Raw genomic sequence first — 113,015 nt, forward strand, 5'->3', positions numbered from 1 at the left:
ATTACACCGGGCTGAACCTCAAGTACAACAACGACGAGTTCGACGAGGACCAGATCGAGGTCGCGATCCTCGAGGGGCCCGACGGCGAGCCCGGCGCGATGAACGTCCCCTACGGCTACGCCCTCTTGCGGAACGCGCCCAACCCCGAGGCGGCAAAGCTGTTCATGGACTACGTCCTGACCGAGGAGTGCCAGGAGCTGTTCTTCGACGCCTACGTCCGCCCGATCCGGGCGAATGAGCTCGACCAGCCCGACGAGTTCCCGGACCAGTCGTCCTACGAGGCGGCGGGCTTTACCGTCGATCAGGAGACGCTCGTCGAAAATCAGGAGGGCATTCAGGAGGAGCTCGTCGACCGGACGCCGCTGCAGGGAGCCCAGTGATCGCGGATGTCAGTCCGGAAATCGGCGACGGCGTCGGTCCGTCGAGTCGCGTCGCTGGCGTCGACGACCGCCCGTCCGACGACCGAACGCGAGCGCGAGCGCCGGCGGATCGCGGTCCTCTGTCTCCCCTTCTTCGCGCTCGCGATCGTGGCGGGGTTCGTCCCGCTGGCGATGCTCGTCCGGATCAGCTTCGCGGAGGACACGATCTGGATGGAAGGGTGGTCGCTCGAGGCCTGGGAGACGCTCGCGACGACCCCGGCGTACTGGCGGATCGCCTGGAACACGCTGTGGTTCGTCGGGCTGGCGACGGGAGTCAGCGTCGCACTCGGGGTCGCCGTCGCACACGCCCTCGAGAAGTACGACTTGCCGGCGGAGCGTGTCGTCGTCGCGGCGGTGTCGTTTCCGATCGCGCTACCGGGGATCGTCGTCGCCTACCTCATCACGGTCCTGCTCGGCAACCAGGGAGTGGTCACCAACGCGATCGCGACCGTGACCGGTGCGAGCGCGTTCGATCTCGCGAGCGCGACGGCGATCACCGGCCTCTTTCTGGGCTACGTCTACTCGCTGTTGCCGCGGGCGACGATGGTGCTTCGGGGCACCTACGCGGAGGTCAATGCGCAGGCCGAGGAGGCGGCCCGCACGCTCGGTGCCAGCCGCTGGGAGACGTTCTATCACGTGACGCTCCCCGAGATCAGGCCCGGCATCGCCGCCGCCGCGATCCTCACCTTCCGCTCCGGCCTCGCGATCTTCGGGACGGTACTCATCCTCCAGAGTCACAAGGTGATCACGCTGCAAATACACAACGAGATCAGCGTCGGCTCGTACGCCCCCGACGTGGCGGCCACGATCGGGCTCGTCTACGTGGTCTTTATCGTCGCGTTCACGTTCGTCGGGCTGCGGTTCGTCGACGACGACGCGGTGGAGGTCTGAGATGACCGGGGACGCGTCACCGCGAGCGGACGGCGGCTCGACCGCAACCGGGAACTCGGACGCCGCGTCGACGACTCGTCCCGACGGCGGATCGGTAACGGCGTCACAGAACCGCCGGTGGTCGCGGTCCGGCAGGGCCCTCTCGACGCTGCTCGGTCGTCCAATCGTCGCCGGCGTCGTCGCCGTCGTGACCGCGTTCCTGACGATTCCGGTACTCGTCGCGTTCGTCTCCTCGTTCGCGGAGAGCGGCAGCGGCGTCCTGCCCACGGGGTTCGTCACGTTCGATCACTGGCGGAAGGTACTCGGATTCGGCGATTACGGCGTCCGACAGAACGCGATCCCGGGGCTGACCTACAGCCTCCTGATCGCGACGGGCGGAATGGTCCTGAACGTCCTGATCGGCGTCCCGATCGCGTACGCGCTCGCGAGATACGACTTCTACGCCCGGGACTGGATCAACACGTTCGCGATCTTGCCGCTCGTGCCGGGGCTGATCCTCGGGATCGCCTTCATCCAGACCTACCCCGAACACGGTCGGTCGTCGCTGGGACTGCTCGCCGGCTACTGTCTGCTCAAATCGCCCTACATGGTGTTGACCGTCCAGAGCTCGTTCCAATCGATGGATCTGGTCCGGCTCGAGGAGAGCGCCCGATCGCTCGGGGCCTCGTGGCCCCGAACCGTCCTCACCGTCATCGTCCCTCAGGCGAGACGCGGGATCGTCGCCGGCGCGATCATCACCTGGACGCTCGCGGCCGCGGAGTTCAACTTCACGCACAAGGTCGCCAGCGGCAGCCCCGATCCGTTCGCGATGTTTCTCTATCGCAACATCGCGACCAACGCCTCGTACCTGCAGTCGGCGGCGGCGGTGTCCGTCTACTTCCTGATCGTCGTGGCCGCGATCGTCGTCCTGCAACTGCTCGGCAAACGGGGGTTCTCGACCGCACACCAATGAGACACACTACGAACGGAGTACGGCGTCGAATCGCTCGCACACCGATCGACCGAAGCGCGCTCGAGGATGGTGAGCGCCCGTGAGCGACGTCACCCTCGAGTCGCTCACGAAGGCCTACGGCGACGAGGTGGCCGTCGACGGGGTCGATCTGACGATCCGGGACGGCGAGATCCTCGGGGTCGTCGGCCCCTCGGGCTGCGGGAAGACGACGACGCTGCGGACCATCGCCGGCTTCGAGACGCCGACCCACGGCCGGGTGCTGTTCGACGGGGTCGACGTCACCCACGTCCCGCCCGAAGAGCGCAACGTCGGGCTGGTCTTCCAGTCCTACGCCCTGTTCGACACCATGACCGTCCGCGAGAACGTCGCGTTCGGGCCGAAGATGCAGGGTGTCCCAGAGGCCGAGCGCCGCGAGCGGGCCGACGAACTGCTCGCGATGCTCGACATCGCCGAGCTGGCCGACCGGCGGCCCACGACGCTATCGGGCGGCCAGCAACAGCGGGTCGGCCTCGCGCGGGCGCTCGCGATCGAACCACACGTCCTCCTGCTCGACGAACCGATGACGGGGCTAGACGCCGAACTCAAGACCCGACTGCGCGACGAGATCGGCGACCTGCTGGCCGATCTCGAGGTGACCGCGCTCTACGTCACCCACGATCAGGAGGAGGCGATGGCCATGTGCGATCGGATCGCGGTGCTGGCGGACGGCACGCTCGAGCAGGTGGGCCCGCCCGCGGAGATCTACCGCCGACCCGCCAACCCCTTCGTCGCGAACTTCGTCGGGAGTTCGTCCCTCCTAGCGGGGGTCGCCGAGAACGGCCACGTCGATCTGGGCTTTACCGAACTGCCCGTGGCGGCCGAGACGGACGGCTCGGTGCAAGTCGCGGCCCGGCCCGCCGCCTTCGAACTCGGCGAGGGACCGATCGAGGCCAAAGTGACCGACGTGACATATCTCGGAGACCGAACCCGGCTCACGGCGACGCTGCCCGACGACACGACCGTGACACTGCATGCCGACGGGATCGACGGCTATCGGATCGGCGAATCGATCCCGCTCTCGATCGACGAACAGCGGGTCCACATCCTCGAGTAGGCGGTGTCGCGAGACCCCATCGAAAAGAAACAAGGGTCATTCGTCGCGCTCGCTCCGATCGAATCCAGCGGATCGATCCTGCTCGTCGTCGCGAACACGGCCGTCGGCAGCCGTGCGACGGCTGTCGACCGAGCGACTCCGGTCGCGGGCCGAACGCGACGGCTCTCGGCCACCGCGGTCTTTCGCGATCCGTTCCGCTTCCCGCCGATCCACGACGGTCGGATCCGACGTTTCCCGACTGATCGCCAGCCACAGGACGAGCGAGATCGCGAGGGAGACGAGGAGCAGGATCACGACGGTGACAGCCATTTCTCGGTCGATACTCGAGAGTCCGAGCACAAAAGATTTGTGAGCTGATACGAATAGAGCACGTATGCGAGACAACGATCGCGGCTGTCCGAAGTGTGGCCACACGGAGACGGAGATCGACAAAATTTCGACGACCGGGAGCGGCCTCTCGAAGCTCCTCGACGTTCAGAACCGTCGGTTTCACGTCGTGAGCTGTACGAGTTGCGGCTATTCGGAACTCTACAAGGGCCAGTCATCGGGCGACATGGTCGATCTGTTTCTCGGGTAGCCCGACCCTCGAGGTCGAGTTCCCGCCGTTCGGCGGCGAACGGTGCGCGGAAAACTGTAAACAGTTATCCGGCTGGGGGAGCTAGCCCCCCACAAGATGGCCAACGACGTCAAGCCCACCCGCAAGAACTTGATGGCGATCGAGGATCGCATCGAGCTCTCCGAGCGGGGCCACGGCACGCTCGAGAAGAAACGCGACGGGCTGATCATGGAGTTCATGGACATTCTGGACAAGGCCCAGGACGTCCGCGGCGAGCTCGCACAGGACTACGAGGCCGCCCAGAAGAAGATCAACATGGCCCGGGCGATGGAAGGCGACGTCGCGGTCCGCGGTGCCGCGGCGGCGCTACAGGAACACCCCGAGATCACCACCGAATCGAAGAACATCATGGGCGTCGTCGTGCCCCAGATCGAATCCTCCAAAGTCACGAAGAGTCTCGACCAGCGAGGCTACGGGATCATGGGCACCTCCGCCCGTATCGACGAGGCCGCCGAGGCCTACGAGGACCTCCTCGAGAGCATCATCCTCGCCGCCGAGGTCGAGACGGCGATGAAGAAGATGCTTCGCGAGATCGAGACCACCAAGCGCCGCGTCAACGCCCTCGAGTTCAAGCTCCTGCCGGAACTGTACGACAATCAGGAGTACATCGAGCAGAAACTCGAGGAACAGGAACGCGAGGAGACGTTCCGCCTGAAGAAGATCAAGGAGAAAAAGGAAGCCGAAGAGAAGGCAGAACGAGAGGCCGAGGCGGAGGCCGAAGCCGAAGAAGCCGAGGAGAAACAGGACGAACTCGAGGAGATTCAGCCGGACACCGCCGCACAGTCTCCGACGAGTACCCAGTGAGGCGTACCAGCTGACTCGCTCGGTCGATCGACCGAACGTTCACCCGCTGATTAGATCTCCACAGCCCGTTCAAAGTGCGGTTCGTTCCCGATTCAGTTTTCCGTCCGCGATTCAGTTTCCGGCCCCGACGAGCACCGCAAAGATGTACCGTCGGACGCCGCGTTCGGTTCCGTCGGTCCGCACCGTCTGCTCCTCGAGCCGATCACAGCCGAGACGCAGACCGATTCGCGACCCGGATGTCTCACGCATCAGCGACCGGTTCCCGACGGACCCGAGCGTGAGCCGGATCTCACGCTCGACCTGTGTTCGTCGCTCGCGACGGACCGGGTCGCCGCTCGAGTTCGAGCAACTGCGCTATTGATCGAGCCAACGCGTTGAAAAGCGAAGTGTGCCCCGTCCCGAGGGACGAACCGATCGAGCGCGGCCCCTCGATGTCGGGGCCGGCTATTTCCCGGTCGGCCGCACGTTGTTGCTGATCGCCTGTTTCACCTGCAGTGCCGCGCTCGCGGCCAGCCCGCGGGCGACTTCGTCGCGTTCGTCCGCGGTGATGACTTCCTCGGGGGCCGCCTCCTCGAGGTCGGGCGTGAAGCCGGCACTGACCGCGTGACCGACCGGCGGTCGGACGGCGACGGTGACCTGCGGGCCGGTCATCCCGGTCGAGACGTCGGCGTCGACGACGTATTCGTTGGGAAGGAACTCGCGTGTACGGGCCGCGATCCGCGAAACGTCGCGGTGGAGCAGTCGTTTCTGTGCGCTCGAGAGGTCCGGAACGTCCGCCGCTGCACGCTGCCCAGCACCAGTCTCGCCCGGTAGCCCTGCGTACGGCGTATTTCCGTTCATGAGAAGTGTGTACCCGTAGCAATGCGCCGCCGGGTCAAAAGGGTTCGCCTTCGGTCAATCCGAGAGGATCGGCTCGCTGTCGCCGTATACTGCGAGGACGACCGCCGTCGTGTACCGACCCGAATCGGCCTGCCGACTCTCGACGGCCGCCCGCGGGTCTGCGAACTGCCAGTCGCGAAGTTCCTGTCCCGCGGCCAGTCCCTCGCGAACCCGGCGTTCGACGGTTTCGCGATCCATCTCGCCCGCGGTCTCGTAGAACAGGCCCGGGCCGTCGTCGACCGATTGCACCCAGGCCAGCGCCGCGCTCACGCGACCGGGGCCAGCAGTGGTGGCTCGAGCCTCGACGACGGTCAGGCGCTCGCCGGCGGGGCCGAGGTCGGGGGCGGTGCCGACGGCCTCGACGCGGGTCTCGGCGGGAATAACGGACGAGACCGAGACGAGATTGTAGTTCTCGACGCCGGCCTCGGCGAGGGCCGCGTCGTAGGAGGCCATCGCCGTGGGAGCCGACGCGGCCCCCCAGACGACTCGAATCGTGCTCATATTCGCTTTCGGGGACGAGCGGCGTAAGGCGTTGCGATCCAGTCCCGATGCGGAAACGGATCGGTTCAGTGGCCGCGAGCGGAGCCCGAAGAACCGAGGGCTCTGCGAGTCGGGGGAGGGCAGGCAACTCATCGACACTCACCGCGAGTGAGCGAAGCGAACGAGCGGGCCGACGACTGACCCGGAGCGAACGAAGTGAGCGGCGGGGAAGGAGGAGTGCTTTTAATCGAATTTTTGCCGAGGGCGCGGCTCCGCCGCGCCCGCAGAGCAAAACTTCGTGCTTATTGGTAGAAATAGCCCGCCGACGAGACCACGTCGCTCGAGTCGTCTTCCTCGATCTTCTCGAGGGCGTCCGCGAAGTCCTGGTGGGTGACCTCGTTGCGGTCGTTGCGGATGGCAAACATGCCGGCCTCGGTGGCGAGACTCTCGATATCTGCACCGGAGTAGCCGTCGGTGTCGGCTGCCAGGTCGGCGAAGTCGATGTCGTCGGCGACGTTCATTCCGCGGGTGTGGATTGCGAGGATCTGCTCGCGGCCCTCCTCGCTGGGTTCGGGGACTTCGATGAGGCGGTCGAACCGGCCGGGACGCAAGATGGCGCGGTCGAGCATATCGAAGCGGTTGGTGGCGGCGATGATGCGGATCTCACCGCGAGCCTCGAAGCCGTCCATCTCCGAGAGGAGTTGCATCATCGTCCGCTGGACCTCGGCGTCGCCGGAGGTCTTGGACTCCGTGCGACGAGTCGCGATGGCGTCGATCTCGTCGATGAAGATGATGGCCGGTTCGCGCTCGCGGGCCATCTCGAAGAGGTCACGAACGAGCCGGGAGCCCTCGCCGATGAACTTGCGGACGAGCTCCGAGCCGGCCATCTTGATGAAGGTGGCGTCGGTCTCGTTGGCGACGGCCTTGGCGAGCATCGTCTTGCCCGTTCCCGGCGGCCCGTAGAGGAGCACGCCGCTGGGCGGATCGATCCCGACCTCGTCGAATAGTTCGGGCTCGGCGAGGGGCTGTTCGACGGCTTCGCGGACCTCGCGGACCTGCTCGTCGATACCGCCGATGTCGGCGTAGGTGACTTCCGGTTTCTCCGTGATCTCCATCGACTGGGCGCGCGCGTCGGTCTCGGTGTTCAACACCGTCTGGATCGCAAAGGAGTCGTTGACCGCGACGCGGTCGCCCGGCGCGACGCTATCGACGATCCGAGCGGAGACGTCCGTGAGCACCTCCTGGTTGTTGCCGTGCTGTTTGACGATGACTTGCTCGTCGTCGAGGACGTCCTCGACGGTGGCGATGTACAGTGACGAGCTCTTCAGCGTCTCGTTTTCGCGTTCGACGCGGTCGACTTTCTCCCGGAGGCGTTCGCGGCGGTCCTCGGCGTCGTCGAGCTGGGCCGACAGCTTGTCGTTGACGTCGACGAGCTCTTCGTAGTGCCCGCGAAGCGCCTCGAGCCGCTCGTCGTCGGGGAGGTCGGCGTCGATATCGCGGTGAGGTCGGTCGGGAATAGACGGGCTTCGAGACATCCTGATATACGCCGTTAAGATAGCGACAGTAAATGTGCCTTTGGGTCCCGGAGGAATTCCTGTCGGTTGGCAGTACAGTCGACCCGGCTATGGCAAGCCACCGGGGAAGAGCGCAGCGCCGATCACTCGAGCAGCGACTCGAACTCCTCGAGGCGCTGGCCGTAGGTCTCGAGCGCGCGATCGATCGGTTCCGAGGAGCTCATGTCGACGCCGGCGATCCGCAGGAGTTCGAGCGGGTACTCCCGGGAACCGCGGCGGAGGAACTCGAGGTAGTCGTCGGCGGCGGACTGGCCGTTCTCGAGGACGTCGTCGACGATCGCGAGCGCGGCGGAGATACCCGTCGAGTACTGGTAGACGTAGAACGCGCGGTAGAAGTGCGGGATGCGCATCCACTCGGTGGCGATGCGGTCGTCGATCACGGCGGGCTCGTAGTACTCTTCTTTGAGTCCGCGATAGACCTCGTCCAGTCGATCGGCGGTCAGCGGCTCGCCCGCTTCCTCGAGGCGGTGGGTCTCGTGTTCGAACTCCGCGAACAGCGTCTGGCGGTAGAGCGTCGAGCGCACGCGCTCGAGGAACTCGTTGAGGACGTGTTTCCGGAACTCGGGGTCGTCGACGGTCTCGAGGAGGTGATTGGTCAGCAGGGCCTCGTTGACCGTGCTGGCGACCTCGGCGACGAAGATTTCGTAGTTCGAGTAAATGAAGGGCTGTTCCTCCTTCGTCAGTTCGGAGTGCATCGAGTGACCGAGTTCGTGGGCCAGCGTGTACATCGAGGAGATGTCGTGCTGGTAGTTCAGCAGGATAAAGGGCTGCGTGTCGTAGGTTCCCCCCGAGTACGCGCCGGATTGCTTCCCCTCGTTCTCGTAGACATCGACCCACTGGGAGTCGAGTCCGTCGGCAACGCGGGACTGGTATGCCTCACCCAGCGGCGCGAGCGCGTCGACGACGTACTCGGTCGCTTGCTCGTACTCGAGGTCCGGGCCCTCGTCGCCCGTCAGGGGCATGTAGAGGTCCCACATCTGCAGGTCGTCGACCCCCAGCGCTTGCTCCTTGAGTTCGGCGTGGTGGTGGAGCTTGTCGAGGTTATCGTGGACGGTGTCGACGAGCGTGTCGTAGACCTCGACGGGAACGTTTGGCCCGTCGAGGGCGGCTTCGCGCGCCGTGTCGTAGTTGCGCGCTCGAGCGGTCTTGACATCGGCTTTGACACTGTTCTTGTAGCTGGCAGCGACCGCGTTTCGGACCGACTCCCACTCGTCGAAGTAGCCCTCGTAGACCCGCTGTCGGAACTCGCGGTCGGGTCGCTTGAGCAGGTTCGTGACGTTGCTCTGGGTGATCTCGACCGCCTCGCCCTCTGGGTCTTCGACCGTCGGGAACTCCATGTCGGCGTTCGAGAGCATGTTGTAAACTTCGCCCGTCGCACCCATTACCTCGCCGAGATCAGCCAACAGCGCCTCGACCTCGGCCGAGCGCGTGTGGGGTTTCATCCGGAGGACATCGTCGACGTAGTGGTCGTAGGTCTCGAGGTCGGACTCCTCGTCGACCATCGACTCGAACTCCTCGCGGGTCAACTCCTGGATTTCGGGGTCGATGAAGGAGGCGGCAGACTGGGCGTCGGCCGCCAGCGACTGCGATCGGGCCGTCAGCGCCTGGTACTGCTGGTTCGTCGTATCTTCGTCGCGGCGCATGCGGGCGTAGGCCGCGACCGTCGATACCTCGCGCATGATCTCGTCGCGCAACTCGAGCGCCTCGAAGAGGGTTTCGGCGTCGTCGGTGACCCGCCCCTCGTAGGACTCGAGGTCGTCGACGCGTTCGGCGACCGCTTCGTAGGCGGACTCCCAGTCGTCGTCGATCGCGTAGATGCTCTCGAGGTCCCAGGTGTACGCCTCGTCGACCTCAGAACGCTCGGGGACGGAACTCATATCCCGAATTTTGAAACGGAGGAGGTAAAGGGTATCGGACGCTCTCGCGGACGCCTACGTTTCCGCGTCGACCGCAGTCCGGACGACTCGAGCGACGCCGAGCATCGCGACGTACGTTCCGACGAGAACGAGTAAGACGAGCAAGATGACGCCCAAAATGGACGCACCCGCCTCGGGATGGGTCCGTAGTGGTGATGTGAGACGGAGTCCGAAGAAGCACACGAGCACGCCCGCAGCGACGCGGATCGACGCACGCCAGTAGGCGCCGTACTCGTCGGGCGAGAGGTCCATGCGCCGACGTGTGTCCGCGCCCGTGAAAAACGCTCGTACACAGCAAACCAAGGGCGGGTGATCCGAACGCTCACCGCTCGACTACTTCCCCGTCAGCGTATCCCGTCGGCCACCTGTCCGGCGACTCGAGCCCCGGTCTGCCGGTCGATTCGGCGACGCTCGAACACCGCTCGAGCGCTCTCTGCTGCCGCGTCGTCGGTCTCGAACTCGAGACTGGGGTAGTCCACGTCGGTCAGCACGAGCGGCTCCGGCGGCGCGGGTGCGATTCCCTCGTGGCCGGGCAGCGGGTCGGGATCGAGGACGCGGTCGATTTTCGCGATCGGGGCGTCGCCGGCACCGACATCGCGAGCCAGCGAAACGAGTCGGCGGACGAGTTCGCGGGCGAAGCCGTCCGCGCTGACGGTGACGAGTAGATAGTCGCCGTCTCGGACCGCCTCGAGCGACGGCGAGCGCTCGGTGTTGTGGTCGTCCGGCGTCAGGTTGTACACGTCGTGGGCACCCGAGAGCGCTTCGCAAGCCGCTCGGAACCGCTCGTCGTCGAGAGAGCGATCGGGCGTATCGTTGTTCGACGGCGGAGTTTGCGGTGCATACAGGTGATAGGTGTACGCTCGACGATTCGCGTGGTGTGTCGCGTGGAACCCCTCCGGTGCGTCGGCGGCCGCCCACGCGCGAACGTCCGCGGGAAGTTCGGCGTTCAGCGCCCGCGGTGCGAGCCAGTCCGGGGTCTCGAGTGCGATCGTCTGGGCGAGCGCGGAGACACCCGCGTCGGTCCGGCCGGCAGCGGCGTAGCCCGCGGGTTTGTCGGCGTCAGGGGCGAGAACCTCGAGTGCACGGAGCGCGTCGAAGATCGTATCCTCGACGGTCGGGACATCGGGCTGGCGCTGGAAGCCGTGATAGCCCGTGCCGTCGTAGGCGACTCTGAACGCTCGGAGAGGCATTTGGTCTCGAGTTGATCCAGCGCGGCCAGCGGGTTATACGGTTCGTTCATATTCGGAGGCGCTACTGACTGCACAGTGCAGGGTAACCACGTTTCACTCCAGACCGACCATCAGGCATGCCGTGGCGCGCGCTGTCGACCGTCCGAAGGAGAGTGAGGGCGGTCGATGACCTGCGCGAGGGATGAGCGAGCGACGCCAGGAGCGAGCGAATCGGCTGGGGAGGGTGTGGCGATTCCCTGTTGCCACGATAGCAGGGCGCCTTGTCACACTCAATTCCATCAGAAACGCTATTTCATTCACACGGCTATTGGACGGCCAAGTCATCCCTCAGCGTCCCTGCCAGCGACTCACAGCTCGTCGTCGGGATCGAACCGGTCGTGGTCGGGCTCGTGAACGTCGAATTCTACGGTTTCAGATTCGTCGATATCGGAGTCCTCGAGGTCGAAGGCATCGGTCTCGAGCGGCGAGCCGTCGGCGCTGATGGCCCCGTCTTGGACCTCGATGGTGACGCCGTCGTCGTCCGAGGACATCCCCAGTAACTGTCCCGTCGCCGACTCCACTTCCTGATTGACCGACCAGACGAACCGCAAGACGGACTCGAGTTCGGTCCCGACCTCGCGGACGCCGCGCTGCCGGGAGAGATCGCCCAGACTCCGTGCGCCCTCCGGATGGAGGTACTGGATCGGATGATCGGTCGGTACCTCGCGGAGGTCGACGTCGAACGACCAGATGTAGGGAAGGGCCTGAAGCGCGTAGCCCTGCGGTTTCGGTGCTCGTCGGCCGGCGGCGCTCAGCGCGATGGTCTTCGCCGTCGATTCGCCGTCGGTGTCGAAGTAGACGCCCGGAACGCGCGGAATTGAGAGTCGCATACTCGTGGTAGGGGGCCGGGAACGGGTGAGTCCCGACCCGGCACTCCCAGCCTCGTTTTATAGGGGCGCGGTGGATTCGGGCTGCCCGTTTCGCTCCCGTCAATGGAAGGTGTCCGCGAACTTGTCCCGCCGATTGATATCGAGTTCGCTCACGCTCGAGCCCTCACGACTTGCGGCGAAGCGAATCGCTTCGGCGACCTCCTCGGGTTCGGTGACCTCGCCTTCGTCGAACCGCTCGGAGAAACTCTCGCCGTCGGCCGCTCCGAACTCAGAGCGGACCTCCGCGGGATTGACGATCGTGATCCCGACGTCGTCGTCACCGATCTGGGCCGCGAGGCTCTTGGCGAAGCCCCGGACCCACCACTTCGTCGCAGCGTACACTGGATTGGACGGCCGCGGGTGCTTCCCGGCGAAACTGGCGACGAAGATCAGGTGCCCCTCGCGCTCGCGGACGTGGGGAATCGCCGCCCGCGTCGCGTAGAAGACGCCGTCGACGTTGGTCTCTTGCATCGTCTCGTAGTCGTCGGTCGACAGCGATTCGACATCGCTCCCGCGGCCCAATCCGGCGTTGTTCACCAGCACGTCGATCCCGCCGAAGCGGTCGACGGCCGCCTCGAGAAGCGCGTCGACGTCGTCCTCCTCGCGAACGTTCGTGGGAACGACCAGCGTCTCGACGTCGTGGGTCGCCTCGAGGTCCGCTGCGAGATCGGTCAATCGGCCCTCGCTGCGGGCCGCGAGGACGACGTTCGCTCCCGCGGCGGCGAGTTCGCGACAGGTCGCCGCGCCGATTCCCGAACTCGCGCCCGTGACGATCGCCGCCTTCTCGGCGAGTGACGTATTTCCCATAGTCGGCAGTAATGCGCACCCTGTCCCTAAAACCGGGGGCCGGCACTGGCTGTCTCGTCCCGAACCGATCTACGCTGATGAGACGAAACGGGGCAGAAATCGTTCGGCAGTGATATATAGACAACTGAGAAACGGTTCCGTACAATGGGGGGCCATTGGGGGACGAGTAGCGGCAGTAGCGATCGCAGTATCGTTCGAGCGCCACGAGTGGCAGCGGCGCTCGAGGAGTGGACCTATTCGACCAGTCCGTCGGAGGGGGACGCCATCGCGCGGCGACTCTCGACGGTGTTTCCGGCGGCCGACGTGCAGCGGAGTGACGCATCGACGGCCGCCGACGTTCGCGTCGACGACGTCCGCGTCATCATCGCTCACCAGCTGGGGTCGGCGTTTCGGCGCGATTTTCACATGCTTGCCGACCAGTTCGACGACGTGGTCGTCTACTCGACGACCTGTCACACGTCGACGCCGAACGAGTGGCGGGAGTTCAAACACCGTCATCGCGGGACCCACGTTGGAGCCCATGTTCGGTTCGTCAACCGACGGGAAGCCACGGCGGACAACGGTGGGAGCGCCGTCCGAGCGCTCGCGGCGCTGGCGCTTCCGATCGTCGGGATCGTCGGCCTGCTTACAGCGTCGCTCGGACTGTTCGACGTGGGTGGATCCGCGGTCGCCGGCCTCGAGGGACACGCACGTGCGATCGGTCTGATCGCCGCAGTCGTGGTCGGCGTCACGGTTGCATGTCTACTGACGCGCCGCCGGATCTACGTCTCACTGTTGCGGCGGATTCCACACACCTGATCACCGGCGGCAACCGCTATCGCGGACGTCGCGAACCGGGCCGGTATCGGGGCCACAACCTTGATCGGCGTGCTACCGAAACCGGGAGACGACATGAGCGGCGACCGTACCGCGGACCGGACGCCACGACTCGAGGAGTACTGGGGCTGGGTCGCGGTCGTGCTATTCCTGTGGCTGGCCGTCGACCTGCTGACCTCGGTGGCGGCCGCGGCGACTGTCGGCCTCGAGTCCGAGACGAACCCGCTGATGGCGTGGCTGTTAGGGCATCACCTCGCGGTCGTGGTTGCGGTTCATCTGGGTATCGCCGTGCTGGTCGTCGGCCTGTTTTCGGTGCTCTTCGCTCGCGCCCGCGCCGTTCCGCGACGACTGGAACGGCCCGTGCAGCTGGGGCTCGAGGGATTTCTTGGCGTCCTCGTTGCGATCGGGCTGTTCGCGTTCGCGAACAACGTGATGGTGGTCGTGGTTGGACGGGGACTCTTCTAATCGATCGCAGTGCCCGTCTCGTCCGAATAGTTGAAGGCGACTCTGACAACGACACTCCGACGACCGTGGAACCGGGAATTAAGTGAGCGAGACGACAGAGTCCGCCGGTTCAGTACCTCTCGAGGTCGTACAGCTCGCCGTACTTCGAGGTGACGTACTCGAGGAAGTAGTCCGCGGTCAGCTCCTCACCGGTGGCCCGCTCGATCAGAGCCGGCGTGACGTAGCGCTTGCCGTGGCGGTGGACGTTCTCGCGGAGCCAGCCGTTGAGTTCGTCGAACTCGCCCTCGCGGATCTGCTCGTCGAAGGTGCCCCGATCGTCTTCCGCCGCGGCGTACAACTGCGCCGCGAGCACCGAGCCCAGCGAGTACGTCGAGAAGTAGCCGAAGTCGCCGTGAGACCAGTGAATGTCCTGCAGGCAGCCTTCCGCGTCGGTTTCGGGACGAACGCCGAGATATTCCTCGTACTTATCGTTCCAAACCTCGGGGACCTCCGAGACCTCGAGATCGCCCCGGATCAGATCGCGCTCGATCTCGAAGCGGATGACGATATGGAGGTGGTAGGTGAGTTCGTCCGCCTCGACCCGGATGAGGTTATCGTCGTGGACCTGATTGGCGGCCTCATAGGCCTCCTCGGGGGAAACGTCCTCGAGTTCCGGAAACCGCTCGCGGGCGATCGGCAGGAAGTGCTCCCAGAAGGGGCGGGAACGGCCAACGTGATTCTCCCAGAGTCGAGACTGGGACTCGTGGACGGAGAGGTCACGAGCCTCGCCCAGCGGCGTGGCGTACCCCTCGTCCGGGAGACCCTGCGTGTAGTTCGCGTGGCCGAACTCGTGGATCGTCGAGGTGATCGACCCGAGCAAGTCGTCCTCCTCAAAGCGGGTCGTCACGCGCGCGTCGAACTGCGTTCCCGAGGAGAACGGATGCGGTGCTGTATCGAGGCGGCCGCGATCCCAGTCGTAGCCTAGCGAGTCGAGCACGTCGCGGGCCAGCGCCTCCTGATCGTCGTCGTCGAACTGCCCCGCGAAGGCGTCGGTCGTCAGCTCGGCGTCGCTCTCCTGGACCGCATCGATCAGCGGGACGAGATTCTCACGCAGGCGCTCGAGAACGCGCTCGGCCGTCTCGAGGTCGATGTAGGGCTCGTAGTCCGCGAAGAGCACGGCGTAGGGATCCGCGTCCGGATCAATGTGGTTGGCGTACTCCCGCTTGAGTTCGACCAGTTTCTCGAGCGTCGGCGCGAACTGCTCGAAGTCGTCTTCCTCTCGGGCCTGCTTCCACGTGGGATGGGCGTTCGACGCCGTCGCCGAAATCTCCTCGACCAGTTCCCCCGGGACGCTCGTCTCGCGGTCGTACGTGCGGCGAACCTCGCGGACGACCGCGGCCTGTTCGTCCTCGAGGTCGGTGCTCGCGGTTTCACCGCTCGCTTCTCGAGACGACGCAGTCGTCTCGCCTTCAAGTTCCGAGAGCAACTCGCCGGTCTCGTCTGCGGTCAGGAGTTCGTGACTGATCGAGGACAGCGTCGAGAGCTGCTGTGCGCGGGCGGGCGTCCCCTCGTCGGGCATTACGACCTCCTGATCCCACCGCAGGATCCCGGCCGCGTTGCCCACGTTCGAGATGCGCCGAACCCGGTCTTCGAACTGTTCGTACGTGTCGGCCTCGCTCGCGTCGCTCGGAGACTGATCGGTCGCCATAGGCGTATCGTTCGCTCGGAAGCGGCATCAACGTCGTGGTTCCGGTCACTTCGAAGCGATCGAATGCGAATGGCGGGCGGGGCACTCGAAGACCTGTCGACTCTCGAGACGATCAGTACACCGTTGCCAAGGCGTTGCACGCTGCTGTCACGCCGCGCTCGCTAGCCGATGAGAGACAGATGGAACGTGCAAGCAGCGGACTGTTCCACCGAGCTGACGTAAGCCGTCTCACTATGGTCGTTGCATCACCAATCGCGTCAGCTATCGTATTCATCGTAAGCCTGCTGATCGGTGCGCTCGGCATCTACGCGGGTGCGCGAGTTATCGTCGGTCGGGGAGACTACGATCACGCCATCGTCACCGCGTTGATCGGAGCCATCGTCTGGGCGATCGTCGGTTTCGTCGTCGGCTGGATACCACTCGTCGGGCCGCTACTGGCACTGATCGCGTACGTCGCGGTCATCAACTGGCGGTATCCCGGCGACTGGACCGCCGCGGCGATGATCGGGCTCGTGGCGTGGGTCACCGTCCTGATCGTACTCTACGCCCTCGCGGTGCTCGGCGTCACCGGTTTCGAGGCGGTCGGCGTCCCGGGGGTCTGAAAATCGACGATCAAAGAGCCGGCTACCGCGACGACGTCACCGCGATGGCGGCCACCGCTCCGCGAGTCCCCGATAGGTCTCGAGACAGCGCTCGAGAACGTCGATCGAGACGCTCTCGTCGTCGGTGTGGGCTTCGCCGGGTTCGGACGGGCCGTAGATGACACACTCCGTGCCGGCCTGCGAGAGCCAGCCCGCATCGGTCGCGTGGGGTTTCGTCACGAGTTCGGGCTCGCCCGCCTGCGCGTCGGTTGCGGCCGCCAGAACCGCGTCGGCGAACGCGTCGTCGTCACAGCGCATCGGCGGCAAGTCCTGATCGACCGCCCACTCGACCCCCTCGAGGCCTGCGACCCGCTCGAGGGCCGCACGTTCGCCCGGCACCGTCCGCTCGTCGACGGTGAACGTACAGCGGGCCGGAACGACGTTCATCGCCGACCCGCCCTCTATTTCCGTGACGGTGAGCCGGCCCTCGAGCGTGTCGCCCGCCGCGTCGACCGACGGGGGCTCTATGTCGCGGACGCGGTCCACGGCCGCGGTCGCGCGGTAGATGGCGTTCTCGCCGGCGTCGGCCTCGCTGGCGTGCGCCGCGGTCCCGCGAGCGGTGATGGTGCTCCCGCGGCGACCCTTGTGTGCGACGGCCACATCGGTGACGTCCGGCCCCGAGTAGTTGGTCGATCCCTCGCCGACGACGGCGTAGTCGGGTGAGAACCCCTGCTCGATCGCATGCCGTGCACCGACGCCGCCGACCTCCTCGCCGACGAAGCTCGCGAAGACCAACTCGCCGGCGGGGTCGGCGTCGCGAAAGGCGAGCAGCGCGGCCGCGAGCGCCCCCTTCATGTCTGCCGTGCCGCGACCGTAGAGGCGACCATCGCGCTCGGCGACGTCGTACTCGTTCGGTCCGGCGCCGTCTCCGCCGCCGCTCGCGACCTGTGACTCGGCCGGCGCTACGACGTCGTGGTGTCCGACCAGCGCGAGCGTTTCCTCGCCCGGTCCCGTCCGCGCGATCACGTTGCCGGCGGCGTCTCGAGTCACGTCGGCGTCGGTCTCGCGACGGAGCCACGTCTCGAGGAAGTCGCCGGCAGCGGTCTCGTCCTCGTGGCTCGGGATGGCGACGAGTTCGCGCGTCAGATCGACGAGAGTCATACAGGGAGTGTCGGCCCCGGTCGTGTTTAGTGCACCGACGCCCGCAGTCGGTGTCTGCGGTCCGGATCAGCCGAGTCGCTCGTAGACCGGCGACTCGGAATCGGGCTCGTCGTCGGTCAAGCGCGCGACCGACTCGCGGACCTCGCTGAGGCTGGCCGTCTGCTGTTGGCTCGCCGCCGCAACCGACCCCGCGGCGCTCGCGACCCTGTCGGCCGACTCCGAAAGCTCCTCGAGCGTCTCCGCGGTCGCCTCGACACCGCGGGCCTGTTGATCGGTCGCGGCCGCCACGTCCTCCATCCCCGATGCCGTCTCGCGTGCCGACTCGTGGATCTCCTCGAGCGAGTCGACCGTCTCCCGAACGCGGTCCGTTCCGGTCTCGACGCGGCTCACCGTTTCCTCGGTCGTCTCAACGGTCGCCGCGGCGTCTTCGCGGACGGCTTCGACGGCGGTTTCGATCTCGGTGAGGTCGGCTTTCGTCTGCTCGGCGAACGAGCGGACTTCGTTCGCGATGACGCCCATCGTCTCGCCGCCGTTGGCGTCCGACCTGGAGGACTCGATCTTCGCGTTTGCCGCCAGCACCGTCGTCCGTTCCGCGAGGTCGTCGAGTCGGTCGACGATCTCGTCGATTTCGTCCGTCCGCTCTGCGAGGGCATCGACGGCGTCGGCGACGCGGTCGGTCGCGTCCTCGATCGCCTCGAGTTCGGACAGCGCGTCGTCGGCCGCATCGACGCCCTCGGCGGCGAGTCGCTCGGTCCGGTCGCTCTCCTCGCGAACCTCATCGGCGACGCTCGCGACCTCCTCAACCGCGGCGCTCACGTCGTTGAGTTCGCCCGCGGCCCGCGTGACGCCGGTCGCCTGTGACTCGGTGTGCTCGCTGATCGCCTCGGCGCGGTTCGCGACCGCCTCGCTCGAGTCGTGGAGTTCGGCAATCGGCCCCTGAACGTCCGCTTCGACCTCGCGAGCGAGTCGCGTCCGGCGTTCGATCGACTCCTCGAGTTGCTGTGCGTACGAGTCGACGTACGTGTCGACTGCGACCTGCATGTCGAGATTGATGATCCGCAACAGCGAGAGGATGTCCATCATGCCGTCGTCGATGGCGTCTCTGACGGTTTCCTCGAACGACTCCTCGAGGCCGTCTTCCGCGTCCTCGACGCCGCCACCGAGTCCCAGCGCGCCGACGAACCGCTCGAGGCCGCCGTCTCCCTCGGCGTCGCGCTCTTCGGCCCACTCCTCGATAGCGTCGACGACCTGCTGCTGGACCCGCTCGTTTAGCCGGGACAGGATCAGATCGTAGTAGACGCCGTACTGTCCCACGTACTGCTTCAGGGGCATGTCCAGTAGCTCGTGGAGTTTGCCGATCCGCGCCCGATTCATGAAGAACTCCCGGTCGTACTCCCCGGCGGCCAGCGAGACGAGATACGCCTGCTGCGTTTGTTTGAGGGCGTCGACATCTTTCGGCGACCGGTCGACGATCGCTCGGGTCTGCTCGTAGTGCAACACGTTCTCGTAGAAGTCGTCGGCGATCGCCTCGGCGTTTGCCTGGACCAACGGCTCGAGGGCCGACAGCCGCCGCTCGTCGTCCTCGTCGAATCCGATGAACTCCTTTCGCCACGCGATTTCGTCCTCGTCGAGCCCAATACGATCGACGAGTTCGTCGACGTCGAGAAAGCCGTTGAGTCCGCCGCGTCCGAACGTCTGCTGCGATTGCATGATCGAAACGTGTTCGGTCGATCGAGTAAGTTTCCGTGAGTGTTCCCGCTGAATAGGAACGTGGGATTCAGTCGCACGGAGCGGGGCGTGTGGAGTGGAAACGAGGAGCGTAGGTTTGCTGTGGACACCCTTATAGGCGTACGTCGACCAGTTTACGTATGAACGTCGTGCCGGATACAAGCGTGGTTATCGACGGCCGCGTTTCGGCGACTATCGAAGACGGGCAGTTCGAGGGAGCGACGATCTGCGTCCCCGAGGCGGTCGTCGCGGAGCTCGAGGCGCAGGCGAACGACGGGATCGACAGCGGCTGGGACGGCCTCGAAGAACTCCAGCAGCTGGCCGACCTGGCCGACGAGGGCGTCGTCGACCTCGAGTACGTCGGCGAGCGGCCCAACGCCATCGAGCGGGGCCATGCCTCCGAGGGCGAGATCGACGCCCTGATCCGCGATCTCGCGGAGGAACTCGACGCGACCTTCGTCACGAGCGACGTCGTCCAGGCCGAGGTCGCCGAGGCGAAGGGACTCGACGTCGAGCACGTCTCACCCGAGGTTCGCGAGATTGGGACGCTGGCCGTCGAGGAGTTCTTCGACGACCAGACGATGAGCGTCCACCTCAAGACGGACGCCGTGCCGAAGGCCAAACGCGGGGAACTCGGCGCAATGGCCTACGAGGAGATCGCCGACGAACCGCTCGACGAGGCGACGATGGACGAGTACGCCCGCGAGGTCGTCGACGGTGCGAAGGAGTCCTCCGACGGCTTCCTCGAGCTCTCGGAGCCGGGGATGAACATCGTCCAGTTCCGAGACTACCGGATCGCGATCGGCCGACCCCCCTTCTCGGACGGCATCGAGATCACCGCCGTCCGTCCGATCGCCCAGACCGACATCGACGACTACGAGCACGCCGACGAACTGAAAGACCGGCTGCTCGAGCGCCAGCGCGGCGTTCTCATTTCAGGTGCGCCCGGTGCGGGGAAGTCGACGTTCGCGCAGGCGGTCGCCCGCTACATTTCGGACCACGACTACTCGGTCAAGACGATGGAGAAACCGCGGGACCTGCAGGTCGGTCCGGACATCACCCAGTACACGGAACTGGGCGGCGAGATGGCCAAGACCGCCGACGCCCTGTTGATGGTCCGACCGGACTACACGATCTACGACGAGGTCCGGAAAACCAACGACTTCGAGGTCTTCGCAGACATGCGATTGGCCGGCGTCGGCATGATCGGCGTCGTTCACGCGACGCGAGCGATCGACGCGCTCCAGCGACTCGTGGGTCGCGTCGAACTCGGGATGATTCCCCAGGTCGTCGACACCGTCATCTACATCGAAGCCGGCGAGGTCCATACCGTCTACGACGTCAAGACCGAAGTCAAGGTTCCCGCGGGACTCACCGAGGAGGACCTCGCCCGCCCCGTGATTCAGATTACGAACTTCCAGACCGGCGAGCCCGAGTACGAGATCTACACCTTCAACCGGCAGGTCGTCACCGTCCCGCTGAAAGACGAGGACGGCGGCCCGGCGAACGAGTCCGGCGTCGACCGCATCGCCAAACAGGAGATCGAACGGGAGATCCGCTCGATCGCCCACGGCTACGTCGACGTCGAACTCAAGGGCCAGGACAAGGCCGTCGTCTACGTGGAAGAAGACGACATCTCGAGCGTCATCGGCAAAGGTGGCGGCCGCATCACCGACGTCGAGAACCGGCTGGGGATCGACATCGACGTCCGAACGCACGACGAGAACCCGAACTACGGTGCAGGCGGTGGTGCCGGCGGAGCCAGCGCGAACGGCGACGGCGGTAGTGGTGGTGGCAGTAGCGGCGGTTCCAAGGCCGGTCAGATGGTCCAGCCCGAAATCACCTCGCGGCACATCGTCATCCCCGTCGACGGCAACCACGGCGAAACCGTCGAGGTCCAGGCCGCCGGCGAGTACCTGTTTACCGCAACGGTGAGCCGCGGCGGCGAGATTCAGGTGTCTCGAGGGAGCGCGATCGCGGAGGAACTCGAGCGAGCGATCGACCGGAAAGATCCGGTGACGATCGTTCCGTCATAAACGGTCGATCCGCGAGCGGTGCGCGGTTCGGAGCGAACGGAGTGAGTGAGCGGCTTTTTGGCGCAGATTTTTCGAGGAGCGGTGAGTGAGCGAAGTGAACGAACCCGACGAGAAAAAGGTGCGTGTGTGAGATTCAGGTGTCTCGAGGGAGCGCGATCGCGGAGGAACTCGAGCGAGCGATCGACCGGAAAGAGCCGGTGACGATCGACCCGACCGACGGGAAGACTGCAAACGTACGGAAGCGGGTCATTTGTGGCTGGAAAGTGAGCACATGATCAGTTAACTCCGCCGATACCAGACCATGTGCGTCCTCGACACGGGTAGAGCAACTAGGTGTTTAAGGAATAGCTTCATATACGAGACAACCGTTCAGGTATAACGTGAACAACGGAGTGATTCCAACGTATGAGCGTAGATAGGAAGACGTCCGTCTTCTCGGACGTGGCGCGGACGGACGGGGCGTTCGTCACTGATCGGCGCTCGCTCGAGGTCGTCCGCGAGCGGATCGTGGCAGCGATCCGGACCAGCGTCGCCGACGCCGGCGCGGACGGGGTCGTCGTCGCGATGAGCGGCGGCATCGATTCGACGCTGACCGCGGCGCTGGCGGTCGAAGCAATCGGCAGCGACGGTGTCCTCGGGCTGGGACTGCCCTGTCACATGACCGAGCAGGCCCACGTCAGCGACGCGCACACGATCGCCGAGGGAATGGGAATCGACTTCGAAGAGATCCAGTTGCGCCCGCTCCTCGAGGTCTTCGACGAGACGGTCGCGAGCGAACTCGAGTCGGAGACCGAGGCCGACAACCGACCGAACGAGCGAAACCGCGAAATCGGAAACGCGACCGCGCGGCTCAGGATGCTCACCGCCTACTACGCGGCCAACCGTCAGTCGCGGGTCGTCCTCGGCACGGCGAACCGCTCGGAGTGGTTACTCGGCTACTTCACCAAATACGGAGACGGCGCGGCCGACGCCTACCCAATCGGCGACTGCTACAAGACGGAGGTTCGGGCGCTCGCAAAACACATCGGACTCCCCCGCCGGATCGTCAGCAAGGAACCGACGGCGGGCTTTTGGGCCACCCAGACGGACGCTGACGAACTCGGCGCACGCTACGACGTCATCGACCCGCTGTTGTACCGGCTCGTCGAGGAGGGTCGCTCGTTCGACGAGGCCATCGCTGAACTTCAGATCGACCGCGACACGGCCGAGGAGATCGCCTCGCTACACGCGGACACCGAACACAAACGCGCCACCCCCCCGACACCGGGGATCGCTGGCCGTGGCAAGGAAGGACTCCTCGACGGTTCGGACGCGCTCGAGTGATCGCAGCGGACGCGGCCGCGCGGATCCGTGATCGTCCCTCGATACGCGGATTCAGCGATCGGGTTCGTCGGCGTACAGACCCTGGTTGCGCCACCAGAACAGCCCCCACGACAGGAGGAAGCCGACGCCCATCGCGACGATATCCGACAGAAAGTCGGGGAGCCCGGAACCGACGATCGCCACGAGCGCGATCGCCGACCCCAGTGCCGCCCCCGTCACGACGAACAGGACGTCACCGGCGATTTTCGCCCGCGAATTCGTCCAGTACCGTCGTCGATCCTCGTCGTACCAGATACCGACGTAGATCAGCACCGGCGACATGGTCGTGATGACCGTAACTGAGCGGTACGCTTCGGGGAACACGGCCGGCACCAGAACGAGTAGATTGAGCAGGTTCGCAACCAGTACCGCGAGAAACAGCCCGACCATCAGCCAGCCCCATCGCGGGAGCCGCTCTTTGTCCATACCGGGGACGGTCACCGCTAGAAAATAATACTGCCGTTCTCGCTGTTATTCCGCACAGCAAGCGTCCTTTTTCGGGGAGTCCTCGACGCCGTTCCCATCGGCCGCGACCGGCTCCTCGAGCCGGTAGAGACTCTGCCGAGCGTCCGCAAAGTAGATGTCCTCGTCGACGATCCCGATATCTTCGAGTCGCTCGAGCGCGTACCGTACCGTCCGGGCCGAGAGCATCGATTCCTCGACGATTTGTTTCTGCGTCAGTGGCCCATCATACTCGAGAACCTTGAAGACGAGTTTCGCACTCGGTGGCAAGTCTTCGATTTCCTCCCCGTCGGTCTCTGCCATATTACGAATCGAAAGGCCCCAGCAGTATAAAAGTTGAGCCTTACCCGACGAGTATCGGAATAGAATGTAATAGATTTATTCGTGTAAATTGTATCCTGAGCCGCCGAACCGTTCGATATCACTGTTGTGTCTGATCCGACGGAGGGTATCAGCAACGACGTGACTCTGTAAATTAGGTATGTTCGCCCCACAGCGTTCAAAACGAGGCTGCGATTCGGTCAGCGACCGATTCGTCAGTGTTCGCCCCGCGGAAATCGTCCTCGGCCAGTCCGCCTCGCCGCTCAGCCCTCGCCGCTCAGCCCTCGCCGCTCAGCCCTCGCCGATCAGCCCTCGCCGATCAGCCCTCCCCGATCAGCCCTCCCCGATCAGCCCTCCCCGATCATCCGGTCTTCGTCCTCCCACTCCCGCTCGCGCAGTTCGTACTTCTGGGTCTTTCCAGTCGCCGTTTTCGGGAGCTTTTTGACGTATTCGACCCGGCGGACGACCTTGTAACTCGCCAGTCGGTCACGGGTGAACTCGGTCAGTTCGTCGGCCGACACCGGCGGATCCGTCGGATCCCCGTTCGAGGGGACGACGAAGGCCTTCGGCGTTTCGCCCCACTTGTCGCTCGGTGCCGGAATCACGGCCGCGTCCGCGACCGCATCGTGATCGAACAGCGCGTCCTCGAGTTCGATGCTCGAGATGTTCTCCCCGCCCGAGATGATGATATCCTTCTTGCGGTCCCGGATCGCGATCAGACCGTTCTCGTCGACCGACGCGAGATCGCCGGTGTGGTAGTAGCCCTCGACGCGGTCGTTGAACGCTTCGTCGGTCTCGTCGGGCTTGTTCCAGTAGCGGTCCATAATCTGGTTACCCCGGACGACGATCTCGCCGAGCGTCGCGTCGTCGCGCGGGACGTCGTTCCCCTCCTCGTCGACAACGCGAACGTCGGTGCCGAGAACGCCCATCCCCTGGCGCTTCTTGATCTCGAAGCGGTTCTCGTCGTTCATGAGGCGCTTGGTGTCGGAGATGGTGATCAGCGGTCCCGTCTCGGTCGCCCCGTAGAGATGTTTCAGGTACCAGCCAAAGCGGTCCTCGACGGCCCGGATGGTCGCCTCCGGCGGCGCGCTCCCGGCGGTCGTTACCCGAACCCGCTTCTCGCCGGTCATCTCGGGTTCTCCCTCGGCTTCGTAGTAGTCGATCAGCTGGTTGAGCACCGCCGGAGCCGCACAGAGGAAGGACACGTCTTCCTCGCGAATCGACGCGACGACCTCGTCGGGGTTGACCCCGCGCGTACAGACGTGGGTCGCGCCCATGCCGGTCACCGCGTAGATATGACCCCAGCCGTTGACGTGGAACATCGGCAGCGTCCACAGATAGGTGTCGTCGTCGGTGATTTCGTGGTAGATCGACATCAGATACGCGTGGAGGGTCTCGGTCCGGTGCGTGCGACAGACCCCCTTCGGATCGCCCGTCGTCCCCGAGGTGTAGTTGATCGTGATGATCTCGTCCTCGGCCATCTCGGGCTGATCGAACTCGGTCCCGGCGTCCTCGAGCACGCCGTCGAACTCCTCCCAGTTCCCCGCCACTGCGTCCGCGTCGTTCGTGACGAACGTCTCCGTCGGCACCTCGTCGCGGATCGCCTCGATCTTCTCCGCGAACGCGTAGTCGGCGTAGATCGCGTCGACGCCCGCGTCCGACAGGATGTACTCGTAATCGGCCGGCTCGAGGCGGTAGTTCAGCGGCGTGTGGACCGCACCGAGTTGCATCGCGCCGAAGGCCGCCTCAAGGTGGTAGTGCGTGTTCGGATCAAGGACGGCGACGCGGTCGCCCTTCTCGATTCCGCGGTCCTGGAGCGCTGCGGCGAACCGGTCGGCCCGCTCGCCGAACTCAGCGTAGGTGAACCGGTCACCGTCGACCCCCACGATCGCTTCCTCGTCTCCGTAGTGCTCCCGCGCCTGCTCGAGGAAGTCAGTAACAATGAGTGGCGTTTCCATGCACCGGAATTTTTGCGGATCAATCCTATACGTATTTCGTTTATTATCGAACGTGGGGACCGCCGACCGAGACGGCGCGCTCGCCTTTCCGATCCGGAACTGTCGTTCCGTACTCAGAGTTGTTCCCAGACTTCCTCATCGTCCTCGAACCCGTCCGGATCGTCAGGTGCTGCGAACTCGTCGCTCGGGTCGAGCTCCGAGAGATCCTCGGGCGACAGCTCCCCGTCGCCGTCGATGACGGCCGGCTGTTCCTCGAGGTCCATCTCCGGCCAAGCGGTCTCCTCCCAGAGACCGCGGTCGCTGTAGTAGTAGACCACCCCGTCGTTGACGACCGCGAACAGCCCCCGCTGCGTGTCGTGGACGACGCGTTCGTTCGTATCGATCGCGACGTCGACGACGTCCTCGAGCGTGTCGAGCGAGACGTGATAGTCGCCAATCCACATCGGGATCGAGCCCCGCGAGATCCACTCGGCGTAGCGCCGTTCGTGGACCGCACGACGGGCCGCCTCGAGATCCGTGGGAGACCGGCGGGCGACGAGCGCTGCACCGGCCAGCGACAGCGTTCCGAGCACCGAGAGACCGCCGACGAGCGTCGCACTGCGGGACTCGGTCGTCCGCGCCGTCCCGCTCCGATGGCTGTGCGTCGCCGAATCCGACAGCGAGTTGCCGAGCCAGTAGGCGTTGTCCGTTATCTCTACCGGCGTCGTCGCCGTCACTGTCCCCTGCTGACGGCCCGTATCGTACTCGACACGGAGCACCATCGACAACTCGACCGAACCGACGCCGGAGACCTCGCGCTCGAGTTGTCGCTGTCGCTGCCGATAGGATTCCACGTTGATCGTCGCGTTCGATGTCGCGACGCCGTTCTCGACCGACGCCGACTCGGCGACCACCTCATGGCTTTCGTTCCAGAACGTTGAACCGTCGCGGGTCGCCTCGAACCGAAGCCGGAGTTCGTGCGTAACGTCCCCGTCCTTGATAGGGGTCCCGCCGGTTTCGTTCCGGAGCCTCGTTTCGGGCCGGATCGTCAACTCCGGCGTCGCATTCAGAAAGTAGACCGAACTATCCTCGAGGCGATCGCCCTCGGTCCAGAGCGTGCCGTTCTCGGTGACGACGGCGCTCGTTTCCGCGTCGGTCGTGACGCGTTCGTCGCTGAACTGGGCCGCAGTCGTCGTCACCGGATTCGCGACTGCCCAACCGGTTGCGGCGATCGCGAGAACGCCGACGACAACCAGCGCGATCGCGATCGCGCGTCCGTGTCTGGCGAGCACCAGTTCGAGCCGCGGGCTGTCGATCATTTGCCACCCCTTCCGATTCGGCCTCGTCGTTCGAACTCGTCCGCTGGCCGACCACGCCCGCCCGCTAGCCGAGCTGTCCGTTTCCGAACTGGTCGGTCACCGGAACAATACATGCGTGTGTGAAAGAAACCGACCATTATAAGGGTAGTGGCCTCGAGCGGCTACTCTCGATCGCGAAGCCACTTCCGCAGTCGTCGCTCGAGGCGGGTCGAGAGCGGGACGTGATCACCCGCAGACCGAACCCGGAGATCGCCGCTGCCGAAGATCACGAGGACGATTGCAACGGTGATCCCGACGATGACCCCGTTTACCGCGGCGATCGCGGCGAAGGGGTGAATCCCGTGGAGCCAGACCAGCACCGACGGCGGGAGAACGGAGAGATACCGGTATTCGCCGAGATGGCGCGTATACTCGCCCTCCTCGTCGGGCGCTGATAGCGTCACCGTCGTCTCCCCGCTGTCGCGGATGCCGATGGTCTGGGACGCGGGATCGGCGTTGATACTCCCGCTCCGAGCCTCGTGGACGACAACGATCGGCATGTAGCCGGCGTTGTCGATCATCCGGGTGAGTTCGGCCGTCTCGCCAGGCGCGACGACCTGCGGGTCGTCGTTTGGCGATGTCGTACTCACGAGCCCGTACTCGGTCGTACCCGAGGGGACGACCATCGCCGCGGTCGAGAAGGTCACGAACACGAGCAAGACAAGTCCGAGCGCGGTCCAGAACGCAATCACGTTCTCTCGCGAGCGCCGTCTGCTCGTCTCGCGCCGCGTCGGGCCGAGTCGCTCGAACACCGTCCCGAAGCCGAGCATGGCGACGCCGATCGCGACCAACATCGCACCGAGCCCGTTGTTGGATGCGGTCGTCGTCAGGCCGATGATCGGCGCGACGGTTTCGTAGGCCCCCGTTGTGATGCCCTGAATACCCATAACGGCCGTTCCGAGATGGGGTATCGTCACGACCTCGCCGTTTACCTGCCACGCTTTGGCGACGATCTGGCCGTCCGTGACGTGGGGTTCACCGCCGTCCTGATCCGTAAACGGGTTCGCGTCGCCCTTCGTCACGTACCCCTCCTCGGTCTCGCCGACCACGCGGTGGGTCGTCAGCCCGCCGCCGTGGAGTTCTCTGGCCTGATAGACGACGACGTCGCCCTCCTCGACGTCGCCGGTGACAGCGCTAGGAACGGAAACGAACCCGTCGCCGGCGTCCATCGTCGGTTCCATGCTGCCGGTCGCGACGTAGCCGAGGAGAATCGGCTGTCCAAGGAGCTGGCCGACGATTAGCAGGATGACAACCAGCGCGAGGCCGAACCCGAGCCCCCGCTTGAGGAGTGACGCGGTAGTCATCGACGAGTGACGAGTACGATCATGGCTGGCTGACTGTTCGACTACACTATGTTTCTTCTCCAGTATAAAGCCCGCGAGAATTCCGACGGGGAGTCACGGAGTCATCGCATACTCGAGAGACCGCGCGTTTCGGCACCACTGACTGTCACCCCGCGGTGGCGCGCGCTGGCGACGCGCTCGAGCGGACTCGAGAGCGCGTCGACGACGATGCGCGAGGTTGTCGCGAGTAGTGCGAGACCAAAGGTCTCGCATACCATGCGAACGGGCCGTCGGTCCGTGAGCAGATGGAACGAGTGACAGCTTGGAAGACGCTTTTCGTCTTCCAGTGGACGAGTGAGAGAGCCTGCGAGCGAACGAGTCGGCTGGGGAGGGTGTGGAAATCCTAGTTGCCAGCCTGAGCAGGACGCTCGTCTATACTGGCTCTATTCGTTCTTAACCAGAGTAACTCCACTTCTGCGGCCCCATTGGATAGAGGCGCGACTACCGAAGAACGGCCCACCGCCGGTTCGCGACGACCGCCAGGGCCAACAGTCCGGCCGTCGCGGGCGGCGCGAGCGCCGCCGTCGTCGCCGCCGAGAGCTCGCGGTTCTGGATCGAAAACGGCCCCGGCTCCTCGACGGTCACCGTCCCTGCGGACACGCCGCTGACCCCGACCTCGTAGGTCCCCGCCGCCGCGAACCGCCGCTCGAATGTCACCGTCCGCTCGCCGTTGGCCGGGATCGAAACGGTTCTGGTATCGACGACGATGCCGTCGACCGCGAGCTCGAGCGTGCGCTCGAGTGACCTGTCGGACGGGTTCCGAACCGTCGCCCGGACGGTGGCGGTCTCGCCGGCGGTGATCGTGGCGTCGTCGATGGTGGCACTCGAGACCTCGACCTGCGGACCCTCGACGGTCACCGACTGATGCCCGAGACCCTCAATCCCGACATCGTACGTGCCGGGCCACTCCATGCGCCGTTCGAAGCTGACGGTCTCTTCCTCACCCGACGAGAGGGCGATCGTTCGCTGGTCGACGACGGTTCCGTCGACCGTCAGCCGGGCCGTTTCGGTGCCCCATCCGTCGCCGTTATTTCGGTAGGTCGCATTGACCGTGACCGTCTCGCCTGCCTCGACGTTCGTCGGCGAAACGCTCAGGTTCGAGCCGTCAATATCGGACTCGATTTCGTCCTCGTCCTCGTACTGCGCGACGACCGTGAACGTCTCCGTCCCGCTGACCGCCTCGTGCGTGTCAACCGCGACGCCAATACTGGTCGTCGAGCCCGGCGTCGGCTCGAGGGGGTTCGATCGGCTGATCGTGTTCGTCGGATTGTCACCCCTATAGAAGGAGAGTCCGGAAACGTCGTTCTCGATCCAGATTCGTTCGACATCGTCGTCGGTGACCGAGATTGTAAAGACATCGTCTGCACGCGTTATCGAGCGGTCGTTGAGTTTCTGAAAATCGATTGCTATACCATCTTCATCGAGAGAAGCATATTTTCCATTTGGCCCGTTAGCAGGCTCTAGTATTACTCCTCTCGTATCCCCACTTTCACCGATACTCACAGCACCTGATGGTATCACCACTGCTAGCGATATCCCTATTATAAATATATATAGGAAGAAAGAATTATCTGTCAATTTAATACCCCCTATAATATATTATTTAACCTAGGTTGATAGAGGGGATGTTATGGCTGATTAGCTACAAATGCAACCGTGGCGACGTTCTCTCCATAGTTGCTTTGAGGTTTGCTATCAGTGAACTTAGATGAGTCTAAGCCAGACAGGTCTCGTAAGTCAATCTCAAATCCGATATCGAGCGTATCGCCAGAGCTCAAGGTGACACTTCCATCTACACTATCACCTTCAGATCCACCAGTCGGAGGGCTTGATTGAGAGATATAGGCGGTGAAAACACTATCCTCTTCAGTGGTGTTGCTAGAACTGTTTCGAAGCTCAACATCCAAATTGACTGAGTTTGGACCGTTGTTAGTGATCTGAAGGAGATCACCAAACTTCGAGAGAGCATTACGGTTTAGGCCTGAAGCAGATGTTGAAGGATCTCCCGAACCGTCAAAATTAAATGACAATTCATCATCGGAACTGAGGGTTAAATACGGAGACCCATCAGATGTGGTATCTGGGTCATTGGGTGTAGCGCTGTCGTCACTACTGTTTGGATGGGCCTCAATAGCAAGATAACCGGACGCATCACCGACCGTAGAGATGTTTGCTGTGCGCTCTGCCTCGACACTACTAAACGCACCCGTTCCGAGCGCGGCTCCGCCACCCGCGACAATCGTTCCCAGTCCAACTAACACATTACGTCGGTTCATTCTCATTGGTATGATCTCCGTTCCACGCTCCAGCTTCGACCTCCGAGGGATGCCAGAACGCGGTTCCTACTCCCACTCACGAACGTCACCCACTTTGTATTGAGTATCCAGAAGGTCCGAAAGACCGGCCATACGACCGTTCAAGCCGAGCCTGAAGCGGTGGTCAAGGCCGTCAACCGACGCAAGCACCACCTGAACACCGTCGGGTGAGCTGCGAGCGCTCGAGACTCGAGGACGAGTTGAACGACCAGTGGCGAAATGATTTCGCGATCCCATTCCGGTTGCGATCTGCAGGTAAGAGCGACATACGTCGGCTATTCGCGACTGCGCTAGTAGCAGCGCAAGCACCACGCAAGAGGTACTTGACTGTCCAGTAATCATCCTTGATAACTAAAATATCATGTATGCTTTTATGAAGTACCCACTATTAAGCTGAAAATGGCCGACAAGGAAAGGTGCAGGTGGGGAGATACCCGCGATCGGGACACGCGTGCCGCGAGTCCGCTCGTCGGGATCATACTGTTGTTCGCACTCGTGATGATAGGTGCGATGCTGGTCTTCGTCGCTGGGTCGGCGATGTTCGATGCGATCCAGTCGGAAGCCGACAGGGAGCAGACACAGCAGTTCATGCTGGAAACCGACCATCGGCTTTCGACGGTCGCGGAAACAAAGACGGAGCAGGTACTCCCCGAAGGCGTGGGGCCATCTGACGTGAACGGCAACGGCGGACAAATCGAGGTCGCCTGGTACGCCAACGGCTCGAGTAGCGACCCGTGGAGCGACGCGAGCTGTTCCGTTAACGACAGTCTGGGAACGCTCGAGTACGAGCAGGCCGGCGGCACGATCGCTCACCAGGGCGGTGGCGTCTGGGAAACCACCAACGGTCAAACCCGCATCGTCTCCGAGCCCGATATCGGATACGATAACGACACGCTCCAACTGCAAATCCTCCAACTCGACAACGATGATTTCGGCGGCTCCGAGGCGGTGGCTCGAGCTGATCACAGTAAAGCGACGGATCTCACCCGCCGGATCAACAATGTCTCCACCCGGTGCAACGACAGAGCGAACGTCGCTATTCGAATTGAGAGCGAGTACCACGATGGATGGCATCGGTTTCTCGAGGACTCCCTCGGTGAAGATGAGTACGAGGGAGTGACCGTAACACAGACGGGCGATACTGTCGAAGCTCGGATCGAGGAGATCAGAGAGCCAATCGACAGTCCGACGCTTCTCATCGAGGAGGACGAGGGCGTTACCGATAAGCCTGCGACACGTGGAGACCATGTCGTCACGGACGGAAACAAACTCAGGTTCAATGCAAAACTGAACAACACCGGCAATACGACAGCTGATGCCAGCGATGGCCCAATGCGCGTCGTTATTGACGGAGGCGCGGTTGTCGTTGACGATGGCAAGGGTGTTCCTGGGGGACAGACCAAACTAATCACAACGAAAGTGAAGCCAAAACAGTACGAGGACGTTCTGACGCCCGGACGGACGTACGAGTACACGATCCACACGCTCAATGGATCTGGCGGAATCGATGACACGCTAGACGAACCTGGTGAGTTCTATCTTGGCAAATCAGGTGCGAACTTCAACGTGACCAACATCGAAACGACGCCGACTGGTGACAGTAATGTTACCATCAACGCTAACGTTCGGAACAGTGGTATTGAAAATGGGACACAGAACGTCATGCTTGACTTCCCTTCCCTCGGTGTCAGTGACACGGAACAGCTTTCTCTCGAGTACGGTGCGACGGGAAGCGTCAGCTGGACGATCAACGAGAGTTCCCTCCCCAGTCGCTCTAACGTGTTTAATGTCGAGACGAGTGATACGGACCTGAGCGAGACGATTGTCGGGACTGGAGGGAGCGGTAAAGAGGCGTTCATCGTCGTTGAGGACAAAGGAGTCAGAAACGGACAGATCGTCTCAAGCGATGGTCCATTCACGGTCGAGGGGACGGTCCAGAGCACGTACGCAGCCGAGGAAACGCGAGACGTTACGTTAACCATCCCGGATGCGGACGTCAAACTCCCGAAGAAGAAGACGCTCGAGAGTAGTGAGGAGGAGACGGTTACATTCGGGGTCGACCCATCCGTCGACGGTGACTTCGAACCGGGAACAGTCTACGAGTACAATATCAAGGCTGATGGTGACGGATTACGGACGAATGGATCGTTCTACTTTGGCGAACCTGGAACTCACTTCGAACTCTCGAATGGGAGCGTCGACGATGACAACGTCACGATCCGTTTCGATATAGAAAATACCGGGATCGATCCCGGCAATGATCCGGCTGTCACTCTCGATCTTGAGTATCTCGATGGGGAAACACCCGATGAATACGGTCGAAAAACGAGAACGATCAGTGAAGAGTTCAAAATTGGGCAGAGCGGGACAATCGAGTGGCCGTTGAACGAAAGTCGCCTCCTCGGCGGGGAATATCGCGCGACGGTCACTACAAATGATGATAGCCTCACGACGACGTTCAATGTGTCTGCCAAATCAAACTCCGGAAAAACAGGAATTGGCGTAGGCGAACCAGTCGCGGCGAATGTCACTGTGTTAGGAACACAAGTTTCGACAGAACAGTCAGGTTATTCTTGGACCGGACCAGTTAATGATCATCATTTAATTCCCGTTGATCTCTCTGTCGTCACGGAAAGTGGTGGAGAGCGAACTGTTCACCATCGGTTCAAAAATAAGATGGGGGGGGATAACATCAATACCTATGATTCTTGGCAAAAGAAGGGTGGTGATGAGTGGACAAAGCCGATTTCAATTGAAAAAGACGATATCAAAGGCAATGAGGTCACATTAACACTATCGTCAACCTCAGAACAATGTTTGTCCAGTTGGTGTCATAATAAGGAAACGGAATCAGGAGGATATACACACCATTACAGTGACGATATCGATAATAGCGATCCATGGGTTGATGTTGACGCTACGGCCGATAGAAGTCTTCAGAACGTCCGAGTCCGTACTCACAAAAACGATACTGTCCCAGAACTCCGTGCGTACCACGACCTACAGGTGAGTGCAGACGAAATATTAGCTGAAAAAGGGCTATGGGACAACGAAACTCAAACACTTGATTTAGGCAAAAACGAATATATATTCCTCTTTGAGATGACCAGCCAGACAGATAGTTCCGGTACTGATTCACTTTGGGATGACGCGCAGAACACGGATGGATACGGCGATCCGAATTTTAATGACCTGATCGTCTACGTCGATATCGAGCGAGCAGGTGTTGCTGTCGGAAACCCATACGAGCTGACGCTCATTCCAGAGATCAGTGATCCGCCCGAAGAGGCCACCTCCGGTGAGGGCAATGAGGCAGGGGGTATAGAAGGGAGTGGCCCGACGCTCGAGGGCAACGCCAACGATGGCGTCGGTCCCGGTAAACTCGAGTCTGGAACCGCTGGTTTAGACAACGATGGGAGTCTGTCCAGCGACACCGGCGTCAACGTCGACACCAACAGCATTGTGATTGGATAGCGGACAGCTGGGAAACAGGTAAATCGAAAGTGCTTTTTCTGATTGCGAGCCATTAAACGGAGATGCGATCTGTGACTCTGTTAGAAAGTGTTTCTGACCGTTAGTCCCAATCCTGTGTACACTGATCAGCAACAAGCATTATATATCAATAGAACTGTTATTCGTATTGATTAGGGGGATGGCGACAACAGGCGAGAGCCAATCGGCTACAGCAGGGCCAACAGAGCGGGACGATCAGTCTCGAGAGGGCGAGATTTTCGACCTGCTGAGCAACCAGCGTCGCCGATACGCCATCCACTACTGCAAGCGCGAGGACGAACCCGTCACGCTCGGCGATCTCGCCGAACATGTCGCCGCCTGGGAACTCGAGAAGGAGGTCGAAGCGATCACGTCGGCCGAGCGAAAGCGCGTCTACACGTCGCTTCAGCAGACGCATTTACCGACGCTCGAGCGAGCCGATATGATCGAGTTCGACGATCGAACGATCGAACTCACCGATGAGGCGGCCGAACTGGACGTCTATCTCGATATCGTCCCAGGCGACTCGGTCCCGTGGGCTGTCTACTACCTCGGGTTAACTGCGGTCGGCTCGGTTGTGATGGCGGGGCTGTGGCTCGAGGTGATTCCGACCGAGACGGTTCCGGAACTCGGCTGGGCGACGGCGATATTCGGGCTGTTTGCCGTCTCGGCGGTCGTCCACGTCGTACAGAATCGGCGGATGCGACTCGGTGAAATGGACCGGCCACCATGACGAACACGGTCACGAAACTCGGGATTGTGTTCGTGTTGCTCGGGACAGTAGCGATGCTTGCACCGGTGCTCGGAATATCGTCGCTGACTGCCGACAGAGGGGTACAGGTGAATGCAGCTGAAACGCCGGCGACGGCGTATCTCGGCATTACGGATCAGGAGACCAGCGAGGTCACTCGTACCTGCACGGGATTCTTCACGAGACAATGTGAGAGCAACGAAGTCGACGCTATCGAACTCGAGAACAACATCCAAAATTCGTTCGGTTCGATTACAGTCGAAGTCGCTTCGGTGAGCGGGGCAGACGATTCGATTTTACAGGTGGCTAACGATGGCGAGCTGTCAACGCTCGATCCGGAAGACCCGCTGCAACCGGTGAGCCTAGCGTGTGGAAACGGCGGCGGAACCGCCAGTAACGCGGAGGTGACGTTCCTGATCGACGCGGAGGGATCGGGACTTTCGGTGACCGAAGCCACGTACACCGTCGGCGGGATTTCGTACGATTGCGACGAAGACGACAGCGCCGGCGACGGAAAACTGACCGACGATCCGATCCCGATTAACGACCCTGACATTGATCTCCAGGTCGTCGAAGGGACGCCAGAAGCCCTCGCACCGACTGGATACGACGACGGACAGGGGAACAGCAGAGTCAATTTCGAACTCGAGAATACTGGTACAAACGATGCAACAGTGACTGGAATTACGGTAACCGATGCCAGTGATTCGACACACATCAATATGCTCGATGATGGATTCATCTTCCCCATCGCAGGCGACGAAGTCACGGTTGATGCGACTGGGACGATCAACCTCGAGGGCAGTCTGCAGGTCGGGACCAACCGGTACAATTTGTCGAGCCCCACGGCGATCACGAACGGAGAATCGGTCGTCGTCGATATCGAACAGTTCCGTGACGGCGAGAACGGAGGCACCTATAATCAGGTGGATATGCAAGGGAAAACCGTCACGCTCGTCCTGTATGTCGAGGGTGCGAATTCGAACGAGCCAAACGAGGAGATACCGGTCGAAATCACTCTCGATCTGTGAGACTCGCGGGAGGGGGTCGTCGGTTCGTGAAATCGCGTTCTGCAGTTCTACCCCGGTGGTTCCGGGATAACAGTCCGACGGAGCACGACGTGTTCTCTCAGAATCGGCGTTCGACACAGAAGTAGTCGTGAGAGTTGTTACAGAACGCTTGCTGCACAGCAGAGACGGTACTTTGATTAGGTCAACCGAAAGAGGGAGCTGATCTTTCGTGTGATGAACGGAATAAACGCAGTAAACGATTTGGAAGATAGACCGTCCTTTTATCCTGATTGTCCGACGGGATAGGTACGCTATACTAGGTCACGACGGAGCCGAGGATGAGGCACGGCAGACCGAAAGCATACCGTGTAGCGGGGGACAATGGGCAAGAATCCGATCACGAAAGTTGGTGCTGTGGTACTGGTAGTGGGGACGCTCTTACTCGTCGGCCCGTCGTTCGGGTTCAGTTCGTTCGCGGCCGACCGCGGTACCGACATCCGGACCGCAGCGGATTCGAACGCCTACCTCGGTATCGAGAGCGCGGGCGACGTAAGCGGGACGGAACTACGAGCCGACAGCGACCCGCTCCGCGTCGGAACCCTCGTCAATAACGTCGACGAATCGCTCGAGGTACAGGACGTGACGATCCAGTCCATCGGCGATGGGAGCGTCGACGATAGTCTCTTGGCCGTCGCATCGCCGACGACCGGGGATACGATCGCCGCCGGGGACGCAACGAACGTCACAATCGACTGCGCGGCAAAGCAGAGCGTCGGTCCACAGAACGTTGTCATTCGCGTCGACGGCGTAGAGGGGACGACGATACGTATCGCGGAGCCGACGTTCAACGCGACCGTCGATATTCAGTGTGGTCAAGGGAAGTTTACCGGGGCCGCAACGTTCAACGCGAGCGACGTCACCACCGATAGTACGACGCAGACGGTCTCGTTTAGCGTCGACGGGCTCGGCAACAAAGGCGTCGCGACGATCGACTTCTCCGATCCGCAGGACAACGGCGGCGTCGACTACAGTAGTGTGACGGACACCGATCTCACGGTCCAAGGCGGCAAGGGAGGTGTATCGTTCGACTCGCAGTCGTCACAGCTTACGTACACCGCACAGGGCAACGAGAAAGGAACCGTCACCATCGAACTCTCGAACATCGATGTCGACGGGCCGACCGGTGAGTCCTCCCAAGTGACGTACTCCGACACCAGCGATCGTACCGACGGAGATATCTTCGAAATTAGGTGATCAGTTGTCTCCCCTCGAGTCCGCACCGTCAGCGAGGCGGGTCGAGTGAGACGCCGCAAACGGGCACCGGTTCGTACACAATGCGAACGCCTTTTTAGCCCCGCTCTCGGACGTTCCCCTATGTCGACCGAATCGATCAGCGACCGACGCGAACACATTCGCTCGGTCAGCGTAACCGCCCTGTCCGCGCTGCTGGGCGTCGGTGCGGCGCTGGCCTCCGCGTCCTGGGTCGGAGTATCCAGCGCCGCGGCCCAGAACACGGAGGCGCTCGCGTTCGTCCTGGGGGCGATCCTCGTCCAGTACATTCTCATCAACGTCTCGGGGATCTACGGCGAGGACGAGTTCGGGGCGAAACACTACCTGTTCATCGCGTTCATGACCTTCTCGCTGTGGTTCGTGACGTGGGGCATTCTGCTGACCGCGGAGTTCTCGGGGTAACCATGGCGGATGACAGCATCGCCGTCGTAGACTTAGACCGGTGCCAGCCCGATCGGTGCAGCTACGAGTGCAAGAACTACTGCCCGCCGAATCGAACCGGAAAGGAGTGTATCACCCTCCGCGGCGAGGAGGCCGCCGAAGGCCAGCCCGAACAGATCCACATCTCCGAGGAGATCTGTCTGGGCGAGACCTGTGGCATCTGCGTCGAGAAGTGTCCCTTCGACGCGATCGAGATCATCAACCTCCCGCAGGAACTCCAGGACGAGCCCGTCCACCGCTACGGTGAGAACGCCTTCTCGCTGTACGGCCTGCCCGCGCCACAGGAGGGCCAGGTCACCGGCATCCTCGGTCCCAACGGAATCGGGAAGACCACCGCCGTCCGCATTCTGGCCGGCGAACTCGAGCCCAATCTCGGCCGACACGAGGAGGAACCGGGCTGGGATGAGGTGCTCGAGGCCTATCGAGGGACCGAACTGCAGGACTACATCGCGGACGTGCGCGACGGCGATATCACGATCGCGCGAAAGCCCCAGTACGTCGATCAGATCCCGAACAGTTTCGACGGGAACACCCGACAGCTGCTCGAGCGAACCGACGAGCGCGATGCGCTTGACGAACTGGTCGAACGGCTCGAGATTGGGCCGGTCATGGAGCAGTCGATCGACGACCTCTCGGGCGGGGAGCTCCAGCGGGTCGCCATCGCGGCCACGCTCGCCCGCGATACGGACTTTTACTTCCTCGACGAGGTCACGCCGTATCTGGATATCGGCCAGCGCGTGACTGCGGCGCGGCTGATCCGTGAACTCGCCGAGGAGGAAGGCAAGTCGGTGCTCGTCGTCGAACACGACCTTGCGATTCTCGACTTGCTCGCGGACACGCTCCACGTCGCCTACGGTGAGCCGGGTGCGTACGGCGTCATCACCTCGCCGAAATCGGTCCGCAACGGGATCAACGAGTACCTTTCGGGCTACCTCGACAACGAGAACATGCGGATCCGGCCAGATCCCATCGAGTTCGAGGAGCACGCGCCCCGAACCGAAACCTACGGCGACCCGCTCGTGGAGTACCCCGACCTCACCAAGAGCTACGGCGAGGGCGAGTTCTCCCTCGAGGTCGAGGGCGGCGGGATTCGCGAGAACGAAGTGCTGGGAGTCGTCGGTCCGAACGGGATCGGGAAGTCGACGTTCGCGAAGTTGCTCACCGGGAACCTCACGCCCGATGGCGGCGACACCGACCTCGATCTCGATATCTCCTACAAGCCCCAGTACGTCACGATCGACCAGCACATGCGGGTCGACGCGTTCCTCTCGTCGATCACGGACCAGTTCGGTTCCTCGTACTGGAACACCGAGATCGCCCAGCCGCTCCAGTTAGAGCGGATCATGGAGCAGAACCTGTCGGATCTCTCCGGCGGCGAACGCCAGCGGGTGGCCATCGCGGCCTGCCTGTCGGACTCGGCCGACCTCTACTTGCTCGACGAACCCTCGGCCCACCTCGACGTCGAACAGCGGGTGCAGGCCTCCAAGGCGATTCGGCGCTATGCCGAACAGCAAGACGCCACCGTGATGGTTATCGACCACGACATCTACATGATGGATCTGCTCGCGGATCGCCTGATGGTTTTCGACGGCGAGCCCGCGGTGCACGGTCGTGCCGGCCAGCCACAACCGATGCGCGACGGCATGAACGAGTTCCTCGCGAACCTCGAGGTGACCTTCCGCCGGGACGAGCGCACCTCGCGGCCGCGGATCAACAAGCCCGACTCGCAGCTGGATAGTCAGCAGAAAAGCGAGGGCGAGTACTACTACGCGCCGTAGGCCGTCGGCTCGGAATTCGGCAGTCGGTACCGCGTCAATACTAGCTGGCAGGTATTAGCTAATAAGTCGCTGACAACTCCCGCAGAGGTTCTCTTCTTTGATGTCGACCTCGCGGACCGTCGGCGAGAAGTTCATCACGCAGCGGTTGTTGTCGCAGTGCTCGAGGCCGTAGGTGTGGCCGATCTCGTGGACGATCTCTTTGCGGACGCGGTCCTCGAAGATGTCGGCGGCGCTCTGGTTCGAGAAGCCGCCGTCGCTCGAGGTCTGCAGCCGATAGGTGGAGACGACGCTCCCGCTACCGTCGAGGTAGGCCAGTCCGAAGACGTAGTTGCGCCGTCGGTAGAAGAGGTCGTGAGGGGTGATCGCGATGTTTTTGGTGCCGCGGCCGACCCGTTCGGCGAGTTGAATGAACGTCTCGGCGGAGTACTGGTTTCGATCGGAGTCGTAGGCTCCGTTGGGGACCGACTGCGAGTCGTTGACCGTCACGTCGCAGTCGTAGACCGATCGCAACGCGGTGGAGGCCGCCCGCTTGACCTCGGCGGGGACGTTGCCGACCGGCACGATATCGACGAGCATAGCAAGGGCTATGGCCGCGGGTGGCATAAACGTCCCGCCGTGGCCCACTCTCGCCGGAATCTCGAGACGATGAACGAGTACCTCGCGAGCTATGAGCGTGCCGTCGAGATCGGGATCGGCCGCCGGAGCGACCCCGCTCGGGCGCTCGCGGAACGGGGAGTATCGGTCACTGCGACCGATATCCACGACCGCGACGTGCCGGAGGGAGTGCGGTTCGTCCGCGACGATATCGTCGATCCCGACCCCGCGGTTTACGCGAGTGCAGACGTGGTGTACGCGCGAAACCTGCCGCCGGAACTCCACCGGCCGGCGCTCGAGGCGGCCCGCAACGCCGACGCCGATTTCGTGTTTACGACGCTGGGCGGTGACCAGCCCGCAGTGCCGGTCGAACGGAAGACGATCGCGTCGGGGACGCTGTACGTCGCTCGAGCGCTGCCCGAGTGAGCGTGATGAGCAGACACGACCGTGAGCCGGACACGTGTGCCGTGGGCCGGACACGTGTGCCGTGAGCCGGACACGTGCGCCGTGGGCCGAACCATGTGATATCGACACAATCGCGAGCCAGACACGTGTGAGGCCGACACAAGCGTGAGATCGGCACGAATGAGTTATTTGAAAGCAGTTCATTTCAACGATCGTGAACGCCGAGTACGTCATCTACGCCGTCGTAATCGCGGTCGCCGTTGCGGTGCTGGCGGCGGTACTCGTCGGTATCGTCGCCCTCGTTCGGCTCCTGCTCCGACTCTTTACGCTCCCGGGCGTCGTCGTCCACGAGTTCGCCCACAAACAGGCCTGCGATCTCGTCGGGGTCCCCGTCCTCGAGGTCGCGTACTTCCGGTTCGATGATCCGCCGGGGTATGTCCAACACGTCACGCCCGAGCGGTATCGGGCGTCGTTCGTCGTCAGCGTCGCGCCGTTTCTCGTCAACACGGTGGTCGCGTTCGCTGCGTTCTTGGGTCTCACAGCGCTCGTCACGACGGTCGGTGATCTCCGGACCGTCTCGAACGGGACGATCGCCGCCGCAACCGTCCTCGGCTGGCTGGGGCTCTCGATCGGGATGCACGCGTTTCCGAGCAGGGGGGACGCGAACGTTCTCTGGACTCGGTCGCGCGCCGAGTGGCGGAGGTCGCCGAGGGTGTTACTCGGTGTTCCGATCATCGTCGTGATCTACGTCGCGAACCTGCTCTCGTGGCTCTGGGCGGACGTGCTCTACGCGATCGGCCTGTTCATCCTGGCGGCGTGGGTCATGGGGCTCGGCGGGCTTTGAAATCGGTCTCTTTTATCCCCGTCGGCCCGTTCGGACGGCTATGAACGCAGATGCCGTCGTCCTCGATATCGACGGGGTACTCGTCGACGTGGCCGACTCCTACCGGCGAGCGATCGTCGAATCCGTCGACGCGGTCTACGACCGGACGATCCGCAAGGACGACATTCAGTTGTTCAAAGACGCGGGTGGGTTCAACAACGACTGGGAACTGACGGACGCCGCCGCACTCTACATCCTCGCGACCGAGGAAGGCTATCGCGACTCCCTCGAGGAATACACCGACGGAATCGCCGCCGCGGGCGGCGGCCTCGAGGCGGCCGAAACCGTCGTCCGCGAGGCGATCGGCGCGCGGGCGACCCAGCGCGTGACGAACCGCTGGGACCGCGAGCGGCTCCGGGACGTCTTCCAGCAACTGTACCTCGGCGACGAACTCTATCGCGGCCTCGAGGGCGGCGAACCCGACCTCGAGCGCGAGACGCCGGGCTTCATCCACGACGAGCCGGTGTTGCTCGACGCCGAGGCGAGAGATCGGCTGCTCGAGGGGTACGACGTCGGCGTCCTGACCGGTCGGCCGGAAGCCGAAGCCGAGATCGCGCTGGACCGAGTCGGGCTCGACGACGCGATTCCGGTCGAGCACCGCTTTACGATGGACGACTGGGAAGAAGGAAAGCCCCACCCACGGGCGTTGACGACGCTCGCGGAGCGATTCGACGCCGAGTCGGTCGTCTTCGTCGGCGACACGCTGGACGATATCCGGACGGCGGTCAACGCCGGCGACGCCGATTCGACCCGGGAGTACCGCGGAATCGGCGTGCTGACCGGCGGGCTGACCGGCGAGGAGGGACGGCGGAAGTACGAGCGCGAGGGCGCGGCGGCGGTCATCGAGTCGATCAACGCGCTACCAGACCTGCTCGAGTCGTAGCCGTCTCGAGCGGGGCGGTTCCGACCGTCTAGGGGGATTGTTCGCCGGGGAGACGCACGAAGGTCAGCCAGAAATTTTCGAACGAGCGGCCGAGATCGATGAATTCGTCCGGTTCGACCGGTTTCTGGACGTACGCGTTCGCGTGGAGGTCGTACGAACGGGCGATGTCCTCTTCCGACGCCGAACTCGTCAGCACGATCACGGGGATCGACCGCAACGCCCGTTCGGACTTGAGTTCGGAGAGGATATCGGCGCCGTCGACATCGGGGAGGTGCACGTCCAGCAGAATCATGTCCGGACGCGGGCTCTCGGCGTGATCGTTGCGCTGGTAGACGAAATCGAGCGCCGCTTCGCCGTCGGTGACCGTGTGAATGTCGATTGCGATGTTTGCGTCCTTGAACGATTCTGAGAACAGCCGCGCGTCGCCGGGGTTGGGTTCGACCAGTAGAATGGTGATCGCATCCTCGATCGGTGGAGACATACACCTGTTTGGATCGAGTCGGAAAAGAAGTATACGGGTATCAAAGCTGAATGTACTCGTTTGCTCACTGTTATCGACAGGCGACGGCGTCGCGACCGAACGAATCGGTCGAGCCGATCACGCGACCGGTCCGTCCAGTCGGTGGCATGACTCGAATCGATCGTCTAGCAGGTAGACGGTCTCGTCGCGAGCGGTCACGGCGACGGAGTCGAGCGTCGCACCGCGGCACGGTCCCGCCGTGCAAACGCCGTCATCGCACTCGAAGCGCGCGCCGTGTTCGTGACACACTAGGTGGTCGTCGCGGACGATCGCGCCGGAGCCGGGATCGAGTCGAACCGTCGGCCTGTGCGGACACGAGTTTCGCCACGCGGACACCTCGTCGCCCGTTCGTCGGAGGATCAGTTCGATTCCCCGATTCCCGGCCCGAGCCTCGCACCGAAGCGTTCCGTTCGTCGGAACGGCCGCGAGCGGAGCGATGCGTCGGGGGTCGTCGCTCGCCGCCGCCGACCGTCCGGGAGCGATCTCGTCGGTTTCATCGGCTCCATCAGTCGCATCGGTTTCGTCGCTGCTCGAGCCCCCATTTCCTCCGTCGACGCTGAATCGAAACGTCGCGTCGTCGGTCGAGACGTCGCCCTCGTCGTCGTAGACGCGAACGGAGGTGGATTCGTCGCGTCCCTCAAGCGTTACGCGGACGGGATCGGTCATACCCCCTATTTTCGGTCAGCCTAAAAGTACGTTCCGGACCGAGTTGACATCTCCGGAATCGTGATCGAGCGATCGAATTCGGCCTTCGAGAACACGCGATATTCCTTTAGGGACGACGGGTGAACGACACGTATGGACGAGGACGTCACCGTCGACATTGAGGTCGAAGTCGAAGTGGACTCAAACGAACTCGAGATCGAGGTCGGCGACGAACGAGAGTTCGAAGGTGAACTCGAGGCGAACGGGCTGACGATCGAAGTCGAAGCGGAGATCGAAGTCGAAGGCGAAGGCGACACGAGCGAGGAATCGACCGGTGGAACCGACGGGGACGAGAAGGCAGCGGAAAGCGAAGCCGAAGAAACGGAAGCCGAGGAAACGGAAGCCGAAGAAACGGAAGCCGAGGAAACGGAAGCCGAAGAAGACTGATCGGACTCGTGTACGTGCTGGCGCACGGCTGAACCTCACCTCGAGTTCGTCAGTTCTCGAGTCTCGCACGTATCGAAACTGCTGAGTGCCGAAACGGTGAGAGCCAGAGCGGGTTTTATTGTCACCCCATCCGAACGTCGGGCCATGTACCGCGTGTTAATCCCGGTCGATACGAACGAGGAACGTGCGCTGGCGCAGGCTGAATACGTAACGTCACTGCCGAACGCCGCGGAATCGGTCGAGGCCTATCTCCTGTTCGTCTTCACCGAGGACAGCGACGATCTCCCACAGGAGTTCGAGACGTTCAAGTCGGCCTCGCGGATCGGTTCCGTCCGCCGCGCACAGGAGGCCCTCGAGGACGCCGGCATCGAGGTGACGATCCTCGAGGACAGCGGCGACACGGAAGACGACATTCTCGCGGAAGCCGAGGCCTACGACGTCGACTCGATCGTTCTCGGCGGCCGAAAGCGCTCGCCGGTCGGGAAAGCGATCTTCGGCAGCACTACCCAGGGAATTATTCTCAGTTCGGATCGTCCGGTGGTCGTCACCGGCGGCGGTGGAGAGGAATAACACACTTACGGCCGGGCAGACTCGGAGCGTCGCTTGTTTCCGCCGGCAGCCATCTTATCCGGAACGGGACCGTTCATCCGGTATGGAAATTCGGGAACCCAAACCCGACGAAGCCGAGCGGATTCTCGAGGTCGTGGACAGTTCGATGACGAGTTCGTTCAGGCTCAGTCCACAGCAGATCGACGGGATTACCGACGGTCAGTTCGCCGACGAGGCCATCGCCGAGAAGATCGACGACGAGGACACCCAGCTTCACGTCGTCGAAACCGGCGAGGAGATCGAGGGGACGATCATCGCCGGCTTCGTCGAGGGCCGCCTCGAGGACGAGTGGGGCGAGGTGAACTGGCTGTTCGTCGACCCCGAGCACCGAGGCAAAGGTATCGGAACGGAGCTGTACGAGACCGCGACCGAGGCCCTCCGCGACCGCGGTGCCGACCACGTCTGCGTGACCGTCCTCGAGGCCAACACCGAGGGTCACCAGTTCGTCGAACGGTTCGGTCTCGAGCACGACGGCGACCGCCGTATCGAGGTCGCCGGCGAGTCCCTGGTGAAGTACGTGTACACGGATTCGGATATCGACGTGGAGCTCCCGACGGAGTCGCGGGCGGATGAATCGGACGCAGAGACGACCGAATTTCCCGAAACGGAGACGACGGACGGTCATCTGACGGCGACGAACGACGACGGGAAAACGGTGTACATCGCTCGCGACGAGGAGGAGTCCGGCACTGCGGCGTCATTTCACGTCACCTACGAGGACGAGGCCCACGAGGAACAGTACGGCTACTACTGTGCGAACTGCGGCTCGCTCGATGTCTCGATGGACAATATGGAACGGCTCGAGTGTCGCGACTGCGGGAACGCCCACGCGGAGCGATCCAAGGAGTCGTACGACGACTCACACCTCTGACGTCGAGGGTAGCCAAGCGCCGTTACTTCGCAAAGATGCTGTCGGCCGTCGCCGCGCCGATGACGCTGAAGACTGAACCCACGGCCACGGCTTTGAACGTGACCTCGGCGAACTCGCCGTTCGTCTCGGGCTCGAGGAACGTCTCGGGAGCACCGAACAGGAACGCGAGGATGGTGACCGAGCCGAAGGTGACCAGCATCAGCGAGATGAAACGGATCGGGATCCCGGCGACTTCCTGTTCGTCGTCCGCGTCTCTGGTCGTGTCCGCCTTGTACAGCGCCGCGTAGCCGATAGTGAAGACGATAGCGACGATCGCCAGCGCCTGCAGGTCGTGCATGTTTCCCGCGAGCGTCCAGACCTCTTCGGTGACCACGAACGGACCGGCGAGCAGGAACCCGCCGACGATCTGCTGGGCCGAGTCCGCGAGCCGGAAGTCCTGCGGACGGCGCGGCCGGCGAAGCTTCATAGCGGGAGATTACGGTGGAGCGATAAAACGGTCCCGTTTGCGGCGGCGGGCTTACACGAACAATAGCAACGCGGCGTATCCTGCCGCGCCGCCGGCGAACGCCCAGAACCGGCTCTCGCGATCCGACGGCAGTTCCTCCTTGATCACGTTGAGTATGATTCCGCCGGCCAGAAACGGGACGGACACCGCGACGAGGAGTTCGACCTCCTCGAACGCGTACCCGACACCGGCACCGGCGATCACCGCCGCCGACAGTATCCACCGGCCGCGGCGGTGGTACGTCCGCCCGTGGTGATCTCGGAGGCTATCGTCCGTGACGAGAAAGTGCAGCGCCATCGCGACGGCAAACAGGAGGACACTGCCGAGTTCGCGGTCCCACAGGAGGTAGCCGATGATCGCGTTGTAGGCGGCGAACGATCCGACGTGGATCCAGAAGACGCCGGTTCCGGCCGATTCGACGATTCCGTCCGGATCGGTATTCGACTGCCGAGTGAGCTGTTCGAGGCCGTAGAAGGTGACGAATCCGAGCAGCGCGATCAGATACCCGTGGTGTTCGGCAAAGGCGGTCGGGTCCCCGCGTTCTGCAAGCGTCGCCGCCGCGTCCCCGACGTCCGGAAGGAGGTGAACGAAGACGTACGCGACCGAGATGCCGCCGGCGATCGACAGCCATCGGCTTCGGGGTACCCGGCCGCTGACGCCCAGTCGGCCGGCGAAGAGGTGAATCAGGGCGAGGGCAATCGCGATCGCGAAAACGATCACAGCGTCGGATCGTACCGGACCGATCGAAGGCATCGACGGTGACGATACCACCGCCGCAAACGTAGGTCTGTGGCCGGCCGATTCATACGGTCTGCTGTAACGATTTACCGGTGCGACCGCAGGCCGTATCGCGGTCGCACCGGAACTGACTGACAGCAGTCCGTATCAGTCGTCGACGCTTTGTGGTCGATCTCCGCCAATCGGCATCGCGTCGCCGACGGTCCCCGCCGTCCGCTGGATGAGACGGCCGAACGCCCGCCGCCGGCTGACGAACAGTACTGTCCCGAGGACGATGTAGATCGCGCTGTAGACGAGCAACAACTCTGTGCTCGAGACCGGCAGCGTCGCGTAATCTCTGATGATGATGAACTCAAGGAGGACCTGCGAGAGGAACAAAACGAGCAGGGTGAGCGCTTCTCTGACCGAGATTTCGAACCGGACTAGCAGCGAGACGGCGAAAAATGACTGGGCGGCGGTCAACCAGATCTCCGCGGATTGCTTGAAGTCGAAGGCGAGCACGCCGTAGCGACCCAGCGCGAGTGAGTGAACGACGACGAGGGTCCCGATGAGCAGCGTCCACTGGTTGAGTTTCGACGAGATGAGCGCGTTGAAGCCCGCCGTCGAGCGCGCCTTATTCACGAGGTAGACGACGACGATGAGTTCCGGCGCTTCGGATGCCAACGGCGCGATCCACTGGATCATGAAAAAGGAGGGGATGCCGACGCTCTCACCGAGGGACTCGAGCCCGTGTGCGAAGGGCTCGACGGCGGTAAAGATCATCACGCCGGAGTAGGCAAAGAGCACGAGGACGGTCGCGATTCGGCCCGGTCTCGAGAAGCCCTGGAGGTACGCCGGGACGCCGACGTGGTCCATATCCGGTTCGACCTCGCCACGGAGGATGACCGCGATATAGCAGACGTAGAGGCCGACCAGAAACAACATGTCGAAGACGTCGATTCCGCCGTTGAGCGGGACGAGGAACGCCCAGAGCGTCGCGATGAGGAGGAATACGATCTCGAGGCCGATCTCTCGATCAAGGATGACGACATCGGTGAGGAAGCCGGGACGGTTCTCGACGGCGGGATCGGCCGACGACCCCCGGCGGAAGATCGTAAAGAGGGCGATGCCGGCCCAGCCGATGCCGATGAGGATCCGGTTCGCGCCGGTCATGTTGGCGACCGCCAGGTTGCCGGCTTCGATCCCTCGCTCGGTCCCCGCGAATACGCCCGCGTTCCACGCGTACAGCGCGTCGACGGCGTACTCGGGCGCGACCGCCAACACGGCGAGGACCGCGATCGCGAACGCTCGTGGCACGTCCTTTTCGGCGGTTTCGGCGGCCCACGCGAGGAGGAACGCCGAACCGAGGACGGTGAGTCCGGTCACGGTCACCGTGCTGAGCGTCGAGAGCGTTCGGAGCGCAGCCGGCGCTCGATACTCGAACCCGAGGGCCGTCGCGAGCCAGGGGAGGAGATCGGTGGCTACCACCACGGCGACCCAGGGGAGTGTCAGTGCGACCGCGGCCGAAATCGCGCCGAGCGCTCGTCGTCTCATGGAACTCGTCTCGAAACGGGTACCGAACGAACGGGCATACGTACTGCGATCCGATGTTGATACTGCCTGCTACTGCGGCGCTACTGCTGTGGTGTCCGTTCCTCGTAGGGCTGGACGACGACGAATCCCTCCGAGCCGGTGAACTCGAGCTGGTAGGTCTCGTCCGAGGACTGCCCGATCATGTTCGAGAGGGCGCTGTCGACGTGACTACTGGGGGTGGTCCCGCTCCAGGCGACGGTCGCACTGGGATCGGTCCTGACGGGAGGTGTCAGGACCAGCGGTTCGCCGTGGGTCGTGATCGCGACGCTGCCGGGACCCTCGAGGAAGACGTTGGTCATGCCGCCGGCCGAGAAGCCGGCGATGCTCTTGACGGTCCGAATCTCGTAGTTCACGCTCGACTCGAACGCGAGCACGTCGTTCCCGTTGACCGAAATCGACTGGCCGGCGTCGAGTTCGAGGAGCTGGATCTTCTTTTCCCGATCCGCCAGATAGAGGTGACCCGTACCGGTTGCCTCCATCACCGGCGTTCCCTCGCTCGTGGCTTTCTCCTTGAGGAATCCGGTGATTCCGCCTTCGGCGGAGGACTTCCCCTCGAAGGAGATGTCCCCGTCGTACGCGATCATCGATCCGGCCTTGGCAGTTACCGAACCGTCGAGGTCGACGTCCAGTAGCTTGCCGTTCTCGAGCTGGAAGGTCTCGCCGCCGTCTTTCGGTTCGTTCGCGCTGACGAATTCATCGACGTTCATGGTATCTCGAGCCAGACGGCTCTCCTGACCCTTGGGCCGGAGCGGAGAAATAGTTACTGATACACCACTTTCAGGGCGACGTGAACGACTGCCCGGCATCGATCAGGCACCGTTCCGAACGAAATCAGCCGCCCGCTCTGCGATCATCGTCGTCGGCGCGTCCGTGTTGCCGCTCGTGATCGTCGGCATCACCGAGGCGTCGACGACGCGCAGCCCCTCGATCCCGCGGACCCGGAGCCGGTCGTCGACGACGGCCATATCGTCGTCGCCCATCTTGCAGGTGCCGACGGGATGGTACAGCGTCTCGGCCGTCTCGCGGATGTGCTCGATCAGTTCCTCGTCGCTTTGCACATCGGAGCCGGGGAGGACCTCCGCCCCGCGATACTCGTCGAACGGCTCGGCCTGCAGGATCTCCCGGACCAGTTTGACCCCCTCGAGCAGCACCTCGAGATCGTCGCCCTCGGTCAGATACTGCGGGTCGATGGCCGGTTCGTCGAAGGGGTCGGCGGACTCGAGCGCGATCCGGCCGCGGCTGTCGGGACGGAGCCGGAGCGCGCCCAGAGAGAAGCCGTGCCCGTCGGGGTTGTCGAACCCGTGATCGACGAAGTACGACGGGGCGAAGTGAAACTGGATATCGGGCTGGTCGGCGTCCTCGGCGACGGTCGCGAAGCCGCCGGCTTCGGCGATGTTCGAGGTCAGCGGGCCCGTCTTCAACGTCAGGTATTTGAGCAGGTTCCGGATCGAGTCCGCGTCGGCGAGACTGATCGACTGTTCGCACTCGTAGTTGACACCGACCTGCAGGTGATCCTGGAGATTTCGGCCGACGCCGGGAAGTTCTTCGACGACGGAAATACCGTGTTCCGCGAGGTGGTCCGCCGGGCCGACGCCGGAGAGCATGAGCAGGTGGGGCGAGTTGACGGCACCGGCCGAGAGGATGACCTCCTCGGTCGCATCGACCGTCGCGGGACTCCCGTCGGCATCGTCTCGAGCGTACGCCACGCCGACTGCCGTCGTCCCGTCGAAGCGGATCCGCGTCACCCGCGCTCCCGTCACCGCGGTCAGGTTCGGCCGATCCAGCACCGGTTTCAGGTACGCGTCGGCGGCGCTGTGGCGACGGCCGTCCTCCTGGGTAACCTGGTAGAAGCCGACCCCGTCCTGTTCGCCGGCGTTGAAGTCCTCGTTACGGGCCAGGCCGCCCGCCCGTCCGGCATCGACGAACGCCTCGCTGAGTTCGTTCGGCGACCGGAGATCGGCGACGTGGCGCGGCCCGCTGATCGAGTGGTACTCCGAGGGGCCGCGCTCGTTGTCTTCGGCCCGCATGAAATAGGGGAGGACGTCCTCGTACCCCCAGCCGTCGTTCCCCAGATCCGCCCAGTGATCGTAGTCCGCGGGCTGGCCGCGCACGTAGATCATCGCGTTGATCGAACTCGAACCGCCCAGCGTTTTCCCGCGGGGCCAGTAGAGTTCCCTGTCGTGCAGTTCCGACTGGGCCGCGGTGTGATAGTCCCAGTCGACCCCCGACTGGAACAGGTCCGAGAACGCCGCCGGAATGCCGATCTCGCGGTTCTCGTCCGGCGTCCCGGCCTCGAGTAGCAGTACCTCGGTGTCGGCATCGGCCGACAGCCTGTTCGCGAGCACACACCCCGCCGGCCCCGCGCCGACGATGACGTAATCGGCGGCCCGGTCTTTCCCTGACATGTTACCTCATACCATATCGCGAGACTGTAATAAACGTTTCACTGAGAGAGCGACGACCGAGATGACAGGTGGGACTATACAATGAGTCCCCGAATATGCCGACGCGTATGCAACACGAGGTGTTCAACGAGGTGGGAGACCGCGACCTCGTCGTCGTGCTGGGGTGGGGGAACCGGATCGAACACGAGAACGTGCGGTGGCTCGTCGATCGGTTCGTCGAGGCCGACTACCGCGTCACCGTCTTTCAGTTACCGACCGTCGTCACCGACTTCGAAACGGAGTGGGTGAAACCGATCGTCGACGCCGTCGACGAACTCGAGTCGTACCGGCTGCTCACCCACAGCACAGGCGGCCTCGTCGCCGAGTATCTCGAGGGGGCCGAGCACCGAGTCTACCTGAGTCCGTGGTGGGGGTTCCACGCGGACATGCGGAATCCGATCGTCTCGCTGGCGATGACGCTCCCCCTCTCGCGATCGATTCTCCCGACCGGGGGTACAGAGCGCGAGATGCTGGGCGAACTCGCCACCGACCGGCAACTCGAGGAGACTCCCGACCGCGTCGCGCCGACCTTCCTGCGGGAGGCGAAACGCGCCCAGTCACACCTGCCGCCGTTTCAATTCGAGGCGACCGGCGTCGTCTTCTACACGCCCGACGACGCCGTCGTCAGCGCCGCGGCGATCGAAGAGCGAGCGCCCGAGGCGAACCGAATCGCCTACGAGGGCGGCCATCAGCTGTTCGACTCGCCCGCGCGGGACGAGCACATCGAGACGGTCCTCGCGGCGCTCGAGGACGGCCCCGCGGCGCTGCAGTGACCGCGGTAGTCCCGTCCGTGACCGGGGAACGATCACCCCGGATATCAATGGCCTGAACGTGTAACGCGACGCCGGAACTACGGTCGCGTGGAAGCGTCTGCAGATGGTTCGTCGCAGAACGGGACTCGTACTGTTTCTCGCAGTCGTCTTGCTCGTCGCAACCGCAGCCTACGGCGTCCTCGCGGTGGACCGGCCGCAGGTCGAATCGGTCGACAACGAGTGGGGAGCCGTCACGAACGACCGAACCGAAGTCGAGACACGGATCGGCGTCGACAGTCCGCTGTTGCTCCGCGTCGGCGACGCCGCGGCGGACATCTCCTATACGGTTTCGATGAACGACATCGAGTTCGCGACGGAGCGAGAAAATCGCGTCTCCCTCGATGGCGACGAGAGTACCGTCAGTGTCTCGACGTGGCTCGATAACGACGAGATTCCGGCGTGGTGGGTATCCCATATCAAACGCAACGAGACGACGACGGTGCGAGTCCAACCTGACATCGTCGTCGACGTCGCCGGCATCCGCCTTCCGGCGGACGAGTGGACGCGCACTCGAACCGTCCACACGGACCTGCTCGATCCGCTCGAGACGAACGAGAGTCAGGAGTTTCAGGCGTACGGTCGGACGGTGATGGTCGTCGACGAGACGAACGCAACGTGGGGGAACGCCACTGCGAACCGAACGCCGATCGACGCGTCGGCGACGGTGACCAACCCGACGCCGATCCCGGTACCGATCACGGAGATCAGGTACACGGTCCAGTTGAACGGAATCGTCGTCGGAGCGGGCACCGCCGCCGAACGGACCGTGCTGGAGCCCGACAGTACGCAATCGCTCGAGGCGACTGCAGCCATCGATAACTCCAGGCTCGACGAGTGGTGGGTCACGCACCTCCGGAACGACGAGGCGTCGAACCTGACCGTCGACTTCGACGCGACCCTCGAGTACGGCGGCGTCGAGCGCACGATCCCGCTCGAGTTCATCTCGTACGAACGGACGTTCGAGACGGACCTGCTCGGCGCGGCGGACTCGAGTGCGAACGAGTCAGCGGGGAACGAATCGACGGGGAACGAGTCGGCGAGTGCGATGAGACCGGTCGATCCGTGAACGTCGATCCGCCAAACCAACCACCGGCCGGTCGGCTTTTTTGGACTCCGCCACGTGTACCCGGACATGACCGACTTCCGCGGCACGTGGACCGAAGACGAGGTCGAGGAGTTCCTGCAGGAGGCGACGATCCCGGTCCGGATCGCCACCCGACGGCCGGACGACTCGCCGTGGGTCGTCACGCTGTGGTTTCGCTATCGAGACGGCTCGCTCGAGTGTGCGACGGGAGCGAACGCGGACGTGGTACGCTTCCTCCGACGCGATCCCGAGGTCGCCTTCGACATCTCGACCAACGACATCCCCTACCGCGGGATCAGGGGGAACGGAACCGTCGAACTCTCATCCGATAGCGAGAAGACGCTCTTGCGGGCCCTCATCGAGCGATATCTCGGTGGGACGGAGTCCCCGCTCGCACAGCGACTGCTCGACGACGACCGCGACGAGGTTCGCATCCGACTCGAGCCGCGAGCGGTCTACAGCTGGGACTATAGCGAACGGATGGGGAAAGGCACGAGCGAAAAATCCGAATAACGTCCGGTAGTACGTCCGGTTCCGTCTGGCGGTGTCCAGTCAGTCAGTCGTCGGCGCTGGGTTTGATCGCCTTCGGCCCGTCGGAGTCGTCGCCGCGCGGGAAGTTGTCGATCGTCTCCTCGCGGAACGCCTCCTCGTCGAACTCGTACTCGTCGCCGAGGAACTCGAGCACCGTGTTCGTGTCCCGCATGGCGTTCTTGAGACACGTCGAGGCACCCGGCGACGGCGTGATGTTGAAGATGACGTCGTCGCCGACGATCTTGGCCTCGCCCATGTCCAGGGACTTGTTCTTCGTGTCGACGATCTGCGGGCGAACGCCGCCGTAGCCCTTGGCGCGTTCGATGTCCTCGAGTTCGACGCTCGGGACGACCTTCTGGACGTGGGGCAGGAACTGTTTCCGGCCGACGTTCGGGAGGTCGTAGACGAGGTTCCGGAGCACGTACGGCAGGAGGATCCGATCCGAGAGGATGTTGGCGTAGCTCAGGAACGCCGCCGCGTTCAGTCCGAACACGTCGAGGAAGTCTTTGACGGTCGTGATGCGCCCGCGCTCGAGCGTGGGGACGAGCTTCGCGGTCGGCCCGAATCGCGTGATCGACGAGTCGTGGACGTCCGCGTCGCCGTGGACCGCGGCGAAGGGCAGCTTCTTCATCTGGAGCGTGTAGACCTTCCCGTTCAGGAGGTCGTCCGCGAGGAAGAAGCTCCCGGCGATGGGGAGGAGGACCTTGTCCTGGCCGTAGCCGAGTTCCTTCGCGATCTGGAGGCTGTGCGAGCCGGCCGCGACGACGGTCGCGTCACAGTCGAAGCGCCCGTCGTCCGTCTCGATCGTGTAGCCGTCGAGCGTCGGCGTAATGTCCGTGACTTCCGTCCCGGTGTGAATATCGACGTTCGTCTCTTCGGCGGCTTGCTCGACGAACGACTTCGTCGTCTCGCCGTAATCGACGACGTAGCCGTCCGGCGTCTGCAGCGCGAGCATGTCCTTCGACGGGTCGCGGCCCTCCACGACTTTGGGCTCGATCTCGCCGATCTCCTCGCGATCGATCGGTCGAAGCTTCGGGTAGAGGTCGCCGAAGCCGTCGTCCTCGTACCGTTGCTCGAGTTCCGCGACCTCCTCGTCACCGACGCCGAGCACCATCTTGCTGCGCTTGGCGTGCATCTCTCGGTCGGGGTCGGTGTTTTCCAGATAGCCCGCGAGGAGTTCCGCTCCCTCTTTGACCTCTTCGGCCTTCTCGAGCGTGTAGTTCGTCTCGATATCCCCGAAGTGGAGGGTCTGTGAGTTGTTCGTGTGGTGGGAGTTGATCGCTGCGATCTCCGATTCCTTTTCGATCAGCGCGATCGAGTCGATATCAGTGAACTTCGCGGTCGTGTAAAGAAGTGATGCACCACTGATACCACCGCCGACGATTACGAGGTCGTATTTACCAGACATTATTGATCGGTGTGGGTCGGTATTGCAAGTGCTCGACTCCAGACTGATAACTCATATTTTTTCGATCGGGTTTTCGACGACTGTCGTATCCCTCATCGACGGCTGTATTCTCGGACTTCGGATACCAGGAAGAGAGTGCCCAGATCTTCAGATATTGGGCCTCTACCCAGGGATACAGCTGGAGAAACCCACTCGTTATCCGGCAATCCGCTCCCGTTCTCATCTCTCATCCCCGGCGATCCGGTGTTATTCAGCCGCAGTTGTATCGACAGTCGACGTACCGGTGACAACCCGTGCTCCCGAACGTGAGAGTGACGAATCACTCGTCACACAGCGGCAGGAAGAAAACGTGCGTATGGAACGAGAATAAACACCTGAGTCGTTGTCTCGGCTCTGTAGTCTCCGAGTGGGACGATCAGTTTCCGTTCGGCCTACTCGCGCGAGTCGTTTTTCTGATAGATGACGTGGCCACACGCCTTGCAGTGTGACGCATCGCGGTCGTGATACGAGAGTCCACAGTTCGGGCACGTGACGTTGATCTTCCCCCTGTGGCTCCACTCGCGGACGATCCTGCTCGCCTGCCACGGAATAACGATGATACCGGCCAGGATCGCTGCGACCGTGACCCACCGCCCTGCGGTCGTGATCGGGACGATATCGCCGAACCCGACGGTCGACAGCGCGACCACGACGTAGTAGAACGCGTCGCCAAACGTACTGACGTCGGGGTTGACGACGTGTTCCGCGCTGTAGAACAGGCCAGCAGAGACGAAAAGAAGCACCAGCACCGTCAACAACAGCTTCAGCGCGCGTAAGGCGTTATCCGAAATCGTCCCGAAGAAGAACTCCGCGTCCTGCGTAAACCGGTAAAACCGGAGGACGCGGACGACCCGAACCACGCGCAGGAAGCCGACGTTGGCGACCATCGCGACGCCCGGCAGCAACACCACGAGGAACGTCGGAAGAATCGCGATCAGGTCGACCACGGTGTAGGGATCGGTGGCCTCCTCGAGGCGATTCGCCGCACCGTAGAGTCGGAGGATGTACTCCACCAGAAACACGACGCCGATCGCTATCTCGAGTTGCCAGAGTCGAGACTGAAGCTCGGCGGAGAGCGGATAAGTTTCGGCGACGAAGACGGCGACGAAGACGAGGTTGAGAACCAACAGCGCGATGTCGATCGTCTTTCCCAGCGGCGTCTGGTGATCCAGAAGGTAGAACCGGACGGTTTCCCGACCGTCACGGCCTCCGGGCGACGATTCGATCGTCATTTGACAGTCGTACTCCGGGTGCGAGACACGTAGACCCTCGGATTATCGAACACGGCCAGTCTCACCGCACCCGGCTCGTTATCACCCCAAGGGCGAGGGAATCGGTGCGCTCACACACGAAGCCAGCGTCGGCGATGCCGACTGATTTTGTATCGAGAGCGGGACGCGGATACGAACCAGATAATAGCGCCCGACGAAGACCAGTCGGAGTCCGACTAGACTTTAGGTGTTCACCGGTTATGGTGCACGTGAATTCTAACGAGGTTCGTCGCCAGTGGGCAGAGCGGACCGGAGAGTACTCCCCGGAGTATTACGCCTACTACGGCCCGGACGAGCGCAGCGAGTCGATTCTCGAGCGTCTCGATCGCTTCGTCGACCGAGACGCGTCCGTCCTCGAACTCGGCTGTAGCTCGGGCCGGCACCTCGCACACCTCTACGAGCACGGCTTCGATAACCTGGCAGGAATCGACGTCAACGACGACGCGTTCGACGTCATGGAGGAGACTTACCCCGACCTCGCTGCCGCCGGCACATTCTACCACGACACCATCGAAGACGTCGTCGGCGACTTCGACGACGACCAGTTCGACGTCGTCTACTCGGTCGAGACACTCCAGCACCTCCACCCGGACGCAGAGTGGGTCCTCGAGGACATCTGCCGGATCACCGACGACCTCCTCATCACGGTCGAAAACGAGGGCGAAGACGATGAGCAGACCGATCACCCGGAGTCGGCCGACCCCGACGTGAGCTACGTCAACGACGACTTCCCCCTCTATCACCGCGACTGGAACCGCGTGTTTACCGAGCTCGGGTTGCTCGAGGTCGACGTCGAGGTGGGCAAGCGAGATACCGTCCGAGCCTTCCGCACGTCGCAGGAGTAGGTTTTTTGTGGGCTGCTCGAGCGGTCGACTTAGTTCGACTCATACTTGACGAGTTCGACCTCATTCGCAGCGTTAACTTCGCCCGGATCGAACGCTGTATTCGGGACCAACGGTGGGAAGAGGCGGGTGAGCTACTGGTCGACGTGGCGCTCGAGCTATAGTAGCCACTGCAAGTCACTGCACACCTGATCGCCCGACAGCTGTGCGATCAGTGTGTAACTAGTTGCAGTTGTTACTATAGAAGCCGGCGGTGCCGACTTCGTCGTCATGGCGACGAACACAATGCATCGCGTCGCTCCGCAACTCGTCGACGAGCTGTCGATCCCGTTTCTCCACATCGTCGACGCCGCGGTTGATGCGATCCGCGCCGACGGGGTCGAGACGGTCGGGGTGCTTGGGACGAAAGCCGTGATGGAGGGGGCGTTCTACCACGAGCGGTTCGGCTCGCGCGGAGTCGAAACGGTCGTGCCCGGTATCGACGACCGCGAAGTCGTCGACCGGATCATCTTCGAGGAACTGACGACCGGACAGGTGCGAGAGGAGTCTCGAGGGCGATATCTCGACGTGATTGACGGTCTGGTCGAGAAGGGTGCCCAGGGAATCGTCCTCGGGTGTACCGAAATCGAGCTCCTGGTCGAGCAACGGGACTGCCCCGAGACCCCGCTGTTCGATACAACTGCACTTCACGTCGAGCGTGCCGTCGAGCGAAGTCTTCGCCCCGTCCTCGACGATTGAGGCTCCCGGTCACGCCAGCCAATCAAAGGATGTGGTACATGTAAATCGATGGCCTCGGCACTCATAAAGAATCAGTCCTACGTAGGACATAAAAGATTTGACACCTAGTTGTGTCATGTCCGAGGTCGAGGGAGCGAACTCGCTCTTCTCCTGGCATATCGGAGGTCGACTAACACAATGTCAGAAGAAAACAAGAAGCAGTGGAAAGAGACCGGCGGCTTCGCACAAGACAGCGAAGTCGCACAGGTCGTATGCAAAGAAGAAGATCTAGACCAGTGGGACGATGAAGCAGATAAGGCAGGTCTCTCCCGCTCCAAGTACCTGTACAAACTGATCCAGGAGGGACGGGCATACAGAGAACACGGTGCGATGAGATCCGGAGGCGATCAAAAACGTATCCAAGAACTCAAAGAAGAGGTTGCGGAACTTGAGCAACGGCTACAGGAAAAAGAGTCCGAAAGCTCCGCAGCCATCAGCTTCGAACCAGATACTCTACGAAACGTTCTTACCGACCAGTACCAGGAACTGGATGAGATTCTTCGGAGTATCGTTGAGTCCGGCGTTTTAGACGAAGCCCTGCGCCAGCCAGTAGAGAACCAACTGTACTTTCTCGCAGCTCAAGATGAAGTCGACTACGAACGAGGCTGGGGCTGGAAACTCACCGAGGACAACGGAGGTGACGACTGAAAATGCCACGCGAAAAGAAACACGAAGTACTGTTGGACGCTGATGTCTGGGATCACAAAGTCTTCAAAAACAAACACGAATGCATCAACGACTGGCTCCGCAGCAAAGACTCCACAGGAGCGAGCCGCCGCACACTTAATGCGTACAGCCGGACAGCCGCGAAGTTCTTCCACGAACACTTCCCCGACACACACCCATCGGACGTCGTAGTAGGAGACATTGAGCAGTACGTCCTGATCATCGACAAACGAGACGTCGCAGATAACACCAAACGACGTTACGTCGAGTCTCTCAGCAGTTTCTACGACTGGGCAATGAAACGCCCAAGGTTCGACGATATCACAGGTAACCCTGCTGGCGTCGTCCTGGAGGAACTAGGTAGAGTCCGCAGAGAAAGACCAGATACCGCCACCTGGGACAAAGGCAGAAAAATTGTCCAAAACATCTCTGATCCACGCGACAAAACCGCAGCTGTCCTCATGGCGAAGACAGGGGCGCGTACCGATGAAGTCCTCTCACTGAAGGAAGAAGATCTGATGCTGGATGACGGGTTCATCCGCTTCAGAGACAGGAAAGGTGGAACGACGACAGTTAATCCGATCGATGACGAAACGGTTCAAGCTATGACCCGGCTAATGGCGATTTCAGATGACTCAGAGTATATGTTCACTTCGATCCGTGGAGGCCGTATCGACAGGGAGCGTATCCGTCGATCGGTTCGCCGTGCAGCTGTCCAGGCAGGAGTCATGGAAGAAGTAAATGAGAAACGGTGGCACCACAAGTTCGTTCCTCACTACTACAGGACGATCTTCACGTCCTTGATGAGGAACAACGGTATGCCTGACCACTATACCCGTTATCTCCGTGGTGACGGCGACCAAGAGGTAATGGACCTTTACACAAAGATCCCGCGAGACGAGGTCCGGGAGGAGTACCTTGAGCACATCAAACCCCTGAACCTGTACGCCAGGACTGACGGAGGTGAGAATCAACAATCGGAGAGCACAGAATCAACGGCTCGACAGATCAAACTGGACAAGCTGTAGGAGCCCCAATCTGGCTTTCGCCAGAGGAAGTAGAGAAGCTTCAGGAAACAGGATCTATCGAGATCGAACTGGTTGAGGACTAATGCCGACCTTTTCGGCCCTGTTCACATTTCCTGGACTTCTCTAAGATCTCTCCACTCCCAGCCAGAAGCAGAATCCGCGATATAGTCGCCTCTCAGAGTCGAAATATCTCCGACGAAACTGCTCCACTCAGGATCAGCAACCAGCCAGAAACCCGTCTCACCGCTCCTCTCCTCGAAAGCGACTTCGCCAACATCCTTCCCCAGCTCCCTCGAGTAGAACTTCCGCAACACACTGCAAACCAGGTCAGAATCCGGGACAGGACAGTACACCTCTGTCAAAACATGGCTCTGACCAGGCTTAGACACACGGACGAAGCGTACATCCAAGTCCACACTCATATACAGAGACGCCAGCAACACGCTCTGATCCTGGCAATCCCCCTCTAAGCGGTACAGCATATCTCCTGGATCAGGGATACTCGAACCTGTCCTCTCATAGTTTGATCCCTCAGCTGCGAATAAATGCAGTCCACAGACCTCAACAACCCAATCCGGGAACTTTGTAGGTCTGAACGTCTCCCGTAACTCCCGAGGCACATGCGGAAAACTCTCCGGAGCCGTCTTCGCAAAATAATCAGTCATCCTCGGGTTATCCGTTGTTCTGGAACCGGTCCAGCATCTCATTCAAACGCTCGACCTCAGGATCACCTCCGACACCACTGCCTCGACCGCTATTGCTGTTTCTTTCCGGGAGATGGAAACCAGCCTCCTCGAGCAAATCCAAGGCCTCCCGCTGGCTTATCTCACCGCGCTCAACTTGGTTACGTAGTTGAAGAAGCAACTGCTGAGACCCCAAGCTCGAATCCCTTCCGACCGAACTATAATCAGAAGCAGGCCTCCGAAGAATATCCTTCAACCGCTCACCATCCAAGATCTCCACACAAGTATCTCTGATAAAAGGATACATCTCCCCTTGATCCGAAAGAGACCGGAGATCAGATCTAGACAGATACTCACCTCTCTGAATATAGTTCATCCACCTATCCCTCGCATCCACATTGATAACATCCCGTTCATACAGAGTAACGAAATCAGCCCGAGAAACACCCTCCTTCGGCCTAAACCCTTCATCAACACCATTACTGCCTCCGATACCACTAGAGCGACCAACACCACTTCTGCTGCCTGAACTTCCTACCCTGGTATCCTTCTGCTGCATCCGGTTATACTGCTCAGCTGCTTCCTCTAACAAACTGAAAAACGTATTCACGGGATGCTCCTCGCTGTTTTCAACCATGTATTCCTGACCCTCACTTACTTAGAACCAACTATCTCCAGAACAATAACTTCTACTATGAACAGATACAAAAATTGATGTAAAGGACTGCTACGCTAAAGCTACGACATAGAAAACTCTCTTGAGTAAAACTCTAAAACGCGGTTCGAAATGATGGTGCAAAACACTGCAGAGAGATAGATTAAGAAAAAATAGAGGACTGATTACAAATTATAGGAGTATATTTCGAACCGGTGTGTTACGCGGACCTCACAAAGTTAGAGTAGGGCAGTTTAAGAGATCTTCCAGTAATTTCATTTATAAACACCCCTTGGAAATTTTTTGAGGTGAGTGCTACACCCCACCGATGACGAAATCTTAGAAAGATCTGCCTGTCCATTCCTGTACAGGGTGTTTTTTGTTTTTTTAGGCTGTTTTCTCCAAACGAAACAAGGGTGCTGTTACTGTTTATTAGTAGCAAAACCCACCACTGGTGACGAAATTTCTGACCTTTATAAATAAGACACCCACCACCGGTGAAAATCTGAAAACATTTCTTCCCCAAAGTTTTCTAATATAACATTGTTATATTATTGTTGTTATTAGTAAGTGAATGTTTCATAGTGGTCTATTCTCTATTTGTCCTTTTCGAAAATATCTCTCAGATCTCCGGCTTCACGAAAAAAGTTTTCAAGTTTTCACCAGTGGCGGGTGTGTTCCAATTGAAATGTAGGGTACATAAAGGGACAATATAGCAAAAGAAACAATATAATTTCGCAAAGGTGAGAAGGTATTTAAACAGTGGTGCGAATATGTTGTAATATCTATGATTGACTTCACAGTAGAATCTGAGAAGATAGACCAAGACACATCTATCAACGAAGAAAAACTCGACAAAAGCTACATACCAGACGAGTTCCCGCACCGAGAAGACCTGCAGGAATTTCTCTTTGAAAATATTCTATCCAAGATCATCCAAGAAGGCAAAACTCCAGAAAACGCCTTCATAACAGGTGCATCCGGAACGGGGAAAACAGCGGTAACTAAAGCATCCATAGAGAAATTCTCAGAAGAAAACGATGACAAATACCTAAAATCCATTGAGATTGTCTACATCAACTGCAGTACTCGAAACTCCTACAGCAAAGTATTCGAAGGGATAGCAGATCAGATAGGTGTCGACTGGAAAAGAGGGATCAAAAATGATAGGAACCAGGAGAGGCTGTTCGAAGAGATGCAATCCTCTGGTAAAACCTATCTAATAGTACTTGACGAACTGGATTTTCTGAAGAAAAGGAACGGCAGGAACTACATCAAGCCTGTTATCTACGATCTTTCAAGGATTGAGGAAGTCTACAGTGAAGGCTTAGCTAACAGGTTCTCATTACTGGGGATCTCAAATGACTTTTCGATAACATCCTACATGAAGCAATTTGATGAGGATAACGAGTCCGGATTTGATCCGATGACTAGAGAGTGTCAGCCCTACTATGCTCAAGAGATCTCGGATATCCTTGAGGCCCGGTATAGAGAAGCCTTTGAGGAAGATATTCTTGATAAGGAGGCTATCACATGGCTTGCTAAGAAAGTTAAAGATCAATACGAGAGCGATATCAGGAAAGGTATGCGTGTTTTGAAGAATGTCGCTAAAGTACATCAAGAAGACAAAAATCCAAAAGAGATAGTTAAGGAGGCGCACTCTATTTACCACGAAAACAGGATAGAGAAGACTATTCAGTCCTGCGACCTTCATGAGCTGATAGTTCTTTCATCGTTGACTCACTGTATGGAGAACGATATGAGAAAGCTTGATGATATTAGGAGGACTTACAGGGAGATCTGTGAATCCTTCAAGTTAGAGAAAGGTAATGACAAACAAGGGGCTAAGTCGAAATCTTTCGTGAGAAGGAGGCTAAACAAGTTCATTAAAGAAGGCCTTGTTGACCGTAGAAAGAATTATGACGAGGTCCAGAATCCGTATGTCTACTTTTCTAAGTGCGATATGGATCTATTGGATGAAAAGGTCAACGAGAGGTTGGATCGCAAGGGTTACAGTACAGCGAGCCAGGAGAAATACCTTTCAGAACTTGATGATGGAAAAACGAAGCTTGGTGATAAGGCTCTTGGCGAAGAAGAAAAGAGCTTGCTTGATGCTTCGAAAAAGTGAATGCGAACAGGAAATAATGAAAGATATATAAACGAAGTACAACAATTAGTTGATAGATTATGACAAGTGCAAGTCGAGATACGGTTCAGGTTCAACCAGAACCTGAGATTAGTGCCGTTCCAGAAGCGGTTCAAAATCACAGTAAACAGCAGCAGGAAGGCGAAGAGGAAGAAGAGCTCGGGATCGTCAAGAGGGCGAAGAAATCTGAGTTCACTGCGATCAGTATTCAGGACCAGGCCTCCACTGATTCTTCTTCAAATCCGGACTCCTCGCTTGAAGATTACCTCTGAGGTGCCGGCAGTGAGGCAGGGTATTCTTCCGCGGAAAAGCCTAGAAGCACTAATCAAGTGTTTTCAAGATTCGGCGGTGGAACAGCCGTGAACCTTGTCAAATGGCTTGCGTTGGATGTGCAGGAGACCGTTTTGATGAACACAGCACTCTGGGAGATACAGCCACATAGTACTGAGAAAATAATTTATCCAAGGGTGGTGCCCTAATTACGGAGTACAGACAGCCACGGTACATTAAGGAGCTGAACGAGGGTCTCGGTGGAACTGTCGAGTTCGGAGAAGAGGAGTATTTGTTTCCACTAGATCTTCCAGCTGGGAAGGTCCGGCAGATTCTCGAAGAAGATCAGGGTGCAGAGGTGTACGGACTACAGTTCCCTGGCTTCAGAGTTGACTCTGGAGACGGAGTTCAGTATGATTTGCTACATTTAGATGAAGAGGATCCTGTCGATGCGATCGGGGTTTACGATGTCGACGACGGAGAGGTCTTGGATTTTTACAGTATTGATGAGCTCTCGGAGGTGGAACAGTGACTGGTTTAGACGATTCGTCTGTAGTCAAGGGCGGGTGTACAAAGGTACTGGAAGCTGCTGCAGAAGAGGAACAGCAGACTGTATCAGAGATCTTGTCTCGTCTTCCGTTTTCTCAGCAGTACGTGAGCCAGAGCCTGCAACGGTTGGAAAATGATGGCCTCGTAAAGTCCCGGGAATCGAGTGAGGATAGGAGAAACCGGATTTACAGAGTGACAGAGGAAGGATGGGATTTTCTTGATGTAGTGAACGGGATATACGCCGAGGCCTGATCCTTTGCGATTTTTCTGTCGAGGAACTCTCCGGCTTTCTCCGGACTCTGCGGTAGGTCGAGCTCTAAGTGGTACCATGGGTCGTCGTCTTCTTCATCGCTTTTGTCTTTAGCGTATATCTCTGCGTCGAGGCCTCTGTACTGTTCGATGTTGTCTTCGATTTCGTCTTTCCAGTGGCCTTCCCAGACGAATATCCAGTCTCCCGATTCGATTTCTAAGGCGCAGTATGGAGTATCGTTGCTGCTGGTTCTGTCAGCGTGTACTTCTACGATCGTAGCCTCAAGCAGTTCCCCTTCATCGCTCATAGGTTAGAATTGTTGTATTTGTTATAAAAAAGTGCTCTGCAGATTAGGGCTGTAGAGCATGTCGCTTCACGATAGGCTTCTGCAACAGGCGGAGCAGGCGAATATTGATGATGACCCGGAGGTGCAGAACCTTCTGGAGCTTATTGATAGATCTCCGAATAACAAGGTGAGAGAAAATGCTGCGAAGATATTGAGGGTGAAGATCAAGCAGCACCGCAGTTATCCTTTCCCCCAGGAACACCGGCCTTCAGTCGGGAGGTCCTCGATTAATGTGGGAAGGGGTTGGAAAGGGGGGATGGTGGACCTGCCTGTAGACAGTCTCACCAAGCACCTGTTAGCAGTCGGTCAAACCGGTTCTGGTAAGACCACTTTGTTCCTCAATCTGATGTCGGAGCTGGATGATCTCGGTATTCCGTTTTGGGCGTTCGATCTGAAGCAGGACTACCGACACCTGGTCAGGAGTGAGAAGATAGATGATGTACTGGTGCTGCCTGTGGAGAAGTTCAGGTTCAACCCGTTGAAGCCGCCGCCAGGAGTTCAGAAGGGTGACTGGTTGTCGACGTTCATGGAGGTATTCTGTGACAGTCAACAATTGCTCGGAGGATCTGACCGGTTCTTGGACGAACACCTTCACCAGTTCCAGAATAAGATGGACGGCCAGCCAACACTATTGGAGTTGAGGAACTACATTCAGAAACGTTCTGTACATCCTCAGAGGCAGGCCTTCCAAAACAGGATAAGGACAAGTATAGGAAGGTTGCTGAGAGATGCACCGCATACTTTCAACGTACAGCAGGGGTACTCGTTAGAGGAGTTGCTGGAGAGAAATGTAGTCTTCGAGTTTGAAGGTCTCAAGAAGTGGACTCAGAACTTTCTGATGGAGATCTTGATCGCCTGGATATATGAATACAGGAAGGCGCAGAATCATAGAGGCGGCAGGGTACGGCACGTCACGTTTCTGGATGAGGCGAAGAAGATTTTCTCTGCTTACAAGGAGCAGCAGGTAGCTTCCGGTCTACCGGAGATCGATGATAAGATTGCCAAGCTCCGTGAGTTCGAGGAATCGTTGATAGCTGCAGACCAGGAGGCGAACAAACTGACAGACTCGATCAAGGCAAACACCTACACGAAGATCTTGCTGGCGACAGGTGACGCGAAGGAGTTCAGATCGATAGCGGAGTCTCTGAAGATGGATGGACTGCAGAAGCGTTGGGCGAAACAGCTGGGAATAGGTCAAGCTGTTATCCAGAAGGGAGAGAAGGAGCCTGTCCCTGTTCGACTTCCGGACTTCGAGTTGAAGAAAGACGTTACCGATGATGACCTAATTTCGGAGATGGGCGATAAGTGGCAAAGTCTTTCTTTCCAACCACTTGATTCCTCTTCTTCACAAACCGTGGATACCGCGGAAACAGGCGGTACTGAATCCGAAGAGGAGAGCAGCGACGATGATATCGTGGAAGAACCGATTTCAGATACTGCATTGCAGCTTCTGAAGGATATAGTGGAAAATCCGTTCATCGGAGTATCTGAAAGGTATGAGAAGATGTCCAGCTACGGCACAGGGCACAGGGCCAAGAAGGAACTGATGGAAGAGGGCTTGATTGAGGAGAGCAAGGCCAAAAAGGAAAACTCGAGTCTAACTCTTCTGGAAATACCGGAGAGAGGCCGTGAATACCTGGAAAAGCACGATATCGAATTTGAAAGAGTGGGTCGTGGAGGAATAGAACATAGGTACTGGCAGCATATGTTCAAGGAGATGTTGGAAGAAGCTGGGTTCGCTGCGAAGAGGGAGTACTATGATATCGATGTCTACGGCAACAGCTCTGGATTTGAGGTTGCGGTGGAGGTCGCATTAGGTGAGAACGAAAGAGAGATTGACCATGTAGAAAAGGATTCTGAGAGGTGTGACCTTGTGGTCGTTGCTGCAGGTTCATCGTCGGTAGAGAGTTATCTGCAGAACAAGCTGGAGGATCTGGATTCAGGTACTTCGAGTGTTGACGTGGTACCGGTCAGGGAACTAGACGCTGAGTACTTCGCCCAGCTGGAGAACTGATTTCACGGGCAGATCGTCACCGAGTCTTCCGAGTTCCTCCATTCGTAGAGTCGACGGCCATTTTCGGACTTCTTTGTGATTAGGTCTTCCTCTTTGAGATCTCCCAGTTTACCGGGGCGGGGACAGAGTTGTGGGTCGGCAGGTGTCCAGTACAGTCCTTCTCGCTGGTTACTCTCTTTGAACCGGTATTCTTGTTTGGCGTCGACGCCGACAGCCTGGGTTTCAGATTCGTTGTCGACGAGGACCTCAAGAGTGTAGACCGATTTGTTGAAAGTACTCGCTTTCAGGATTCTGCAGGTAATTCCTTTGCTTAGAAGCATTGAGGCCAGGAGAACGACTTGGTCCGATCGACCTCCTCTTTGCTCTGTCGCGGTCACTTCCGGAGGTTTCAGTTCTCCTTGAGCGCTGTCTGTGATTTGGAAGCGGATGAACCGGTGATAGACTATGGCCTGTGAGAGTTTGTTCAGGTCGTCGCTGGTGCTGTCTGCTGTCTCCAAAATAGTGTCACAGACTCTTTCGACTGGTTCAGGGTCGACAGCCTGCTTCAGCTGTTCTGTCGAGAATGCTGTTTTCGCCATCTTTAGTCGTCTTCAAGTTCTTTCATTTTCTGTTCCATAATCATTATTTCTTTCTGCAGTCGTTCTATCTCCTCTTCAATATGGCTTTGATCATTCATAACGATATCTGATGCTTTGATCAGTTCTTTATTTTCGTCTTGTGAATCGGCTCCGATCTCATCTTCTATTTTATAGTCGCTACTGCTGGATTTAGACCTAGAGCTACCTGAACCCGGGTCTAGCTCCCCCAATACATCGTCACAGTACTTCAACGCAGTTTCAACATCTACCATCGCCTCGTTTTTGATTTTTTTCAGATCTCGAATGAAGCTGTCGAGGCTGTCTCCTCTGTCTTGTTTTTCTAATCCGTGGATTAGATAGTTCAGGTGTTCGACTGCCTTCTTGTTGTTTCCGTTTTTAAGCCGCTTCTTGACTTTCTTGACTTCTTCTTTGGGATGGCTCATAGGTTTTCGTTCAAGTTTTCTGGGTCGTCGAATCTGGTTCGTAAGCTTTGCAGAAGTTCGTTGTTTCACTCATTTTCCTTGATGCCAGTGTCTCAGGCTGGGTTCTGTCTCCTGAATTTCCGAAGTGAGATGTTGCTGGTTGATTGGCTGAAGACTTTGTTTTTCCAAGGACTCGATGTGTGCCTGTTGAGCAGCTGCGTCAACACATTTCTTCAGGTCAGCAGCGGTGAATCCGTCAGTGGCCTCCGCCAGCTTCTCCCAGTTGAAGCTACCTGCCGTCTTCTTCTCCTGTAGATGAATCTGCAGGATTTCCTGACGTGCTTCTCTGTCGGGAGGCGGGACCTCTATCTTCTCGTCGAATCTGCCGCTTCTCCTAATAGCGCCGTCAACGGAATCGAGCATGTTAGTCGCCGCTACAACAACAGCGTCCGTCCCCTGCAAGTCCTGGAGGCCTTGAAGCATCTGCGACACTGCCTGCGTATAGGCCTGTGACCCTGTTGTATCGGCCAGCGATTGCCTGCTAGAGGCAATTGATTCCAGTTCGTCGATGAAGACGAGGCACGGCTGGTTCTCTTCGATTTGCTGGAACAGTGCGTCGACGTTTTTCTCAGTTTCTCCAACGTACCGGTTGAACAGGTCGCTGGCCTTCGCACTTGCATAGTTGTATCCGAGCTCTCCGGCCAATGCTTTGGAGATGTACGTCTTTCCTGTGCCTGGTGGTCCGTGCAGGAGAACTCCGTTCGTCGGTGAGACTCCTAACGGTTCTCTGTACGGCGAGTCCTCGATCTGGTTGATGATGCTGTCGTTGAAGGTAGCGATCAAGTTGTTCATCCCGCCGACATCATCGAAGGACAGGTCGGGAGGTTCTCGAAACTCGACAGGGCCTTCGTTCGAGAGCTCTTCCTGGTCCTGACTGTTTCTACTACGGTTTAGCCCTCTGTCCCTGTTCGTTGGACTGGTATCGAGGTTGTCTGTCCGCCGGATTTTCTGTCGGGACTTGTCGGCCAGATTCTGCCATTTCTGGGCTTGCTCCCCGCTTTTCTGATCGGCCAGGTACTCTGCTTGTACAGCTGCCTTCACCAGCCTCTCCTCGGTTTCCTTGGCAGTGTCGGCTTCCTCTGCCTTCCGGACGAAGTCCTTGAATTTCTCAAGGAATTTCTTCTCCAGAAGCTTTCCTTGCCCCGTCATAGGTCCTCAAGTTTCTGAAGCTCTTCCTCTATCGCCTGGTCGATCTCCTCCTCAGTCTGCAGACTTCGATCCTCCAACTGGATTTCCTCGTGACTGTCGACGTCGTCCTCGACCTCTTCCTCGATGTCACTTAGGTCAAGGCCTGCTGCTTCACTGTCTGCGACCTCCAGTGAGTCCTCGATGTCCTGGATGTTGTCCCGACTTTCCAGCAGGTCGTCATCGCTTTCCTCGATAGCAGATTCGATATCGCTCGTCGGGAGCTGGCCTACATCGATATCCAGTTCGGAGTCAAGGCCGGAACCGATGTTGTCCTGCATATGCTGAAGCTTCAGTTTCTTCAGCATCAGCTTCTCCTTCCTCAGGTGGTTGAGAACCTTCTTTTTCTTCTGCTTCAGGACTTTGTGCTCCTTCGCCTCAACCATGTAGTCCTCTTTCTCAGACTGGGTTTCAGCCTCTCGAGCCCGTTCAACAGCCCGTTTTTTCTTCTTCCGGTGACGGTCGATATCTCTCTGCAGCTGGTCGATGAACTCCTCCCGTTCCTCAATGTCTTCCTGGAACTCGTCGAGCTCGAACCCGGACTCAAGCACTTCTCCATCCGGATCCAGTTCAAGGCCTCCGACCTCGACAGGCTCCTTGACCTGTTCCTCTGTATCGCTGAACATCCATTTTCTCAGGTTCATTGGCTCTCTGGTTCGAAGAAGTACGTTGTCAGGCCTGCTCCCAGGCTGGCACCGATGCTTGAGAACACGGCCTCGCCAAACCGGGTGTCTGGCTGAGTGTTGAACAAGGATTCGTCCGGACACTGTAGACAGATACTGAACGTGCTGATATCCGGGTTGAAGACCAGCACACCCATCCCTACTACAAGGCCTCCGGTCACCGCCGCTGCAGCGATGAACAGCAGTCCTATCCAGCCTCTTCCTCGTTCAAGGCCTTTGATTGCGGATGCTGATGCGATTCCACCTCCGATTATGGAGGCGATCAGTACTGTATTGCTCACACCGTTTTCACCTCTTCACCAAGTCCTTTATGCTTCCCCAGATTTAGGTGTTTCCCTAAACAAGGGGTTTTCAGAACCAATGGAAGATACAAAGTTTTCCAAACGCCTTTTTAGGAAGTTCCTCGTATCGTTAGAGACAATGAGGCCTGAGCAGTGGAACAAGGATGATTTCGAGGCCGTGGCCTCTCTGTTTCAGGGCCTGGGTCACGAGGCTCGTCTAGCGCTTCTACTCGGGTTATACGAGGATAAGTCGTTGAACGAGATTGCAGAGTTCTTGGATATCACACGCGGTGGAATGCAAGACCATTTGGAAAAGCTAATCGACTGTGAGCTGCTTTACAGGCCTGAGGACTCTTCTAAGACGTATGATTTGACCCCGTTCGGAGAGTTTTTCGTCGAGTTCCTCCTTGAGAATGAGGAAATCTTAGTAGATGCTGTAGATGAGCTCCGGGTTGAGGAAGGAAAGGTGCAGGAAGCTGTTGACAAGGTCCGGTCGCAGGTGGATGATGAAGATGTTCCTGTCTCTGAGAAGGATTGGGAGCGGAAGATTCACTCGAAGAAATGGGAGCAGGCTTGGGACGAGATCGAGGAGATACTCGAAGAGAACGAGTAACCTCTATACTCGGGTCAGGTCTTCTCGGTACTCGATAAACTTCTTGTGCGACTCGCTTTGGAAGGCGAGTTTTCCTTTTTCCTGGTATTCATCGACGTAGGCCTTCTCCAGTTCTTCCAGGGAACTGATGGGGTCGCCGCCGTCGTCCATCCACAAGTATTCGTCTGGTTCCTCAGTCGGCTGTCCATACAGTTCTACGGGTTCGGTTTTCGGCCAAATGTGCTTCTCTCGAAGAAAATTTTTGATCTCTTCGTAGGATCGGCGGGCGGTTTCCCGGGGTGTCATGTGTCCGTTGTCCTGCCATCCTTCCGGTGTCCAGTACTCCCAGTGGGCCATCCGCAAAGGTAGGTTACAGTCGTATCCGACAACGTTAGCGGGATTGCTGTCGTCTAAGGTTGGCTGGGTCAGCTTCTGTATAGCGTTGTAGGCCTCGTGAGGGTTCCCTCCTAACAGATGGACGTCCCAGCCACGGAATTTTGCAGGTCCGAGATCCTCTGCCTGAACAGGGCTGTCACCGTTCGCGTATCCCAGTGTAGTGTTTTCTGGGTCGAGAACGTCGAAGGCCTCCTGGCACTTCGGAGCGACGATAAAACGACGGTATGGAAATTCTTCAACGAGTTCGTCGATCACTTGCTGATACTTCTCGGCCTGTTCTGAGTTGTAGGCATCTCCGATAACAGCTACCTGCGGCCTACGATTACGCCATTCCTCCAAGAAACGGTCTAGGTCAGGGTCCTCGTAGTCATTATCCAAGAATCCTTCAAAAATATCGACGTTGACGTGCTCCTCCGATAATTGGTAGTTGCTGTCTTCACGGTTCCCGGGGAGATAACCAAGCTTCATCGCATCCGTCACGAATGGGTGTCTTCCGGTCGTAGCTGCATATTGCAGTTACTGCGCTTCTTGAAGATTTTCGCTGTCAAAAGTCTGAACCTGATATCACCCTACGAAAGGTCTCGAATTGACCTTATGGGCAGGAACGGCTTTTTCCCCTGTCTCCGGTTGGCTGTTGTCCTCGATCTGGTTGTGGAGGAGGACTCTGTTCAGTTCTGTTTTCTCCTGCTGGGTCAGTTCCTCGTATGTTTCTTCGATGGATGTGGCTGTCGTGTGGTGTATGCCGACGGTGTCGGCTGCGTTGACTTTGCTCTGGGTTTTCTTGGCTTCGAAATAGGCTGTGAGTGTTTCGAGTTGTTTTTCTCTCCCGCTTAGGGGGAATTTCCAGAGTATTTCCTTGATCGAGTCTCGTTCCATTTATAATACTGACACTATACTTACACTCTTTTAAATGAGGGGGTTGGGCTACCCCATCTTCTGCTGAATCTGCTTCTTGAACAACCTGAACGACTCATTCAACTCATCCACTTCCTGCTCGAGATCTACAACTCGCTCAACCAGCTCTCCGTGACTCATGTCCTCGTACTCAGTCACATCCTCGGAATCAGATTCCTCCAGGTACTTCAGGCCCTCATCGCTCAACTCTGCCTGCTTCGGATGCTGGAACACTCGCTTCTGTCCGTCAACCACTCTCTCAACCATCTTATCCGGCTTATTCACTACGACCAGGCCGAGATCTTCGAGCTTATCGAAGCTGTAGGAGACATGGTGGTTCTCCAAGGTGGTCTCCGCAGTGATCTTCTGGACATCGTCACGTCCCTCCTCGACGTGCTGGAGAACGACGTGATCCTTGTCCCGAACCTGATCGAAGATCTCTTCCTCCATCATTCTCCTTCTTCCAGCAGGACGCACTGTTGCTCAAGCTCAGTGCAGAACCCATCTTCCTCCCGGTGCAGGCAGAACGACTCCAGCTCCTCCTCGCTATTCTCCCCAAGCGCAGGGCACTCAGGCTCAACCGCTTCATCGTGGACCTGCAGTTCTCCTTCACCGACTTCGATCACACGGTACTCGCTGTCCTCGAGATCCCCGAACTCGGTGAACTCCTCACCTTCCTCATCGGTGTAGTAGCTGTAGTTGCCTTCATCATCCTCGTACTCATTTCCGCGGCGATTCTTCGGATCGTCGACGATGTTCTGCAGCTTGGCAGCCTTCCCTTCCTCGACGACGTAGAACACCTCACGATCTTCCTCAGTAGCCCGTTTCAGGTTGCGCAGGACTTTGACCGGGCGAGACAGAGTCGAATGTTCTGCTTCGAGATGAGCGATACCTCCATCCGGCATGTGGACGTGACCGTCCGGCTTGTCATCTCCCGTATCTTGGTACAGCAGATTGACCTGGAAGCCACGTTCACTCAGTTGCTTCTTCGCTTCTGCCAGCAGTTCGCGGTGCTTGTCCCCTCCAGCGTTGTTACCCTGTCCGAGGCTCTGAGAGGCCTTGACCTGTGAGGTTCCCTGTGACGTAGCGACCGTTCCGTCCTCTTTGAGCTGGTCGACGTCGCTGTAGTCAGCCTCCCATGGCGGATACGTGTCGAACAACGTAGCCGAGTTATGGCTTTTCTCACTCGGCTTCTGCACTGCCGCACGGAACTTCCCTAAGGCCTTCAAACGCTGCTTGGAGAGACCTTGGAACATTCCTGCGATCCGATTTTCATCTTCGCTTCCGCTGGGGTTGAACGCGATCTTGGTACGGCAGTTGTTGGTGACTGCCCGCCGCATATCCGTCGCCAGTTGATGGAGGTACTGCGTGGCGAGCCAGCAACCGAGACGGTACTCTCGAGCCTCGGACAGGATCTTTGTGAAGTTGCTTCCTTCCCCTCCGAAGTTCTGCAGCTCATCAACGTACAGGTAGAACGGCGTCCGGTGTTCCGCCGGCTGTGTAACCCGGCTTTGAGCCGCAGCCCAGATCTTCGTGATAACGATGCTACCCACCAGCTGTGAGACCGTCTCTCCGACCTCTCCTTTCTGGATATCGACGAGTACTATCTTACCTTCGTCGACGGCTTCACGGAAGTCAATCCCAGACTCCTCAGGGCCGATGACTCTTCGGATGGTTGGGTTCATCACGAAGTCGTTCAGCCGGCGCTGTAGGGGTTCCATCTCGTAGCTGCTCATATCTTCCTTGACTCGGACGAGTTGCTCTCGAATGATTTCGTCCTCAGTCTCGTCGATCAGCTCGGTGAGGCTGTCCTGGTCGACGACGCACCGGAAGACGTCGAGTAAGCTGTTGCCGGCGTCTTTCTGGATGTTCAGGTCGAGATGTGCCCTGAGCAGGGTTTCGAGGACACGTCCGAATTGGTCGCCCCAGTTCTCGCTCTGCCGTTTAAAGAGATCGATGAGGTCGGAGACGATAATCTCTTTCTGATTCTCCTTCTGTGCTTCAGACATTTCCTCGGAGACGTAGGGATCGAGGACGTTGATCGGCGTCACTGGATCATGTGCTGGATTGATGTAGACGACGTCGTCCTCACGATCCTCAGGGAGCTTGGCGAGGAACTCGTCTATCAGATCGCCTTTCGGGTTCACGATGGCGATTCCGTGGTCTTTCTCGGCGTCCTGCAACCCTACGTGGGTCATTAGCTGTGACTTGCCGTATCCGGTCGGCCCGACGTTCAGGACGTGCGTCAGGCGTTTGTCGTCACTGAGGCCGATGTTCTCCTCGACACCGAGGTCACTTTCTCGGCTGCCGAGATACGTCGTACTCAGGTTTTCTGTGCTGCTGATCAGGGTTTGGACTTCTTCGGGATTCATGGCTGGGCGAACTGGATGTTCTCGCGGTTGTTGTCTGGAAGCGATACGAATGCAGCAAGCTCGTTGAGTGAGGCCTGGAATTTCCGGCCCCAACCCGCGTACTTCCTGTCGGCTACTGCCTGGAGAAAGTCGAAGATCCGCTGCTCTCGCAGGGCTTCAACGGTGACGGTGTCGAGGTACTGCCCTGTCTCCGGGTTCTCGTAGGTGTTGTAGCTGCCTGCGAGCTCTTTCACCCGGCTTTTCGTGTACTCTTCAGCGCCGAGGACGGCGAACCGGATACTGGTGTGGAACCGGCTGTTCCCGGCCTTGGCCTCGATGGCGTCGGCCTGCCGTTTCTCCCGCTTTGTCGGAGATCTAGATCCCCAGAGCTGTTCTTTCTCCTTCTTCAGGTAACGGATTTGCTTGTAGGCCTGTTTCTTCCACAGCCAGCGCTGAACACGTTCTCCGACGACTGGCTTGAACAGTACCTGGACGACGAAGCTCGTATTCTGCATCGCGTGTCGGTGGAAGGTGGAGACCAGCGAGTTGACGGGTGGGTCGTCGAAATCAGTCCGGAAGGGATACCAGTCTCTACGTCCCGAAGTCAGGAAGCCGCCGCCAGCCGTGGATTCTTCACCTCCTGGAAGGCCTTCGACACCTTCATCGAACTCGACACTCGGCACCTGATTCGACAGCTGGGTTCTGACCTTCCTCTCCAGCCTCTTTGTGGGCGTGGAGAACTGGAACGTGAGTTTGTCGGGAGTGTGTCTCCGGATCTCGAATGCTATGGTAGGTGAGGCGTTTCTCAGTTTCAGCCACTTGGTTTGGAGCTCTCGAATCCCGGCGGCGAAGTTGTCCAGGGTTGCAGGCAGATCCTCGTCTTTCGGAGGCCTGACTTCGACGTTGTACCAGTTTTCGCTGCTGTAGCTCAGCCTCTCTGCTTGTTCCTCTTCGAGGGTGACGTGGTCGTGGTAGAGACGATTTCTGATGCTCATAGCTTTTCAGGCCTCCTTGACAGCGTTGTAGGCATCTACCAAGCTGAAACAGAAGTAGAGAAGCAGTGTACTGATACTAAATGTCAGAATCAGTTTAGCTATCACACCGAATATCGAATTGGATTCGACGAGGTTGTCGGAACTAACGGCGGCTAATGCTATGACAAAGGTTATACCTAGGAATAAACCACCTGCAATCGCCAGCCCTTTAATCCAGTTAGGGATACCGAAGCTGGTCTCTGCAGTCGTGTCGTTACTGTTACTATCATTTTTCAAGGGTTCAGACGGTGTGGCGTTATCGCTGTTACTTGACAGGGAGGGCCAAGAGAGAGCAGGGAGGTCTATACGAGATAGAGACTCAATGATAGAGTTAGTATCTTCTTCGGCATTTTGAGCTTCTTCAGAGATCTCAGAGAAGCTGTGTTCTCCGTTGTGGTCTTTCTCAAAGTCGCTGTAAGCAGGAGAGATGTTGTCCGCGATCTCTCCTTTCTCGATGATCGATGCCTCAACGTCGGAGGCCTCCACCTTGATTTCAGATTCGAACTGGTTGCTGACTGAGAGAATCGCCTGACTGTAATCCGTAGAGTCTTGATCGCCTTTCGCTAGATTATACAGGGAAGTTTCCGCGACCGTAGACAGGTTGAATGCTTCTGCAGGCCTGTTGTCCGCTTCTTCGTGGGCGAAGAGGGCCTTACAGGGAATGTTCTTCAGAATGTCTTCGCCGTCTTCGGTGCGGTAGAAGTCGTTGATTGTCTGGGTGATGAGAGTGGCTGCTGTGTTTGAGGAGCGTGCCTCCCTGACTAGGGTAGAGAGGACTGAGGCTCCTTGTTCAGTTTTGAGGAGGCGGTGAGCTTCGTCTACGACGACGATCGTCTTTGCACTGGTTTGTTGAGCGCTGTGATAGGCTTCTTCGACGTGTTGAATGAGCTCTTGTGCGTCATCGCTGACAGATCCCTTGAACTCGAACCGGTTGACAGAGGCGTAGTTCCTGAGAACTTTCTCTATCTCGCCGTACTCCGGCTTTGGATCAACTATGTTGATCTGTAGGTTGTCGTAGATTAGGCTGGAGCGGAGCAGGAGCAGTTTCGAGTAGAAGCTTTTCCCGGATCCGGTAGCTCCGGCCAGTACTTGATGTCCGGCGTTCCATTTGAACCGGTCAAGGATTATGGAGGCGTCAGTCGAGTTTCCGACACCGAAGAGCACTCCGTTTTCGTCGATGCTGGACGTCGACGTGAATGGGAATCCGCTTGCTGCACTTCCCGCTGGAACCAGTAGTCCTTCATCCAGCTTATCAGGAAGGCCTGGCATCGTCGTGTAGTGACTTTGGTCGGTGCGGAGAGCCGTATTCCGGTATTTGATGCCGAGTGTTTTCAACCGGTTCTGGACCTGTCTCAGCGTGGCTTCACAGGCCTCATCGTTTTCTCCGTAGACGGTGATGTAGACACCGTATTCTACAGGTTGGTCGTCTTGATCTGCCAGCAGGTTCTGGAACCAGTCAACGTCGTCAAGCAGGCGTTCCAGCCTTCTACTGCTTCCGTAGCCTTTCCTGACCAATGAGTCGTTCTCCGCTTCAGCCTTGTTCTCCAGCTTTTGAAGACTGGAAACAGTATCTGCTGCCTCTCTCGGATTCACAACCTGCGTGACATCAACCAGGCCTTCGACTTGGAGAAGCTGAGTTATCCAGCTGAAATCAACGTCACCCGGGTACTCGGAGACGCAGACTGTCTTGCTGGACGTCCTGTTCTCCGAGTCAGGATAGGTGAGGTTGTTGTGGTTCACCTCGGGAGTTGGCTTGACTTCGTTTCCTTCGAACTGAGATACCCTGTTTGTGGTGAGGCCTCCCGAGTTCAATTGCTCCTGGATCTCGTCGACACGGTTCTCCAGTTCTTCTATATCTCCGTCTTCAACCCGGACTGAGACATAGTGGGTTGTCTTGTTCTGTCCTGCCTCCTGAAGGCGGTGACAGTAGTCGCTGTAGCTTTCCTGGACTTTGTCGCTGGTATCCAGTTCGTTGAGATGGGTTTTGAGGTCGATCGGGCTCTGAGTGCTGTAAACCGTGACTTGGTAGTCGACGGTCTGCAGCAGGTCTTGGTACAGCTTGTGGAGTGCAGCTTTTTCGCTTCCAGACTTTAGCTCCAGGTTGATGGGTTCAACTTCGATTAGTGCAGTGACTGAGTCACCTGCCTTGATCAGACCTTGTTCTACTTCAGGAGTTACGTCGATCTCCTTTTGCGTCGTCCAGCGCAGGGCTTGGTACAGATTCTGATCAAGAGGACGTCCCCAAGGCCTCCAGATCGCCCAGGTGCTGCCGAAGACAGTTGAAGCAGCGAACACTGCATAGGCTGTGATAGACGGGTTTGAAGCGGTGTAGATGTAGAGGAATGCGATGCTGGTTGGAAGACCGAATCTAGCGAGATCTCTCGAGTCGAATTTACCGAGGAGTTTCAGCGTGACCTGTCCCAGATCCGCCGGCATCCGTACCTTCTCAGTCATTGTTATCACTCCAGTTGCTGCGGAACTCGTCCGATTGCTGCCGCTTCTTCCGCCTGTACGACTTCAGTCGGCGGGCCTCATCCTGGGAGAGATCAAAGTCAGTATCCTGTCCATTGTTTCTGCCTCTCTTGTAGCGGTAGGCCTGCTTAGCTCGGCTCTTCACTCCCTGGCTGACGACGTATGCCTGTCCGATAGCTGCTTGACTTGCTCCGTAGAGCTGGTACGGGACGAGGATGAGGAGTGAGAAGGCGGCTACTCCGAGTATCCAGTTTGAGATACTGGCCGGGATGCTGGCTCCGTTTCCTTCCAGCATTGCGAAGCTGAACTTCAGGACAAGCATGTCCAGCGGTGCCATTGCGAGTGCGGTCCACCAGCCGGCGATGAACGTATCCGCGTATCTCTTCGCCTTCGGAATACTCCAGGCCAACGCCAGTAGTGGGCTTATCGCGGCGACGAACATGATGTAGACGTTCCTGACGATGAACATCACCACGACCACGAGAAGCAACGCAGAGTTGACGACCCAGGCCAAGACAAGTCCTGTGGAGAGGCCTGCTAGTTCCGTGATGCTCATAGATAGCTGGGCTGGGGCGAAGGCGTACACCAGTGCGTTGCTCAGTTCTACGGCGTACTGAAGCAGGGGCAGCGAGATTGTGGAGAATATCAGTGCTGCTCCTATCCGCGGTAACACCATTCGGACCTCGCTGTAGGAAATTCCGAATAGCGGTCCTGTGATGTAGAGAAGACCTGCTATCATGAAGCCGATCCCGGACAGCAGGTAGGTGACCAGCAAGACGTCGCTGTGGACGTCTTCGACTGCTGGGTTCGGGTAGATGTCGGGCGTGTGCATCAGGATGATCGAGAGGAAGTTGAGAAGTTGCTGGGCGACAAGCCTGAAGGGTTCAAAGATTACTGCGATCAGGATCTCTTTCAGGGTTTCATCCCAGCTACCGGTGAACTCTTGGAAGTCCTCGATCAGGTCTTCAATCGCTCCAGTAACTCCACTAAGGTCGATAATAGGGCCGTCTTCATCGTCGCCGGGTGGGGTGGTCGTATTTTCACCGGCTTGAGCGGCTACGGGAGCTGTAAGAGTCCCTATCAGCAGCAGTGCGCCCAACACTGTGGTTATCGGTCTCTTCATGGGTTAGGTGCAGAAGCTGGGGCTGAGTTGGCTGATCAGGAAGGCCACCACCATGTTTGCGGACGCGAGGATGACGACTCCCAGAATCGTGTTCTTCGCCAATTGCTTTCCGCGTCGGACCCAGTCTTCTCCGAACGGGCCTGCGATCATCAGGCCTGCTACGGACATCCCGATAACGCCGAGTGCAACTCCTCCGGTAAAGGCCAGCACCTCCACTGTGTTCAGCAGGTCAAACAAGGGTTGCAGCGAACTCGGAATCGTACAATCTTCTGTCGCTGACTGCGCTGCCACCGGATTAGTTAACAGTGCCAATGCGACTACCGCCGGAAAGGCCTTACTCAGTCCGTGTTTCAAGCCTTGGTGCAGGTTGGAAGCCATGCACTCTCAACTACAACGGGCTGGATACAACAAAAGTATCAAAATTAGAATATTTTAGCTGTTGATAGCAGGTTAGAGGGATCGATTTAGGGGATTATAGAGGTTGTTCTGTTTAGTTCGGCTCTTAGAGATGGTGGGGTTTCTGCGGAAGATTATAGTATTCTACCCAGTTAGAAATTTCTAAATGGGTGACGAAGATTCGGACGGAGATAGTTTCGAGTGGGATCTTCAGTCTTCAAGGGTAAGTGTTGGAGGTAAACTTCCGATTCCTGAGGACTTCCGGGATGGAGTAGTGATGGACTCTGGGAATGATTCTTCTACTTGGTGGGGATACGATAAGGAGGCTGGCTATGCGTTTCTATCAAGCGATTATACAAATGGCGGTCGGTTCATTACGATTAACAATCGGTCTTACAAGTTAGAAAAAGGTAGCAGGGTTACTATTCCAAAGCCAGAGAGTGAAGAAGTTACAGAAGGTGTTCTTGGCGGCAGCCCTCCAAGTAAACACAGCGTTGTGTATTTTTATTCTGATTCGAGGATGGACAGCTGCGAGCCGTATTCAGTAATAGTGTTGAGCAAAGAACAACTCGCAGAAGTCATTGATAACGAGGAATTGTTTTCAGAGCTCTTTGATGCCACTGATATTGGTGGTGCTCCGGGTCCTACTCCATCGAATTTGGCCAAAGAAGTAAGAGAATCTGATAAAGAAAGACTTGAAGAAGAAATTTCGGACGAGACATTTCAAAGAAGGTTTCCAGTTCCGGAGTAGGTGGTTTACAGTAGTTCTTCGAGGTCTCTGCTCTCGTCCAGTTCCTGAAGTTCCTGTACCAGATCTCGCTTTTCCTCAAGGAGATCTTGCTTGTCCTGCCAGACAGACTCCTTTGCTTCCCACTTTTCCTGGTACAGTACCTGTAACCGGTTCCGAATCTTGACGTCGTCATTTCCTGGAGCTCTGTTAGCTGACTCTAACCGATCTTTCTGCCTGCGGATCTCAGCTTCAATCGATTCTATCTTCTCCTCGTGGATCTCTTTTCGCTCATCGAGCTGGCGGTAGATCTGTTCCAGCTGCTGTTCCAACCGCTCCTTCTCGTTGCGGATGCTTTGCTCCAGGAATCCGTCGATGTCGTTCCAAGAGGAACTATCGTAGAGGTCGTAGTCGACAGGGTCCTGGACGACGTAGTCCAGAGAATCCGGCATATCGAGTATAAACTAAATAGGAGTTAAGAACCCTACCCAAAGGAGCACTTCACCTTTTAAAGTACTAAAAAGAAATTCTATGCAAGGGAGAATTTTGTGATAACCCGTCAAAATCCCATACTATTCAGGCCCTGCCAAAGTTGCGGTGAAAATATCCAGCTCACTATCGACGATCTCCAGTCCTGTAATCAACGTACCCTGTGCTCGGCCTGCAGCCTTCTGAACAGGTGAAGAAGTATCGCAGGTAGAGCACTTCTCTTGGTTCTCTGGAAACTACTGAAAACGCTGTTCACAGTATTCAAGATAGGGAAATTCGCAGTTTTCAAGGCGTTGTTCCGTATCAAGGCCCTGTTTTCGCGGAACTTGGGGCTGTGGGGTTGGAGTGTCCTAGCAAGTATTCTGGTTTTCGAACATAAAGAGAAGATCGAGTTGGCGATTGAGCAGGGGTCTCCGGCACCAGTCATACTGTCCTACGGTACGATTCTGGGCCAGAGTATTCAGACCACGATAGCGGAGTTGCAGAGTATTTCCGGTGCTTCCGGGATGGAGTATCTTGTTATCGGTTTTGCTGTAGTCAGCGCTGGTGCTCACGTTCTCTGGTACTTCAAGGCCTTCTACTATATCAGTGTAAGAGCGTTCGGAGAGAACATTCCTCCGATCTACATCGTACTGGTCAGTATCGTGATTTATTTCCTGGTCGTGTTTGCTGCGACCGGATGGGTTCCGGATACTGGCACGTTTGAGGCCTTGTCGAATCTGCCTGAACTGTTTGAGTTCGAGCGAGCGAATCCGTTTTTTGATCCGGTTAGCGGGGGTAATGTGACGAACTCGACTGCGTCAGGTGTAGGTAACTCGACTCTGGAGTAACTGGAGGCCTTCCCCTTTAAAAGTAGTACTTACCACTTTAATTAACAGTAGTCATGGATGACGGGCTTGACCACGACCTAAGTGAACTAAGAAACGCAGAATACGGAACCGGAACGGTCTGGGAAAGAAGCGCTAACGGACAGAAACTGCTTACAGTCCCTTCCGGTTGCAGCATTGAGCCCGGAGATGATGTAGTAATAATTCCTGAGTCACTATTCAAAGAGATCCGTGAGGTACTCGATATATGAAAACTGGGAAAATACTACTTGCAGCAATCTCTTTTGCACTTTTAACAACATTCACAGCAGCAACTCACACCGGAGAAACCACGGTAAAGCCCTTGAACGAGACAGTTATCGACAGTAACTCCTCGATCAATGGCTCGAACATATCCCAGAACACGTTTCCATTCACTATGCAGGTACAGAACGATTCGATTGTAGCTGATATCTCGCTTGATTTCCCGCCACAGAACTACACTGGACAAGTCGAACTCGAAAACAACTACAGTCACAGCTACAAGCTGAATCTTCAAAGATACACGAACTGGTCCCTCACCAAAGACAGGATCGAGCGCACAGTAAGCGTCGGAACCTCAGGCAGATTCACGAACCAGAGCATCGCCCTTCGCGGAAATACGGATACAACTGTTTCGACGGATATCTCCGGAAACCTCTCACAGTATCTCGACGTCACTGAGGAGACCACGGTCTTCCCAGGTGTAGACAGCAGGATCGTATTATCCTACCAAGTGCCGAGAACCACAGAATACGGGAATTACACCGGAGTTCTGAACCTGACCGGTGAGTACGGAGATCATCAGGAAGTCCCGCTCAGGTTCCAGTTCAAGGATAATACGACGCCTGAAGTAGAGTCGGTTGAGACGCCGAGCTTTGAAGCTGGTTTTCCTAGTGAGTTCGCTGTTCAGGCCTCCGACAACATCGGTGTGGAAACAGTCCAGGCCGAAGTCTTGGAGACAGTGACCATCAACGGATCTGAGGAAAACAGGTCTGTACAAGACTTAGAGTTCACCCATCAGAACAACACTGATCTCTGGACGGCGACACCGTCAGGCGACGAGAATGGGACGTACATCGTCGACGGCACGGTTGTTGACGAGGCCGGAAACAAAGTGAACTTCACCTCAGAATACACGGTAAGGCCTCTAAACGCAGTGAATCTGGATTCTGGTTCTATCGAGTTGAATAATTATCGTGTGGAGACAGAGATCTCGGAGAGATTTGGAGACATAAATCGGTCTACCAGGATGAATGTAGAGCTGGAATCGTTCAGTCAGCCTTTGCAGAGTCCTAACGAGACATGGACACTGGCTGTACTAACTGATTCTGGGAAGCAATTTCTCAGGGAAGAAGGCTCGACTGTGACGGTGAACGGGCCGACTGATCTTGACCTATTCGTATACAGTAATACGGCGGAACGGTTCAATGGAGAGCTCAGCTTCGATCCCGAAGGCGAGCATGTCCCGGTGGAGAAGAAGACGTTCAGCGGCAGTTATCTTGACTGCCCTGTCCCTGAGGAGAAAACAGTAGGTGTGTTCAACAAGACGATCAGGTTCACGCCGACGAACAGCGATAACTGCGGCGAGGCTGCCTTGAATGTCTCCTACCAGATCTTGATGAAGAACATCGACAGTATGGACGAGATCGGGGACAGTATGGGTCTGTACTTCCCGAGACAAGTAGAACAGGATATCGACCAGAAATGGAAGCAGAGACTCGAGGATAAAGACGAGAAACTTGAACAGGCTCAGGAAAGAGCATCGGATGAGGATTTCTCGGGCGATGTATATAAATTGCTTCTCGCATTCGCAGTACTGGCCTTGTACTGGGAGAAGAGGGAAGCAAAATCATGGTACTACGTCCGTCTCAGGGACACAAAACCGCTTAGAGAAAAAATGGCGCTGTCTGATGACGATGATGAGGACAGTGGCTTCGGTCTATTTTGATTTGAGGTAATCTATGCTATGGCAAAAGAAGGATTCGTAATCGACAAATTCCACGGCGAGTACTTTGGAGGTCTCGACAAATTAAAAGACTCGGAGAATTATCCCGGTCGTAAAAAACCTGTAGTAAAGATGCTAAATACGCATCCAAGTAAGCTAGCGCGGCGTTCAAAGAAGAAGGAGTTCCCATATGCCTTGGATCCTCAGAAGAATATCAAGAGGATCGATGATCACTCAGGAGACTTCCCGATAATCATCCTGGAACCGACGAAGGATGTTCCAGATCTTACTGAGGAAGAGTACAGGAACACGATTGGGTATCAGGAACACGAAGGCGAGAAAGAGAAAGTGGACAAGTGGGAGGAGAAATACAGAGACAAGAAAAAGGAATTAGAATCGGCAAGAAAGGAGCTTGAGACTCTTCGTAAGGAGAGAGAAGAGCGGGAGGAACGCGAAAAGGCATCGCAGACCTCTAACTCAAACAACGTCAAGTGTCCTAACTGCGATTCCTCAAACCCTCAAAGCAAGTGGGAAGACAACAACGGGTACTGCCCAAGTTGTGACGACAAAACACTTGACGAGGTCAAAGGGTGAGAACTCGCAGTGAGTGATTTGTTCAATGATGATGCTTTTGAGAAACTGGAGCAGGAAATGGTGGAGAACCAGGAACTGTCCAGAGCCGTTGAAAGCCTGCAAGAGGATATTGAACGGGAGATTGGCGATGACAAGACCATAGGCCAGTATAACTTGGAAAGGGAACTGGATAGCAGGGGCAGGACGATCCAGTCAGCTGTCAGCAGTGCATTGGCTAAGGCAGATAACGTCAAAGGAGACATCTCCGAGCTCAAAAAGCGAACGAAGGAAGATGATTTTAAGAAGAATATGCGGCGTGATGCGGTTGACAAGGAGGATATGGAGGATGCCCTGGATAACATTGATCAGCTTGAACAGTTGGTTGCTCGTCTGGTCCTTATCTTGAAGATCTACCGTGATGACCGGCAGCTGCTTCGCTCCGGCATCGATATCCAGCAGCAACGGGCGAACGAGTCCGAGGTTATGGACATGGTGAAAGACATGGCTGAAGCTCAGCAGTCGGAGTTCAAATCCATGGCTAGTGATATGGCAGATGAGTTGAGTGAGAGGCTTGAGAGAGTGATTGACGACAAGACTGAGGCCTCCGAGCAGCAGAAGGAATTGATGGAGCAGATGCAGGAGACTGCTCAGGAGTTGAAAGAGGCCCGTCAAACTCCGCAGAAACAGGTGGTTGAAAGAGAGCAGCTAAACGGGACGGGTAATGAAGTATCTAGTTCTTCCAGTGATTCAGGTTCTTCGAAGCCGCCGCAAACTGTTTCGTCTTCAACTGGCGGAGAGACCAGTGATTCTGAGGGAATCGGCGGTGCTGGTGAAGGCGATGAAGAGCATCCTGATCTCACAGAGGTTCAGACCGAACTCTACAATCTCGTTCAGAACAATCCGGACAAGGATATAGAATGGTACGCAGATCAGATGGATCAGGAAGAGAGATTAATCAAGATGTGGAGGACCAAAATCCAGAGAACAGAGGGATACGAGGACTTCACCCTCGAATAAGACCTAAGAGGTGGAGAATCAGATTTCATTAGAGATAAGAAAATTCCGGGATAACAAGAAAGATGAGGCCGTTACTGTCGACGATGTTCCGAAGAGCAGTTTCAACATTATAGAGGAAGTCGAGTATACTGACGAAAGGTACCGAAGGCATCGGTACAGAGTCTACAGATATCCTCAGGGTTCCAAGCCGGTCAAGGGCCAGTACAAAGGATTCGTTAAAAAGTACACTGGGTCGTTTGAGGAAGCTCCGGTCAATGCTTTCGGCAGGGAAGACGGTGAGATAGTCGTCGATAAAGGACAACTGGTTCACCAGCTCGTCCATGAGTACGGTGAGGGCCAGTTCTATGTATACAGGTTCGGCGGGAACCCGAATCAGGAAACCTTGTTCAAGGCCTTTGTAGAGGTGATAAGTTGATAGAGTTCGCTGAACAGCATTTGCTGATCGCACTTGCAGCGATGATCGTGATCCAGGCTTTGACCGTGATAAACGGAAGAAAATTTGGAGGAGTGATCATGGGATTCATCGTAGGAACTCTTATCGGAGCCTCAGCGTTCTGGGTTTTACTGATAACCCTTCCTCAGGTGATTTAACGGGTGAGATTGACCGATTTGCGGAATTACGGAGTTGTTTTGATAGTAGGGATCATACTCAATTCGTTCATCGAGTTAGTTCCCTGGTTTCCTCATTTTGGGGGCTTGGTTGCCTTGCTTCTCGGGATTCTCCTTTATGACAAGGCTGGCGGTGAAGGAATTGATTTCACGTTCAGTAGTTTAGGACCCGGACAGGATGATTCGTCAGGTGTAGATCTACAGGTTGAGCCTGTTGAAGCGCCTGAAAAACTCAATCAGAAGGTCAGGGATCACCCGGGGCGGAGGGAATTGAATATTGATAGAACTGATAGAGATAACCTGGATTACTACGATGAATATAGGGAAGTTACGATAAACGGAGAGGAGAAGGGTGTCTGGGGTGCTATAGGAAGGCCTCGGAACCCGAAGTACGGTGAATTGATCGCATACATCTACGATCTTTCAGAGGACCGTGTTCGTCGTTACCAAGGTAACGTGCAAGGTGTTGAGGGCAGGATTCAACCGTTCAATGACTATACCTGGTTGTCGGTTAGGGGACGTGATGCGAGCCGTGGCTCTACGGAGTCTGGCAGGAACCAGTTTATCATTGACCAGAGCGGTGACTCTCCAAGCAGAAGACCTTCTGACAACGGCGGAGGTGGCAACTGATCGGAGTACTGGATAAGCTATGGGATGTCGGTGACGACTACCACAGTAACAGGTTCAAACAGGTAGAACAAGCGACAGAGATCGACTACAGTAACGGGATCCCTGTAGCTCGGAATGTGGAGACTGGAGAGCTCATCCGGATTAAGTTCGACAAGAGCGATGTAACCGCCCGTATTGGGGTTTTCGGGGACTCTGGTTCTGGAAAGACCCTTGGCTGTAAATCTATCCTCTCCAGGATCTATGATGACGGCTGGAACATCATGCACTTCTCTGACGTCAAACACGACTTTTCCGACGTCTCGCACGAGAACGCTGCAGCAAAGGAGATGGTTGAGACTCTCGGTCTTGCTGAGGGAGAGGAGCCTCATCCTGTGCCGAAGAAAATCTTCCAGCCCCGGTTTCTCTATGATGAATACAATGATGGCAAGCCGAGTTACGTAGAACCGTTCTCATTAGGGTTCAAAGACGTTAGTGAGGCTGATTTCAAGTCTCTGTTCACGAGTACATCTCAAGCTCAGGAGAGAGCTCTCAATAATCTCTTAGCTAGAATTGATCTGGAGGAACAGAATTACAAGAAGCTGAAACAGGAGCTGGATAACTTGGAGCTGAGGAATGACAGCGGGGACATGCTCGAAGGCGCTATTAAAGACAGTATCGACGAAATGCAGAATGAGAAGCTGGTTTCATCGCAGTTCCGGAAGGACTTGTTCAGGTACTCAGAGGCCTGGAGGTGCCACGATTGTAATGAGTTTGTGTATCCTGGGGAGAAGAAAGAGCATCAGGATCACGAACTCGAGCAAATGCCTACGGTCCTCGTTTTAGGTCTTGAGAAGTACAGAGAGTACTTCCCTGAAGAGAGTCACAAGTTCCAGTTCTATGTTTCTGCTGTGCTGGATAACTTCATTGATGCTCGGAAGAAGAAGCAGATTGGTAAGCCGTATATCGCCTTTTTCGATGAGGCTCACTATGTTATTCCGAGAGATGAGGACTCACCGGCCAAAGCAAAGGTGGACAGTTTGGTTAATGTGACTGGAAGGGACAATGATGTCGGTCTTATGATCAGCACTCAGAAACCCTCTCAGATCCCAATGCCTGATAAGACGAGTAGATTCGATATCACAGGAAATCTGAAAGATATCTTCGTAGCTGAAAACTTGAATGCGGATGAGTGGGGGGATCTTCTCAATACGTTCAACTTCTATAACTCCTCTCATAGGCAGAAGTGGAAAGACAGGATAAATTCTATGAATGAAAAACAGTTCCTCTACATCGATGCAAGAGGTAATGCAAATGTAGAAGGACCTGAGGACTGTCCTGTGGTCGAGTTTCTAAGCCCTCTCTGGAAGCATCCATGGCACACAGATTGATTGCTCAATTTCACTTTCGATCGGTCCTCTTGTTTTTTAAGTGGTAGATTTCAATTCTGGTATAGGAGGTCTCGGTTTTTCGATGACGAAGAAATACAGGGTCAAAGCTGGGTGCGAAGAATGCGGAAATATCTGGAAGACTAAGAAGAAGAAAGACCGCTCAACACCTAACGAATGCCCTGAATGCGGCAGTACGAAAACATACAGCATCGACTCCTGGCCGGTGGTAAGCTAAGTGGTCCTTAATGCTCTTGTACAGCTGGCGTTCCAGCATCCTGAGATAGTGTTTACAGCCGGTTGGATCGTTGCGATAGGATTAAGCTGGAATCGTGTGCCGGCGACAGTTCCGGTGATTCCGGGTCTGTATGTTTCAGGGGCATTGGTTCTCGGCGTTTCAGGATTCTACTTTTGGACGGTACCTGATCCATCGACAGGATTAGAACGCCTGTATCTCGAGATGTCTAAGGGTATCTTCCTGGCATTCCTGATACTTGGGGCAAGAGAGGTCGTGAAGATCAAAGCAGGGTGATACACAAATTATAGATACGCGCAAAGGAGGCACAGCAACGAAGTTTGTAGTAGCTGGTTCAGTTCTATTACTGGCAGCTCTTGCTTTCGGTTCCTTTGCTGACCTCGGACCTCTCAACGTTACACAGACCGACGACGGTTGCTGGCACGAGATCGAGGTCAACAACAGGACCTTCGACTCAGAAACTCAGTTCCGTGACTATACTTCTGACCACGGGAAGACGATTCCAGGCAATATCACGTTCAAAACCATCAACGGCACTCTCTATCAGGATGCCGAGTGCATAGGTGGATCCCAGTAGTGAACAAAGGGTTGAAGGCCTCGGTAGTAGCACTGTTTTTCCTATTAGCCGCTTCTTCTGCATCAGCAGCGACGAACTCTGTTGACACAGTTACGTACGAGAGCAACAGTGGGTTCTTCGACGGACAGGTTCTCCAAGCAGGTTACACCTCTAATTTTGCGACGGACAAGATCAACGTCTATCTCTCTGAAAGCGATATCGAGAGTGAGACAGGAGCGGTAGCAGATGAACCGGTCACGTTCAGTGTTTCTCACCAGAATACATACGCCAAGTATCCGACTCAGGATACAGGTCTAGAGTCGATCACTGGCTGGGATGCAGTCAAGAAGACTGTCAGCTCTAAGCAGGAGCTGTGGGACTGGACTACTACGAACTGTGCCGATACGAACGATGCCGGGGAGTTCTCCGTTGAAGGCTACGGAACTACGGATGTAGATGCTCGGGCTAACAAATGGTTCGATACCTGGACCGGGCAGTACAAATATACTATTAGATGCTGGCAGAGGAACGACTACTACGGTGCTGTAGCTGATATCGGTTCTCCTGACGAAGTCTTCAGGACAGAGTGGAAGGTTCAGGCCGGAGATAAGAATCCTCAGACAGCTGTAATCACTAACGGCAACGGAGGAACAGGAGTAACCTCTAACCTCGGCAGACATGCCAAGGTGACCTGGGAGGGAAGTCTTTCAACCGGTGAGAATCCTCCGCTCGTCGATGATGAATACGCTCTCCACAGTAACGACTACGAAGGAGGTTGGAGAGTCATAAGCGAATCAAGTTACTCCTCGTACCGGAGTTTCGTCCAGAACAATGCTTACGACCTTCTTGGAGAATGGGGCGCAGGCAGAACTACTGAGAGCCATATCGAGAGCGAGATGAACGGAAAAGCGGAAGAAGCTGCTTCGGAGTTCACTGAGTCTCCGCTTTCTGACTCCGAGATCTTGGACTCGAGCTTCCAGAATGGTGCGTTCAAACTGGATATGGAGCGCAGCCTGATGTACCCCGAGTTCAACGTCTACATTGATGCAGGTCCGAACGGTTATGCCACGATATCTAAACCTGTAGGTGAGCCAGAGATCGTCTCTACAAGCGGTGCAGAGTTCGGGGAGCTGGGTCAGGGAACGATCTCAGTTGAAGCAGAAAACGTCGGCAGTGCTGAGGGAAGCTTTTCGGCCCGTACCAATTCCTGTGGTGATTACTTCAGCGGTAACAGCTTGCAGGATACTCAGAGAGTTTCTCCTGGCGATACTGCATCGTTCGATTTCCGGGTGACGTTCACTTCGACCAGTATGACGCAGAGCGAGTTCTCCGACCAGTGTGAAGTTGTTGTTGAGGATACTGGGAGTGGGAACGAGGTTTCCACCAGTGTCTCTGTTACTGCTACTCAGGAAGACGAGTGTACACAGGGAGATGAGACGAAGAGAGAGGAGAAGGTGAATGGTGAAACGGTGGATACGATCTACAGCTGTACTAACGGTTTGAAGCTTGAGCGTGTCGATGTCTGTAGTTATGATGAGGAAGCACGGTACATCAACGACGACGTCCAGTACGAATGCCGTGACGAAGACTCAACTAGCGGTCCCGGCGGCAATCCTTGGACTGTTCCGGGGCTTGGCTGGCAACTGGATAACCCATCTGGAAGCCTCGAGGATGTCTGGAGCGGTAATGCTGGAGCATTGACCTGGGCTCAGCTATTGCTGTCGTTCATCGGATTCCTCGCTGGATTCGCCTTAGTAGGGGTCAAGCTCGGTAAGATGGTAGACGGCCTTGCTACGGAGTTCATCCCATTGAGTGATGCCGTCGTGAGACTGGGTATAGGACTTGTAGGAGGCGGGATGGCGTTCATGGCTGTGTATCAGTTAGTGACGAATCCGTTAGGATTCTTGCTGACTGTTGTCGGCCTGATTCTGACAGGGTACCTGTACCTGAAAGGTACCACTCCGGACATCAACTTGTAGCAGGAACCGGGTTTCTTGGCCGTTGTTTTAAAAGTAGCAACTGTCATACCGTTTATAGAATGTATCTCTTTTTTCAAAACCCGCGAAAGGCAGGCAGGGAATCCCTGGATCTGCTTGGAGAAGGTTTCGACCTCAGCTACTCGGATCTGCCCAGGAATGGTAGAAAGAACGCAGTGGTTCAACGGCTTGGAGCCGGCCAGTTGAGAACCAATGCGAATAATATACGCCTGGCAGCGGCGACTCCGATAGCACTTCTGAATTATTTAGGTCGAGAACCCAGATCTCTCCAGCTTGGACCAGCCCTTGCTTGACCCATTTATTATGGAGGTGACAAATTAGATTATGGATTCAAAAGTAGGAGTAGCACTGGGTATCGTATCGGCTCTGATTGTCGCAGGTGCATTTACCGGCGGCTTCGGAATGCTGAACGCATTTGCAGGTGACAACGGCGGTTCCGATGGGAACCAGACGGTTCCTTCTGGTGACACAGTCTCAGTAAACGACTGGGGAGTCGACGGTGAAGTAACCCTTCCACTCGACGTATCGTCAGCAGAAGTATACAAGTTCCAGCCTGGCGTAGATGTCCCGGACGTCGGTGATTACGACGACTTCTCGATCAGTGATGCAACAAGCGGCCTACAGGCCGGAGTAGATTACGAAGTCGTAGAAATCAGCAACGGTGACACAGCTACCTTTAGCGAGGTAAAGCACCAGGATCAGAACTACCAGTTCGTCCTCGTGGACAAGAGCGATCCAAGAGAGTACCACTACAGTTTCTGGAGAGAAGGAATGCCTGAGACAGTAGGAACGGCATTTGCAGAAGCTGGAAAGACGATCAACCTGGACGACGAAGCCAACTTTGACCAGTGGGCAACGTACGGAACTGACTCTGCAGGCTACAAGACTTCTGACAGTAAGTACTTCAGCGCTGGAAGTGACCTAAGCTTCGAGAGCAACGGTAGTAAGACAGTAACACTTGAGAGATCAGTTGAAGTCTCGCAGGGAGTTGCCTACCTCGGTGACGTCGAAGTAACAGGCTTCAACGACGGTGAAGGAATTTCCGAAGTCGACGTTTCAGTAATGGTCGACGGAGAAGAAGTCTACAGTGAAAGTCTGAAGGACGGTTCCACAGGACCTCTATCAGACTCAACCTCGTTCAGAAACGCTCTCACAAACAGTGACATGGATCTAAGCACTAACCCTGAGAAGGCAACTGGTGCAGCAGAGATTCAGGTCACAGTTACAGGAGAGTTCGACACTGACGAGAACGCAGCTGGCGACGGTCAGATCGGACCTGGTGAGTCAATCATCAGCGTCAACGGTTTCGACATCTTCGACAATGCGATCGGAGATGGATCTGCAGTCTCCTTCCAGGGGTAACTCTGGCGGAGCTGTAGGTTATTCGGCCTAAGCAAAAGGCCTCTTTCCACCCATTCCCCTTTTCTTTTTAATTACTAAATGATAATTTCTGTGTATAGATGATTGAGTTGCCTGCCCGATTTTTAGAACGCCTCCTAACCATCACTTTGGAAGATTTCGTGTATATCGTCGTATCTATCAGTTTTGTCGTCGTTGCTGGAGGCTTTGTATTGGCGGCGAATCCGCAGTTCGATGCCCAGTACCGTTTCGTTTTGAGGGAAGGCCTCGATGCTTTCGGAGACGGAGAAGACGCGGATCTAACCCTTGCCAGGGAAGACGTTCAAATGGTTAATTCTGTGTCATCGACTTCGTACGGCCCGGATCCTGTAGGAGATGAGAGACTTTTCTGTATGAAAGTGGATGACGGCGTTGTCACCGAGCTCCGTTTCGTGGATAACATCTCGGAGTCGACTAAGACCTCGATCTCCGGAAGCTGTATCAGTGACTTCTCCAGTACAGACTTTGACGGGTTTCTACACACACAGCCAGGATACTCAGATGAGCTTAGTGATGAGGATAAGGACTTGGAAAGCCCTGAAATGGATTATACCTGCATTGCCTACGATCGTATAGTAAAGGTTCGTGGAGAGGTCGGCGGCGTGAAGTGCTGGGAGATCACTGGAAGCGAGGATTCCGGTTTCAACTTTACCGAGGTCGAGGTCGCGATCACTTCGAGGCCTGAACTACTGCCGTCCTGACCTTTTATCAATCCTTTTAGGTAATTGTCTTTGTAGAGACGTGAAACTCCTTGACTTGCGTGTGATATCTGCAGCAGTGCTTGTAATCCTTCTAATCGGAGGTTTCAGTTTCTTCGATATCTCAGAACTGTCTCTTGCCTCGGGACAGGATAATACTCTTACTCAGGATGTAGAGGGTGCCAGCTTCGACTTGTATACAAGCAGTACCTGGACGCCGTATGCTGATTACCCGGATACCTTCAATTTCTACGGGGACCAAGTAAAAATCGAGAACCACGCAAACCCTTCAGGAGATGATACTGACGTTGGAACAGTGCATATCGGAGGGGAAAGTCAGGCCGTGGATCTAGACGGGTCTTTCCAGCATGACGGTGTCAAGGTCTCTGTTACGAGAGGTGTAGATACTGTACTGTATGATGGATACCCGTACAGCCAAGAGTATGACAACTACATTGCTTTAGGCGGAGATGTCACAGTCACGATCCCGAAGGAATCGATCAAGGCCGATATCAATGACTTCCACATGGAGAAAACCGGTGGAGGGCAGCGCAGAGTCTTGTTCAATGTTTCTCTCACGAATGATTGGAATAGGTTGGCTGTCGACGAGGTCCGTGTGGAGGCCTTCGAGAAGAACCACGTCTTACCTGTCGGCCCTTACCTGGACAAAGGGACTAACGAGTACAGTGTCTCCGGCAGTTTTTCTGAGTATGATATCAGTCAGTACCAGGTGAACAAGACGGTCAACAAATCGATCCGGGTCCACGTCGATAATCCTCGTATCCCAGCTGACGAGAAATCATTTACCGGGGCGAAAAGCATTGAGAACCCGGACTTCGGGTTCTCCGATTTCAAGACAGAAACTGCTTGGTTCACTGCCGACATCAAGTACTGCGGAGAAGCAGCTGAATGGGTTGATGGCGTGTGTGTGATTGACGAAGATCTCCATCTACGTGGGGACACTTGCTTCCTGCCAGAGAATTATACTATTGTCACGGAGACCTTCGAGCCAGGGACCTACGACAGGAACGATGTAGCGCCGGATCCATCCTACTTCTGCAGCCGCCACCCAACGATCGTGACTAATGACGGTGTCCAGACTGATCGGATTACCTCACCATACCAGAAGCTCGTCGATGACAAGTCCTTCTCCGTTCCTGAGGGCCAGACCTACACAATGTTCTGGGTCGTCAACGCCAACGAGGTTGAAGTGAACAGAGTCTGTGAGGAAGGAACTCTGAATAAGACTACAGGAGATTGCGTTGTGACTCCATCAGTGGTACATCGTTGTAGCTCAGGGGTGTGGAGTCCTGAAGCGGGTAGCTGCGTTGTGACGCCATCGACTCAAACGGTGTGTGAGAAGGGGCGTTACAATAAGGAGCTTGGTGTCTGTGTCTTCAATCCTGAGGTCGAAGAAAGGTGTCCAGCTGGGTCTACGATGGGTGAAGGCGGGATGTGCTACAGTCAGGCGTCGGTTAAGAAAGTCTGTCCAGAAAACGTGAATGGTACTCTAAGTGGAGGTCGCTGTGTTACAGATGCCACTCTCGTTGTCAGGGACAGCCCTTGGTCGAGCTTCCGTGTCTTCGTACTTGATCTTCAGAACTGGTTTGAAGATAGAATTTAGAGAGTTTACATACACTAAATTAAAGTTGATTAAAGTGTTCAGTCTCCATTCTATGTCGTGGTTTTTTAACTCATATCAGATACTTTTTATATATGGTTTCGAGGAAGCAGAGAGCTCTTTTAGCAACAGTTGTATCTACCTTGCTATTTGTGGGTCAGGTCTCTGCATTTGCAGGAGGAGACGGTTCAAGTTCTAACCCATATCAAATCGAGACAACTCAACAGCTCCAGGACATGCAGAACGATTTATCTGCCAACTATGTCTTAATAAGTGATATAGATGCATCAGGGTTTTCGTTCAGCAGTGTCGGCGACTACAGCAACCAGTTTACCGGGGTGTTGGATGGGCAAGGGTATGTAGTTGAATCCTTGACGATTGATGAGGGAAACTCGGATAATGTAGGGTTAATCGGAGCCACGGGTAGTGGTGGAGAACTCAAGAATATCGGCTTGGTGAACATGAACATCACCGGCTCCAGCTGGACAGGTGGTTTGGTCGGATGGAACGAGGGTAGTATTTCGAATAGTTTCAGTACGGGCAGTGTCTCCGGCAGCACTCAGGTAGGTGGTTTGCTCGGATACAGCAGCGGCAGTGTTTCTTCCAGTTATTCCACGGGCAGTGTCTCCGGCGGCGACCGTGTGGGTGGTTTGGTCGGAAACATCTACCAAGGCACTGTTTCTGATAGTTACAGTATGAGCAGTGTCTCCGGCGACGGCTATGTGGGTGGTTTGGTCGGAAACAACAATCAGGGCACTGTTTCTGATAGTTACAGTATGGGCAGTGTCTCCGGCGACTCCGGGGTGGGTGGTTTGGTCGGAAACAACGGCGGCAGTGTTTCGGATTCTTATTGGGATACTGAGTCTTCAGGTCAGTCTTCGAGTGCTGGGGGTACTGGTTTGACCACGAGCGAGATGCAAGGGCAGGAAGCTGAGACAAATATGAGCGGTTTTGATTTTACAAATAACTGGAGTACAGTTAACTCTGAAGACGGTGATGCTTCAGCAGATGGATACTCTATACTGCAGGACTTGGATAGGAAGAACCAGCTTATAGCTCAAGGAGTATATTCAGCGTTCGCAGGTGGTTCAGGGACTAGCAGCGACCCTTACCAGATCTCGAACGTCGACCAGTTGCAGGACATCAGTAGCAATCTCAGCGCACATTACGTTCTCTCAAGTAACATTGACGCCTCACAGACCGAAAACTGGAACAACGGAAACGGATTTAACCCGATAGGAGACTCCAACACTCCTTTCTCAGGAAGCCTTGACGGCAGCGGGAACAGTATTTCAGAACTCTACATAAACCGGGATACAGAGGAAGCTGGTCTATTCGGATACATAGCCTCCAGTGGAGAGGTGGCAAATCTAGCGGTCAAACAAGCAGATATTGTAAGCTCAGGGAACAATATAGGAGTCATTTCCGGAGTGAACGTTGGGACTATCTCAAATAGCCATACTACAGGAAAGGTTTCAAACAGTGGATCATACAATGTTGGAGGTCTTGTAGGCAGGAACGAGGGTGATGTCCTGTCCAGTTACAGTAGAGCCAGAGTCATAGGCGGAGACCGTGCAGGCGGCTTAGTAGGAATTAATGATGGATCGAGCGCAAAGATTTCTAAGAGCTTTGGTGCTGCCAATGTCACAGGAGGTACCAACGTAGGAGGCTTGGTAGGATGGCAGTACGGAGCTAACATATCTAACAGTTATTCTTACTCACGGGTAGACGGAGGCGATAGTGTAGGAGGCCTTGCAGGGTATTTCTCTGCGGGCAACATTGAATACAGCTATACTGCAGGATTCACCTCTGGAGACTCGAATGTTGGTGGCCTTGTTGGAGAAAGAAACACAGCAGGAGATACACCGGTTATCACAGATTCATACTGGGATATAAACAAATCTAACCAGGATTCTAGTGCTGGAGGAACAGGACTGTACACCTCTGAAATGCAGACCGTTGATGCAGAATCTAATATGGCTGGTTTAGACTTCTCCAATACATGGAATAATCTATACTCATACCCAAAACTAAGCTGGCAAAATTACGAGTCAGATAATGCTATAATAGACTACTACGTGAAAAATTGCTATGATCTTCAAGCTATAGACAGAAGTCTATCTCAATCATATTCTGTTTCAAGAAAAATTGACTGCACGATAACCAAGAAATGGGAGAATGGAAAAGGATTCAACCCGATAGGTTCGGATAACACCGCATTCACAGGTTTGTTTGATGGAGGAGATAGTATTATATCCAACCTGTACATAGATCGTCCAAACGAAGATAACGTCGGTCTTTTCAAAAATATAAAAACACAAGAAAAAAGTGGAGTAGCAGAAATAGAATCAATAAGATTAAGAAATGTAAACATTACCGGTGAAGCATACGTCGGAGCAATAGCAGGTAGAACAAATATAACACTTTATACATCATCTTCAAGAGGGACTGTAAACGGAGAATACAACGTAGGAGGATTATTTGGTTACGTATTTGATGCGGAAATCCTCAACAGTTTCTCAACCGCTAAAGTTACTGCAGACGATTACAGCTCAGGAGAATCGTTCCATGCTGGAGGCCTGGTTGGAAGACTAGAACAGGGAAGCATATCAACCAGCTATTCTAGAGGAAAAATCGTATCTGAAGATGATGCTGGAGGCTTAGTAGGTTTCATCCAGACCTTGGATGGACAAGGCTACAAAACCTCTATTGTAGAGAGTTACTCGACCGCGAATGTGACTGTCACAGGCGGGGATGGAGACCGGAGCGGAGGGATAGCAGGTAACATGTACAATGTAAGCTTTTCCTCTGTATACTGGAATACAGAGACCTCAGGACAATCTAACGCTGTAGGCGGAAGTTCGAATGTCGCTGGAACAGAAGGCCTGCAAACTGACCAAATGACGTATCCAAATGCTGCAGATAATCTAACAGGGTTCAATTTCGACTCAAGCAGTGCTAAGTATTGGATCACAGAAGAATACTGTAATTGGGGTTATCCATACCTCAACTACAATGGAAACTCTGTGATTTGTAATTACCCGCCAAATTTGAACAGTGTCTCGTGGGATGACCCTAATCCGACTTACGGTGAATCTGTAAGGTTGAGGATCAATATTACAGATCCAGATGATGGCGACTCAATAGAACGAGTTCAGATAAAAGCAAATAGAGGAGACACCACAGTGTTGGATGGAGAGGCAACTGAAAGCGGCGACTTCTGGTACAGTGAGCCCGTTGAGATAAACGAGACTAAGACCTGGTACAATGCTTCTGTATTAGAAGCTGAGGATGCCTACGGCAACACTATCTCATTCAGTTCTGAAAACAGCGATAGCTTCTACATCGATAACTCGAAGCCAAACATCCAATCAGCTACCATCAAGGTCAACGAAAGCAAGGAAAGTAATCAGATAGAGCTTGGTCTATCAAGTGACGGGGAATCGGATCTCGCCACGTATCAAGGCCTCTCCTCCGCTTCAGTATTTACTAACACGACTTTGGAGGCAGCCTTCTCCTTCCCACTAGAGACGAACGTGTCGATATCGGATGATGTCGGTCTGTCCTCGGAGAATCAAGAGCTGGATATCAGGAAGACTGATTCGGGGCATAGACAGGATCCTTCTTGTAGCTCACTTACAAAACAGTGCTTGAATCAAAGCATTGAATTAGATAATCAGGGTGGAGACGCTGTAGATTACAGTCTTGTTCTGGAGATACCGGGGACGCTCGATTCAGAGCAGAGTTGGAGTGGAACACTGAACGCTAAATCCGCGACAAGCCATACTGTAGAAAGTCATGGTGACTGGATCACTGAAAAACAGTACCCGGTGTATATTCCTGAACAAGTAACAATTGGAGAGAACTACGAAGCTACTCGAGGCCTTGAACTCTCAGAACAGCTCGGTTTCACATGGTCAAATATATCTACTACCGGATTTGTGGATACGCCTTCTTCCTGCAACCAGGCCAATCAGACAAGTATCTCAGTTAATGCATGGGCGGATGAGAACCGGACAGTAGGGTTTTCATGCAATCCTGGCGGGATCGATACTCAATCTTTCGACCTTTTGAATAAGACTGACTATGAAAAGGCTTGGAACAATATCTCGTTCACAGTCTCAACAAATCTTACAGAGGAATCAAACATTACCGTCCCAGTAGATGAGTCAAATCTTGAGAAACTATCTGACAGAGATGGAGGTAGCTTAGAGGCGTACGTGAATGGGAGATCAGGGAATATATCTCTACGAGATGGGAATGGTACTGTGTTCATCACCGTCGAGGATGATTTCGGTAACAGCAGTCTCCATGAAGGCGGTCACACAGCTGCTTTGACCTATACCGTCGGCAATGATGATTCGTCAGGAAGCGCTCCTGCTCCGATAAGGCAGCCTCCTTCAGATGGGAACCAGACAAATTATTCTGTTGAGTTTACGACTCAGGATTACTACACTGTTGCTCCTGGTTCAACCTCGAAGATCTACTTCACGGTCTGGAACTATGAAAAAGAGGCCAATTCGATAACTCTTCAAACAAGGGATACAACGGCCTGCAGCAACTTCCGAGTGCAGAGCAACTTTGTCGGGGACAAATTCAGTAAGAACACCTCACTCAAAATCCCCGGGACAAGAGATGATCTCGGAGCTGGCGGGGCGGATGTTATATTAATGGCAAAAGTTAATGTTCCTAATAGGACAGAGCTTCAAAGCCAAGGTCTCGGTGATACGTTCACCTGCCGGTTCGATACAGGTGCAGGGATAGGTGAGGCAGGATCTCTGAACTTGACGGTGCAGGCCGTGGACACGACACCGCGATGGGTGAAAGGAGTCCGGCAGTTGATTCCGGATCTTCCGGCGACATCCTTGATGGTCAGGGAGGAGATCTGTCTGCCAGAAGGCGGAGAAAACGCTTCACGACTGGAACAGGTGCAGAGATACTTGGAGGAAGGACGGTGTAGCGGCCAGCTACTTTCAGTTCCGTTGCCTACAGGTGAGGCTTCCGCCGTGATTTTTGGAGCATTCGTCTTCGTAGCAGGCATTACAAGATTCAGAGGAAGGGTGATATAAGACAAGATGGGAGCAGTTACAAGCATACTCGTACCAGGAAACAACAGCGAACTGGATTTCGTGAATATCTTCGGAATCCTTGGAGTCCTGATTTTCTCCAGTCTAATGTTTGCCGTCTACGGCACTCAGAACGGAAATATTGACCTTGTTGTCCTCGGTGTTATCTTTGCCTTGATGGGGATAGTAGGCGTCCTGTTCGTGGAGCTGGGTGCTGGATCATTCTTTAGAAGTTCGTCGACAACGGCGGAGGCGTCTTTCGCTGTCTGGATAGGTATGATAGCGCCCAATATTTCTAATTTGGTGGCAAATGTTCGTTTGAACGCTTTTGCTCCGCCGACCGAGGGATATGCCTTCTCAGCGTTGTCCAGTCAGCAACCCAGTGTAAAGGGTATTGTCAACGGGGTGTGGGCACCTGGCGGTGAGAACCTGGCTTTGCTCGGTGCTTCAGCTTCCTTGGTGATGATTCTGTATCAGAAGACGGAGAGTATTTTGTTGTCTGTGATTTTGGGAGTATCTCCGTTTGCTGTTTTATTTGCGTCCCTGCACGGAGTAGCAACTGCGGGTTTCTGGGTCTTCGCAGCCTCGGTCATGTTCGTAATGGGGTTGTACCTGTTCGGAACAGATCTTGGTGCCGAACTGCCGTTAGCCCGGTACGTACCTATCACGTTCGGCCTGTTCTACGGTGTGCATAGAGGCATCAACATTTCCCAGTTCGGAGGCTTGGTGAACTGGTACACTACGATTCTTCAGGCACCAGAACCGTTGATCTACGTGTCTTACCTTGTCATCATCCTGGATGCGATTATGGCGGTATTCGCCTTGTTGTACGTAGCTGACAAGGGCTACACATTGATTCAGGCCTTCTCCTGAATTATCTTCCTGAGGGAGGTACGTTAGCAGGATTTGGAAAGAAGAGGCCTTGTTGAAACCCTCGACCGGTGTCAGATTTCAAGGCCTTTGCTGTACATAGCGCGCACAACCTACGGTTGGTGATCGATACTCTCACGACTAATCATGAGATGTTTGCCAGGGATAACATCGGTCGCCGCGGAGTAATCTACTTCGCGTTCCTCACCATCTCTACCCACAATAGTCACTGTACTACGTGTTCTCCCTTCAGTCTGAAGCTGTTGCCACTCGGCTTCGAAATCGAAGTCCTCCGGGAAAAATTCTGGAATGCGCTGTCCGAGCAATTCCTGGCTATCAAGTCCGTAGATGTTTGCTGCCTCCGAATTGGCACTCACAATTTGGGTGTCGTCATTGATGATCACCATCGCGTCGGATGCCTTTTCGAATACTTCCTGATACTGATCCCGAGCCTGCGTAATCTTCGCCAGTTGCTCTTGAATCGCTATATCGGATTTCTTGGGGAGTGTGATCGTCATCGTCGTTCCCGCTTCAGAACCGCTTGCCTCAATGGAACCACCGTGGGCGGTCACGATCCAGTGAGTCAGCCACAACCCCAATCCGCTCCCATGGGTTAGCGGTGTCTCCGTTCCCGTTTCAAGGACCTCTGCTTCGTGATCGGCTAATCCCGGTCCATTGTCCGTTATTTGAATCTTGGCACCATTCGGGACCGATTCGATCGTCACTGTAACACTCGGAGACTCGCCACTATGCTTGGCGGCGTTCTTGATCAATTGCTCGATTGCCCGGGTAAAACTCGGCAACACGGGGGTCGAAATGCCGTAGTCGTAATCGACGGTGATTGATGCGGACGGGTACTCCTGTGAAACGTCATCGATGACTTCCTGCATGAGCGCCCCAAGGTCGGTCGATTCGCGTTCGAAGTCAGCAGCGACGATTCGGTCCAGTTCGCGGGCTTTGTTCGATAATTCTAACAGGTTGTCGATCTTGGTAAGGACTTTCTCACTCTCCGTCTGATCTTCCAGCTTGTCACCGATGAGTTCGGTGAACCCGCGAATGACGGACAAATCGTTACGAAGATTATGCCGAAGTACTCGGTTGAGGACGGTGGAGAGATTGGTATATCTCGTGAGTTCGGTTTCGAGTTGGACGCGTTTGAGTTCGCGCTCGAGTAACCGGGTGAGGAGTTCGGCCAACATCGTCTCTTCATCACGGAACTGGTTGGGTCGTGGAGATTCGGAGACGAAACCGACCGTGCCGTAGGGGTTCCCGTTCGGGATGAGCGTTGTCCCGTGATAGCTGTGAAACCCGAGCGTTTCGAAGGCTGGATCGCCAGCCCACCCCTGATTTGGGGCATCATAGAGTGCGATTGGATCGTCTTCCTCAATCGTTCGACGGCAGTACGTTGTCCCGAGATCACGCTCCATTTCTGCCGGAAACTGTCCATCGGGTGGATCGGTACTGACCATCACTTTCCAATGGTCGTTTTCCCGATCAATTCGGGTAAGATGTCCGTTGTCGGCATCTAGATAATCCGCTCCAAGATCCAGCGCATCACGTGCTTTTTGTTCGAACGACAAGTCTTGCCGAAATATCTCGTAGAGTTTCTCTCTCACCTCTCTTTTAGGTGCCTGATCAGGCATCTGTGTTCTATGTCACATTTTCACCCCGGGTGCGTATATAAATAACCCTCTCCTAGAGATGGTATCCCGGGGTCAAATACAGACACAAAAGACAACACGATTTCTACGGAAGTGATTTCAAGACTGTCAGTACTGTATACATTCTCCGTTTGCCATATTCAGCAGTCCGTTTCTCTCAGAATTACGGACAATCACTCTCATTATGTGGCATAGCGAGGCTTTGTTCCACATTATGAACGACGCACTTGATGACGAGTTCGCGGAACTGCTTCCACCAACGGCGTGACCGCACGAACGCACCGAACTTCTGTTTGATGGCGGCGTTCACCGACTCGTTCATGTTCCGCTGATGGTAGAGGTCGCTATCAAGTCGTGCATTCCACGCCTTGTGAAGTGACGTAAATTCCCGATGCTTGATAAGTGGTCGAATGTCGTGGTCATGGGCGACCTGCCGAAGTTTCTGATCGTCGTATCCCTTGTCACCAGTCAACACCGTGATGGATGCTGCGTTCCGTTTCACTACCTGTGGCGCAATCTTCGTATCGTGTTTCCGTGTCGTGGTCACATGAATGTCGAGAACGGCGTTGGTTGCGGTATCGACCAACAGCGTTGTCTTCAACTGCTGGATGGTGAGGTTCGTTCGCTTCGTATAGTGAGTTGAGGTGTGGGCTCGTTCAAACCCGGACGCATCGATGCCGGTAACACCGTTGACCGGCAAATCCCTGACAGAGACGTTTAGTAGAACCCGCCAGACGGCCATCTCCAGGCGGTCGAACGCCTTGCAGAGTGTCGAGGGTGCGGGAATCGAATCGAGGTTGAGGGCGTCACGGATGCGAGGCATCTCGATCAGCTCGTCAACGAGATCGCGGTACGTGGTGGTCTTTTTCACTTTCAGACAGAGCAAGACGACATGCTGGCGAAGGGTATACCGCTTCTTCGAGAATTTTGAGGAATATCGAGCGACTGCCCGACTGGCAAGCTCAACCGCCCGTTCGACGAACCGAAGCAGATCTGATTTCGGAAGGTCGTTCATTGGCCGACTCTTCTCGAACGAACGGGTTACTCTCAAAGGATTTCAACAAGGCCAAAGAAGAAGAGAAAAATGAGGTGCTCTACTGAGGGAGGATCTCGTTTTCGCGGAAGTGTTTGAGGTTGTTCTCGAAGGTCTTCCGATTCATCCCTGTCACGTCTGCCAATTGGGCAGTGGTAACTGAGTGTTCTCTACCTATTTCCTCCACCGCCGCTTTGAGACAGGACCCGGCGATCGCTACCTTACTCCTAGACAATCCGTTGTACTTCTCGACAGCTTCACAGTACTTCTCAGCAGTTTCAACTACATCATCACTGGCTTCAACGTTCTCCAATTGACGGACGATGTAGTCCAGGTACTCGGTGCTGCGGACCAGGGAAAGATCGATTCCTTCCTGCTTCCTCAGTTTCTTCACATCTTCCCTCACGTATCGGCTGATATCTTCGTCTTTGTCAGCGGTGAACAGGTTGTCCTGAGCTTCGAGGTAGGCAACGATCATCTTCTGCGTCCTCGGCTCATCATTAAGACGAGAGGCAACGTGGACTGCCGCTGCTGGCAGGTACTGCTCGTATACCTTGAACTGGTCTCTATACGCTTCTACCAAGTCAACGGCTTTGTCAAGAGCATCTTCGCTGAGATCAAGTCCGTGACCGATTTCGTAGACCTTCTTCAACAGGTCATTCCGCTCGTTATCCGGTGTTTCAGTGTCCAAAATCAGGCATCACCTCTTCGAACTCCTTCCGAATCGGGTTCCCGGAATCCTCGAATACGGGGTCAAGCAGTTTGACCGCCAAGTAGAATACGACGGAAAGTGGGATTGTGAATATCAATACGTCTGGCCTGAACAGCAGGCCGACGTGGAAGAAACCGGGGAAGAGAAATCCGTACAATGTGCCGATAACGGTATTGACGGTAAGGAAGCTCACAGCCGTACCCAGAAGCAAACGGAATAGATAGCCGAGAAGCTTCCTCACTGATTACCACACTCTCGGTTGACGACCTGTTCTACGGTTTTCTGTTTCTTGTGCCAGTCACTCGGGATGCTTGCTGAGACAAAGAGATCGTGCTTGTCTACCACTTCATCGTTCTTCGTCTCTATCTTGTGGTTCAAGGCATCCTTCTGAGAATCAAAGACCGCCTCGGGATCCGGGGCACAAGTGGTGCAGATTAGTTTGTGAAGGCTGTCGTAGTACAGGTTGGACAGCTTGAATGGGCCGAAAACCTCGTACAAGGTCTCTTTTCCTTCTCTCTCTGTGGTTTCGACTCTCTTACCTTCTTTCGCTTTATGATTTGAGAGCTGGTTCCATACTGCCTGGTACTCCTCATCTTCCTCAGAGGCCTCAAACCCGAATATGACCTGTGTCGCTTCCGGGATAGAGATACGACCGTATTCCTGGAACGCTTTGAGGACCTGTGCTTCGATGTCGAGTTCGTCTTTCTCCCGGATTTCCTGAAGTGTATGCCGTCCCTGGCATTTAGAAAAATCCTTGCGGTCATCACTGATCTGTTCTACTGGTTCCAAGTCCTCTGGCTCGGTGACTGTGGAGGGGTCGCCTGGCTCTTCGATTTCAGATTCCTCTGTCTCGTTGACGGTCTCTGATTCAGGTTCACTACTGGCTGTGGAGTCCTGGTCTTCTGTTTCTGGGAAGCGGTATTCTACACCGAGACCGTCTTTCTCCTTCTTATCTAGTTCGTCCCTGAAGTCCTGCATGATGTTCTGGACGGCTACGTAGGTGTCTGTCCCTGACTTGGCCTTGTATCCGAACAGTTTCTCGCAGATCCCGGAGGTACCGATCGGTCCGTTCTCCTTGATGACCTGTTTTACTTCCTCAGCTCTCTGTTCTCTGCTAAGCTGGTTGAAGCTGCTGACAGAGCGGAAAAGGCCTTCACCCTCGTCTTCTTCCTCGTCTGTGGTATCGCTTTCAGCGGTGTCCTCGTCTGGTTCTTCTTCGTCGACGTCGTTCTCGTCGTCTACTGTTTCCGAAGATCCCTGCTCCTCTTCCCTCTGGGTTTTCTGCCTCAAGGCCTCTAACTCGTCGTCGACGGAAGTGGCGTACTCGTCGACGTCCTCGATGTATTCCTCTAACGCCGTTACTTGTTCACGGAGCTCTCCGAGGTGACGGGATACATCCTCTGGCAGATCATGGACTGAGTCCTCAAGTTCCTGGATCCTGTCTATGACTTCGGCGAGCTGACTGTCTTCACCTCCGCCGAGTTCATCCTCGACCCGGTCAACTCTCTCGTTGAGTTCCTGGACGTTTTCTGCAACAGTCGTAATAACCCCGTTCAGTTGCTCAACCCTGTCATCTTCCTGCTCCTGTACCGATCGGGACAAGACTTCTGTGTCGAATCCTTCCCTCCGGGCTAAGAACTCGAGGTTCGCAAGAACTGTCTCCAGGTCCTCTTGTTCGCGTACCTCGACATCTGCTTCAAGGCCTTGTGCGTTGATTTTGATAGAAGATTGTTCAGCCGCTTCCTCATCGTCGACGGCCTGCTTGACTCGTGAATGATCGTCTTCGTCGTTTACCAAAACTAAGTTTACACCCTAAATTTGAGTAGCATCTGTTCTTTTCCTACCCTCACCGTGATCTAAGTCATCCTCTTCCCAATTGTTATCAGGTGTCTCCTCAGGTTCTAAAGGATGAAGGATATCTTCAAGATCTCCGTCCCCAGGATATCCTGACTCATCAAGAGGCTTTACCCAGATTACAGCTATTGGAAGGTCCTGCTTGTATTCCTCTATCCAGCTTTTCTGATTACCGCTCAAATTACCGGACCATGATTTGACCTCTACAAAGAAAACATCCTCAATTAACGTGTCTACAGGATCGCTATAGGTCCTAGTCTCGATAGTGAGCCTATCGAAGTCCTGATGACCTACCTCATTTACTTTTACTTTGGATATCCTCGGCAAAACATTTGATAATCCATAATAGTCCTTCATCTTATAGACTAAAAGATCTGGAACTCCTCCCTTGCAGAGCATAGTGACATCCTTGCCAGCTTTTCTCTCTATGTATTTTCGGATGATATTGTCTTTATCTCTATGGCGGAGAGTGTGGGTGGAGAGGTTCTGTACTTCATATCCGTTTCTTCTGTAGACATCGGCTATGAGCCCTTCTTTGCTCTTCCCGTTGCCGGAACCAGTGGTTAGTTTGAGCGAGTAGTTCTCGTAGTAAGGTTGGTAGAACTCAAATTCGTAGGGTTCAGTTGTGAATGATGCTGGTTTTTCTATTCTTGCGTTATACTTTTGGAGTTGGTCCTCTTCGATTATTTCTCACCTTTCTACATGAGTTTCCAGTAGACGGTGGCATTGCCACCGGTCTCTTGGCTTCTTTCCTCTATTTCTACCTGTGAGTTTTCTACTATCCATTCGCGGCCTTCAAGCAGTAGAGATCTGCAGTAGCTTTCACTCATGTCGTCTACTTTTTCTGGTGCGATCTTGCTGGCGAGGGTAGGGGTATCGAGTTCAGATCCTTCCTCTTTCAGCACTTCTTCTGCTGCTGATGCCAGGGCTGTGTGTGAATCAAGGTGTGTCTTGAACATCCCGTATTCTTGTGTGTCTGACATATGGTCTAATGGGGAAAACACTCTTTTAAATATAAGGTTAGAATAGGCTTATCTATAAACTTATAATAAGGTTAGAGTGGAAAAATAATTCCAAATTCTCAGTGCTCAAAATCCAGCTACAGAGAAAAACAGAAAAACGGATTTAGAAATAGAGTGTTTTACAGATAACATAGTATTATCTGGAAAAGGGATAAAAGCACCCACAGACCAAACACCACTATGGAATCAAACATAGTAGACTACACAGAGGAAAAAGAGAAAGCAAGAAAAAACGCCCTCAAACCAGATGAGGTCAGACCCCTGATATCAGAAGTAGAGGGGGAGGAAGAGGACTTCAGAAACTGGATCGTAAGCGAAGATGAAAAAGACAACTCGATAAGCACCTTCAAAACCTACTGGAACAATATACGGAAGCACCCCCATTTCGACATACTGACCGAGCCCGACTACGACATAGACGGCCTGATCTCCACCTACACCGAGTCAGGAAGCGAGAGAACACACCTCAGACAGTACATCAAGTTCCAGTTCCAACGTCGCAGAGACTTCATCGAGGAAGAAGCAGATATAGATGAGTTGGAGCAGTACTTCGATAAAGATCTCACCACCAGGACTCGAGCCATTTCCCTATTCAAGAAGAAGAAAAACGAGATACTGGAGCTCATAGAATCCGAGGGCAGCAATGACCAGGACGAGGGTCCTGATGTCAAGTACCATTACATCTACAAGGAGGACCTAGTCGAGCTGTTGCGGAAGGCTCCTCCTATCCGAGCAAAGTTCTGGGCGACATTGTACCTACTTGGGGCACGGTGGGGAGAGGTGAAACGGTTGAAACCAGAGCATCGTCTCCCTGATTACAATGATGACCACGGGGCATACCAGATTGAGAAAAACCGTACCAAGTCAAAGAAGGCTCACAAGAAGGTGCTGTACACTGGTTTAGTTCCGAAGATTCTCGAGGATGTCCCGATCGGGGACTGGGTTGACCCGGAGACTGATGAAGAGTGGGAGTCTGTGTACTTTCCTGACCGGAATAATAGCGATGAGAACTACCAGCTGGGGAAGGAAGTCAACGGGAAAGTGTACGGTTTGGCTGGGGAGATCGGTATGGAACCACGTACTCTGCACAGCTTCCGTCACACGAGGATAACCGACCTTCTCAAAGCGGAGGGAAGACCTCTTTCTGAGGTGCAGGACAGGTCCGGACACGAGGACAGCAAGACCACGAATGACTACAAAGAGGTCAACCTGAAAAAGCAGCCTACGTCACTGGAGCAGTACTGCGAAAAGCACGATATCGACCTCATGGAAGTGATAAACGCGGCGGAAGATAATAACTAAATACAGATCTTCAGCCTTGTGCCAGAATCAGTCAAAGGCACTCAAGGAATGGTTATTCATATCACGATACCATCTGTCTACAAGATCAGTGAACTTTCCTTTCTTTGGCTTATCATCATCAATCATCGCCCTGCTTGAATGAACTACCAGTTGTCCGACTCCTGCATCGACTTCATTGGCTACACAGGACTGCAAACGGGCCAATCCAAGCAGATTCCCTATCACCTTGAATCTGTAATCATGGGAGCGGTATAATGCTGTTAGGTGCACATCGCCCTCATACAGTTTGAAAGAAAGATGCGAAAGACAGGGCAAACCACGGATCTTATTTCGATCAGTGGAAGGGTCATACAAGGACATGCCAAAAGACCCGGCGCTAAGGTCAATATCATAACATGAGTGGAAGGTTTGGCCGTCATGATTTGCCCTGTGCATTTTCTCTATCAAATCTTTAAGCGGATTGAACGTTTCTCCTGTTTCTGGGTCTTTGCGTTTAATCATCCGCTCAAAATAGGTTCCCCACCTATTATGTTGCATGTCATCCAGTTGTTCTGGATATGTCTCATATACTCCCTCCATACCCTCCCGAGTATAGAGCCAACCCGGGAAAATCCACTCTGCAACCGTATGGATCGGCTCCATATCCGCTTCATCATATAACCCATTGAGTTCCTCGAATACTTCGGAGGTGTCCTCGTGTTGTTCATCTGGCGAGTCAATATGCAAAATCACGTCCTGCTTATAATCATCGCTCATGACAGAGTTCGTCGCTTGAATCCATGCTTCAAGACGTGTCTCTTCTTCATGTACCTCCGTCATCCGCTTTCACCCCTTCTCAACACTAATACGTCCTCCAAATTATTCTCAAGGAAAGAATTATCTAACCAGGCATGTCCAGAATTTGCCCAATCCTCACCCCAACTATTCCGTATTAAAACAACCGTCTCGCCTTCATAATCGGCCAGTCCTACACCTATTACTGCATGAAGTCCTTGAGGTTGTCCAGCTGAGAATACCCATGGAGGTTTAGGGGTGTAAAAACCCTCAGTTAAACTGACTCCCAAGATCGGTAGCTTTGACTCAAGAATCGCCTCTTTTACCATTGAGGGAGAAGAGCTGCCTTGGCTAGAATCAGATCGATAGAAAGGGACATCTGCTGGCGGAGACCAACTGCTCAAAGCTTGGCGATCCTCGAATGGAACTGACTCACAGTATTGGTTCTCTGGTTGGCCTTTTTCACTTAGAGCCTGTTGGACCTCTTCTATCTCGCTACCTGTGGTCAAGTCTGCTCCTGTAGCGTGATAGTGGAGTGTTTCCGCAGATAACGGGTTATCAAGATCCTTAATAACTCTGTGAACCGTGGATGTCGCGTAGGATAGACAAGTGGGTAACGGACCTTGATCCCGGACCTCAAAGAGATCATTTCGCCGGTCAATCTGTATATCGAGACTCACGTAGTTGCCCCCATGAGAGTCGTCTGTTTAATCCTGCGAGGTAGGCCTTTTTCTTCTCTCCCTCGGTTATCAATTGAGAACTCCACCTTCTGAATCACGTCATTATTCCAGGGCCTTTTATGCTGGAGCGCAAGTGTATGTACGCTTGGAGAATTGAACTGGAAACCTATGATTCGGGAGGAGAACGAGCCATATCCCTCCTCCATATCGCTCTCGTTGAGGAATATTTCGATTTCATTGTTATCATCTATGGTCTCCCAGCGGTAGCCTGAGGAAGAACGCTCTTCAAGCTCGAGGAGGAAGCGATCGTCCTCGCTTGCTTCCATTGTAAACCCTGCATCTTCCTGCGAGAGCGACCAAACATCTGCATAGGAATTGCTGAAGTCTCTATTCGGGATGAATGAGTTCTTTATATCCTTGACTATTTTTTTATCATCACGATATTGTTGCGCCTTGCTGCGCTTGAGCAGATCATGATCAACTAGTGCCCAGCACGTTGCTTCAAAACTAATCCCCAGCCTTAATGATAACTGGTAAATCCATTCTGGCTCTTTCAGCTTGTCTCTTGACCAATCTTGGCGTTCAGCATTTCTCTTGATGAGGGTGAATGGAGCTAGTAGTTCTGATGCAAATGTGTCTGCTGCGATTTCTTCTACAGGTCGATCACTACGTCCAGTGGCTCGCTGGCTTAAGCCAACCTCTTCATCGAATTTGTTCTCGTGGCCTAAGACAATGTGACCGATTTCATGAGCGAGTGTGAATCGCTGGAGATGGCGAGGAAGATTTGACTTTATTAAAATCCCCTTCTTTTCTCCAATAGAGATAGCTCCACCCCACATGTTATCCAGTGGTCGAAACAAGACTGGGATATCAAGCTCTTCACTGACTGTTATCAGATCAAAACAGATCTGTGATTCATCTATGTGTTCTCGAGTAATGGAAGTAGCTTCTTTTACAGCATCTAAGACTTCCTCTCTACTCATTCTCTTCCTTCCGAGGGCCATCCTTTTAGGAACTTGGCGAATCGTAGTACCTCCTCTTTGTCCTCATCTGCCAAGTCCTGAGAAGCACGGGCAAGTAGGTCTATCTGTCTATTCTCCCCAGTCTTAGCTTCAAGATCGCCTGTCAGCTCATCAGTTGTTGTATTATATAAATCAGCTAAGCTCTGGAGTTGATCTGAGTCAATTTTCTTCTGTCCATTTTCAACTAACGCGATATATGACCGAGAGGCATTTAGATAGTCCGCGATCTCTTCTTGAGAATACCCTCGATATTTTCGGGCCTTCCTTAGCTGTCTTCCTAACTCTTCCCAATCGCCATCTTGAGTCATTGTTCTAATGTTTCCTGTGCTTCTTCGATCATTTTCGGGACGAGATGGTCAATTAAGTCGTCAATAGAACCATATCCGCCTTCCCTTATCATTGAGGGGTCGAAGTCGATATCAAGGTGCTTTTCGCAAACAGGTGCGGCTCTTGTAACCTCTTTTGAGTCAATTTCTGGCATGTGAGACCACACACCGCCGTCTTCCACTAAGCCATCATCCTTTCCCGATCCCCATTCTTCGTTCCGCTGGTTCCACCAGTCCCGAAGCTCGCGTTCCAACTCCTCTCTCCTTTTTGACAAACTCTGAGAATCAGGAGAGGAACTCATTCGTGTTAGGAAAACTACCCCATGGCGACTTATAACCTTCGACAGTATACCGAATTTCACCTGCTAAAATACACTCTCCACCACTCCTTAGAAGTCAAATTAGCCAGAGTATCAACCGATATTAAAGAAGGCTATCTCTCAGTCGTAAACTGAGCTGCTGATACGATCCAACTCCCTTGGTAGGCACATTGGACATCTACTTCCACAGATCCAGGACATTCAGCTACTCCCTCATCGATATCATTTGAAGACCTATCCCAAACAAGATGTACATCGTCAAAATCAATCACCTCACGTTTGACTGGGTAATATGCCTTATATACCGCTTCTTTAGTCGAAAAGGCTGCCAAGAGAGAAAGCTCTCTACCAGTATTTGGTGGAGTTTCTCCTTCCCTTGCAGTATGTAATAGGCCTTTTCCTCCTTTTTGGTTAAGCTCGACATCGATACCGATCGATCGGCAGTCATCTTCTCGGATAAGAACACCCAGTACTACAGCACCCTTATGAGCAACACTTCCTGTATACCCGTTTGGCCAGATTCGATCGCCTTCAGAGGTTTTCTTCAAAGGCGCTCTCTCTTCAACCCCAGTTGAGCAAAGAAGATCGTCAACTGTAGCTGTAACCGCTTCACTTCGAGTGCTCTGAAGCAGAGATAGCCTTTCTTGAGATGGGATTTCATCTGGATGTGGAAGCGACTCATCAAATGACCCTCCTGCTACGTAGGCTTCTGGAAGCAAGTTCTCCAAGGCAGATCTGGTTGGGTGGGAAAGAAGATTCACATGTAGAAAAACGCGTGGACAGAGAAAACACTCTCCGTAAGCATTACAGGTCCCAAATCACAGGATTGACTCTTCTTCAATCTCAGTCCACCTCTCATCTAACAGGGTTTCGAGCTCGGTGCCTAACTTATCTGTCGCAATCAGCAAATCGGAAAGGATCTGCACTGTCTCTTCTTCGAGTATCTGCCTAACATTCATTGGCTCCATGTGGTCCAGCGACTCCATTGCATTTGCCATTCGGCCAGCAGACGCTGCCATCTGATTGAATAGCCAATACTGTACTTCTTCGGAGTCGTCCATATCGTTCGTCTGATTCAGATCTTCAGCAATTGCTGCAGCTCCTTCCGAGTCAATCTCAAAGTTATTTTGGAGCTCCTTTCTAAGATCTAGGTTGAGTGTATTCGCCGCTGCCAATGCAACGATTATACTGTCAGCGAGTGTCTTTTCAAGTTGTTCTGTCCGTCTCTTTTCGTCGGAGTATTCCTTGGAAAGTCGGCCTACGTACTTCGAAAAGTGCAGGACGTAGTGATTCATTCTATCTGGATATGATATATTGAAAATGTCTTGGTGGAATCCTTTGTCGTGCTCTTGCTGGCGTTTTTGAAGATCAAGCAATTTCATGTTAGCACTCATGTCGTACTCCGGGTAATGATGTCCGGTACCAATTAACCTTTGGACATGTGAAGGTAGCAACCGCATTGACTAATCCGGATCTCTGCCGGAAGGTTCAAATAGCATGCAATGTCCTTTTTAAACATAGAATCTATGTCTGAGTCGGTGTCAGTGGTTGACAAAATTGAAGACGAATTTGACGACAAATTGCTTGATCTGTTTTGGCAATTTATCACTGAACGCCAGCAGGTATGGCATCGTAGGGTGATTGAAGAAAAGCCGTCGCCGTGGACAGATAACGAAATCTTGAAGCAAAACCGGTTCACTAATGTCTACCGTCAGCTGGATCCGGGGACACAATATGTGATTCAGAATATCCTGGAAGCAGATGCTCCTCGAGAAGATAAAATTTTCAATGTGATGATGTACCGGTTGATTGGCCGGCTCGAAACACATGAGGATCTTGGCTTCCAGTCATTGGATTCCTTTAATGCGGAGACCTTCGAAGAAGAGTTGAAATATCGGAGAGATGAGAAGGGAGAAACCGTGTTCACCGGTGCCTATATGGTAGCTGGTTATAGCCAGATGGGATCCTCTGATAAAGTCGAGAATGTCTCAACTCTATTTGGCAGAATCAGTTCAGGTATAGAATATTTCAATGACCTGATCTCCGCCAATTCGGCAGAAGATGCCTATAATCTGATTCGCTCGCAGCCGGGGTTCGGTAACTTTCTCTCATATCAAGTACTAGTCGATCTACTGTATCCTGTTGACTACTATGGCGGCGAGTCTGTTCTCCCGTTTTCGGTCAATAATTGGTCGTCTCCTGGACCAGGAGCTCAGAAAGGATTGAAGCGCCTTATCGGAGATTTCAATGAGTTTGACCGATTGGAGGTTATGCGCTGGCTTCAACAGAATCAGGACCAGGAGTTTGATCGATTGAATCTTGACTTCCCATATCTGATGGCTGAGGATGGAGAAGATGTTAGACTCTCATTGGCAGATATCCAAAACTGCCTTTGTGAGTTCTACAAATACCACAAGATTCTGAACTCGGACGGTCGTGCTCGACGTCGCTTCCGAGACTCAGAGGCTCGGTCTGCTCAAGAGTTGAGATCTATTTACGAGTCTGCCCCTAGCTTCTCTATCAAGAAAACTCGTTAAGTGACCGTTCTATCCGCCTGTGTTGCCGTTATTTGCTACTGACAATATTTATGTGTCAGTCAGATATTGTTGGTCGTATGGATTTTGATAGCCGGTTCATCGTTATTGAAGGAATAGATGGAGCGGGAAAAACGATGGTTAGCAATTATCTCTCTGAAAGGTACGATCAGTGCTATATGACTCAGCCAGAGGATAGCTGGGTTGGCGAGGCAGCTCGAAAGGCGTTAGAGGAAGATGTTGAACCGAGTTGTGATCTTTTCCTCCATATGGCGGCACATGCGAACCAGCAAGCCAGATTGAAGCCTCAATTAGAGAAGTCTGGTGTTGTGATGGACCGGTATTATCATTCACGAGTTGCCTATCAGGCGGTTCAAACCCAGTTTTCGGCAAGAGAGATTGAAGAGATGCATTTGGATTGGTCTCTTCAACCTTCGGAAACCATTATTTTGGATCTGCCTCCTGAAACCGCTCTTGAAAGAAAGGGTGGGTCGCAGGATAAGTTTGAGAAGATCGATTTTCTATCTGATGTTAGATCTGTTTATAGGGATTTCTTTGAGGACCGTGATGATGTTACCTTTGTTGATGCGCGTAACTCTGAGGAAGAGGTCATTAGGATAGTTGAGTTAGAGATATTTGGATAAGAGTAGTTTACTTAGGTACGGTTGTTTTCTGACTTCCGTACTTTCTCGCAGTTGTGAAAACATATATAAACAATTATTTGCAATTTACTAGTAACAGGACTCGAAGTCCTCCAGAGGCCTTTCCACGGGCCTATGACTGGGGGCAAAGTCTTGGAAAGGCAAATATTGATTTTTTGCCTGTCTCTCCCCTGCGTTGAAGGTCTTGTCTTGTAGTGGATGACCAGAGGATCAAAACCCCTCTTCCTCACTGGATTCACACAGGACAGATCTTCATTTGAAGGGTGAAAGCACAGGCAGTCTTTCTACAGTCCTTCTCTCAAGGCCTTTGGAGGTGTACAGTTGCAGTTTCATAGGTAACCTGAAAGGTGCCGCAGCTGGCCGTATTCCATTCACCTAGCTCTCTGCTTAGATCCCAGAGACGGGGTTTTGAGAGATCGGGCCGGAGGCAGAGCCCTAAAGTAGCGAAAATCTGTGGCTGTAAGCAGGATCACGTCCTGCCTGACCTCCATTCCGCAGCCGGGTACTGGTCTTAGACCCTCAGGAAACGATGGTCCAAGGCCTGACATAAGCCGTCACCTGACCTACAGTCCGGCTGTTACATATTTCAGCGCCCGTAGTGTAGAAGACCTGATGTCAGGAGTAACAGACAG

General features: G+C 56.2%; 118 protein-coding genes and 1 pseudogene. 57 read left to right on the top strand and 62 right to left on the bottom strand.

The genetic code is table 11. The features are described 5' to 3' along the window. From ACEWFR_RS12550 to ACEWFR_RS12565, 4 genes are all read left to right on the top strand, one after another. Positions 1-380 (top strand): extracellular solute-binding protein (locus ACEWFR_RS12550; protein ID WP_374061353.1); only part of this gene is annotated, 380 nt, incomplete at its 5' end. Between the two features lie 6 nt (positions 381-386). After that, positions 387-1,310 carry an ABC transporter permease gene (locus tag ACEWFR_RS12555; RefSeq protein ID WP_374061354.1) on the top strand — a complete coding sequence of 308 codons (924 nt, stop codon included), beginning with the start codon at positions 387-389 and terminating at the stop codon, positions 1,308-1,310. A 1-nt stretch (position 1,311) separates the two neighbouring features. Beyond that, positions 1,312-2,262, top strand: a complete 951-nt coding sequence (locus ACEWFR_RS12560; RefSeq protein ID WP_374061355.1) for an ABC transporter permease — start codon at positions 1,312-1,314, stop codon at positions 2,260-2,262. A gap of 79 nt (positions 2,263-2,341) precedes the next feature. Next, complete coding sequence (locus ACEWFR_RS12565; RefSeq protein ID WP_374061356.1) at positions 2,342-3,355, top strand: ABC transporter ATP-binding protein; 1,014 nt, start codon at positions 2,342-2,344, stop codon at positions 3,353-3,355. Positions 3,356-3,391: 36 nt separating this feature from the next. Here the strand turns inward: ACEWFR_RS12565 and ACEWFR_RS12570 are convergent, their stop codons facing one another. Continuing rightward, a complete protein-coding gene (locus ACEWFR_RS12570) occupies positions 3,392-3,664 on the bottom strand; it encodes a hypothetical protein (RefSeq protein WP_374061357.1) in 273 nt (90 codons plus the stop codon). Positions 3,665-3,728: 64 nt separating this feature from the next. On the opposite strand from ACEWFR_RS12570, the gene ACEWFR_RS12575 reads away from it, so the two are divergent. Continuing rightward, complete coding sequence (locus ACEWFR_RS12575) at positions 3,729-3,932, top strand: zinc ribbon domain-containing protein (protein WP_374061358.1); 204 nt, start codon at positions 3,729-3,731, stop codon at positions 3,930-3,932. A 96-nt stretch (positions 3,933-4,028) separates the two neighbouring features. Then, positions 4,029-4,775 carry a V-type ATP synthase subunit D gene (locus tag ACEWFR_RS12580; RefSeq protein WP_098725375.1) on the top strand — a complete coding sequence of 249 codons (747 nt, stop codon included), beginning with the start codon at positions 4,029-4,031 and terminating at the stop codon, positions 4,773-4,775. Between the two features lie 111 nt (positions 4,776-4,886). Here the strand turns inward: ACEWFR_RS12580 and ACEWFR_RS12585 are convergent, their stop codons facing one another. The 9 genes from ACEWFR_RS12585 to ACEWFR_RS12625 all read right to left on the bottom strand — a co-directional run bounded on the left by ACEWFR_RS12585 (position 4,887) and on the right by ACEWFR_RS12625 (position 12,529). Continuing rightward, a complete protein-coding gene (locus tag ACEWFR_RS12585) occupies positions 4,887-5,024 on the bottom strand; it encodes a hypothetical protein (RefSeq protein WP_374061359.1) in 138 nt (45 codons plus the stop codon). A 195-nt stretch (positions 5,025-5,219) separates the two neighbouring features. Then, positions 5,220-5,615, bottom strand: a complete 396-nt coding sequence (locus ACEWFR_RS12590) for a DUF5811 family protein (protein ID WP_098725374.1) — start codon at positions 5,613-5,615, stop codon at positions 5,220-5,222. 54 nt (positions 5,616-5,669) lie between these two features. Next, positions 5,670-6,155 carry a pyruvoyl-dependent arginine decarboxylase gene (locus ACEWFR_RS12595; RefSeq protein WP_374061360.1) on the bottom strand — a complete coding sequence of 162 codons (486 nt, stop codon included), beginning with the start codon at positions 6,153-6,155 and terminating at the stop codon, positions 5,670-5,672. 281 nt (positions 6,156-6,436) lie between these two features. Beyond that, complete coding sequence (locus tag ACEWFR_RS12600) at positions 6,437-7,669, bottom strand: proteasome-activating nucleotidase (RefSeq protein WP_374061361.1); 1,233 nt, start codon at positions 7,667-7,669, stop codon at positions 6,437-6,439. Between the two features lie 122 nt (positions 7,670-7,791). Continuing rightward, a complete protein-coding gene (gene pepF / locus ACEWFR_RS12605) occupies positions 7,792-9,585 on the bottom strand; it encodes an oligoendopeptidase F (RefSeq protein WP_374061362.1) in 1,794 nt (597 codons plus the stop codon). Positions 9,586-9,639: 54 nt separating this feature from the next. Beyond that, positions 9,640-9,876 carry a hypothetical protein gene (locus tag ACEWFR_RS12610; protein ID WP_374061363.1) on the bottom strand — a complete coding sequence of 79 codons (237 nt, stop codon included), beginning with the start codon at positions 9,874-9,876 and terminating at the stop codon, positions 9,640-9,642. A gap of 92 nt (positions 9,877-9,968) precedes the next feature. Next, complete coding sequence (truA, locus tag ACEWFR_RS12615; protein ID WP_374061364.1) at positions 9,969-10,814, bottom strand: tRNA pseudouridine(38-40) synthase TruA; 846 nt, start codon at positions 10,812-10,814, stop codon at positions 9,969-9,971. Between the two features lie 347 nt (positions 10,815-11,161). After that, positions 11,162-11,683, bottom strand: coding sequence for a hypothetical protein (locus ACEWFR_RS12620; RefSeq protein ID WP_374061365.1), 522 nt, complete (start codon positions 11,681-11,683; stop codon positions 11,162-11,164). Between the two features lie 99 nt (positions 11,684-11,782). Continuing rightward, positions 11,783-12,529 carry an SDR family oxidoreductase gene (locus ACEWFR_RS12625; RefSeq protein WP_374061366.1) on the bottom strand — a complete coding sequence of 249 codons (747 nt, stop codon included), beginning with the start codon at positions 12,527-12,529 and terminating at the stop codon, positions 11,783-11,785. Positions 12,530-12,673: 144 nt separating this feature from the next. Here ACEWFR_RS12625 and ACEWFR_RS12630 point away from each other — a divergent pair, with 144 nt between their 5' ends. Both ACEWFR_RS12630 and ACEWFR_RS12635 read left to right on the top strand, forming a co-directional pair. Further along, a complete protein-coding gene (locus ACEWFR_RS12630) occupies positions 12,674-13,327 on the top strand; it encodes a hypothetical protein (protein WP_374061367.1) in 654 nt (217 codons plus the stop codon). A 93-nt stretch (positions 13,328-13,420) separates the two neighbouring features. Next, positions 13,421-13,810, top strand: a complete 390-nt coding sequence (locus ACEWFR_RS12635) for a hypothetical protein (RefSeq protein WP_374061368.1) — start codon at positions 13,421-13,423, stop codon at positions 13,808-13,810. 109 nt (positions 13,811-13,919) lie between these two features. On the opposite strand, the gene ACEWFR_RS12640 is transcribed toward ACEWFR_RS12635, so the two are convergent. After that, complete coding sequence (locus ACEWFR_RS12640; protein ID WP_374061369.1) at positions 13,920-15,497, bottom strand: carboxypeptidase M32; 1,578 nt, start codon at positions 15,495-15,497, stop codon at positions 13,920-13,922. Between the two features lie 233 nt (positions 15,498-15,730). On the opposite strand from ACEWFR_RS12640, the gene ACEWFR_RS12645 reads away from it, so the two are divergent. Then, positions 15,731-16,099, top strand: coding sequence for a hypothetical protein (locus ACEWFR_RS12645; protein WP_098725364.1), 369 nt, complete (start codon positions 15,731-15,733; stop codon positions 16,097-16,099). A gap of 36 nt (positions 16,100-16,135) precedes the next feature. Here ACEWFR_RS12645 and ACEWFR_RS12650 read toward each other — a convergent pair whose 3' ends face one another. Together ACEWFR_RS12650 and ACEWFR_RS12655 are read right to left on the bottom strand one after the other, a co-directional pair. Then, positions 16,136-17,239 carry a M20 family metallopeptidase gene (locus tag ACEWFR_RS12650; RefSeq protein ID WP_374061370.1) on the bottom strand — a complete coding sequence of 368 codons (1,104 nt, stop codon included), beginning with the start codon at positions 17,237-17,239 and terminating at the stop codon, positions 16,136-16,138. 66 nt (positions 17,240-17,305) lie between these two features. Next, the gene (locus tag ACEWFR_RS12655) at positions 17,306-18,949 is read right to left on the bottom strand and encodes a protoglobin domain-containing protein (protein ID WP_374061371.1); all 1,644 of its coding nucleotides are present in this window, start codon (positions 18,947-18,949) and stop codon (positions 17,306-17,308) included. Positions 18,950-19,107: 158 nt separating this feature from the next. Between ACEWFR_RS12655 and ACEWFR_RS12660 the strand changes: the two genes are divergently transcribed. The 3 genes from ACEWFR_RS12660 to ACEWFR_RS12670 all read left to right on the top strand — a co-directional run bounded on the left by ACEWFR_RS12660 (position 19,108) and on the right by ACEWFR_RS12670 (position 22,326). Further along, the gene (locus ACEWFR_RS12660; protein WP_374061373.1) at positions 19,108-21,003 is read left to right on the top strand and encodes a PINc/VapC family ATPase; all 1,896 of its coding nucleotides are present in this window, start codon (positions 19,108-19,110) and stop codon (positions 21,001-21,003) included. Positions 21,004-21,125: 122 nt separating this feature from the next. Then, positions 21,126-21,278 (top strand): hypothetical protein, encoded by a 153-nt coding sequence (locus ACEWFR_RS12665; RefSeq protein WP_374061374.1) that lies wholly within the window; start codon positions 21,126-21,128, stop codon positions 21,276-21,278. Positions 21,279-21,408: 130 nt separating this feature from the next. Further along, the gene (locus tag ACEWFR_RS12670; RefSeq protein ID WP_374061375.1) at positions 21,409-22,326 is read left to right on the top strand and encodes an NAD+ synthase; all 918 of its coding nucleotides are present in this window, start codon (positions 21,409-21,411) and stop codon (positions 22,324-22,326) included. A gap of 51 nt (positions 22,327-22,377) precedes the next feature. Here the strand turns inward: ACEWFR_RS12670 and ACEWFR_RS12675 are convergent, their stop codons facing one another. The 8 genes from ACEWFR_RS12675 to ACEWFR_RS12710 all read right to left on the bottom strand — a co-directional run bounded on the left by ACEWFR_RS12675 (position 22,378) and on the right by ACEWFR_RS12710 (position 30,068). Then, a complete protein-coding gene (locus ACEWFR_RS12675) occupies positions 22,378-22,791 on the bottom strand; it encodes a hypothetical protein (RefSeq protein WP_374061376.1) in 414 nt (137 codons plus the stop codon). A gap of 45 nt (positions 22,792-22,836) precedes the next feature. Continuing rightward, positions 22,837-23,130, bottom strand: coding sequence for a helix-turn-helix domain-containing protein (locus ACEWFR_RS12680; RefSeq protein ID WP_098725359.1), 294 nt, complete (start codon positions 23,128-23,130; stop codon positions 22,837-22,839). 365 nt (positions 23,131-23,495) lie between these two features. After that, positions 23,496-25,106, bottom strand: coding sequence for a long-chain-fatty-acid--CoA ligase (locus tag ACEWFR_RS12685; RefSeq protein ID WP_374061377.1), 1,611 nt, complete (start codon positions 25,104-25,106; stop codon positions 23,496-23,498). A gap of 113 nt (positions 25,107-25,219) precedes the next feature. Further along, positions 25,220-26,404, bottom strand: a complete 1,185-nt coding sequence (locus ACEWFR_RS12690) for a DUF5305 domain-containing protein (RefSeq protein ID WP_374061378.1) — start codon at positions 26,402-26,404, stop codon at positions 25,220-25,222. Positions 26,405-26,565: 161 nt separating this feature from the next. After that, the gene (locus tag ACEWFR_RS12695; protein WP_374061379.1) at positions 26,566-27,747 is read right to left on the bottom strand and encodes a signal peptidase I; all 1,182 of its coding nucleotides are present in this window, start codon (positions 27,745-27,747) and stop codon (positions 26,566-26,568) included. 101 nt (positions 27,748-27,848) lie between these two features. Next, entirely contained in the window at positions 27,849-28,004 is a 156-nt protein-coding gene (locus ACEWFR_RS12700; RefSeq protein WP_374061381.1) for a hypothetical protein, read from the bottom strand. Positions 28,005-28,227: 223 nt separating this feature from the next. Further along, complete coding sequence (locus tag ACEWFR_RS12705; protein WP_374061382.1) at positions 28,228-29,289, bottom strand: CARDB domain-containing protein; 1,062 nt, start codon at positions 29,287-29,289, stop codon at positions 28,228-28,230. A 125-nt stretch (positions 29,290-29,414) separates the two neighbouring features. Further along, positions 29,415-30,068, bottom strand: coding sequence for a hypothetical protein (locus ACEWFR_RS12710; RefSeq protein WP_374061383.1), 654 nt, complete (start codon positions 30,066-30,068; stop codon positions 29,415-29,417). A gap of 432 nt (positions 30,069-30,500) precedes the next feature. On the opposite strand from ACEWFR_RS12710, the gene ACEWFR_RS12715 reads away from it, so the two are divergent. From ACEWFR_RS12715 to ACEWFR_RS12740, 6 genes are all read left to right on the top strand, one after another. After that, positions 30,501-33,575, top strand: a complete 3,075-nt coding sequence (locus ACEWFR_RS12715) for a hypothetical protein (RefSeq protein WP_374061384.1) — start codon at positions 30,501-30,503, stop codon at positions 33,573-33,575. Positions 33,576-33,753: 178 nt separating this feature from the next. Further along, positions 33,754-34,326, top strand: a complete 573-nt coding sequence (locus tag ACEWFR_RS12720) for a hypothetical protein (RefSeq protein ID WP_374061385.1) — start codon at positions 33,754-33,756, stop codon at positions 34,324-34,326. Next, the gene (locus tag ACEWFR_RS12725; protein ID WP_374061386.1) at positions 34,323-35,375 is read left to right on the top strand and encodes a hypothetical protein; all 1,053 of its coding nucleotides are present in this window, start codon (positions 34,323-34,325) and stop codon (positions 35,373-35,375) included. Before ACEWFR_RS12720 ends, ACEWFR_RS12725 begins: the two co-directional genes overlap by 4 nt. Positions 35,376-35,768: 393 nt before the next feature. Further along, positions 35,769-36,608, top strand: coding sequence for a hypothetical protein (locus tag ACEWFR_RS12730; protein ID WP_374061387.1), 840 nt, complete (start codon positions 35,769-35,771; stop codon positions 36,606-36,608). Between the two features lie 120 nt (positions 36,609-36,728). Continuing rightward, complete coding sequence (locus tag ACEWFR_RS12735) at positions 36,729-37,046, top strand: hypothetical protein (RefSeq protein ID WP_374061388.1); 318 nt, start codon at positions 36,729-36,731, stop codon at positions 37,044-37,046. Positions 37,047-37,048: 2 nt separating this feature from the next. Continuing rightward, on the top strand, positions 37,049-38,863 hold the full coding sequence (locus ACEWFR_RS12740; RefSeq protein WP_374061390.1) for a ribosome biogenesis/translation initiation ATPase RLI: 1,815 nt from the start codon (positions 37,049-37,051) through the stop codon (positions 38,861-38,863). Positions 38,864-38,917: 54 nt separating this feature from the next. Here ACEWFR_RS12740 and ACEWFR_RS12745 read toward each other — a convergent pair whose 3' ends face one another. Next, positions 38,918-39,439, bottom strand: coding sequence for an archaemetzincin family Zn-dependent metalloprotease (locus ACEWFR_RS12745; RefSeq protein ID WP_273737153.1), 522 nt, complete (start codon positions 39,437-39,439; stop codon positions 38,918-38,920). Positions 39,440-39,478: 39 nt separating this feature from the next. On the opposite strand from ACEWFR_RS12745, the gene ACEWFR_RS12750 reads away from it, so the two are divergent. The 3 genes from ACEWFR_RS12750 (at position 39,479) to ACEWFR_RS12760 (ending at position 41,628) form a co-directional block, all read left to right on the top strand. Further along, entirely contained in the window at positions 39,479-39,883 is a 405-nt protein-coding gene (locus ACEWFR_RS12750) for a UPF0146 family protein (RefSeq protein ID WP_374061391.1), read from the top strand. A gap of 193 nt (positions 39,884-40,076) precedes the next feature. Further along, positions 40,077-40,706, top strand: coding sequence for a DUF3267 domain-containing protein (locus tag ACEWFR_RS12755; RefSeq protein ID WP_374061392.1), 630 nt, complete (start codon positions 40,077-40,079; stop codon positions 40,704-40,706). Between the two features lie 40 nt (positions 40,707-40,746). Next, positions 40,747-41,628 (top strand): TIGR01548 family HAD-type hydrolase, encoded by an 882-nt coding sequence (locus tag ACEWFR_RS12760; protein ID WP_374061393.1) that lies wholly within the window; start codon positions 40,747-40,749, stop codon positions 41,626-41,628. 28 nt (positions 41,629-41,656) lie between these two features. On the opposite strand, the gene ACEWFR_RS12765 is transcribed toward ACEWFR_RS12760, so the two are convergent. After that, on the bottom strand, positions 41,657-42,109 hold the full coding sequence (locus tag ACEWFR_RS12765; RefSeq protein WP_374061394.1) for a response regulator: 453 nt from the start codon (positions 42,107-42,109) through the stop codon (positions 41,657-41,659). 117 nt (positions 42,110-42,226) lie between these two features. Next, positions 42,227-42,814 carry a Rieske (2Fe-2S) protein gene (locus ACEWFR_RS12770; RefSeq protein WP_374061395.1) on the bottom strand — a complete coding sequence of 196 codons (588 nt, stop codon included), beginning with the start codon at positions 42,812-42,814 and terminating at the stop codon, positions 42,227-42,229. Between the two features lie 132 nt (positions 42,815-42,946). Here ACEWFR_RS12770 and ACEWFR_RS12775 point away from each other — a divergent pair, with 132 nt between their 5' ends. From ACEWFR_RS12775 to ACEWFR_RS12785, 3 genes are all read left to right on the top strand, one after another. After that, positions 42,947-43,240, top strand: coding sequence for a hypothetical protein (locus ACEWFR_RS12775; RefSeq protein WP_374061396.1), 294 nt, complete (start codon positions 42,947-42,949; stop codon positions 43,238-43,240). 144 nt (positions 43,241-43,384) lie between these two features. Then, positions 43,385-43,810 (top strand): universal stress protein, encoded by a 426-nt coding sequence (locus ACEWFR_RS12780; RefSeq protein ID WP_374061397.1) that lies wholly within the window; start codon positions 43,385-43,387, stop codon positions 43,808-43,810. A gap of 82 nt (positions 43,811-43,892) precedes the next feature. Next, complete coding sequence (locus ACEWFR_RS12785; RefSeq protein ID WP_374061398.1) at positions 43,893-44,720, top strand: GNAT family N-acetyltransferase; 828 nt, start codon at positions 43,893-43,895, stop codon at positions 44,718-44,720. A gap of 22 nt (positions 44,721-44,742) precedes the next feature. On the opposite strand, the gene ACEWFR_RS12790 is transcribed toward ACEWFR_RS12785, so the two are convergent. The 5 genes from ACEWFR_RS12790 to ACEWFR_RS12810 form a co-directional block, all read right to left on the bottom strand. After that, positions 44,743-45,186, bottom strand: coding sequence for a DUF2391 family protein (locus ACEWFR_RS12790; RefSeq protein ID WP_374061400.1), 444 nt, complete (start codon positions 45,184-45,186; stop codon positions 44,743-44,745). A gap of 51 nt (positions 45,187-45,237) precedes the next feature. Beyond that, a complete protein-coding gene (locus ACEWFR_RS12795; RefSeq protein ID WP_374061401.1) occupies positions 45,238-45,978 on the bottom strand; it encodes a hypothetical protein in 741 nt (246 codons plus the stop codon). 132 nt (positions 45,979-46,110) lie between these two features. Continuing rightward, a complete protein-coding gene (locus ACEWFR_RS12800; protein ID WP_374061402.1) occupies positions 46,111-47,496 on the bottom strand; it encodes a sodium:calcium antiporter in 1,386 nt (461 codons plus the stop codon). Between the two features lie 80 nt (positions 47,497-47,576). Next, positions 47,577-48,242, bottom strand: coding sequence for an AIM24 family protein (locus ACEWFR_RS12805; protein WP_374061403.1), 666 nt, complete (start codon positions 48,240-48,242; stop codon positions 47,577-47,579). A gap of 102 nt (positions 48,243-48,344) precedes the next feature. Further along, positions 48,345-49,940 (bottom strand): GMC family oxidoreductase, encoded by a 1,596-nt coding sequence (locus ACEWFR_RS12810; protein ID WP_374061404.1) that lies wholly within the window; start codon positions 49,938-49,940, stop codon positions 48,345-48,347. Positions 49,941-50,047: 107 nt separating this feature from the next. On the opposite strand from ACEWFR_RS12810, the gene ACEWFR_RS12815 reads away from it, so the two are divergent. From ACEWFR_RS12815 to ACEWFR_RS12825, 3 genes are all read left to right on the top strand, one after another. After that, complete coding sequence (locus tag ACEWFR_RS12815; RefSeq protein ID WP_374061405.1) at positions 50,048-50,752, top strand: alpha/beta hydrolase; 705 nt, start codon at positions 50,048-50,050, stop codon at positions 50,750-50,752. A 103-nt stretch (positions 50,753-50,855) separates the two neighbouring features. Then, the gene (locus tag ACEWFR_RS12820; protein ID WP_374061406.1) at positions 50,856-51,857 is read left to right on the top strand and encodes an LEA type 2 family protein; all 1,002 of its coding nucleotides are present in this window, start codon (positions 50,856-50,858) and stop codon (positions 51,855-51,857) included. 66 nt (positions 51,858-51,923) lie between these two features. Beyond that, the gene (locus ACEWFR_RS12825) at positions 51,924-52,388 is read left to right on the top strand and encodes a pyridoxamine 5'-phosphate oxidase family protein (RefSeq protein WP_374061407.1); all 465 of its coding nucleotides are present in this window, start codon (positions 51,924-51,926) and stop codon (positions 52,386-52,388) included. Positions 52,389-52,431: 43 nt separating this feature from the next. Here ACEWFR_RS12825 and ACEWFR_RS12830 read toward each other — a convergent pair whose 3' ends face one another. Continuing rightward, entirely contained in the window at positions 52,432-53,814 is a 1,383-nt protein-coding gene (locus tag ACEWFR_RS12830; protein WP_374061408.1) for an FAD-dependent oxidoreductase, read from the bottom strand. Positions 53,815-54,245: 431 nt separating this feature from the next. Then, the gene (locus ACEWFR_RS12835) at positions 54,246-55,085 is read right to left on the bottom strand and encodes a potassium channel family protein (RefSeq protein ID WP_374061409.1); all 840 of its coding nucleotides are present in this window, start codon (positions 55,083-55,085) and stop codon (positions 54,246-54,248) included. Between the two features lie 248 nt (positions 55,086-55,333). On the opposite strand from ACEWFR_RS12835, the gene ACEWFR_RS12840 reads away from it, so the two are divergent. The 4 genes and pseudogenes from ACEWFR_RS12840 (at position 55,334) to ACEWFR_RS12855 (ending at position 58,437) form a co-directional block, all read left to right on the top strand. Next, the gene (locus ACEWFR_RS12840) at positions 55,334-55,969 is read left to right on the top strand and encodes a class I SAM-dependent methyltransferase (protein ID WP_374061410.1); all 636 of its coding nucleotides are present in this window, start codon (positions 55,334-55,336) and stop codon (positions 55,967-55,969) included. Between the two features lie 5 nt (positions 55,970-55,974). Then, positions 55,975-56,704, top strand: a pseudogene (locus ACEWFR_RS12845) (aspartate/glutamate racemase family protein). Positions 56,705-56,881: 177 nt separating this feature from the next. Continuing rightward, on the top strand, positions 56,882-57,391 hold the full coding sequence (locus tag ACEWFR_RS12850; protein WP_374061411.1) for a hypothetical protein: 510 nt from the start codon (positions 56,882-56,884) through the stop codon (positions 57,389-57,391). A gap of 2 nt (positions 57,392-57,393) precedes the next feature. Then, positions 57,394-58,437: a tyrosine-type recombinase/integrase gene (locus tag ACEWFR_RS12855; protein WP_374061412.1), complete on the top strand. Its 1,044-nt coding sequence runs from the start codon at positions 57,394-57,396 to the stop codon at positions 58,435-58,437. A 104-nt stretch (positions 58,438-58,541) separates the two neighbouring features. On the opposite strand, the gene ACEWFR_RS12860 is transcribed toward ACEWFR_RS12855, so the two are convergent. After that, positions 58,542-59,102, bottom strand: a complete 561-nt coding sequence (locus ACEWFR_RS12860; protein WP_374061413.1) for a hypothetical protein — start codon at positions 59,100-59,102, stop codon at positions 58,542-58,544. Between the two features lie 7 nt (positions 59,103-59,109). Further along, positions 59,110-59,757 carry a hypothetical protein gene (locus ACEWFR_RS12865; RefSeq protein ID WP_374061414.1) on the bottom strand — a complete coding sequence of 216 codons (648 nt, stop codon included), beginning with the start codon at positions 59,755-59,757 and terminating at the stop codon, positions 59,110-59,112. 805 nt (positions 59,758-60,562) lie between these two features. Here ACEWFR_RS12865 and ACEWFR_RS12870 point away from each other — a divergent pair. From ACEWFR_RS12870 to ACEWFR_RS12885, 4 genes are all read left to right on the top strand, one after another. Continuing rightward, positions 60,563-61,903 carry a Cdc6/Cdc18 family protein gene (locus tag ACEWFR_RS12870; RefSeq protein WP_374061415.1) on the top strand — a complete coding sequence of 447 codons (1,341 nt, stop codon included), beginning with the start codon at positions 60,563-60,565 and terminating at the stop codon, positions 61,901-61,903. 59 nt (positions 61,904-61,962) lie between these two features. Then, a complete protein-coding gene (locus tag ACEWFR_RS12875) occupies positions 61,963-62,193 on the top strand; it encodes a hypothetical protein (protein WP_374061416.1) in 231 nt (76 codons plus the stop codon). Positions 62,194-62,483: 290 nt separating this feature from the next. Then, on the top strand, positions 62,484-62,723 hold the full coding sequence (locus ACEWFR_RS12880) for a hypothetical protein (RefSeq protein WP_374061417.1): 240 nt from the start codon (positions 62,484-62,486) through the stop codon (positions 62,721-62,723). Further along, on the top strand, positions 62,720-62,992 hold the full coding sequence (locus ACEWFR_RS12885; RefSeq protein WP_374061418.1) for a MarR family winged helix-turn-helix transcriptional regulator: 273 nt from the start codon (positions 62,720-62,722) through the stop codon (positions 62,990-62,992). The genes ACEWFR_RS12880 and ACEWFR_RS12885 overlap by 4 nt, the downstream gene beginning before the upstream one ends. Here ACEWFR_RS12885 and ACEWFR_RS12890 read toward each other — a convergent pair. Next, positions 62,926-63,297 carry a hypothetical protein gene (locus ACEWFR_RS12890; RefSeq protein WP_374061419.1) on the bottom strand — a complete coding sequence of 124 codons (372 nt, stop codon included), beginning with the start codon at positions 63,295-63,297 and terminating at the stop codon, positions 62,926-62,928. The genes ACEWFR_RS12885 and ACEWFR_RS12890 overlap by 67 nt on opposite strands. Before the next feature lie 58 nt (positions 63,298-63,355). On the opposite strand from ACEWFR_RS12890, the gene ACEWFR_RS12895 reads away from it, so the two are divergent. After that, positions 63,356-65,350: an ATP-binding protein gene (locus ACEWFR_RS12895; RefSeq protein WP_374061420.1), complete on the top strand. Its 1,995-nt coding sequence runs from the start codon at positions 63,356-63,358 to the stop codon at positions 65,348-65,350. Between the two features lie 2 nt (positions 65,351-65,352). Here ACEWFR_RS12895 and ACEWFR_RS12900 read toward each other — a convergent pair whose 3' ends face one another. From ACEWFR_RS12900 to ACEWFR_RS12920, 5 genes are all read right to left on the bottom strand, one after another. Further along, positions 65,353-65,928, bottom strand: coding sequence for a hypothetical protein (locus ACEWFR_RS12900; protein WP_374061421.1), 576 nt, complete (start codon positions 65,926-65,928; stop codon positions 65,353-65,355). Positions 65,929-65,930: 2 nt separating this feature from the next. Further along, positions 65,931-66,371, bottom strand: coding sequence for a hypothetical protein (locus tag ACEWFR_RS12905; RefSeq protein WP_374061422.1), 441 nt, complete (start codon positions 66,369-66,371; stop codon positions 65,931-65,933). A gap of 69 nt (positions 66,372-66,440) precedes the next feature. Further along, positions 66,441-67,559 (bottom strand): 26S protease regulatory subunit, encoded by a 1,119-nt coding sequence (locus ACEWFR_RS12910; protein WP_374061423.1) that lies wholly within the window; start codon positions 67,557-67,559, stop codon positions 66,441-66,443. Beyond that, positions 67,556-68,239, bottom strand: a complete 684-nt coding sequence (locus ACEWFR_RS12915) for a hypothetical protein (RefSeq protein ID WP_374061424.1) — start codon at positions 68,237-68,239, stop codon at positions 67,556-67,558. Before ACEWFR_RS12915 ends, ACEWFR_RS12910 begins: the two co-directional genes overlap by 4 nt. Beyond that, positions 68,236-68,559, bottom strand: coding sequence for a hypothetical protein (locus ACEWFR_RS12920; protein WP_374061425.1), 324 nt, complete (start codon positions 68,557-68,559; stop codon positions 68,236-68,238). The genes ACEWFR_RS12915 and ACEWFR_RS12920 overlap by 4 nt, the downstream gene beginning before the upstream one ends. Before the next feature lie 79 nt (positions 68,560-68,638). On the opposite strand from ACEWFR_RS12920, the gene ACEWFR_RS12925 reads away from it, so the two are divergent. Beyond that, entirely contained in the window at positions 68,639-69,172 is a 534-nt protein-coding gene (locus ACEWFR_RS12925; RefSeq protein WP_374061426.1) for a winged helix-turn-helix domain-containing protein, read from the top strand. Positions 69,173-69,175: 3 nt separating this feature from the next. Here ACEWFR_RS12925 and ACEWFR_RS12930 read toward each other — a convergent pair whose 3' ends face one another. The 8 genes from ACEWFR_RS12930 to ACEWFR_RS12965 all read right to left on the bottom strand — a co-directional run bounded on the left by ACEWFR_RS12930 (position 69,176) and on the right by ACEWFR_RS12965 (position 77,799). Next, positions 69,176-70,027: a DUF6610 family protein gene (locus ACEWFR_RS12930; protein ID WP_374061427.1), complete on the bottom strand. Its 852-nt coding sequence runs from the start codon at positions 70,025-70,027 to the stop codon at positions 69,176-69,178. Between the two features lie 84 nt (positions 70,028-70,111). Further along, on the bottom strand, positions 70,112-70,423 hold the full coding sequence (locus tag ACEWFR_RS12935; RefSeq protein WP_374061428.1) for a hypothetical protein: 312 nt from the start codon (positions 70,421-70,423) through the stop codon (positions 70,112-70,114). Positions 70,424-70,471: 48 nt separating this feature from the next. After that, positions 70,472-70,891 (bottom strand): hypothetical protein, encoded by a 420-nt coding sequence (locus tag ACEWFR_RS12940; protein WP_374061429.1) that lies wholly within the window; start codon positions 70,889-70,891, stop codon positions 70,472-70,474. Then, the gene (locus ACEWFR_RS12945; protein WP_374061430.1) at positions 70,891-72,813 is read right to left on the bottom strand and encodes a type IV secretory system conjugative DNA transfer family protein; all 1,923 of its coding nucleotides are present in this window, start codon (positions 72,811-72,813) and stop codon (positions 70,891-70,893) included. Before ACEWFR_RS12945 ends, ACEWFR_RS12940 begins: the two co-directional genes overlap by 1 nt. Further along, entirely contained in the window at positions 72,810-73,787 is a 978-nt protein-coding gene (locus ACEWFR_RS12950) for a hypothetical protein (protein WP_374061431.1), read from the bottom strand. The genes ACEWFR_RS12945 and ACEWFR_RS12950 overlap by 4 nt, the downstream gene beginning before the upstream one ends. Positions 73,788-73,793: 6 nt before the next feature. Further along, positions 73,794-76,280 (bottom strand): ATP-binding protein, encoded by a 2,487-nt coding sequence (locus ACEWFR_RS12955; RefSeq protein WP_374061432.1) that lies wholly within the window; start codon positions 76,278-76,280, stop codon positions 73,794-73,796. Next, positions 76,273-77,421, bottom strand: coding sequence for a hypothetical protein (locus tag ACEWFR_RS12960; RefSeq protein ID WP_374061433.1), 1,149 nt, complete (start codon positions 77,419-77,421; stop codon positions 76,273-76,275). The genes ACEWFR_RS12955 and ACEWFR_RS12960 overlap by 8 nt, the downstream gene beginning before the upstream one ends. A gap of 3 nt (positions 77,422-77,424) precedes the next feature. Further along, a complete protein-coding gene (locus tag ACEWFR_RS12965) occupies positions 77,425-77,799 on the bottom strand; it encodes a hypothetical protein (RefSeq protein ID WP_374061434.1) in 375 nt (124 codons plus the stop codon). 184 nt (positions 77,800-77,983) lie between these two features. Here ACEWFR_RS12965 and ACEWFR_RS12970 point away from each other — a divergent pair, with 184 nt between their 5' ends. Then, positions 77,984-78,568, top strand: a complete 585-nt coding sequence (locus ACEWFR_RS12970; RefSeq protein ID WP_374061435.1) for a hypothetical protein — start codon at positions 77,984-77,986, stop codon at positions 78,566-78,568. A gap of 5 nt (positions 78,569-78,573) precedes the next feature. Here the strand turns inward: ACEWFR_RS12970 and ACEWFR_RS12975 are convergent, their stop codons facing one another. Continuing rightward, the gene (locus tag ACEWFR_RS12975; protein ID WP_374061436.1) at positions 78,574-78,996 is read right to left on the bottom strand and encodes a hypothetical protein; all 423 of its coding nucleotides are present in this window, start codon (positions 78,994-78,996) and stop codon (positions 78,574-78,576) included. Between the two features lie 258 nt (positions 78,997-79,254). Between ACEWFR_RS12975 and ACEWFR_RS12980 the strand changes: the two genes are divergently transcribed. From ACEWFR_RS12980 to ACEWFR_RS13055, 16 genes are all read left to right on the top strand, one after another. Continuing rightward, complete coding sequence (locus ACEWFR_RS12980; protein WP_374061437.1) at positions 79,255-79,863, top strand: hypothetical protein; 609 nt, start codon at positions 79,255-79,257, stop codon at positions 79,861-79,863. Between the two features lie 53 nt (positions 79,864-79,916). Continuing rightward, positions 79,917-80,111 carry a hypothetical protein gene (locus ACEWFR_RS12985; protein ID WP_374061438.1) on the top strand — a complete coding sequence of 65 codons (195 nt, stop codon included), beginning with the start codon at positions 79,917-79,919 and terminating at the stop codon, positions 80,109-80,111. Continuing rightward, positions 80,108-81,829: a hypothetical protein gene (locus tag ACEWFR_RS12990; protein WP_374061439.1), complete on the top strand. Its 1,722-nt coding sequence runs from the start codon at positions 80,108-80,110 to the stop codon at positions 81,827-81,829. Before ACEWFR_RS12985 ends, ACEWFR_RS12990 begins: the two co-directional genes overlap by 4 nt. Positions 81,830-81,847: 18 nt before the next feature. Beyond that, entirely contained in the window at positions 81,848-82,420 is a 573-nt protein-coding gene (locus ACEWFR_RS12995) for a hypothetical protein (RefSeq protein WP_374061440.1), read from the top strand. Positions 82,421-82,429: 9 nt separating this feature from the next. Beyond that, positions 82,430-83,416, top strand: coding sequence for a hypothetical protein (locus ACEWFR_RS13000; RefSeq protein ID WP_374061441.1), 987 nt, complete (start codon positions 82,430-82,432; stop codon positions 83,414-83,416). Positions 83,417-83,426: 10 nt separating this feature from the next. Further along, a complete protein-coding gene (locus ACEWFR_RS13005; RefSeq protein WP_374061442.1) occupies positions 83,427-83,831 on the top strand; it encodes a hypothetical protein in 405 nt (134 codons plus the stop codon). Then, on the top strand, positions 83,828-84,007 hold the full coding sequence (locus ACEWFR_RS13010; RefSeq protein ID WP_374061443.1) for a hypothetical protein: 180 nt from the start codon (positions 83,828-83,830) through the stop codon (positions 84,005-84,007). Before ACEWFR_RS13005 ends, ACEWFR_RS13010 begins: the two co-directional genes overlap by 4 nt. Positions 84,008-84,010: 3 nt before the next feature. Further along, positions 84,011-84,655, top strand: a complete 645-nt coding sequence (locus ACEWFR_RS13015) for a hypothetical protein (protein ID WP_374061444.1) — start codon at positions 84,011-84,013, stop codon at positions 84,653-84,655. A 116-nt stretch (positions 84,656-84,771) separates the two neighbouring features. Then, positions 84,772-86,022 carry a helicase HerA domain-containing protein gene (locus ACEWFR_RS13020; protein ID WP_374061445.1) on the top strand — a complete coding sequence of 417 codons (1,251 nt, stop codon included), beginning with the start codon at positions 84,772-84,774 and terminating at the stop codon, positions 86,020-86,022. 235 nt (positions 86,023-86,257) lie between these two features. Then, positions 86,258-86,551, top strand: coding sequence for a hypothetical protein (locus ACEWFR_RS13025; RefSeq protein ID WP_374061446.1), 294 nt, complete (start codon positions 86,258-86,260; stop codon positions 86,549-86,551). A gap of 300 nt (positions 86,552-86,851) precedes the next feature. After that, positions 86,852-88,810 (top strand): hypothetical protein, encoded by a 1,959-nt coding sequence (locus ACEWFR_RS13030; RefSeq protein ID WP_374061447.1) that lies wholly within the window; start codon positions 86,852-86,854, stop codon positions 88,808-88,810. 342 nt (positions 88,811-89,152) lie between these two features. Then, positions 89,153-90,190 (top strand): hypothetical protein, encoded by a 1,038-nt coding sequence (locus tag ACEWFR_RS13035; RefSeq protein WP_374061448.1) that lies wholly within the window; start codon positions 89,153-89,155, stop codon positions 90,188-90,190. Between the two features lie 146 nt (positions 90,191-90,336). Then, complete coding sequence (locus ACEWFR_RS13040) at positions 90,337-90,927, top strand: hypothetical protein (protein ID WP_374061449.1); 591 nt, start codon at positions 90,337-90,339, stop codon at positions 90,925-90,927. 40 nt (positions 90,928-90,967) lie between these two features. Next, complete coding sequence (locus ACEWFR_RS13045; RefSeq protein WP_374061450.1) at positions 90,968-92,548, top strand: hypothetical protein; 1,581 nt, start codon at positions 90,968-90,970, stop codon at positions 92,546-92,548. A gap of 92 nt (positions 92,549-92,640) precedes the next feature. Then, positions 92,641-97,614, top strand: a complete 4,974-nt coding sequence (locus ACEWFR_RS13050; protein WP_374061451.1) for a hypothetical protein — start codon at positions 92,641-92,643, stop codon at positions 97,612-97,614. Positions 97,615-97,620: 6 nt separating this feature from the next. Continuing rightward, positions 97,621-98,484 (top strand): hypothetical protein, encoded by an 864-nt coding sequence (locus ACEWFR_RS13055; protein WP_374061452.1) that lies wholly within the window; start codon positions 97,621-97,623, stop codon positions 98,482-98,484. Positions 98,485-98,594: 110 nt separating this feature from the next. On the opposite strand, the gene ACEWFR_RS13060 is transcribed toward ACEWFR_RS13055, so the two are convergent. The 7 genes from ACEWFR_RS13060 to ACEWFR_RS13090 all read right to left on the bottom strand — a co-directional run bounded on the left by ACEWFR_RS13060 (position 98,595) and on the right by ACEWFR_RS13090 (position 104,724). Next, positions 98,595-100,097 (bottom strand): ATP-binding protein, encoded by a 1,503-nt coding sequence (locus ACEWFR_RS13060; RefSeq protein ID WP_374061453.1) that lies wholly within the window; start codon positions 100,095-100,097, stop codon positions 98,595-98,597. Between the two features lie 208 nt (positions 100,098-100,305). Next, entirely contained in the window at positions 100,306-101,157 is an 852-nt protein-coding gene (locus tag ACEWFR_RS13065) for an IS5 family transposase (RefSeq protein WP_374061454.1), read from the bottom strand. Between the two features lie 79 nt (positions 101,158-101,236). After that, on the bottom strand, positions 101,237-101,866 hold the full coding sequence (locus ACEWFR_RS13070) for a hypothetical protein (RefSeq protein WP_374061455.1): 630 nt from the start codon (positions 101,864-101,866) through the stop codon (positions 101,237-101,239). Beyond that, the gene (locus tag ACEWFR_RS13075) at positions 101,856-102,128 is read right to left on the bottom strand and encodes a hypothetical protein (RefSeq protein ID WP_374061456.1); all 273 of its coding nucleotides are present in this window, start codon (positions 102,126-102,128) and stop codon (positions 101,856-101,858) included. Before ACEWFR_RS13075 ends, ACEWFR_RS13070 begins: the two co-directional genes overlap by 11 nt. After that, positions 102,125-103,684 (bottom strand): hypothetical protein, encoded by a 1,560-nt coding sequence (locus tag ACEWFR_RS13080; protein ID WP_374061457.1) that lies wholly within the window; start codon positions 103,682-103,684, stop codon positions 102,125-102,127. The genes ACEWFR_RS13075 and ACEWFR_RS13080 overlap by 4 nt, the downstream gene beginning before the upstream one ends. A 15-nt stretch (positions 103,685-103,699) precedes the next feature. Next, positions 103,700-104,140, bottom strand: a complete 441-nt coding sequence (locus ACEWFR_RS13085) for a hypothetical protein (RefSeq protein WP_374061458.1) — start codon at positions 104,138-104,140, stop codon at positions 103,700-103,702. Between the two features lie 299 nt (positions 104,141-104,439). Continuing rightward, positions 104,440-104,724 carry a hypothetical protein gene (locus tag ACEWFR_RS13090; RefSeq protein WP_374061459.1) on the bottom strand — a complete coding sequence of 95 codons (285 nt, stop codon included), beginning with the start codon at positions 104,722-104,724 and terminating at the stop codon, positions 104,440-104,442. Positions 104,725-104,943: 219 nt separating this feature from the next. On the opposite strand from ACEWFR_RS13090, the gene ACEWFR_RS13095 reads away from it, so the two are divergent. Next, a complete protein-coding gene (locus ACEWFR_RS13095) occupies positions 104,944-106,065 on the top strand; it encodes a tyrosine-type recombinase/integrase (protein WP_374061460.1) in 1,122 nt (373 codons plus the stop codon). A gap of 27 nt (positions 106,066-106,092) precedes the next feature. Here the strand turns inward: ACEWFR_RS13095 and ACEWFR_RS13100 are convergent, their stop codons facing one another. From ACEWFR_RS13100 to ACEWFR_RS13130, 7 genes are all read right to left on the bottom strand, one after another. Beyond that, complete coding sequence (locus ACEWFR_RS13100; protein ID WP_374061461.1) at positions 106,093-106,884, bottom strand: hypothetical protein; 792 nt, start codon at positions 106,882-106,884, stop codon at positions 106,093-106,095. Then, a complete protein-coding gene (locus tag ACEWFR_RS13105) occupies positions 106,881-107,168 on the bottom strand; it encodes a C1 family peptidase (RefSeq protein WP_374061462.1) in 288 nt (95 codons plus the stop codon). The genes ACEWFR_RS13100 and ACEWFR_RS13105 overlap by 4 nt, the downstream gene beginning before the upstream one ends. Before the next feature lie 347 nt (positions 107,169-107,515). After that, the gene (locus tag ACEWFR_RS13110; RefSeq protein ID WP_374061463.1) at positions 107,516-108,502 is read right to left on the bottom strand and encodes an ImmA/IrrE family metallo-endopeptidase; all 987 of its coding nucleotides are present in this window, start codon (positions 108,500-108,502) and stop codon (positions 107,516-107,518) included. Then, on the bottom strand, positions 108,499-108,849 hold the full coding sequence (locus tag ACEWFR_RS13115) for a helix-turn-helix domain-containing protein (protein WP_374061464.1): 351 nt from the start codon (positions 108,847-108,849) through the stop codon (positions 108,499-108,501). The genes ACEWFR_RS13110 and ACEWFR_RS13115 overlap by 4 nt, the downstream gene beginning before the upstream one ends. After that, positions 108,846-109,169, bottom strand: coding sequence for a hypothetical protein (locus tag ACEWFR_RS13120; RefSeq protein ID WP_374061465.1), 324 nt, complete (start codon positions 109,167-109,169; stop codon positions 108,846-108,848). The genes ACEWFR_RS13115 and ACEWFR_RS13120 overlap by 4 nt, the downstream gene beginning before the upstream one ends. A gap of 131 nt (positions 109,170-109,300) precedes the next feature. Beyond that, positions 109,301-109,948 (bottom strand): 4'-phosphopantetheinyl transferase superfamily protein, encoded by a 648-nt coding sequence (locus ACEWFR_RS13125; RefSeq protein ID WP_374061466.1) that lies wholly within the window; start codon positions 109,946-109,948, stop codon positions 109,301-109,303. Between the two features lie 57 nt (positions 109,949-110,005). Further along, on the bottom strand, positions 110,006-110,569 hold the full coding sequence (locus tag ACEWFR_RS13130) for a hypothetical protein (RefSeq protein WP_374061467.1): 564 nt from the start codon (positions 110,567-110,569) through the stop codon (positions 110,006-110,008). Positions 110,570-110,731: 162 nt separating this feature from the next. On the opposite strand from ACEWFR_RS13130, the gene ACEWFR_RS13135 reads away from it, so the two are divergent. After that, positions 110,732-111,724: a nucleotide kinase domain-containing protein gene (locus tag ACEWFR_RS13135; RefSeq protein WP_374061468.1), complete on the top strand. Its 993-nt coding sequence runs from the start codon at positions 110,732-110,734 to the stop codon at positions 111,722-111,724. Between the two features lie 77 nt (positions 111,725-111,801). Further along, entirely contained in the window at positions 111,802-112,365 is a 564-nt protein-coding gene (tmk, locus tag ACEWFR_RS13140; RefSeq protein ID WP_374061469.1) for a dTMP kinase, read from the top strand. The last annotated feature ends 650 nt before the right edge of the window (positions 112,366-113,015 follow it).

The organism is Natrinema sp. H-ect4 (assembly GCF_041894845.1).
GTDB lineage: Archaea > Halobacteriota > Halobacteria > Halobacteriales > Natrialbaceae > Natrinema.

Bases quoted from the DNA above. Each gene is read 5' to 3' on its own strand.
- ACEWFR_RS12555 (WP_374061354.1), top strand. From the start codon at position 387: ATGTCAGTCCGGAAATCGGCGACGGCGTCGGTCCGTCGAGTCGCGTCG.
- ACEWFR_RS12560 (WP_374061355.1), top strand. From the start codon at position 1,312: ATGACCGGGGACGCGTCACCGCGAGCGGACGGCGGCTCGACCGCAACC.
- ACEWFR_RS12570 (WP_374061357.1), bottom strand. From the start codon at position 3,664: ATGGCTGTCACCGTCGTGATCCTGCTCCTCGTCTCCCTCGCGATCTCG.
- ACEWFR_RS12575 (WP_374061358.1), top strand. From the start codon at position 3,729: ATGCGAGACAACGATCGCGGCTGTCCGAAGTGTGGCCACACGGAGACG.
- ACEWFR_RS12580 (WP_098725375.1), top strand. From the start codon at position 4,029: ATGGCCAACGACGTCAAGCCCACCCGCAAGAACTTGATGGCGATCGAG.
- ACEWFR_RS12585 (WP_374061359.1), bottom strand. From the start codon at position 5,024: ATGCGTGAGACATCCGGGTCGCGAATCGGTCTGCGTCTCGGCTGTGAT.
- ACEWFR_RS12590 (WP_098725374.1), bottom strand. From the start codon at position 5,615: ATGAACGGAAATACGCCGTACGCAGGGCTACCGGGCGAGACTGGTGCT.
- ACEWFR_RS12595 (WP_374061360.1), bottom strand. From the start codon at position 6,155: ATGAGCACGATTCGAGTCGTCTGGGGGGCCGCGTCGGCTCCCACGGCG.
- ACEWFR_RS12600 (WP_374061361.1), bottom strand. From the start codon at position 7,669: ATGTCTCGAAGCCCGTCTATTCCCGACCGACCTCACCGCGATATCGAC.
- pepF (WP_374061362.1), bottom strand. From the start codon at position 9,585: ATGAGTTCCGTCCCCGAGCGTTCTGAGGTCGACGAGGCGTACACCTGG.
- ACEWFR_RS12610 (WP_374061363.1), bottom strand. From the start codon at position 9,876: ATGGACCTCTCGCCCGACGAGTACGGCGCCTACTGGCGTGCGTCGATC.
- truA (WP_374061364.1), bottom strand. From the start codon at position 10,814: ATGCCTCTCCGAGCGTTCAGAGTCGCCTACGACGGCACGGGCTATCAC.
- ACEWFR_RS12620 (WP_374061365.1), bottom strand. From the start codon at position 11,683: ATGCGACTCTCAATTCCGCGCGTTCCGGGCGTCTACTTCGACACCGAC.
- ACEWFR_RS12625 (WP_374061366.1), bottom strand. From the start codon at position 12,529: ATGGGAAATACGTCACTCGCCGAGAAGGCGGCGATCGTCACGGGCGCG.
- ACEWFR_RS12630 (WP_374061367.1), top strand. From the start codon at position 12,674: ATGGGGGGCCATTGGGGGACGAGTAGCGGCAGTAGCGATCGCAGTATC.
- ACEWFR_RS12635 (WP_374061368.1), top strand. From the start codon at position 13,421: ATGAGCGGCGACCGTACCGCGGACCGGACGCCACGACTCGAGGAGTAC.
- ACEWFR_RS12640 (WP_374061369.1), bottom strand. From the start codon at position 15,497: ATGGCGACCGATCAGTCTCCGAGCGACGCGAGCGAGGCCGACACGTAC.
- ACEWFR_RS12645 (WP_098725364.1), top strand. From the start codon at position 15,731: ATGGTCGTTGCATCACCAATCGCGTCAGCTATCGTATTCATCGTAAGC.
- ACEWFR_RS12650 (WP_374061370.1), bottom strand. From the start codon at position 17,239: ATGACTCTCGTCGATCTGACGCGCGAACTCGTCGCCATCCCGAGCCAC.
- ACEWFR_RS12655 (WP_374061371.1), bottom strand. From the start codon at position 18,949: ATGCAATCGCAGCAGACGTTCGGACGCGGCGGACTCAACGGCTTTCTC.
- ACEWFR_RS12660 (WP_374061373.1), top strand. From the start codon at position 19,108: ATGAACGTCGTGCCGGATACAAGCGTGGTTATCGACGGCCGCGTTTCG.
- ACEWFR_RS12670 (WP_374061375.1), top strand. From the start codon at position 21,409: ATGAGCGTAGATAGGAAGACGTCCGTCTTCTCGGACGTGGCGCGGACG.
- ACEWFR_RS12675 (WP_374061376.1), bottom strand. From the start codon at position 22,791: ATGGACAAAGAGCGGCTCCCGCGATGGGGCTGGCTGATGGTCGGGCTG.
- ACEWFR_RS12680 (WP_098725359.1), bottom strand. From the start codon at position 23,130: ATGGCAGAGACCGACGGGGAGGAAATCGAAGACTTGCCACCGAGTGCG.
- ACEWFR_RS12685 (WP_374061377.1), bottom strand. From the start codon at position 25,106: ATGGAAACGCCACTCATTGTTACTGACTTCCTCGAGCAGGCGCGGGAG.
- ACEWFR_RS12690 (WP_374061378.1), bottom strand. From the start codon at position 26,404: ATGATCGACAGCCCGCGGCTCGAACTGGTGCTCGCCAGACACGGACGC.
- ACEWFR_RS12695 (WP_374061379.1), bottom strand. From the start codon at position 27,747: ATGACTACCGCGTCACTCCTCAAGCGGGGGCTCGGGTTCGGCCTCGCG.
- ACEWFR_RS12700 (WP_374061381.1), bottom strand. From the start codon at position 28,004: ATGGTATGCGAGACCTTTGGTCTCGCACTACTCGCGACAACCTCGCGC.
- ACEWFR_RS12710 (WP_374061383.1), bottom strand. From the start codon at position 30,068: ATGAGAATGAACCGACGTAATGTGTTAGTTGGACTGGGAACGATTGTC.
- ACEWFR_RS12715 (WP_374061384.1), top strand. From the start codon at position 30,501: ATGGCCGACAAGGAAAGGTGCAGGTGGGGAGATACCCGCGATCGGGAC.
- ACEWFR_RS12720 (WP_374061385.1), top strand. From the start codon at position 33,754: ATGGCGACAACAGGCGAGAGCCAATCGGCTACAGCAGGGCCAACAGAG.
- ACEWFR_RS12725 (WP_374061386.1), top strand. From the start codon at position 34,323: ATGACGAACACGGTCACGAAACTCGGGATTGTGTTCGTGTTGCTCGGG.
- ACEWFR_RS12735 (WP_374061388.1), top strand. From the start codon at position 36,729: ATGTCGACCGAATCGATCAGCGACCGACGCGAACACATTCGCTCGGTC.
- ACEWFR_RS12740 (WP_374061390.1), top strand. From the start codon at position 37,049: ATGGCGGATGACAGCATCGCCGTCGTAGACTTAGACCGGTGCCAGCCC.
- ACEWFR_RS12745 (WP_273737153.1), bottom strand. From the start codon at position 39,439: ATGCTCGTCGATATCGTGCCGGTCGGCAACGTCCCCGCCGAGGTCAAG.
- ACEWFR_RS12760 (WP_374061393.1), top strand. From the start codon at position 40,747: ATGAACGCAGATGCCGTCGTCCTCGATATCGACGGGGTACTCGTCGAC.
- ACEWFR_RS12765 (WP_374061394.1), bottom strand. From the start codon at position 42,109: ATGTCTCCACCGATCGAGGATGCGATCACCATTCTACTGGTCGAACCC.
- ACEWFR_RS12770 (WP_374061395.1), bottom strand. From the start codon at position 42,814: ATGACCGATCCCGTCCGCGTAACGCTTGAGGGACGCGACGAATCCACC.
- ACEWFR_RS12775 (WP_374061396.1), top strand. From the start codon at position 42,947: ATGGACGAGGACGTCACCGTCGACATTGAGGTCGAAGTCGAAGTGGAC.
- ACEWFR_RS12780 (WP_374061397.1), top strand. From the start codon at position 43,385: ATGTACCGCGTGTTAATCCCGGTCGATACGAACGAGGAACGTGCGCTG.
- ACEWFR_RS12785 (WP_374061398.1), top strand. From the start codon at position 43,893: ATGGAAATTCGGGAACCCAAACCCGACGAAGCCGAGCGGATTCTCGAG.
- ACEWFR_RS12790 (WP_374061400.1), bottom strand. From the start codon at position 45,186: ATGAAGCTTCGCCGGCCGCGCCGTCCGCAGGACTTCCGGCTCGCGGAC.
- ACEWFR_RS12795 (WP_374061401.1), bottom strand. From the start codon at position 45,978: ATGCCTTCGATCGGTCCGGTACGATCCGACGCTGTGATCGTTTTCGCG.
- ACEWFR_RS12800 (WP_374061402.1), bottom strand. From the start codon at position 47,496: ATGAGACGACGAGCGCTCGGCGCGATTTCGGCCGCGGTCGCACTGACA.
- ACEWFR_RS12805 (WP_374061403.1), bottom strand. From the start codon at position 48,242: ATGAACGTCGATGAATTCGTCAGCGCGAACGAACCGAAAGACGGCGGC.
- ACEWFR_RS12810 (WP_374061404.1), bottom strand. From the start codon at position 49,940: ATGTCAGGGAAAGACCGGGCCGCCGATTACGTCATCGTCGGCGCGGGG.
- ACEWFR_RS12815 (WP_374061405.1), top strand. From the start codon at position 50,048: ATGCAACACGAGGTGTTCAACGAGGTGGGAGACCGCGACCTCGTCGTC.
- ACEWFR_RS12820 (WP_374061406.1), top strand. From the start codon at position 50,856: ATGGTTCGTCGCAGAACGGGACTCGTACTGTTTCTCGCAGTCGTCTTG.
- ACEWFR_RS12825 (WP_374061407.1), top strand. From the start codon at position 51,924: ATGACCGACTTCCGCGGCACGTGGACCGAAGACGAGGTCGAGGAGTTC.
- ACEWFR_RS12830 (WP_374061408.1), bottom strand. From the start codon at position 53,814: ATGTCTGGTAAATACGACCTCGTAATCGTCGGCGGTGGTATCAGTGGT.
- ACEWFR_RS12835 (WP_374061409.1), bottom strand. From the start codon at position 55,085: ATGACGATCGAATCGTCGCCCGGAGGCCGTGACGGTCGGGAAACCGTC.
- ACEWFR_RS12850 (WP_374061411.1), top strand. From the start codon at position 56,882: ATGTCAGAAGAAAACAAGAAGCAGTGGAAAGAGACCGGCGGCTTCGCA.
- ACEWFR_RS12855 (WP_374061412.1), top strand. From the start codon at position 57,394: ATGCCACGCGAAAAGAAACACGAAGTACTGTTGGACGCTGATGTCTGG.
- ACEWFR_RS12860 (WP_374061413.1), bottom strand. From the start codon at position 59,102: ATGACTGATTATTTTGCGAAGACGGCTCCGGAGAGTTTTCCGCATGTG.
- ACEWFR_RS12865 (WP_374061414.1), bottom strand. From the start codon at position 59,757: ATGGTTGAAAACAGCGAGGAGCATCCCGTGAATACGTTTTTCAGTTTG.
- ACEWFR_RS12870 (WP_374061415.1), top strand. From the start codon at position 60,563: ATGATTGACTTCACAGTAGAATCTGAGAAGATAGACCAAGACACATCT.
- ACEWFR_RS12875 (WP_374061416.1), top strand. From the start codon at position 61,963: ATGACAAGTGCAAGTCGAGATACGGTTCAGGTTCAACCAGAACCTGAG.
- ACEWFR_RS12890 (WP_374061419.1), bottom strand. From the start codon at position 63,297: ATGAGCGATGAAGGGGAACTGCTTGAGGCTACGATCGTAGAAGTACAC.
- ACEWFR_RS12895 (WP_374061420.1), top strand. From the start codon at position 63,356: ATGTCGCTTCACGATAGGCTTCTGCAACAGGCGGAGCAGGCGAATATT.
- ACEWFR_RS12900 (WP_374061421.1), bottom strand. From the start codon at position 65,928: ATGGCGAAAACAGCATTCTCGACAGAACAGCTGAAGCAGGCTGTCGAC.
- ACEWFR_RS12905 (WP_374061422.1), bottom strand. From the start codon at position 66,371: ATGAGCCATCCCAAAGAAGAAGTCAAGAAAGTCAAGAAGCGGCTTAAA.
- ACEWFR_RS12910 (WP_374061423.1), bottom strand. From the start codon at position 67,559: ATGACGGGGCAAGGAAAGCTTCTGGAGAAGAAATTCCTTGAGAAATTC.
- ACEWFR_RS12915 (WP_374061424.1), bottom strand. From the start codon at position 68,239: ATGAACCTGAGAAAATGGATGTTCAGCGATACAGAGGAACAGGTCAAG.
- ACEWFR_RS12925 (WP_374061426.1), top strand. From the start codon at position 68,639: ATGGAAGATACAAAGTTTTCCAAACGCCTTTTTAGGAAGTTCCTCGTA.
- ACEWFR_RS12935 (WP_374061428.1), bottom strand. From the start codon at position 70,423: ATGGAACGAGACTCGATCAAGGAAATACTCTGGAAATTCCCCCTAAGC.
- ACEWFR_RS12940 (WP_374061429.1), bottom strand. From the start codon at position 70,891: ATGGAGGAAGAGATCTTCGATCAGGTTCGGGACAAGGATCACGTCGTT.
- ACEWFR_RS12945 (WP_374061430.1), bottom strand. From the start codon at position 72,813: ATGAATCCCGAAGAAGTCCAAACCCTGATCAGCAGCACAGAAAACCTG.
- ACEWFR_RS12950 (WP_374061431.1), bottom strand. From the start codon at position 73,787: ATGAGCATCAGAAATCGTCTCTACCACGACCACGTCACCCTCGAAGAG.
- ACEWFR_RS12955 (WP_374061432.1), bottom strand. From the start codon at position 76,280: ATGACTGAGAAGGTACGGATGCCGGCGGATCTGGGACAGGTCACGCTG.
- ACEWFR_RS12960 (WP_374061433.1), bottom strand. From the start codon at position 77,421: ATGAAGAGACCGATAACCACAGTGTTGGGCGCACTGCTGCTGATAGGG.
- ACEWFR_RS12965 (WP_374061434.1), bottom strand. From the start codon at position 77,799: ATGGCTTCCAACCTGCACCAAGGCTTGAAACACGGACTGAGTAAGGCC.
- ACEWFR_RS12970 (WP_374061435.1), top strand. From the start codon at position 77,984: ATGGGTGACGAAGATTCGGACGGAGATAGTTTCGAGTGGGATCTTCAG.
- ACEWFR_RS12975 (WP_374061436.1), bottom strand. From the start codon at position 78,996: ATGCCGGATTCTCTGGACTACGTCGTCCAGGACCCTGTCGACTACGAC.
- ACEWFR_RS12985 (WP_374061438.1), top strand. From the start codon at position 79,917: ATGGATGACGGGCTTGACCACGACCTAAGTGAACTAAGAAACGCAGAA.
- ACEWFR_RS12990 (WP_374061439.1), top strand. From the start codon at position 80,108: ATGAAAACTGGGAAAATACTACTTGCAGCAATCTCTTTTGCACTTTTA.
- ACEWFR_RS12995 (WP_374061440.1), top strand. From the start codon at position 81,848: ATGGCAAAAGAAGGATTCGTAATCGACAAATTCCACGGCGAGTACTTT.
- ACEWFR_RS13035 (WP_374061448.1), top strand. From the start codon at position 89,153: ATGGATTCAAAAGTAGGAGTAGCACTGGGTATCGTATCGGCTCTGATT.
- ACEWFR_RS13050 (WP_374061451.1), top strand. From the start codon at position 92,641: ATGGTTTCGAGGAAGCAGAGAGCTCTTTTAGCAACAGTTGTATCTACC.
- ACEWFR_RS13055 (WP_374061452.1), top strand. From the start codon at position 97,621: ATGGGAGCAGTTACAAGCATACTCGTACCAGGAAACAACAGCGAACTG.
- ACEWFR_RS13065 (WP_374061454.1), bottom strand. From the start codon at position 101,157: ATGAACGACCTTCCGAAATCAGATCTGCTTCGGTTCGTCGAACGGGCG.
- ACEWFR_RS13085 (WP_374061458.1), bottom strand. From the start codon at position 104,140: ATGCTCTGCAAGGGAGGAGTTCCAGATCTTTTAGTCTATAAGATGAAG.
- ACEWFR_RS13090 (WP_374061459.1), bottom strand. From the start codon at position 104,724: ATGTCAGACACACAAGAATACGGGATGTTCAAGACACACCTTGATTCA.
- ACEWFR_RS13095 (WP_374061460.1), top strand. From the start codon at position 104,944: ATGGAATCAAACATAGTAGACTACACAGAGGAAAAAGAGAAAGCAAGA.
- ACEWFR_RS13100 (WP_374061461.1), bottom strand. From the start codon at position 106,884: ATGACGGAGGTACATGAAGAAGAGACACGTCTTGAAGCATGGATTCAA.
- ACEWFR_RS13105 (WP_374061462.1), bottom strand. From the start codon at position 107,168: ATGGTAAAAGAGGCGATTCTTGAGTCAAAGCTACCGATCTTGGGAGTC.
- ACEWFR_RS13110 (WP_374061463.1), bottom strand. From the start codon at position 108,502: ATGAGTAGAGAGGAAGTCTTAGATGCTGTAAAAGAAGCTACTTCCATT.
- ACEWFR_RS13115 (WP_374061464.1), bottom strand. From the start codon at position 108,849: ATGACTCAAGATGGCGATTGGGAAGAGTTAGGAAGACAGCTAAGGAAG.
- ACEWFR_RS13120 (WP_374061465.1), bottom strand. From the start codon at position 109,169: ATGAGTTCCTCTCCTGATTCTCAGAGTTTGTCAAAAAGGAGAGAGGAG.
- ACEWFR_RS13130 (WP_374061467.1), bottom strand. From the start codon at position 110,569: ATGAAATTGCTTGATCTTCAAAAACGCCAGCAAGAGCACGACAAAGGA.
- tmk (WP_374061469.1), top strand. From the start codon at position 111,802: ATGGATTTTGATAGCCGGTTCATCGTTATTGAAGGAATAGATGGAGCG.